Raw genomic sequence first — 108,718 nt, forward strand, 5'->3', positions numbered from 1 at the left:
CCAGCCGGCACCCGGCCTTCCCTGCGCCCTCTTGGCTTTGAGGGTGGAGTGACGAAGCAAAGCTCGGGCGAAATGCGTCGCGAGGCTGCGAAGGCGTGTCTACAATTCAAGATGCGAGCTGGAAGAGTGGCGCTACTGCCTCATGCTCCGTCATTGCGAGTGCAGCGAAGCAATCCAGTCTGCCGCCGCGGGAAGATTCTGGATTGCTTCGCTCAGTTCGCAAAGACGCTTTGAGAGAGTGCGCGCCACACGCCACCCTTGCGTCTCCGGTGCGTAGCGCAGAGGCCTTTGCAGCGCGTAGGGCACGCGCGGGGAGATGATGAAGGCGGCGACTCACCCTGGCTGCGCCTCGTCGTCGCGCCGAAGTTGCGGCGCAGGCACGTACTTGAAGCCTGAAGTTGCGGATTGTCCTCCTGCCGGGGGTATCGCAGTAAGCTCCAATCGTGTCCTGCCGGCCACGATTGTGCCGTCCGTGCAACACCTGTCACGGATTTAACCATCATCTCTGTCCGTTCGCATCGACGCCGCTTTTTGGCCACACCCGGACATGAATAAAATCACTCAAATGTTTTAGCGGCAGCGGTGGTCCTGGAAGGCGACGGGAAATCCCCAAGGTCGATTCAAAAGGTCGATTAAAATCTTGGCTCTGATTTTTCGGGTCTGAAAGGGTTGGCCGGGGAAACTGGTTGGCGATGGACGCGAAGAGCAACATCAAGCAGAGGCTGCCGAGCCGTCACGTGACGGAAGGCCCTGCGCGCGCGCCCCATCGGTCCTACCTCTACGCCATGGGTCTGACCACCGACCAGATCCACCAGCCCTTCGTCGGCGTCGCCTCATGCTGGAATGAGGCCGCGCCCTGCAACATCTCCCTGATGCGCCAGGCGCAGGCGGTGAAGAAGGGTGTCGCATCCGCCGGCGGCACGCCGCGGGAATTCTGCACCATCACCGTGACCGACGGCATCGCCATGGGCCATGACGGCATGCGCTCCTCGCTGCCGTCGCGCGAATGCATCGCCGATTCCGTCGAACTGACGATCCGCGGCCACGCCTATGACGCCCTCGTTGGCCTGGCCGGCTGCGACAAGTCGCTGCCGGGCATGATGATGGCGATGGTCCGCCTCAACGTGCCCTCGATCTTCATCTATGGCGGCTCGATCCTGCCCGGCAATTTCCGGGGCCAGCAAGTCACCGTGCAGGACATGTTCGAAGCCGTCGGCAAGCACTCGGTCGGTGCGATGTCGGACGAGGACCTCGACGAGATCGAGCGCGTGGCGTGCCCTTCGGCGGGTGCCTGCGGCGCCCAGTTCACAGCCAACACGATGGCGACGGTCTCCGAGGCGATCGGCCTGGCGCTGCCGTACTCGGCCGGTGCTCCGGCACCCTATGAAATTCGCGACGCCTTCTGCATGACCGCGGGCGAGCAGATCATGGAGCTGATCGCCCAAAACATCCGGCCGCGCGACATCGTCACCCTCAAGGCGCTGGAGAATGCTGCCGCCGTGGTCGCCGCGTCGGGTGGCTCAACCAATGCTGCACTGCACCTGCCGGCAATCGCGCACGAGTGCGGCATCAAGTTCGACCTGTTCGACGTCGCCGAAATCTTCAAAAAGACACCGTACGTCGCGGATTTGAAGCCGGGCGGCCGTTATGTCGCCAAAGACATGTTTGAAGTAGGTGGCATACCGCTTCTGATGAAGACGCTGCTCGACAACGGATTTCTCCACGGTGACTGCATGACCGTCACCGGTCGAACGATCGCCGAAAACCTCAAAAGCGTGAAGTGGAATCCGCACCAGGACGTGGTGCACCCGGCAGACAAGCCCATCACCGTCACCGGCGGTGTGGTTGGTCTGAAGGGCAATCTGGCGCCAGAAGGTGCGATCGTGAAAGTCGCGGGAATGTCCAACCTCAGGTTCACCGGTCCGGCCAGGTGCTTCGACCGTGAGGAGGATGCTTTCGAGGCCGTCCAGAAGCGCACCTACCGCGAAGGCGAAGTCATCGTGATCCGCTACGAGGGGCCCAAGGGCGGTCCCGGCATGCGGGAAATGCTCCAGACCACCGCGGCGCTGACCGGCCAGGGCATGGGCGGCAAGATCGCGCTTATCACCGACGGCCGCTTCTCCGGCGCCACCCGCGGCTTCTGCATCGGCCATGTCGGGCCGGAAGCCGCCATCGGCGGCCCGATTGGACTGCTCGAGGACGGCGATATCATCGAGATCGACGCGGTCGCCGGTACCCTTAACGTAAAATTGAGCGACCAGGAGCTTGCCCAGCGCAAGACCAAATGGACCGCTCGCGCGACTAACCACACGACGGGCGCGCTCTGGAAATATGCTCAGCAGGTTGGACCAGCGGTCGGTGGGGCAGTGACCCATCCGGGCGGCGCGCACGAGAAACAGTGCTATGCGGACATCTAGGCGTACCATCGTTGCGTTTGTGTTGGGGGCTACCGCGCTGGCCGCGCCGGCGCTCGCCTTTGACGGCGCACCCGTCAGCCAGAAGGATGCGACCATCCCGGTGGTCACGACCTTGCCGGGCGCAGCAGGCAAGGTGCGCAATGTACCGCCAGTCGTGCCCCAGGAAACCTCGCTCAGCGCCCTGCAATATGCCGCGGAGGGTGGTCATCCCATCGCGCAGTGGAAGCTCGGCCGCATGTACGCCAATGGCGACGGCGTCGCCCAGGACGATGTGCGTGCGTTCGAGTATTTCACCCGGATCGCCAACGCGCATGCGGAAGACAGCCCGTCGGCGCCGCAGGCGCAGATCGTCGCCAACGCCTTTGTAGCGCTCGGTCGCTATTATCTCAGCGGCATCCCGAATTCGAAGGTCAAGCCGGACCAGGAGCGGGCGCGGGAGATGTTCTCCTATGCCGCGTCCTATTTCGGCAATGCGGATGCGCAATACGATCTCGCCCGCCTGTACCTGAAGACACCGGACGCTTCGCGCGAGGATTTCCGCTACGGCGCACGCTGGCTTGGGCTTGCCGCGCAGAAGGGCCAGCACGAGGCCCAGGCGCTGCTCGGCCAGATGCTGTTCAACGGTGACCGCCTGCCGCGGCAGGCCGCGCGCGGCCTGATGTGGCTGACGCTGGCGCGCGACAGCGCAGGCAGCGACGAGATCTGGATCAAGGAAAACTACAACCGCGCCTTCGCAAAGGCCTCCGACGATGATCGCGCCATGTGCCTGCAGATGCTGGAGCAGTGGGTGCAGGGCCGCCGGGAGTAAGTGGTTGAGGCGGCCTCACGCCGCCTCAAGATCGAGATCCGCCCACACCGGCACGTGGTCCGACGGCTTCTCCCAGCTGCGCACATAGCTGTCGATGCCGACATTGGCGAGCCGGTCGCTGGCCTGTGGCGACAGCAGCAGATGGTCGATCCGCAGGCCATGGTTCTTCTGCCAGGCGCCGGCCTGGTAATCCCAGAACGTGTAGAGCCCGGGCTCGTCGGTGACGGCCCGAAGCGCATCGGTCAGGCCGAGGCCGAGCAGGGACTGAAAACTCTCCCGCGTCTCGGGCTTGAACAGGGCGTCCTCGGTCCAGGCGGCGGGATTATGGACGTCCCGGGCATGCGGAATGACGTTGAAGTCGCCTGCGAGGATCAGCGGCTCTTCGGTCTTGAGGCGCTCCTTCGAATACTCAAGAAGCCGCGACATCCATTTGAGCTTATAGGGATATTTCTCGGTCCCGACCGGATTGCCGTTGGGCAGATAGAGGCAGGCGATGCGCAGCACGCCGGACTTGAGCGTCACCACGCCTTCGAGGAAGCGGGCATGGGCGTCCTCGTCGTCGCCGGCCAGCCCCGATTTGGTCTCGTCGAACCTGAGCTTCGAGAGCAGGGCGACACCGTTGAACGTCTTCTGCCCGTGGGTGACCACGTTGTAGCCGAGCGCCTCGATCTCCAGCCGCGGAAAGGCCTCGTCGACGCATTTGATCTCCTGGAGGCAGACGATGTCCGGCTGGCACTCCTTCAGCCAGGTCAGCAGCAGGTCGATCCGCTGCCGGACCGAGTTCACGTTCCAGGTGGCTATTCTGATGGGCATCTTGGTGGCTCCGGGCAGGGGCCATGGTTAGAACAAAATGCAAACGCGGCAGTCAAGGACGCTGCGAAATCTCCCACAAAATTAACCCGGCTTAAGTCGGGCCCGGGCCATTGATCGTGAAAAGGTTTTTCGAATGGGACGGCCGGACAAATCCATGATGCGAACCGAGCCCCGCGACGGCTTGATCGGCGCGTTCCTGTACTGGCTCGGCGGCTACGAGATCGAGGACGGCCTGACCGCCGGTCTCAGCGAGCGCGAGCTGAGCCGCATCCGCGCCAAGCAGATCGACGCGGTGATACGGCTGATCCCGGTGACGATGGCCGTCACCATGCTCAACGTCGCGGTTGTGCTGGTCCTGTTCTGGGGCAGGGGCTGGAACGACTTTCTCGCGATCTGGGGCATGACCCTCGCGACCGCCGCCTCGCTCGCGGTGCGCGCGTGGCGGCGCTCCCACCAAAGCCCGCCACAGGAAGCCTCGCCCCGCGCCGCGCGGCAGATGTTGCGGCAGGCGTTTTTCCTCGCCGCAATCTGGGGCACGCTGCCGGTCGCGCTGTTCAGCCGCATCGGGCCGACCAGCCAGCTCGTCCTGGCCTGCCTGATGGTCGGCATGATGTCCGGCGGTGCCTTCACACTGTCGACCTTCCCGCGCGCGGGCCTCGTCTATCTCGCGACGACGACGATCGCCTGCGTCGCGGCGCTGCTGTTGTGCGGCACCGGGCCGTATCTCGTGACCGCGGTGTTTCTGCTGCTGTTCGCGTTCTTCATGGCGCGCAACATCGTCTCGCAAGGCAATCTGTTCCTCGGCAATCTCAAGGCCCAGCTCGAACTCGAGCGGCAGACCGAGATCATTTCGCTGTTGCTGAAGGATTTTCAGGAGAATGCCAGCGACTGGCTGTGGCAGACCGACGCCGAAGGGCATCTGGTCGACGTGCCCGAGCGCTTCGCCGCGGTCGCACAGCTGCCACTGCCGCTGCTGAAGGGCGCGCATTTCGCCGACGTGCTCGACATGCTGTGTCCCGAAGACAAGAGCGCGGCCTACAACGTCGTCGGCCTGATGGAGCACGCCGAACCGCTGCACGAGATGAACCTCAAGGTGGTCGCAGGCGGCGAGGCGCGGCTGTGGTCGCTCACTGCGAAGCCGGCCTACGACCGCGACGGTCAATTCCTCGGCTATCGCGGCTTTGGCCGTGACGTGACCGAGCGCTGGCGCGCGGAAAAGGCCGAGGCCGAGAGCCGCGCCAAATCGGATTTCCTCGCCGTCATGAGCCACGAGATCCGCACGCCGATGAACGGCGTGCTCGGGCTTGCCAGCATGCTGCTGGAGACAAAGCTCGATCCGGAGCAGCACGAGGTTGTCACGTCGATCCGCGAATCCGGCGACAACCTCCAGCGCATCCTCAATGACATCCTCGACCTCTCCAAGCTCGAGGCCGGGCGCTTCGCGTTCGAGGTGATCGACTTCGCGCCGCAGGCGCTGGTCGAGGCAGTGGCGACCGTCGTGCGCGCGAGCGCCAAGAGCAAGGGGCTCGCGGTCAGGGTCGAGCTCGATCCCAACCTGCCGCCGACGCTGCGCGGCGATGTCGCGCGTATCCGCCAGGTTCTGCTCAATCTCGCCGCCAACGCGGTAAAGTTCACCGACGAAGGCGAAGTCACGATCACGGCCGTCTGTCAGGCCCGCCGCGATCTGCTCGCCACCGTCGAATGGAGCGTGACCGACAGCGGCATCGGCATCGCCCCCGAGAAGCTCGGCCAGCTCTTCTCCGACTTCGCCCAGGCTGACGCCTCGATCAGCCGCCGCTTCGGCGGCACCGGGCTGGGCCTAGCGATCTCCCGGCGCATCATCGAGCAGATGGGCGGCACCATCGGCGTCACTTCGACGCCGGGCGAAGGCTCGACCTTCCGCTTCACGCTGGTGCTGCCGTGGAGCCAGATGCAAACGTCCGATCACGACGCAGGCCGCGAGGAAGCCGACGATCTCAAGGCGCGCATCGCGGGCCTCGACCGACCGCTGAAGGTGCTGGTCGCCGAGGACGACGCCGTCAACCGCATGGTCGTGAGCAAGATGCTCGGTGCCTTCGATGTCGAGTTGCGCGTCGTGACCGACGGTGTCGAGGCCGTCGCGGCCGTGTCCGAAGGCGATTACGATATCGTGCTGATGGACGTGCGCATGCCCGAGATGGACGGCCTTGCCGCGACCCGCGCGATTCGCGCCGAGGGCGGACGCTTCGCGGCCTTGCCGATCATCGCGCTGACCGCCAATGCCTTCCCCGAGGACGTCAAGATCTGCCGCGAGGCGGGGATGTCCGACTTCCTCGCCAAACCGCTGCGCAAGCCGGCGCTGGTCACGTCGCTGCTGCGTGCGCTGGACGGCCAATGGGTGTCGGAGGACGCACCGCTTCAGCCCGAGCAGATGCCGGTCGAAGCGGACTGGACGGACGAGGAAAGGCAGATCACCGGCGCTTAGCCGGCGACGTCAGATCGAGAAGCTGGTCCCGCAGCCGCAGGACGCCGTGGCGTTGGGATTGTTGACCCGGAACGAGGCGCCGATCAGATCGTCGACGAAATCGACCTGCGACCCCGCCAGGAACGGCTGCGAGGCGGAATCGACCAGCACCACCGCATTGTCCTGCTCGATCACGAGATCGTCTTCGGTGCGGGCACGGTCAATGTCGAACTTGTATTGGAAGCCGGAACAGCCGCCGCCCTCGACCGAGATCCGCAGCATCGCGCCAGACCCTTCGCCCTTGAGGATCTCCCCAATCCGGCGTGCGGCCTTGTCACTGATGGTCACGTCAGTCGTCATCGTTCGTCTCCGATAGGCCCGCGGTTACACCAAAGTCACCTGAGGGGCGCTTGCCCAATTCAGTTGGTATCCCGCGTCCGGCATAGTTAAGTGCCACCATACGCAGAATCAAATGGATAGGGACTAAATTCGCCGTGTCCGTCGGAATGGCTGCCCCCCACGCGCCCTATGCCTGCGACCCCGAACGCAGTCGCGGCCGGCTGGTTGCGGAACCGCCGAGCCGGACCCGCAGCCCGTTCCGGCGGGATTGCGACCGGGTGATCCATTCCACCGCGTTCCGCCGGCTGAAGTACAAGACCCAGGTGTTCGTGTTCCACGAGGGCGATCACTACCGCACCCGGCTGACCCATTCGCTGGAGGTGGCGCAGATCGCCCGGGCGCTGGCGCGGCAGCTCGGGCTGGACGAGGACCTCACGGAAACCCTGGCGCTCGCCCACGATCTTGGCCATCCGCCGTTCGGGCACGCCGGCGAGCGGGCGCTGGACGCCTGCCTGAAGGATTTTGGCGGCTTCGACCACAACGCCCAGACGCTCCGCGTCGTTGCAGCGCTGGAACACCGCTATCCCGAATTCGACGGGCTCAACCTGACCTGGGAATCGCTGGAGGGCATCGTCAAGCACAACGGCCCGCTGACCGATCGCAGCGGTGAGCCGGTTGGGCGTTATCGCGAGCACGGCATTCCCGTCGGCATCGCCGACTACATCAAGACCTACGATCTCGAATTGTGGAGTTTCGCCTCGCTGGAGGCACAGGTCGCCGCGATCGCCGACGACATCGCCTATGATGCCCACGACATCGACGACGGCCTGCGCGCCGGCCTGTTTCACCTCGACGACCTCAAGGTGATGCCGCTGACCGCGGAGATCATCGCCGAAACTTCTGCGCACTACCCCGATCTCGAAGACGTCAGGCGCGGCGCCGAACTGGTGCGCGAGCTGATCTCACACTTGATCGGTGCCGTGTTCGCCGAGGCGCAGACAAACCTTGCCGCCGTGAAACCGCAATCCGCTCAGGACGTGCGCCAGCAGAGCCGGGCATTGATCGCGTTCCCCGCCGCGGTCGCCGAGGAGGAGGCCGCCATCAAGCGCTTTCTCTATCAACACATGTACCGCCACAAGCGGGTCATGCGGGTGATGAGCGAGGCGGAACAGATCCTGTTCGACCTGTTCGCAAAATACCTCACATCGCCCGGCGAGCTGCCGCCGGAATGGCTGGTCGGGGCGGACGTGGACAATGACGGCGACCGGGCCCGCCGGATCGGCAATTTCATTGCCGGAATGACCGACCGTTTCGCCCTGACCGAGCACCAGCGGCTCTTTGACTCGACCCCGGATTTGCGTTAGGCGGCGCCCATGCCCGACACATCCTCAGCACTGCACCTGTTCGCCGACGTGCTCGCGCGCGTGCACGTCGTCTGCCGCGCGCTCGCGGCGGAATCCAACTGGCCCGAGGGCATCGATGTCTCGCGCGTGGTGGTCGAGCCGCCGCGCGATGCCTCCCATGGCGACATGGCGACCAACGCGGCCATGGTGCTTGCGAAAGAGGCAAAGGCAAAGCCGCGCGACCTCGCCGAGCAGATCGCCGAACGGCTGCGCGCGGACCCGCTGATCACGAAGGTCGACGTCGCCGGTCCCGGCTTCATCAACCTGACGCTGAAGCCGGCCGCATGGGCCGAGGCACTGCGGACCGTGCTGCGCGAGGGCGCCGATTACGGCCGCGCCCGCGGCGGCTCCAAGGTCAACGTCGAATATGTCTCCGCCAACCCGACCGGACCGATGCATGTCGGCCATTGCCGCGGCGCCGTGTTCGGCGACGCGCTGGCAAGCCTGCTCGAGTTTGGTGGCCGTGACGTCACCCGCGAATATTATATCAACGACGCCGGTGCCCAGGTCGACGTGCTCGCACGCTCCGCGTTCCTCAGATATCGCGAAGCGCTGGGCGAAGACATCGGCGCGATTCCGGAAGGCCTTTACCCCGGCGACTATCTGAAGCCCGTCGGGCAGGCGCTGGCCAAAGAGCACGGCGACAAGCTCCTCGCCATGAGCGAGGGCGCGTGGCTGCCGGCGGTACGCGCCAAGGCGATCGCGATGATGATGGACGAGATCAAGGACGATCTTGCCGCGCTCAACATCCGCCACGACGTGTTCTTCTCCGAGCGCTCGCTGCTGGACGCCGGCAACAACAAGGTCGCCGAGACCATCGATTTCCTGCGTGCCAAGGGCGACATCTACCAGGGCCGTCTGCCGCCGCCAAAGGGGGCCCCGGCCGAGGATTGGGAAGACCGCGAGCAGTTGCTGTTCAAGGCGACCGCCTATGGCGACGACGTCGATCGCCCGCTGATCAAGTCGGATAATTCCTACACCTACTTCGCCGCCGACATCGCCTACCACAAGAACAAGTTCGACCGTGGTTTTGCGGAGATGATCGACGTCTGGGGCGCCGACCATGGCGGCTATATCAAGCGCATGCAGGCGGCGGTGAAGGCGACGACCTCCGGCAAGGGGGCGCTCGACGTCAAGATCGTCCAGCTCGTGAAGTTGCTGCGTAACGGCGAGCCGGTGAAAATGTCCAAGCGGAGCGGGGACTTCGTCACCTTGCGTGAGGTGGTGGATGAAGTCGGCCAGGACGCCGTCCGCTTCATGATGCTCTACCGCAAGAACGACGCGGTGCTCGACTTCGACCTCGCCAAGGTCATGGAACAGTCGCGCGACAACCCGGTGTTCTACGTGCAGTATGGCCACGCCCGCGGCCATTCGATCTTCCGCAACGCCCGGGCCGAGGTGTTCCCGGAACTCCCGGAGGAAACGGAAAAGCGCATCGCTTGGCTCGGTGAGTCGGCGGTGGAACGGCTGTCGGACCCGGCTGAGCTCGAGCTTCTTAAGCGGCTCGCAATTTTTCCGCGCATGCTCGAAGCGGCAGCAAGCGCCCACGAGCCGCACCGAATTGCCTTCTATCTCTATGACTTAGCGAGCGAATTTCACGCACTTTGGACGAAGGGGCGCGATTTGCCCTATTTACGCTTCATTATCAATAATGATGCAGATCTAACGAAGGCGCGGCTGGCCATGGTCCAGGGCGTCGTCTCTGTCCTGGCATCGGGCCTCGCCATCCTCGGCGTCCATGCTCCGGACGAGATGCGGTAGTTTGGGGCGAACTACTTAAGGGGAATTTGTGGGGGTAACCGGCAGAAGCCGGATCGCTTAGACTTGGTTGAAAGCCTTGTGGGTCGAAAGCCGTGCCTTGGTCGAGGGGCGCGCGGCTTTCCCGAAGGGACGCATCATCACGATGGCCGAACGATATCAGGACAGACCGTTTCCTTCCGATGACTATGGTCGCGGTGGCGATCAGCATGGGGGCGGCGATCCCTTGGCCGAACTTGCCCGCTTGATCGGGCAGACCGATCCGTTCGCAGCGCAAGGGCGGCCGGGCGTGCACCCGCCTGCAGCACCTGCGCCTGCCCAGAGCTATCAGGACGACGGCTATCGCCAGGACGACTATCGCCACGACGATGACCAGCAGGACTATGCTGAGCAGGCCCCACCGCCGCCGCCCGGGCCACCCTCATGGATGCGGCGCGCCAATGTGCAGCCGCAGACGGCGCCAGCTGAGCCTGCCTATCCCGCGTCCGTAAACCCGGTTCATCCCCTGCATCGGTATTCAGCCCAGCCGACTGCGCCCGAGCCCGAACCTGACTTTCGTCAGCCGCAGGCCTATCCGGATCAGGCCTATCAAGCTCCTGCTTATCAAGCTCCTGCCTATCAGGATCAGGCCTACCAGCAGCACGATCAGGCTTACCAAGAGCAAGCCTATCAGCAGCCCGATCCGGCGCGCTACGACGACGCGCTCTACGGACGGCTGGAGGCGGGCGAGCAGGACTACCAGCGCGATCCCGCCTATCCCGACGATCCTTACGCGTTCCAGAGCGACTATCCCGAGGCCGATCTCGACGAGCCGAAGAAGCAGCGCGGCGGCATGATGACCGTGGCGGCGATCCTGGCTCTTGCCGTGGTCGGGACCGGCGCTGCGTTCGCCTACAAGACCTATGTGGGCTCGCCCCGCAGCGGCGAGCCGCCGATCATCAAGGCCGACAACACGCCGACCAAAATCGTTCCGGCGCCGTCGGACTCCTCGGCCAAGGTGCCGGACCGCATGGTCACTGGTGATGGTACCGAGAAGATCGTGCCGCGCGAGGAGGCGCCTGTCGACGTCAACGCCAAGGCGGGAGGTCCCCGCGTGGTGTTCCCGCCGCTGAACCAGAACGCGAACCCGCCGCCGGTCGCAAGCGTGTCGCCGTCCAGCATTCCGTTGTCGAGTGCGGGACCGAATCCGAGCAACGGCACGCTGCCGAACAATTCGCCGCGCGCGATCAGGACCGTGGCCGTGAAGGGCGATCAGACCGACGCCACGGCGTCGCAAGCCGCCGCCGTCGCGAAGCCGGCAGCTCCACCGAAGCCCGTTGCGGCACCCGCTGCGCCGCGCACGCCGCCGACCTCGGCCAATGCCAGTGCCAATCAGCCGCTCTCGCTGGCGCCGCAATCGGCGCCGGCTGCGGAGCCGCCGCAGCGGATGGCTGCGACCAATCCGACGCAAATTGCGCCCGCGAGCAGCGGTGGCGGCGGCTACGTCGTGCAGGTCTCCTCGCAGCAGACCGAGGATAGCGCTCACGCCTCCTACCGGGTGCTTCAGGGCAAGTACGGCAGCGTGCTCGGCTCTCGCGCACCGGTGGTCAAGCGGGTCGACCTGACCGACAAGGGTAAGGGAATCGTCTACCGCGCCTTCGCTGGGCCCTACGGCTCGCTCGAAGAGGCCAACCAGGCCTGCAACAGTCTGAAATCCGCGGGCCTGTCTGCCTGCTTCGTCCAGAGGAATTAACGGCCGTTTCCTTGACCCTCTCGCGGGTCGGGGTTAATCGGCCGTATGAGCACGCGGGCCTTCATTACCGGCGTTTCCGGAACGGAACTAACCGCCGCCGAGCGGGAGTTTATCCGCAGCGAACGCCCATGGGGTTTCATCCTCTTCAAGCGCAACGTCGAGACGCCGGCTCAAGTTGCTGCACTCGTTGCGGAATTGCGGGCGGTCGCGGGCTCTCCTGATGCCCCTGTCCTGATCGACCAGGAGGGCGGCCGGGTGCAGCGGCTGGGCCCGCCGCATTGGCCGCTCTATCCGCCGGGCGCTATTTTCGCGGATCTCTACGATACTGATTCGGCGCTCGGGCTGACCGCGGCGCGCCTCAGCGCCCGGCTGATCGCGGCCGATCTCGCAGATCTCGGCATTACCGTGGATTGCTTGCCGCTGGCCGACGTGCCGGTGGCTGGCGCCAACGCCGTCATCGGGAACAGGGCTTACGGCACCGAACCGGGAAAGGTCGCCGCGATCGCCCGCGCGGTCACCGACGGCCTGGAACAGGGGGGCGTGTTGCCGGTCCTCAAGCACATCCCCGGCCATGGCCGAGCTACGGCCGATACGCATTTCAATCTGCCGAATGTCGACACGCCGCGAGACGAGCTGGATCGCACCGACTTCGCGGCGTTCAAGCCTTTGGCGGATTTGCCGATGGCCATGACTGCACATGTTGTGTTTAGCGCGGTCGACCCCGCCCATCCGGCGACGACATCTGCGACAATGATCGCTGAGGTGATTCGCGGCACAATCGGGTTCCAGGGTTTGTTAATGAGTGATGACGTGTCGATGAATGCGCTGTCGGGCAATATCGCCGAGCGGACCCGCGCGATTTTTGCGGCCGGTTGCGACATGGCCCTGCATTGCAACGGCAACATCGAGGAAATGCGTGAGGTCGCCGGCCAGACACCCGAACTGGCGGGCAGGGCGCTGGAGCGGGCGAATGCCGCGCTCGCGGCGCGCAAGGGACCGCAGCCGTTCGATCGCGCGGCCGCACGCGCCGAACTGGACGCATTGATCGCACGGGCAAACACGGCATCGGCATGACCGCAGAAATCCTATCGTTTGAAACCGGGCGGCCCGCAGAGCTCGCCGAGGGTGAGCCGGCGTTGGTGGTGGACGTCGAGGGTTATGAAGGTCCGCTCGACCTGCTGCTCGCGCTGGCGCGGCAGCAGAAGGTCGATCTCGCCAAGATTTCGATCTTGGCGCTGGCCGACCAGTATCTCCACTTCATCGAAGCCGCGCGAAAGATCCGCCTCGAGCTTGCCGCCGACTATCTCGTGATGGCGGCCTGGCTCGCCTTCCTGAAATCGCGCCTGCTGCTGCCGGAGCCGCCGAGCGCGGAAGGCCCGAGCGCCGAGCAGATGGCGACGGCGCTCGCCAACCGCCTGCGTCGGCTGGAGGCTATTCGTGAAGCCGCCAACCGGCTGATGAATAGGCAGCAATTGCTGCGCGACATCTTCCCGCGCGGAGAGCCCGAGCAGATCGCCGAGATCAAGCATCCGAAATACACCGCAACGCTCTATGACCTGCTCACCGCCTATGCCGCGCAGCGCCAGTCGCGCGTGCTGGCGAGCGTGCATCTGGCCAAGCGCACGGTGTGGTCGCTCGCCGAGGCGCGCGCCACGCTGGAGCGGCTGGTCGGCAGCATCAGCGAGCAGGACGATTGGGGCGTTCTCGACGATTTTCTGCTGCAGCACGTCGCCGATCCGACGCAGCGCGCGACGGTGCTCGCCTCGAGTTTCGCGGCTGCGCTCGAGCTGGTGCGCGAAGGTCAGCTCGAGCTGAATCAGAAAGAGGCGTTTGCGCCCATCTATTTCCGGAAGGGGCGCCCCAAGCCGGTCATGGACGCAGCTCCTGCGCCCGATGCGCCGGTCGCTTAAGTGCAACAAGGAGAATCTGCCATGGCAAGCCTGGCTGAAGTGCGGGTAGAAGAGGCCGAGCCGATGGAGAACGAGTCCCAGGCACGTCCCGAAGAATTGCGGCTGCTGGAAGCGCTGCTGTTCGCTTCGAATGAACCGCTGGATACCGCGACGCTGGCCAAGCGCATGCCCGAGGGCGTGGACGTGAAGGTCGCGCTCGAGCAGTTGCAGGCCGACTATTCCCTGCGCGGCGTGAATCTCGTGCGGGTTGCCAACAAATGGACCTTCCGCACCGCGGGTGATCTCGCCTGGCTGATGACCCGCGAGAGCACCGAGACCCGCCGACTGTCGCGCGCCGCGATCGAAGTGCTGGCGATCATCGCCTATCACCAGCCGGTGACGCGCGCCGAGATCGAGGAGATCCGTGGCGTCGTCACTTCGAAGGGCACGCTGGACGTGCTGCTGGAAACCGGCTGGATCAAGCCGCGGGGGCGTCGCAAGACGCCGGGCCGTCCCTTGACCTTCGGAACCACCGAGGACTTCCTGTCGCAGTTCACGCTGGAACAGCTCGGCGATCTGCCGGGTCTGGAGGAGCTGAAGGGCACGGGCCTGCTGGATTCGCGCCTGCCGACCGGATTCAGCGTGCCGACGCCGTCGGATGACCCGACTTTGCGTGAGGACGAGGATCCGCTGGAGCCGGGCGAGGACCTTGATCTCGCGCTGGCGCCTGCTGTCGAGCCCGAGACGCCGCCGGAAGGCGGCCATGAGAGTGGCGAGGGCGGCAGCGAGGACTGACGTCCGGGCCTTTTGGTGGCCCCCTGCGACCAGTTAACACTAGCAAAATTACGTAGCGCCAACAGCGAATTGGCGCTGCCTTGGTCCTTGTTTTTGACACCTGCCAAGCCTAGGTTTCGGTGAAGATCGGCCGGTCCCGGCCATGCGCGTTTGGAGGGTTGCAGGATGGGTTCACTCAGCATTTGGCACTGGGTCCTGGTGATCGCAGTGGTCCTGCTGCTGTTCGGTCGCGGCAAGATTTCGGATCTGATGGGCGACGTGGCGCAGGGCATCAAGGCGTTCAAGAAGGGCATGCAGGACGACGACAAGGTCGCCGACAAGCCCGAGCCGGCCAAGTCCATCGAGCACAACAATGCCGCGCCGACCGCGGCACGGTCCGACGTCGGCAGCAAGGCCGTCTAAGCCAGAGAGCACGCGAGACGCGGGTAGCGGCCCCGATCCTGCGCGCGAGGGATTGGGCCGGCTGCGGCTGGCGTGAACGGAAGACCTCATGTTCGACATCGGGTGGAGTGAACTGGTCCTGATCGGGGTCGTGGCCCTGATCGCCATCGGCCCGAAAGAGCTGCCGGGCGTGCTGCGCATGGTCGGGCAGTGGATGGGCAAGGCGCGCAAGATGGCCGCCGAATTCCAGGGCCAGTTCCAGGAAGCGATGCGCGAGGCCGAAATGGCCGACCTCAAGAAGAGCTTCGATGAGGTCAAGGAAGCGGCTTCCGGCTTCGCCGGCAACAATCTGATGACCTCGCTCCAGAAGGACGTCAGCGACGCGCTCCGCGTCGATGCGCTGGACAAGCCGGCCGAGACCTCCGCCGCTGTCGAACCGCCGGCGACTTCAAGCGAAGCGCTTGCGACTTCAAGCGACGCGCTGATGACGCCCACCACGCCGGAAGCACCGACGCCCGAGACCTTCGTGGAAGCTGAGGCACATGCGGCCGTGAACGAGCCGCTCGCCATCACCCGTGAGGTCGAGCAGGCGCAGGTCGCTCAAGGTTCGGTCACGCAAGATTCGGTCGTCCAGGACACTGCGCCGGCCGAGGCGATCAAGGACGCCAAAGCGTCATGAGCGCCGCCGATATCGAGGCCAGCAAAGCTCCCCTGATGGACCATTTGATCGAGCTGCGTTCGCGGCTGATCAAGGCGCTCCTTGGCTTCGGCATTGCCTTCATCTTCTGCTTCTTCTTCGCCAAGCAGATCTACAACGTGCTGGTCTGGCCGTTCGTGTGGGTCGCGGGTCCCGAGAACTCGAAATTCATCTACACCGCGTTGCTGGAATATTTCATCACCCAGCTCAAGCTCGCGCTGTTCGGCGCCGGCTTCATCTCGTTCCCGATCGTCGCGACGCAGATCTACAAGTTCGTCGCTCCGGGTCTCTACAAACATGAGAAGCAGGCGTTCCTGCCGTATCTGGTCGCGACCCCGTTCTTCTTCGTGCTGGGCGCAGCACTGGTTTATTTCGTCGTGCTGCCGATGCTGGTCCGCTTCTCGCTCGGCATGCAGCAGGCCGGCAGTGACGAGACCGCGCAGATCCAGCTGCTGCCCAAGGTCGGCGAATATCTGTCGCTGATGATGTCGCTGATCTTCGCCTTCGGCATCGCCTTCCAGCTTCCGGTGATCCTGACGCTGCTCGGGCGCATCGGCATCGTCACGTCAAAAATGCTGCGCGAGAAGCGCCGCTATTTCATCGTCGTCGCCTTCGTCATCGCTGCCGTTCTGACCCCGCCCGACGTGCTCAGCCAGTGCTCGCTCGCGATCCCCTTGCTCGCGCTTTACGAGGGCTCGATCATCGCGGTGGGAATTGTGGAGAAGAAGGCGGCGGCGTCAAAGGTTACCACAGGCACGGACGTGTCGACGCCGGCCAATCCGGCGGAGTAGGGCGCTTCGACCTCCGCTGTCATTCCCCGCCTTGTGCGCAATTGCGCATTGGAGCGGGGAATCCAGTACGCCGCGGCCTCTCGGGGGAATCACTGACGTCTCTGGAATACTGGATCATCCGCCTTCGCGGATGATGACAGCCGTGCTAGGAGACGCGCTGATGTAAACTGACAACGTTCGCCGTTGTATGTTTACGCGCTGCCCCAGGACCTCGGCCATGCACGACATCAAATCGATCCGCGACAACCCGCAAGCCTTCGACGCCGGCCTCGCACGACGCGGCCTGAAGCCCTTGTCGGCTTCGCTGCTTGCGATCGACGAGACCCGGCGTGCGGCGATCCTGGCTTCCGAGCAGGCGCAGGCGCGGCGCAATGCGGCCTCCAAGGAAATCGGCGATGCCAAGAAGGCGAAGGACGAGGCGCGCGCGGCGAAGCTGATGGCGGAAGTTACCGAGCTCAAGACCACGATGCCGGAGCTCGAGGCGACCGCGAAGGCTGCCGACGAGGAGCTGACGAAAGAGCTGTCCGCGATTCCGAACATCCCGTTAGACGAAGTGCCCGATGGCGTCGACGAGCACGGCAACGTTCAGCACCATGTGTTCGGCAACAAGCGCAATTACGGCTTCGCGCCGAAGCTGCACGACGATCTCGGGACCGCTCTCGGCTACATGGATTTCGAGGCAGCGGCAAAACTCTCGGGTGCGCGCTTCGTCGTGCTCAAGAAAGGGTTGGCGAGACTGGAGCGCGCGCTCGGCCAGTTCATGCTCGACCTGCATACCAACGAGCACGGCTACACCGAGATAAACCCGCCGCTGCTGGTGCGCAACGAGGTGATGTTCGGCACCGGGCAGTTGCCGAAATTCGAGGACGATCAGTTCTGGGCGATCAGGGGTGAGCTCCTGGCCGCGCCGGACCCGGAGCGGCTGATGACCGAGCGCCTCGGCCTCATCCCGACCGCCGAGGTTGCCCTCACCAACCTCGTCCGCGAATCCATTCTCGACGAAAAGCAGCTGCCGATGCGCCTGACCGCGCTGACGCCGTGCTTTCGCGCCGAGGCGGGCGCCGCTGGGCGCGACACCCGCGGCATGATCCGGCAGCACCAATTCACCAAGGTCGAACTCGTCTCGATCACGACGCCGGAGACGAGCAAGGACGAGCACGAGCGCATGCTCGCCTGTGCTGAGGAAGTGCTGCGGCGGCTCGAGCTGCATTACCGCGTGATGACGCTGTGCACCGGGGATATGGGTTTCTCGTCGCAAAAAACCTATGACATCGAGGTCTGGATGCCGGGCCAGGGCGACGGCGGGGCATTCCGCGAGATCTCGAGCTGCTCGGTGTGCGGCGATTTCCAGGCCCGCCGGATGGACGCGCGCTCGCGCGGCCCCGATGGCAAGCCGCGGTTCGTGCACACGCTCAACGGCTCCGGCACCGCGCTCGGTCGCGCGCTGATCGCCGTGATGGAGACCTATCAGCAGGAGGACGGCTCGATTGCGGTCCCCAGCGTGCTCCAGCCCTATATGGGCGGGCTGAAGGTGGTCGCACGCGACTAGGCGTGCCGCCCATCTGAAATGGAGAAACGTTTGGTTGCGAAGATCGGGCGGCCGGTTATCCTGCTGGCCACCCGACAACGCGAACCCATCGTTCATGGCCTTGCACCGCGACATCTTCTGGGTCGGCAGACAATGGGCGGTGACGGGTGCCGGCATCCAGGCTGTCGATCAGCGGCTGCGTGGCGTGCTCGACATCGCGGTCACGCGGCTCTGGGACGATCATCTCGTCCAGAGCCGGCGAGCCAAACCCGGTGTGAATGCCGCGGATTTCGACCAGGCACTGACGCTGGCACGCGAACGCTTCCCGCAGGCGCCGGTGGCGGACCCGTTCGTCGCACAGCTGGAGGCGCTCGGCGTCATCGAGGGGCCGATCGTGACCCCGGTCGTGCCGGCGATGAAATTGCATGCGGAGGGCCGGCTGGCGCGCTTTCTGCCGCAATGGCGCGTTCGCCGATAGCCGGCCACGCCGGCAACCGGGTGCCGGCCCCAGTCGGCCGGTTTGCCTGATCGGCCCCGGCCGGATAAGACGGCTCAGACCCGCTTCAGGAATCGACTTTTCCCATGCGCATTCTCTGCACCAATGACGACGGCATCCACGCCCCCGGCCTCAAGGTTCTGGAGGAGATCGCGCGCGCATTGTCCGATGACGTCTGGGTTGTCGCGCCTGAGCTCGACCAGTCCGGCGTGTCGCATTCGTTGTCGCTGAACGATCCGCTGCGCCTGCGCGAGGTCGGCCCGCGGCATTTCGCGGTGCGCGGCACGCCGACCGACTGCGTCATCATGGGCGCGCGCCACATCCTCGGCGCCAAGCTGCCCGATGTCGTGCTGTCCGGCGTCAACAAGGGCCGCAACGTCGCCGAGGACGTGGTCTATTCCGGCACCATCGCCGGCGCGCTGGAGGGTACTATCCTGGGGCTGCCATCGTTCGCCCTGTCACAGGAATTCAGCGTCGAGACCCGCGACCGGCCGCTGTGGGACACTGCGCGTAAATTCGGGCCCGACATCCTGCGCAAGGTGATCGCCGCCGGCATCCCGAAGGACACCGTCATCAACGTCAACTTCCCGGCCCTCGCGCCGGAGGATGTGCTCGGCATTCGCGTGACGCGGCAGGGCAAGCGCAATCTCGGCTTTCTCAAGATCGACGAGCGCAGGGACGGTCGTGGCAATCCCTATTTCTGGATCGGATTCGAGCGCACCGCGATGATGGATACGCCGGCCGACGGCACCGATCTCGCGGCGCTGCGCGAACGCTACGTCTCCGTCACGCCGCTCAGGCTCGACCGGACCAACGAGGCGTTTTCCGACGCGCTGAGTGCGACGCTGAAGTAAGTCCGACCTGGAACGGGGCCTAGTCTAGCCGCCGCGAAGCGCGGCTTCGATGGTCTTGCCGAGGGCGTCGAGCTGAAATGGCTTCTGAAGCGCCGGCCGATCGCGGTACTGCTCGGGCAGGCCGGAGGAGCCGTATCCGGTGGCGAAGATGAACGGGCAGCCCTTCGCCTTGATGACATCGGCGACCGGCGAGATGACCTTGCCGTTGACGTTGACGTCGAGAATGGCGATGTCGAACTCGGTTGCCTGGGCGAGCCGCATGGCTTCGGTGATGTCGCCAGCCTCGGCTGCGATCTTGTAGCCAAGCTCTTCGAGCATGTCCGCGACCATCATCCTGATCATCACCTCGTCTTCGACGAGGAATACAGAGCGGCCGGTAAGCCCCGTCGAGGTCATGGTCGAGTCCTTGCCCATTGCCAAAAACGTTCGCAGATAACATGAATCGACGCAATGCGCGTTTCGACGAACGGATGCATCAAAATGGCCGTCGAGGCTCGCCCGTTGCAAGCCAATTTATGGTCAACTACGCCATCCGAAGCCTATCATGGGTTCCCTGAGCCGGAACAGGAATCCCCCGCCCCAGGGTTGGCGTCCCGGACCCCAAAAGACAGCACAAGCAGGCTATGACCTCCCATCAGCACCCGCCGGAAAAGATGATGTTTCAGCTCACGCTGAGGCGTCGGGGCATCAGCGACCAGGCGGTCCTGCGGACCATGGAGGAGGTGCCGCGCGACCAATTCGTCGACGACGCCGATCGCGACGGCGCCTATCGCGACAGCGCGCTGCCGATCGCCTGCGGGCAGACCATCAGCCAGCCCTTCGTCGTCGCCTACATGACCGAGCAGCTCCAGCTTCAGAAGAAGCACCGCGTGCTCGAGATCGGCGCCGGCTCGGGCTACCAAGCGGCGGTGTTGTCGCGGCTCGCCGGTCAGGTGCTGACGGTCGAGCGTTACCGCAAGCTTGCGGATGCCGCACGTCTCAGGCTTGAAAAGCTCAACTATCACAACGTCGAGGTGATGCTGGGCGACGGACTCAATCTGCCCGCCAATATCGGCCCGTTCGACCGCATCATCGTCACGGCCGCGATGGAGCAGCTCCCGGACAACCTGGTCGAGCGGCTGGAGGTGGGCGGCATCCTGATCGCGCCCGTCGGCCCGCATCAGGGGGTGCAAACGCTGATCCGCCTGAGCCGGACCGAAGCCGGGATCGCGCGCAAGGAACTCGTCGAGGTCCGGTTCGTGCCGGCGCTGCCCGGTGTGGCGCGGGAGCTGTAGAATTCCGGATTGGCTGTGCTGCCAACATCTTATTGGGAGGGTTAAGCCGTTATTTACTCGGCGCGTGTTTACTTAAAACACCAGTTCTGTTGCGTACGAGTGAGTAACCATGTCCGTTGCCGCCGAGTTGCTTTACTCGCGCCGTGTGCCGCAGGTCGCGGTGCTGGCGCTGATCTCCTTCAGCTTCGCAGGGTGCAGCGCCGACATGTCGTCGCGCATGTCCCAGTCGAACTTCTCCAATCCCTTTGCGCAGGAATCGACCGGTTCGGTGCAGCAGGCACCGCCGCCGCAGCGTGAGCTGCCGCAATATTCGCGGCCGCAGACGCAGTCCGGCTATTATCAGTCGCAGCCTTTGCCGCCGGCGGTGTCCGCGCCGCAATCCTACCCCGTTGCAGCAGGCGGCGTGTCCGGAGGCGGCCGCGGTGTTGGCTCCTACGCACCCCCGGCGCAGCCGCATCTGGAGACCACGGCCACCGTGCCGCCGCGCTCGGTTGCAGCCGCCCAGCCGGTCGGTGGAACCAAGATCATCGTCGGCACCAGCGATACGCTCGACCTGCTTGCCAAACGCTACCGCGTCACGCCGCAGGCGATTCTCGCCGCCAACGGCTACAAGGGGCCGCGCGCGCTCTCGCCCGGTCAGCAATTGATCATTCCGCACCAGGCTACGGCCGCTGCGCCCGCGCCGCTCATGGCTCCCGTTGCCGCTGCCCCCGCGCTGGCGCCTGCTACGAGGCCGGTTGTGGCTGTTGCCGCGCCGTCGAGCACGCACTTCGTGAACCACGGCGACACGCTCGCCAGCATTGCCCGCAAGAACCATATCTCGGCGGCCGAATTGGCCCGCGCCAACGGCCTCGATCCCTCTGCAAAACTCAAGCTCGGCGCCAAGCTGGCCGTGCCCGGCGCCAAGACCGCCGCTGTCGCGGCACCGCTCGCCGCGGCCCCGGTCGGAGCCGTTCCCGTCGCGGGGACGCTGCAGCCCGTTGCGGCCGCACCTGCGCCCGCCACCAAGATGGCGGCCGTCGCCGCGCCGGTGCAGAGCGCGCGCCTCGCCCAGGCCACGGCAAATGTCGAAGAGAAAACCGCGGAAGCTCCGGCGAAAGCTGCGGAGACCACCAGTGCGCTGCCGACTTTCCGCTGGCCGGTGCGCGGCAAGGTGGTCACGAGCTACGGCGCCAAGACCAACGGCAAGTCCAACGACGGCATCAATCTCGCGGTGCCCGAGGGTACGCCGGTCAAGGCGGCTGAAGACGGTGTCGTTGCCTATTCCGGCAATGAGCTGAAAGGTTATGGCAATCTCGTCCTGGTTCGGCACTCCAACGGCTACGTCACCGCATATGCCCATGCGAGTGAGCTGATGGTGAAGCGCGGCGATACCATCAAGCGCGGCCAGGTCATTGCCAAGTCGGGTCAATCCGGGGAGGTGGCGTCGCCGCAGCTCCACTTCGAGATCCGTAAGGGATCGAGCCCGGTTGACCCGCTTCAATTCCTGAACGGCGCGTGAGCTCGGAGTAGGGCACGCCATCGCCACAAATGCTGTGTCGTCACCCGGCTCGACCGGGCGATCCAGTACGCCGCAGCGTCTCGATCGATCAAAACCGTCTCTGGAATGCTGAATTCCCCGCCTGCGCGGGGAATGACAGGTGAGGGAGTGGCGGCAGCTCGCTACGTCGCCGCCAACTTTACGCCGAGCCGTCCCGCAAGCTCCTGCACGAACTGCCAGGCGACGCGGCCCGAGCGCGAGCCGCGCGTCGTCGACCATTCAAGGGCCTCGCGCTCCAGCGCGTCGTCGTCGACCTTGACGCCGAAATGGCTGCAATAGCCCCGCACCATGGCGAGATATTCGTCCTGGCTGCAGCGGTGGAAGCCGAGCCAGAGACCAAAGCGATCCGACAGCGAGACCTTCTCCTCGACGGCTTCGCCGGGATTGATCGCGGTCGAGCGCTCGTTCTCGATCATCTCGCGCGCCAGCAGATGGCGGCGGTTGGAGGTGGCGTAGAGGATGACGTTCTCCGGCCGACCCTCGATGCCACCTTCGAGCACCGCCTTGAGCGATTTGTATGACGCATCATTCCCGTCGAAGGAGAGGTCGTCGCAGAACACGATGAAACGGAAGGACGAGGCGCGAAGCTGCTCCATGAGAGCGGGCAGGCTCTCGATGTCCTCGCGATGAATCTCGATCAGCTTCAGTCTGTCGGCTGGTTTGCGCTCCGCGTTGATGCTGGCATGCGCGGCTTTCACCAGCGACGACTTGCCCATGCCGCGCGCGCCCCAGAGCAGCGCGTTGTTGGCGGGCAATCCGTTGGCGAAGCGCTCGGTGTTCTCCATCAGGATGTCGCGCATCCGGTCGACGCCTTTGAGCAGGAACAGTTCGACGCGGCTGACGCGCGGCACCGCCGCAAGGCGGCCGTCCGGGTGCCAGACGAAAGCATCCGCCTGCTTGAACGATTCGCGTTCGGCGGCGGGCTTGCCTTGAGCGGAGAGGTGCGCCGCAATCGTCTCGAGCGCGCGAACGATGCGCTCCTGGGAGACGTTTTGGTTCGCCTTGGAAGTCGCCTTGGAAATGGTCTTGGGAGCTGCCCTGAGGGCTGCCTTGGGACGTTTTGCCGCGACGCGGGCTGGCTTCGTGGCAGGGGTACGGGGGCCTTTGCCGGCCGGGCTTTTGCTTGGTTTTTGGGGCATGTCCGAAGTTCCTGAGAATGCAGCCTTATCGGGCCTGAGCGCGCGCCGCAAGGTGGCTAAAAGGGCGGTCTGGCAGCGTTGCAATTGGGGCAATGGCCGCTATAGTCCGCGCGAATTTGACCGAACCGGTCGCCATTTGGGCCTGACCGGTTTTCCCCCGTTCTCACGAGGATCGTCCGAATGCTGATTACCCCTGCGTATGCCCAGGCTGCGGGCGCCGGCGACACCAGCGGCATGTTGATGTCGCTGCTGCCGTTCGCCCTGATCTTCGTGATCATGTACTTCCTGATTCTGCGTCCGCAGCAGAAGAAGGTCCGTGACCACGCCGACCTCGTGAAGAACATTCGCCGCGGCGACACCGTCGTGACCTCGGGCGGTCTCGTCGGCAAGGTCACCAAGGTCGTCGACGACGACCAGATCGAGTTCGAGATCGCCGATGGCGTGCGCGTGCGGCAGATGCGCTCGATGGTCTCCGGCGTGCGCGCCAAGGGCGAGCCGGCCAAGGAATCCAAGGAAAGCGCCAAGGATAGCGCCAAGGACGACGCGGCGGCGAAGTGAGCGCTTCCGCGAGTCTCTGAAATCCCCTGATCTGACAGGTCCAGTCGATGTTGTATTTCACGCGGTGGAAGGCGCTCGGGATTATCCTGACGGCGCTGATCGTGTGCCTCTGCGCGGTCCCGAACTTCTTCTCCGAAGCGCAGGTCAAGACCTGGCCCGCCTGGGCGCAGCGGAAGCTCGTGCTCGGCCTCGATCTCCAGGGCGGCTCCTCTTTGCTGCTCGAGGTCGATTCCAACTATGTGAAGAAGGAAAAGCTCGATCAGATCCGCGACGACGTCCGTCGCGTGCTGCGCGAGGCCAAGATCGGCTTTACCGGCGGCGTCACCGTGCGCAACGACGCGGTCGAGGTTCGCATCACTAAGGAATCCGATCAGCAGCCGGCGCTGGCCAAGCTGCGCGATTTGGCCCAGCCGCTCGGCGGCCTGATGGGATCCAGCGGTCAGCGCGACCTCGAAGTGACTGACGCCGGGGGCGGATTGATCCGCTTGAGCATCCCGCAGGGCGCGATGCTCGACCGTTTGCGCAAGACCATCGAGCAGTCGATCCAGATCGTCGAGAAGCGCGTCAACGAGCTCGGCACCGTCGAGCCAATCATCCAGCGTCAGGGGAACGACCGCATCCTGGTGCAGGTCCCCGGCCTTCAGGATCCGACCCGCCTGAAGGAGCTGCTGGGCAAGACTGCGAAGCTGGAATTCCGCATGGTCGATCCCTCGGTGCCGCCGGACCAGGCGCAGCAGGGCACGTTGCCGCCGGACACCGAGTATCTGCCGAACGCCTCGCCGCCGCCGCCCGGCGAGGTGGTCAAGAAGCAGGTGTTGGTTGCGGGCGGCGACCTAACGGACGCCCAGGCGACCTTCGACCAGCGTAGCAATGAGCCGGTCGTCAGCTTCAAGTTCAATAGCTCGGGCGCGCGCAAGTTTGCGCAGGCCACGCAGGAGAATGTCGGGCTGCGCTTCGCGATCATTCTCGACAACAAGGTGATCTCCGCGCCGGTCATTCGCGAGCCGATCACCGGCGGCCAGGGCCAGATCTCCGGCAGTTTCACCGTGCAGTCGGCCAACGATCTCGCGATCCTGCTGCGCGCCGGCGCGCTGCCGGCGCCACTGACTGTCGTGGAGGAGCGCACCGTTGGCCCGGGCCTCGGCCAGGACTCGATCGAGAAGGGCGAACTTGCCGCCTATGTCGGTTCGATCATGGTCGTCGTGTTCATGCTGTTGACGTATCGGCTGTTCGGCGTCTTCGCCAACATCGCCGTCTGTATCAACGTCGCCATGATCTTCGGCCTGCTGTCGCTGCTCAGCGCCACGCTGACCCTGCCGGGCATCGCCGGCATCGTGCTAACGGTCGGTATCGCGGTCGACTCCAACGTGCTGATCTATGAGCGCATCCGCGAGGAATTGCGCGGCGGGAGAAGCCCGATATCGGCGATCGACGCAGGCTTCAAGCGGGCGCTTGCCACCATTCTCGACTCCAACATCACCACCTTCATCGCCGCTGCAGTGCTGTTCATGATCGGCACCGGTCCGGTGCGCGGCTTCGCAGTGACGCTCGGCATCGGCATCATCACCACCGTCTTCACCGCCTTCACAATGACCCGCCTGATCGTCGCATGGTGGGTGCAGTGGAAGCGGCCGAAGACCGTGCCGATTTGACCATTCGAGGCCGGCTGTGACCACTACTCAAATCGTTCTCATCTCCCTCGGCGTCGTCATTGCCGTGCTGACCGTGGTCAGCGTGCTCGGGCTGCTGCCGTCGCTGCGCATCGTGCCGGACGACACGCATTTCGACTTCACCCAGTTCCGCCGCATCTCGTTTCCGATCTCGGCGACGCTCTCGATCCTCGCCATCGTGCTGTTCTTCACGCACGGCCTGAATTTCGGCATCGACTTCAAGGGCGGCACCCTGATGGAGGTGCGTGCCAAGTCGGGCACGGCGGACATTGCGCAGATGCGGTCCACCCTGGGTAGTCTGGGCCTCGGCGAAGTCCAGCTGCAGCAATTCGGCGGCCCCGCCGACGTGCTGCTTCGCGTTGCCGAGCAGCCGGGCGGCGACAAGGCGCAGCAGGCAGCCGTCGACAAGGTCCGCGCTGCCCTCGGCGACTCCGTGGACTATCGTCGCGTCGAGGTGGTGGGGCCGCGTGTCTCCGGCGAACTGCTGAGCTACGGCATGCTCGGCCTGATGCTGGCGATCGTCTCGATCCTGGTCTATCTCTGGTTCCGCTTCGAGTGGCAGTTCGCGCTCGGCGCCATGATCGCCAACGTGCACGACATCGTGCTGACGATCGGTTTCATGTCGATCAGCCAGGTCGATTTCGACCTGACCAGCATCGCGGCGCTTCTGACCATTTTGGGCTATTCGCTCAACGACACCGTCGTCATCTACGACCGCATCCGTGAAATGCTGCGGCGCTACAAGAAGATGCCGATGCCGCAGCTTCTCAACGAATCGATCAACTCGACGCTGTCGCGCTCGATCATCACCCATTTCACCGTGACGCTGGCGCTGCTGGCGCTGCTGCTGTTCGGCGGTCATGCCATCCACAGCTTCACGGCGGTCATGATGTTCGGCGTGGTGCTGGTCGGCACCTATACCTCGATCTTCATTGCAGCCCCGATCCTGATCTATCTCGGCGTCGGCGAGCATCGCGAAGATGCGGTCGATAAGGCTACGCCGGCGAAGAAAAGCAAGGCATGATCCGAACCGCATGCCCTCGCAGGAGTTTGCGAGGGCAGTAAGCTCATTCGGACGAAGCTCATGGCCGGCGATCCCAACGCACCGCATTTCCCCCGCTCGGCGCCGATCGAAGCCTATGGCAAGGGCGGCTTTGCCTTTGCCGGCATGTCGCATCGGGGATCTCTGCTTTGCCTGCCCGACGCGATCTGGGCCTGGGACATAACCGACCCCGCGAAGATCGATCGCTATTCGCTGGATCGAGTCTTCAAGTCCGCCAACAGCATCGACACGCTCCTGATCGGCACCGGAACCGGGGTCTGGCTGCCGCCGGCGGAACTGCGCCAGGCGCTCAAAGCGGCGCGGGTGGTTCTGGACACGATGCAGACTGGTCCCGCCGTGCGTACCTACAACATCATGATTGGCGAACGGCGGCGTGTCGCGGCCGCGCTGATCGCCGTGCCATGAGTGGCTCCGCGCCACCACCGGATTCTGCCGCGTTCTGCGCTGACCTCGTGCGCAGCCACGACTTTCCGCGCTATGCCGCGACACTGTTCGCGCCCGCTGCCGAGCGCCGCGCGCTGCTGGCGCTCTATGCCTTCAATGTCGAGATCGTCCGCGTCCGCGACCAGGTGAGCCAGCCCTTGCCCGGTGAAATCCGCCTGCAATGGTGGACCGACATGCTGTCGGGCCAGGTTCATGGCAGCGCCGAGGGCAATCCGGTGGCGGCGGAGCTGCTCCGCGCAATCCGTGATTTCGACCTGCCGGTCGAACCGCTGTCGCTGCTCGTCGACGAGCATCAATTCGATCTCTACAACGACCCAATGCCGACCATGACGGCTCTCGAAGGTTATCTCGCCGCGACCTGCTCGGCGTTGTTCGCTCTCGCGGCGCGGATCATGGCGTCACCATTGGACCCAGCCGAGCACCTCGCGCGGCATGCCGGATTGGCCCAAGGCATCGCGCAAGTCATCACGAACCTGCCGCGTGATGCGGCGCACCGGCAATTATTCCTGCCGCAGCAGCTGCTGACCAGCCACAACTGCAATATGGAGGACGTGTTTGCCGGCAAGGAGACGCCGAATTTGCGCGCTGTGCTGGACCAGCTCGCCGGCGGGGCCAGGCAGCATTTGACGACGGCCTTGTCGCTGTTGCCCGAGGTGCCGGTGTCGGCTCGGCCAGCGTTTCTGCCGCTGAGCCAGGTACGGGCCGACCTCAAGCGCCTGTCGCAACCCGGGCGCAATCCATTTACGCCGCAACCGTCATCGCGGCTGCGTACGCTGTGGACGCTGTGGCAGGCCTCGCGTTCCCGGGAGTTTACCAAATAGCGGTTGGCTTATCGCATCAAACTGCCAAATGCCCTATGCTGTCCCATGGCCGAGTTGTCCCAAAGCATCGCCAGCGATCTCAACGTCCTTCCGGTCTCGCCGAGCGACATCCGTGCCGCCGCCGCGACCATCCGCGGCGCCGTCGTCGAGACGCCCTGTAGCTACAGTCGCACGCTGAGCAATATCTGTGGCTGCGACATCTGGCTGAAATTCGAGAACCTCCAGTTCACGTCCTCGTTCAAGGAGCGCGGCGCGCTCAACCGCCTCACCGCGCTGACGCCGGAGGAGCGCGCGCGCGGCGTCGTCGCGATGTCGGCGGGTAACCACGCGCAGGGCGTCGCCTATCACGCCAAGCGGCTCGGCATTCCCGCCACCATCGTCATGCCGGTCGGCACGCCCATGGTGAAGGTCGAAAACACCAGGCATCACGGTGCCGAGGTGGTGGTGACGGGCGCCACGCTGGAGGAGGCGGCCGCGTATGCGCGCAGCCACGGCGAAGCCCATGGCATGATCTTCGTCCATCCCTATGACGATCCGCTTGTCATCGCGGGGCAGGGCACGGTCGGGCTCGAAATACTCAAGGCCGTGCCGGAGCTCGATACGCTGGTCGTTCCGATCGGCGGCGGTGGCCTGATCAGCGGGATCGCCATTGCCGCGAAATCGATCAAGCCGTCGCTGCGGATCCTCGGCGTCGAGGCCTGGCTCTACCCCTCGATGTACAATGCCATCCATGACGGCAATCTGCCGGCGCGTGGCGACACACTCGCCGAAGGCATCGCGGTGAAGTCGCCCGGCAAGCTCACGACCGAAATCGTCCGCCGCCTTGTCGACGACATTGCGCTCGTCAACGAAGCCGAGCTCGAGCGCGCGGTGGCGACCCTGATCTCGATCGAGAAGACAGTAGTGGAAGGCGCCGGCGCCGCCGGCCTCGCCGCGCTGATGTCCGACCCGTCCCGTTTCGCCGGCCAGAAGGTCGGGCTGGTGCTGAGCGGCGGCAATATCGACACACGGCTGATTGCATCAGTCCTGACCCGCGAGTTGGCGCGCGAGGGGCGGCTCACCCAGCTGTCGCTCGACATCCCCGACAGGCCCGGCCAACTGGCTGCGGTCGCGGCACTGCTGGCCGAGGCCGGCGCCAACATCATCGAGGTCTCGCACCAGCGCACCTTCTCGGATCTTCCGGCCAAGGCAACGCTGCTGCAATTGGTGATCGAGACCCGCGACAGCGCCCATCTCGATGAGGTCATGGCGAAGCTTGGCGCATCCGGATTGAGTGCGCGCTGCACCTGAGCTGTGCGCGCCCGCCGCTATCGCGGCGTCAAACCAGCCAAATGGGCGATCAGCCGATCGATCTCGGCTTCCGTGTTGTAGTAATGCGGAGAGGCGCGCACCAACGGCGGCAGCGAGCGAATTTCGGCATCGATGCGCGTGCTCGACGGATCTGAGGCACCGATCGTGATGCCGGCGGTGGCCGCGTTGCTGACGACCGCTTCCGCATCGTATCCTTCCACCGTGAAGCTGACGATGGCCCCCGGAGCGCGTCCGAGGTCGCGAATCCTGATGCCGCGAATGGACGCAAGGCCGCCCCGGAGGCGTTCGGCCAGCATGCGGCAACGCTGCTCGATGGGGCCGATCCCGATATCGAGGGCATAATCGACCGCCGCACCCAGCCCAAGCCGGGCTGCGTAGTTGTTCTCCCAGGTCTCGAAACGGCGCGCATCGTCACGCAGCCGATAAGCGTCCCGGGAGACCCAGGGTGCGGCGAAGTGGTCGATCATTGGCGGTTCGAGCCGCTGCAGCGTCGCGCGGCGCACGTAGAGAAAGCCGGTGCCGCGCGGACCGCGAAGGAATTTACGCCCGGTTGCGGACAGCATGTCACAGCCGATAGCCTCGACGTCCACCGCCATCTGTCCGACCGCTTGGCAGGCATCGAGCAGATAAGGAATGCCGTGCGCCCGCGCGATCTTCCCGACGGCTGCAGCCGGATTGACCAACCCGCCATTGGTCGGAACCCAGGTGATCGCAATCAGCTTCACGCGCTCGTCGATCATGCGTCCGAGCGCGTCGAGTTCGAGTTCGCCGCTGGCATCACTCGGCACGATTTCGATCGCAACGCCTGTTCGCTTGGCGACCTGAAGGAAGGCGACATAGTTGGCCGCGTATTCCGCCTCCGCGGTCAGGATCCGATCGCCGTCGCGAAACTGAAGCGCGTAGAATGCCATTTGCCAGGCAACCGTCGCGTTCTCCATGAGCGCGATCTCATCAGGCGCGGCATTCAGCAGGCGCGCCACGGAGCCGTAGACTGAATCAAGCCGGCGCGCCTCGCGGTCGGCGGCCGCATAGCCTCCGATTTCGCTCTCCAGATCGATATGCTGCTTCATGGCTTCGACGACGGGAACGGGCATGAGAGCAGCTCCCGCATTGTGCAGGTACGCCAGCCGGGAGGTAGCTGGCGTGTCGGCACGTATTCGCTCGATGTTGATCAAGTGCGCCGCCTTTGCTCTCGCGATCGTCCCGATAGATTAGACCGGCGAGGAATGCGGACAAGAGGCCGGCTGCAACATCTGATCTCACCTCAGATGCAGAGGCCAAGCAGCTTGATGTGGCAGCCGCTGGATTTCGGTTTGCTCGCCGGCGCGGCCTCGCGCTTCACGGCAACCAAAGGCTCCCCGTCTTTCTTGCCTTTGCCTTTGCCCTTCGACTCATAGTCGCCGGCGATCACCATCGCCCAATAGGTGCGCTTGCCGCTGGCGTTTTTCGCGCTCGCGATCCCGACGCGGGAAGCGTTGTGCAGCAGCAGATTCTTGCGGTGCCCCGACGAGTCGATCCACTGTCCGAGGGTCTTCTCGAAATTGTCGTAGCCGTAGGCGATGTTCTCGGCAGCGCGGCCTGCGCCGGCCGGTGCGACGCGGCGGTTGAACGGGCCGAGGGCGTCGTGACTGAGGTCGTCCTTCGTCGCCATCGCGCGCGCCTGGTCCATGGCGATGCGGTCGAGGGTCGAATCGCGGACGACGCGGACCTCTCCATGCTTGAGGCGGAAGCTGGAGATCAGCTCGGCCGGAGCCTCGGCCATTGCGGACGTGGTGGCGAGCAGCAGAAGGCCGGCGGTCAGGCCGCCAACCGCACAATGCATCATCGTCCCCCGAGTGCCCATGACCCCGCCAAGTCCCCCCACCAAGCCCGAATTATCGGATCGCTTCTCTATCGCCAATGTGGACGCTTCAAGGCGTGATCCACCTTAGCCCGCGGACAGGTCGGCCTCGAAATTGAAGCGATCGCGCAAGTTTTTGCGCTGCTCCAGGATGTCCTTGAGGAAAGCACGGTCCTGGTCGTTCTTCATCATCGGCTCGATCAGGTCGAGCTGGTTCATGGCGACCAGTTGCAGGATCTCCGTGCGCGGCTTGCCGTCCGGATTGCGTGGCAGTGCGTGCACGACCTGGATGTGTTCCGGCGGCTTCGGCCCCTTGGCGGCGCTGAGCTCGTTCCGCAATTGGCCTTCGAGCGCGGCCTGATCGGCTTCGACGAAGGCATAGAGCCCGACACCGGAACGGCGATCGGCAAAGGCGACGATGGCGGTGTCGCGCACGGCGGGGTTCCTGCGGATCAATTCCGCCAGCACCGGCGCGTCGTTGACGAGCCGCCGGCCGCCGCCTTCACGATCGGTGAAGTTGAACAGGCCGCGGGTGATTGCCCGATAGACCTTCTTGCCGGTGGCGAGCCAGAGGCTGGCGGCGAACGACTTCTTCGCCAGGATTTTTCGCTCGCGCGGCGTCAGCGCCTCGGGCGCGTAGGAACGCTTGTGCTTGAGCAGATGCCGGAGGTCTTCATAGGCCAGGATGCGGTAAAGCCGGCCGCGCCGGTCGAAGCACGCCGCGAGCTGGAAATCGGTCACATAGGCGCGACCGTCGCGGCCGACCAGCCAGTTCTGTTCCTTGGCAAGATCGTTGTGGCAGATGCCGGCGCGGCGCAGCCGTCGCAGCGCGGCCTTGGCCGAGCGAAAATAGGCGAGGTCGCCATGCGGTTTCGCCAGATGCAGCGCGACGCCATCGACGAAGCTGCGTACCAGCGCGCGGCGTCCGGCCCACAGCAGCTCGGGGCCGACATCGAGTCCCTTGGCGAGTGCCAGCGCATGCTTCTCGCGAGCGAACAGATGGCGCGCCAAAAGGAATGACCACCACGGCACCTCGTCGAGGCGGCGCAGCACCGCGTCGACCCCGCCGGCATCGTCGCGGAATCGGCCGCGCTCGACGGTCGAGAACACGTCGCGCTTGAGCAGCACGCCCTCGGTCCAGCGCGCCGAGAGTGTTGCGGCGTCGTCTTTGGGAAGGTTCATCGAAAACTCACGCCGCAGCGGCAATGCGCAGGTGATCGGCGATCCAGCGATCGAGATCGGCGAGCGCGAGCGCGCTCATCGCCTGCTTTTTGGCCACCGTCTTCTCGTTGCCGCGCAGCCGGCTTCCGTCGGGCTTCTTCGTCGGTGCGCTGGCGAGCGGCGGGAACAGGCCGAAATTGATGTTCATTGGCTGGAACGAGCGCGTGCCGGGCTCGATGGTCTCGATATGGCCGCCGGTGATGTGGCCGAGCAGGGATCCGAGCGCCGTCGTGACCGGCGGACTCGCAAGCGTCTCGCCGCGCACGTCCGCTGCCGCGTAGAGGCCGGCAATCAGGCCGACGCTGGCGGATTCCACATAGCCCTCGCAGCCCGTCATCTGGCCGGCAAAGCGCAGTCGTGGTTGTGCGCGCAGGCGCAACTGGCCGTCGAGCAGCTTTGGCGAATTGAGAAAGGTGTTGCGATGCAGGCCGCCGAGGCGGGCAAATTCGGCCTTCTCCAGCCCCGGAATGGCGCGGAAGATGCGTTGCTGTTCGCCATATTTCAGCTTCGTCTGGAAGCCGACGATGTTGTAGAGCGTGCCGAGCTTGTTGTCCTGGCGCAGCTGCACGATCGCGTAGGCCTTGGTGGTGGGATCGTGCGGATTGGTGAGGCCGACCGGCTTCATCGGCCCGTGGCGCAAGGTCTCGGGGCCGCGTTCCGCCATGACCTCGATCGGCAGGCAGCCGTCGAAATAGGGCGTGTTGGTCTCCCATTCCTTGAATTCGGTCTTCTCGCCGGCGACCAGCGCTGCGACGAAGCCGTCATACTGCTCCTTCGTCATCGGGCAGTTGATGTAGTCGGCGCCGGTGCCGCCGGGGCCGACCTTGTCGTAGCGCGACTGGAACCAGGCCACCGACATGTCGATGGATTCGCGATGCACGATCGGCGCGATCGCGTCGAAGAAGGCGAGGGCGTTCTCGTCGGTCAACTCGCGGATCGCGTCGGCCAGCGGCGCCGAAGTGAGGGGGCCGGTCGCAACGATGACGTTGCTCCACTCGGCCGGCGGCAGGCCTGCGACCTCGCCGCGGGCGATCTCGATCAGCGGATGGTCGTTCAGCGCTTTGGTGACGGCCGCGGAGAAGCCGTCGCGGTCCACCGCCAGCGCGCCGCCGGCGGGCACCTGGTTGGCGTCGGCTGCGCGCATGATCAGCGAGTCGAGGCGGCGCATCTCGGCATGCAGCAGCCCGACCGCGTTGTTGGCGGCATCGTCCGAGCGGAACGAATTGGAGCAGACGAGTTCGGCAAGCCCGTCGGTGCGGTGTGCCTCGGTCGTGCGGGTCGGCCGCATCTCGTGCAGCACCACGGGCACGCCGGATTTGGCCACCTGCCAGGCGGCTTCGGAGCCGGCAAGGCCTGCGCCGATCACGTGCACGGTATTGGATTGGGGTCCTGTCATGGGGCGGACAGGTAGCGCTTTTCGGCGATCAGTGGAATCGCCGAGATCGAGTTTTCTGCCTTCAGATACGACAACGCCCGCACGAGGCGGGCGCTATCGGTTCGTCCGGCTAAGGGCTGAACGATATCAGCCCTGATACTGACCGGCGGCAACGCGCGGGATGTCCGAGCGATCGAGGCCGATATCGGCCAATTCGCGATCGCTGAGCTGGGACAGCTCGGCAACATTGCGCTGATAGTCCCGGAAAGCCTGGATCATGCGGATGAGCGAGAGCAGCATTGGTAGTCTCCTGTAGTTCGATTCAGCTCTTGCCCGAGCCTCATCGTTGGAATGAATATAGGTGAGAGTGGTGCAGTGCGAAAGTTCCGATGTTGCGATGCAGCTAAGCGCTAGCTGCATGGCATTGGTAACGGACGATTAACCCAGCAGCACTCCCGCCCAAAGGGTGGGCGAAACAGGGAAAAGAGCGCTGAAAATGCCCGTTAATTCACGGGTTTGTCTTAGCTCGGCCGGTTCCATTCAGCGGTGAAATAGGCTGCTTTCCGGTCATCGCAAGATGATTGACTAGCTTCTATACCCAAATCTCGCATGCGCGAATCGCATGGTGGGTGGCGCATAAAAAGTGAATATATATTCATCTTCCGGCCTGCGGGACCTCTTCCACTGTGGCCAGCGATTCACCTGACGCCGGCGGATTCGATGTGACGAACGGCGGCCAAGAGACGAATCCATTCCGCATGGTCCGCTCCAACCGCCGCCTGCGCGGTGCACACACGCCCGACGTGCGGCGCTGATTACAAACGTGTAATGAAAATCAGAAATTTTGCATGTGGCTCTGCGTGGCGCGCAACATCACGCAATTCTCGCGGGGAATTCATTGCGTCAAGTTGCCGCGCCCGGAGGAAGGTGATGTCGCAGAATCCGGCAATGTCGCTGGCTCTGGCCCAAGAACAAGAGAAGGAAGGTAACGTCATGACGAAGTTACTCGGGGTTATCGCAATTGCCGCTGTCGCGTTCGCCGTCGCGCCGGCCCAAGCCGCCAAGCACGCCGCCGGCGGCTGCAGTTCGGCCAATCTGGAGAAGACCGAGACCGCGATCGAGAACATGGCCGATGGTGACGGCAAGTTCGTCGCGCAAAAGGAGATCGCAGCCGCGCAGGACTCGCTGCTCAACGGCAAAATGGGGGCGTGCGGCGCGCATCTGAACAAGGCGATGCACGCCACCATGGGCAAATAGGGGTAAAAACGCACAGAGAGGGCCGGTCGCGGGCGATCGGCCCTACGCGTTTTTGACGAGGGGCTGCTAAGGGGCGCGCGCGAGCTGGGTGGCGAAATGAGCGATGGTCTTCGAGTAGACCTCGCTTTTGTTCCACTGCTGCAGCACCGCGAAGTTCGGGCTGCCCGGCTGCCAATCCTTGCCCTTCTGCCAGCCATATCCGGCAAGATAGTTCGCGGTGGAGGCGAGCACGTCGGGGGCGTTGTGCAGGAGATCGCGCTTGCCATTGCCGTCGAAATCGACGGCGTATTTCATCCATGACGACGGCATGAATTGGGTCTGTCCGAGCTCGCCGGCCCAGGCGCCCTTCATGTCGGCCGGTGCGAGGTCGCCGCGCTGGACGATGCGGAGCGCATCCAACAGCTCGGCGCGAAACTGCTCGGAGCGCCGGCAGTCATAGGCCAGCGTCGCCAGCGAGCGGATGGTCGCGAACTTGCCAGTATTGACGCCGAAATCGGTCTCGAGACCCCAGATCGCGACCAGCACCTCGCCGGGCACGCCGTAGGTCTGCTCGATCCGCGACAGCACCGAGCCGTATTGCTTCATCATGTTGGAGCCGCGCGTCAGGCGCGGCGGCACCATGCGGCCGGAAAACTCCTCGAAGGTCTGGCTGAAGACCTTCTGGGAGCGGTCGCGGTTGAGCACGCCCTGATCGAGCGTCACACCGGCGAGCCCGGCGGAAATAGCCTGTTGCGAGACGCCTTTGGCCGCGGCGTCCGTTTTGAAGTCTGCAAGCCACGCGTCGAAATTGCCCGAACCGCAGGCAACCGAGGCGAGCGCTGGCTGAGCGGATAGGATGGACGCGGTGATGGCTAGGGCTGCGAGGGCGAGACGAGAAATCGTCGGGGTCATTCGAGCAAATAAATTCCGTGAAGTGATCTGACCGGCGGGCGCAATCTCGATGGAAACCGCGGCCAAAGCAAGGCGTATGACAGTGCGCGATCCTGCCCGCTCCGGGGCAGGATCGCACGTCACGAAATCGTCAGACGTCGGTCCGATTGCGCCAGGGGAAGAGGTTGGCGGGGAAGTCGGCGGCCGGCTTGCGTGGACGATGCGGCGGAGGCGGCACCGGACGCGCGCCCGGATCGGCCGCGATCACCTTGCGGTAGAGATGCCAGGTAGCATGGCCGAGCACGGGGACGACCACGGCAAGGCCGAGGAAGGCCGGAATCGTGCCCAGCGCCAGCAGGACGGCCACGATCAGGCCCCAGACCGCCATCGGCACCGGGTTCTTCGCGACGACGCGCAGCGACGTCACCATGGCCTCGAACGCGCCGGCATGGCGGTCGAGCATCAGCGGGAACGACACGGCGCTGATGCAGAGCGCGGCAAGGGCGAACAGGAAGCCGGTGCCGCAGCCGACCACGATCAGCCACCAGCCTTGCCGGCTCGTGAGCACGCGCGTCAGAAAATCCGAGATCCCGGACGCGCCCTCATAGCCGAAAGCGGCGACGTAGATCGCCTGCGCGGTCGCAACCCAGGTCACGAACAGAGCCAGCAGCAGCGCGCCGAGACCGAGCATGGCGCCGAAGGAGGGCGAACGCAGCACCTCCATGGCATCCCAGGCGCTGGCCTCCTCATAGCGCTCGCGCCGGCTGGAGAGCTCGTAGAGACCGAGCGCCGCGAACGGGCCGATCAGCGCGAAGCCCGCGGCCAACGGAAACAACAACGGCAGCACTGAATAGCCCATCACCACGCGGGCGAGCACGAGGCCCAGCACAGGATAGATCACGCAGAGGATGATGGCGTGGCTCGGCACCGCCTTGAAATCGTCCCAGCCGCGCTTGAGCGCATCGTGCAGATCGGAGAGTTGGATCGTTCGGATCACCGGTCCAGCCGCTTCTGCGGTCTGGGCCATGGTGGGGACATTGCCCTGGTAGAGTGTGGCCATGGTCGCTAGCTCCCTTGCCATGCGGCCGCATCTGGCGCCAGCAAACGGCGCAAGCGGCCGCTATTCTGAGTTTCGCGATCCCCAACCAGACGCGAATTCCGGATGGCATCGCGAACTGAACGTCAAGCGTACGCCCATTTGCGAGTCCTGTCCCTCACGCTTGGGTGAGATTCGATGCCGCAGCGCAACCTCGATGATGTCATTCGGTCGTCATTTCGCCGTAGATAAGCTGATGCTGCTTGCTGGTCCGCGGAACTTTGCGGGTGCAACGACGCAACTTGGTCTATAAGTGCCACTCAAGGCCCTCCAGCGGGTCCTTTTCGGGGAGCAGACATGAGCATTTTCGGGAAAATTATGGGCGCGATCTTCGGTAGCCAGCCAGCTTCCGCCGCGCCCGCAGGCAGCGCACCGTCGGGCAGCGCGCCCGCAGGGGCCGCGCCGAGCGGATCGGCGCCCGCGGCGACGGTGGACGTTGCCTCGATCGTCGATGCGGCGGCCGCCGCGCACAAGGGCGAAAAGCTGGAATGGCGCACCTCGATTGTCGATCTGATGAAGGCGCTCGACATCGATTCCAGCCTCGCTGCGCGCAAGGACCTGGCCAAGGAGCTCGGCTACAGCGGCGACACCAACGATTCCGCGACCATGAACGTCTGGCTGCACAAGCAGGTAATGTCCAAGCTCGCGGCGAATGGCGGCAAGCTGCCGCCGGAGATCAAGCACTGACCGATCGCCCGGTCGCAATCCAAGGGCCCGCGGTCGCGCGGGCCCTTTTGCATTCAGGCGACGAGATCCGCATCTTCCGGATGTCTGTCGAGATAGTCGACGACGAAGCCGCAACCGGCGATCACCTTCCTGCCGTCGCGGCGGATCAATTCCAGCGCGCCCTTGACCAGCTCGGAGCCGATGCCCCGGCCGCGCAGCGCGCGCGGCGTCTCGGTGTGGGTGATGATCACCGCCGACGGCGTCAGCCGGTAATTGGCGAAAGCGATTTCGCTGCCGACATCGAGTTCGAAGCGGCTTCTGTCCTTGTTGTCCCGTACCGATGGCGCCATGGAAAATCCTTCCGACCTGCTGCTTGCCTTTGATCTAGGCGCCTGAACCGGCCCTTGCCAAGGTGCGACCAAGAGTGGTTGCCGCAGGGGAGATATCCGGAAAATGCGTGTCCCGCTCAGCCTCATCGCGCTGCTCGCCGCGCTGATCTCGCCGGCGCCGGCTTCGGCGGCAGGCGGTCCGGCCTGGGAGGCTTGCGTCGCACTGGCCAGCACGCCGGACGAGCGGATCAAGGCTTGCTCGACCGTGATCGAAACGAAGAGCGAGAGCGGACCCCGGCTCGCCGGCGCTTATTGCAATCGCGGTCATGGCCTCACCGAGAAGCGCGAGCTCGACGCGGCGCTGTCCGATCTCGACGAGGCGGTCAGGCTCGACCCCGGCTATGCCTGCGCCTACAATAATCGGGGCCGTGTCTACAGTTTCAAGCGCGACTATGATCGCGCCATCGCCAATTACGACCTGGCGATCAAGCTCGATCCGTCGCTGGCGCTGGCCTACAGCAATCGTGGCGAGTCGCGTTTCAACAAGGGCGATCTCGACCGTGCCTTCGCCGACTTTGACGCAGCGATCAAGCGCGATCCCAAATACGCCATGGCCTATGCCAATCGCGCACTGGTGTATTACCGCAGGCGCGACATGGCGCACGCCATCGCCGACTACACCACGCGGATCAAGCTTGCGCCCGATCTGCTCGCCTATATCGACCGCGGCAACGTCTATCGCGACAGCGAGCAGCTCGATCGCGCCGCCGCCGATTATGGCGAGGCGATCCGTGTTGCGCCGACCGACGCGCGCGGCTGGCGCAATCGTGGCATGATCCGGCTCTATCAGGGCGACAGCAAGGGCAGCCTTTCCGATTATGACAAGGCGCTGCAATACGATCCCTCCGACGTGTTCTCGTGGAACAACCGCGGACAGGCCAAGCTGCGGCTCGGCGACAAACAGGGCGCGATTGCCGATTTCAGGAAGGCGCTGGAATTGAAGCCGGGCCTGCCGACGGCGCAGGAGTCGTTGCGGAAGCTCGGGGCGTTGTAGCTCTCGGTCGCTTCTCGCGACGACAGGGCTGGATTTCCACAGGTCGTGATAAGACCGGATGCTTCAATCGGTCGCCTTGGCGAGCCTGGAATCCTCTGGCTGCGCCTGCGGGCGCAGGCATCCCTGGCAGATGACGAGGGAACGGTTGACCCTGGCGTCCTGTTCCGCCTCGATGCCGTCCTGCGCCTGCCACCATTCCTTCGAATAGGGCTGAAGCCCGGCTTGCGACCTGTTGCGCTCGGATCGGGCGATCCGTCTCGGCTCTGAGGCCGCGCGCGAATGATTGGGATTTTCGCCGGCGCCGTCCCAGCCATAGCGCGCAGGCTTGAAGGCGGGATCGGAGGCGAGGTGCGCTTGTGGACCCACGGCACATCCGGCAAGCGCCAGCGATAACAGGAGGAGGGCGGGCGCTTTGACCATGATGCGGCACTCTGTACGCGAGAACTGAGCGAGGTTGCGCCGATCATGTTTAAAATTTCCTGAACGATCGCGGCTGCGCTGGCGACCAATGCCAATGCGATATCTGATCCTCCTGCTCGTCCTGTTCGCAAACGCTGCGCGCGCCGAGAACGCAAAGCCGTTCAATCCTGTCGACTATCCGCCGGGCGTGCAGAAGGCCGTGCGCTACGCCTACGAGGAATGCGAGAGCCAGGGCGGCGACGCGGTGACTTTTGCGGTCGATACGGTGCGCAGGATCGACCTGACCGGTGACGGCCGCGACGACTACATCGTCGATTTCCGCGACACCAGATGCGGCGATCGCGAGACGACCTATTGCGGAACCGGCGGCTGCGTCATGAACATCCTGGTCACGTTGCCGGACGGCAGTGTGCAACCCGTCTTCGATGGCCATGTCCGCAGCTACGGGATCAAGTCGAAGCCAACGAAGCGGGGTGCGGGGCGCACCATCCGTTTCGATCTGCATGGCAGCTATTGCGGCGGCTTTGGTGCGCAGGCCTGCGTCAAGGAGAAGGCCATCACGGCTACGCCGTTCGCGTTCAAGCAGCCGTAGGGCAGGCGTGCGGCCGACGGCCTTGCAGGGGTCCTGGCGATGGCGATAAATGGGCTGCAATGAGCGGGCGGCTCGCGTGCCGTCCGCCGCCGAAGAGGAAGCCCGATGCAGCCCCTGCGCATGTCCCGCCGCGTCATGAATCTCGCTCACATGCTGACCCAGAATGCGCGGCGGCATGGGGCGCGTCCCGGTTTCGTCTGGGGTGACAGATCCTGGACCTGGCGCGAGATCGATGCGCAGGTCTCGGCACTCGCGGCAGCCCTCGCGGCGCGCGGCATCGAGAAGGGCGACCGCATCCTCGTTCATTCCAAGAACGGCGACGAGATGTTCTTCTCGATGTTCGCGGCGTTCCGGCTCGGTGCCGTCTGGGTACCCACCAATTTCCGACTGATGCCGGACGAAGTGACTTATCTTGCGCAGGCCTCCGGCGCGAAGGCGTTTCTGTGCCACGTCGATTTCCCCGAGCACGCCGCGGGGGTAAAGGGTGGCGCGCTGGAATTCACCTGGAGCATCGACGGTCAGGCGCCATTTGCCGAAACGTCGGTTGCGGATGCCGTCGCGTCGCGGGCCGGCACGGTGGTCGAGAACGTCGCGGTCGAGCACGACGATCCCTGCTGGTTCTTCTTCACGTCGGGGACCACCGGCCGCTCCAAGGCTGCGGTGCTCACCCACGGCCAGATGGGTTTTGTCGTCACCAACCATCTCGCCGATCTCACGCCGGGCGTCACCGAAGCGGATGCCTCGCTGGTAGTGGCGCCGCTGTCGCATGGCGCCGGCGTGCATCAGCTGGTGCAGACCGCGCGCGGCGTGTGCACGGTGCTGCTGCCGACGGAGAAATTCGACATCGACGAGGCGTTCCGCCTGATCGAGGCGCATCGGGTCAGCAATCTCTTCGTGGTGCCGACCATTCTGAAGATGATGGTCGAGCATCCCGCCGCCGACAAATACGATCATTCCTCGCTGCGCCAGGTGATCTATGCGGGTGCGCCGATGTATCGCGAGGACCAGAAGGCTGCGCTGAGGAAGCTCGGCAAGGTCATCGTGCAGTATTTCGGCCTCGGCGAGGTGACCGGCAACATCACGGTGCTGCCGGCGGCGCTGCATGATCCCGAGGACGGGCCGCACGCGAAGATCGGCACCTGTGGCTTCGAGCGTACCGGCATGCAGGTCTCGATCCAGGACGACGAGGGCCGTGAACTCGGCGCCAACCAGAGCGGCGAGATCTGCGTGATCGGCCCCGCGGTGCTTGCCGGCTACTACGACAATCCCGATGCCAACGCGAAGGCGTTCCGCAACGGCTGGTTCCGCACTGGCGATCTCGGTCACATGGACGAGGAGGGGTTCGTCTACATCACCGGGCGAGCCTCCGACATGTACATCTCCGGCGGCTCCAACATCTATCCTCGCGAGATCGAGGAGAAAATCCTGACCCATCCTTGCGTCGGCGAGGTCGCGGTGCTCGGCGTGCCCGATGCGACCTGGGGCGAGGTCGGCGTTGCCGTCTGCGTCGCGCGCGAGGGCGCGAAGCCGGTGAGCGAAGCGGAGATGGCGGCATTCCTCTTGCCAAAAGTGCCGCGCTACAAGATGCCGAAGCGGTTCTTCTTCTGGGAGGCCTTGCCGAAATCCGGCTACGGCAAGATTCCGAAACGGATGGTTCGGGACGAGCTCGAGGCGCGCGGCCTGCTCGATCTCGACAAGACACGGGCGAGCTGAGCGAAGGTCATGCGCAGCATCAAGCAGCCCGGCGTGCCGGTCGCCGAACGCATCCAATGGGTGGAGGCGAGGGGACGCGCTTTCTCCTTCACGCTTCAAGCAGGTCTGCCGCTGCTGGAGGCGGCGCGCCGCGGTTTTGCCGCGGAGGGATTTGCCGGCGGCGTGCTCAGCTTCGGGCGCGGCGCGCTCGGGCCGTTCGGCTATGTCATGCCGGCGCTGTCGAAGACCAGCGAGAACGCCGCGTTCTATAGCGACACATTCCGGCCAAGCGGCGTGACGCGCACCAGGCTCGGCAGCATGACGTTGGGCATGCGCGATGGCGCCCCGTTCTTTCATTGCCATGGGCTGTGGACGGAGGCCGATAGCCGCGCCAGTGGCGGCCACATGCTGCCGGACGAGACTGACGTCGCCGAGCCGTTCGAGGTAGAGGCCTTCGGTATCGATGGTGCGATGTTCAGCGCCGAGCCCGATCCCGAGACCAACTTCAAGCTGTTCGAGCCGGTGGCGGCTGCGAGCACCGGGGCACGCACGACCAGCCGCGCTTTCGCGCTGCGGCTGCGCCCCAATCAGGATTTCGCCTTCTGTCTCGAAGACTTCTGCCGCGCGCACGGGATCGCGCGCGCCAGGATCCATGGCGGTGTTGGTTCGACCATCGGCGCCCGATTTACCCATGGCGGCGTGACCGAGCCCTTCGCAACCGAGCTTGCGGTGACAGCCGGCACGATTGCGGCCGGCTCCTCCGGCGCGCTCGAAGCCGCACTCGACGTCGCCCTGATCGACTACACCGGCGGTATGGCGGAGGGCCGGCTGATCCGTGGCGACAATCCCGTGCTGATGACCATGGAGCTGGTGCTCGAGGTGTTGGACTAGTCCCGGGGAGCGATCATCAGTGGGTGCGTAGCTTGGCAATGGCCAAGTACGTGGAGTCACTGATCCCCGAACCGGATCCCTGAAACAGGTTGAGCAGAGGGGATTGACCCTGGCCGGTGCTCTGGCTGTTTCTGATGTCATACATGGCGGAGAAACGGCTCAGCAGCTTTGTAACCTTCGCGGGATCGGACAGATCCTTGATCTTCATGAATCTGTCCACGAACTTGGCCTGCTGGTCGATCGGCATCGCCGCCATCGAGTCAGGCAGGTTGAAGGTGGTCCTGAACACCTCCGAAAGCGCCTTGTCGGCAAGGATGTCGTACGCGGACGTGATGTCCCCCGCCTTCCGTTGGAAATAGATCGCCAGGCGCACGCCGGGATTCGCATCCCCTTGCTGCTGCTCCAGGCTTTGTTCGACATAATTCGCCTGTGTTTCCCGAAACTGATCCCGCTTCTGCGGACCCATCATCGGAAGGCGCGCGACGTTGCCCTTGCTGTCGAAATTGAACGACGCGACGATTTCGGCAAAGCGAGGATCGTTCTCGGTGTTCGCGAAGCTCTTTGGATCGTTCAGGTCGGAGCTGAAGATCTTCTTGAGAAATTCCGTGCTGACCTTCCTGGGGTCCAAGCCCTTTGCCAGAAGGATGAAATCAACCATCGGCCTGTTTGCGAGAAGATCGGAAACACTGTCGATCCCGGTGATGGCTTGCTGATACTCCGACGCATCCTTCGTGGCCTGTGCCCGAACTGCCGCCTGCTGCTGGGGAGTTGCGGTGCTTGCGCTCTTCACCGCTGCAACGACATAGTCCTTCGCGATCTGGAGGACTTCAGCCGAGTCCTGAGCCACCAAGGGGGTCGTCAGATTGCCCTTTGCGTCGAAGTTGAAGGCGCGTGCCAGCTCCAGATATCGATTGTCCTTGAGGGTATAGACGTAGCTCTTGGGGTCGTTGAGATCGCTTTCGAGCACGGCCGTGACAGTCGCCGGCGAGACGTTTCCGGGATCGAGGCCAACGGCTCCCAGCGCAAAATCATAAACGCCCGGTGTCGATACGAACGCCTGGACTGAATTGATCTTGAGGATGGCAGTTCTGAATTGCCTGATTGCAAAAGCTTCGTTCAACGGGCTTGCCGCCGAATAGACGTCGGACTTGCTGTCGTCGAACTTCTGTTTCGTGATCGTGATATTTGCAGCAGTCTGCGCCGACACACCTGACGGCAGCGATCCGTCGGAGGAAAACTCGAACGCACCGGCCAAGTCGACGAACCCGCCGATCGTCCCTATCTGGTCGCTGAGGCTGGAAATGCTGCTCGCATATGACTCCAAATGATATTTTTCGACCAGGATCTGGACGTTCAACTGGGTCACGTTCGCGCCCGGTTGCGATAATTGGGCGGTGTAGTCGGCGATCCTTGAATTGGCCGCGGTGACATCCGATCGGGCCTGAGCAAGGTCGGCGTTGAGGCCATTCAACTGAGAGGCGAAGGTGGTGTTGACGTAGCTGTTGGGATCGGACGGATCGCTGCGCAAGACCTGGCTTATCGTGTCACGCGACCACTTGCCTTGATCGATCCCGTACGCCGAATAGACGTAGTTGCGAAGGCGGTCGTTGTTCAGGAGCTGGTCTGCACTGCTGATGTTGCCGATTTCGGCGCTGTAGTAATTGGAGTCGCTGGCAAGTGCATCGACCTGGCTCTTCCTGGTCGCCGTGTACAGGCCGATCATCTCATCGGTCTGGTTCTCCGATTGCGCAACCGGCGCGGCGCTGCCATTGAAGGAAAATGCCGCGGCGAACTCGCGGTAACGCTTGTCGACCAGCTTGTTGACGAAGCTGTTTGCGTCGGAGAGGTCGCTCTCCAGCACCTTTTTCATGAAGGCCTTGGCGTAGGCCATGTCTTCCAGGCCATACGCCTTCGTTGCATAGTGATAAAGGCGATAGTCTTTCATGAAGTCGTCGACGGACTTCACCTTGCCGATGTGGGCTTTGTAGTAGGCGGCCTCTCGCGCCACGTCCTGTTGCTGTTCGACCCGCGTCAGGGACTGCTTGAGATTGCGCGTGATGTAGCTGTAACTGAAATAGGTCGATACCATCGCGCACTCCTCGCGGCTCTTACGGTCCCGGACGTCCGTCAGTCATTGCGGGGTCGGGAGGTGGGGACTGGCCTCGTGCCGCTCAACTGTCTCAGAGCTGGGTTCTCCAAGGCGATTTCGGACAGCAATCTCGGATGCCAGTTTGCCCTCGCGACGCATGTCGGGGTTTGTTGCTGCATGTTTCTCAGATGCAGCTTTCGCGAAGGTTGCGTTCCTGATATGTTCCGACCGAGAGCCCGATTCATCTGGCATTGCCACCCACATCAGACACGCGGTTTCGCATTCTCGCGGCACATCGCGCCCGAGCTTTGCCAGTACGGTCGCCCTCAAAAATGCCGAGGGCGCAGGGAAGGCCGGGTGCCGGCTGGCACCCACGGTCCACTGTGCGAAGGTTGCGCTACAAGAGGCTGCACAGCGGCATACAGGTGAAGCCCAACACACGGCCTTCCCTGCGCAGTGGTTTTACGGCTTATGTCGCGCTCTCCCCGGGGAGCGATGCACTATTGCCCCCGTCGCCTTGCGGATGGCTGACGCGGACGCCCGGTCGGGCCGCCACATCACCGCAACGCTTGGCGCACAGACCCCGGGCGCCAGGACCACACGATTTTGCCGTACGCAGGCTGCACCGGTCGTGTGCGCGATACTTTCGCTCACGGTTGCCCGCCTTGCGAAGCCTTCGCGCCGGTGTGGCCCACGTCCACCACGTCCCATCCCGCGTTCGTGACGATCGCGATCCGCCCCTCGGCCGGGTTGGGATGGCCTTCTATATGATAATCCGAAATACGGATAAAGAGAAATATTTTTACGCGCCGTGATTGACCCTCTGCTTGGGTGTTTTGCCCGCCAGGCGGCAAGGGGTTGTGGGGCGCGGGCGCCCGCCCCAAGCCGGCCACGAACGGGTCTCCCCTCGGCCGCAAAATGCGTTACCATGATCCCAGCGCGCATCAAGTCGCGCATGATCAACGAGACGTATGAGGAAACGAGATGAGGGTGACGATTGGACGGCGCATGGTCCTGGCCGCGGTGCTGACCGCCGCGGGCGGCGCGGCTTTGACGGCGGCGTTCGCCTCGGCTTCGACATCGGCCTGGGCCCACGGGCCGACCCGGCAGAAGGTGCGCGAATCCATCGAAATCAACGCCGTCCCGGCGAAGGTGTGGGCCGCAATGGGCAATTTCCAGGACATGAGCTGGCTGCCGCCGGTCACCAAGACCGAGGGCGAGAAGGGCAACGAGATCGGCGCCACGCGGAAGTTGACGCTGACCGGAGGCGCGACCGTCGACGAGGAACTCTACAAGTTCGATGCCGCCGCGATGAGCTATTCCTACCGGATCACCAATGTGGACGTGAAGGTGCTGCCGGTCACCAATTATTCCTCAACGCTGACGGTGACGCCGAGCGCCGACGGCAAGGGTACGACGCTGGAATGGGCCGGCGCGTTCTATCGTGGCTTTCCCAACAACGATCCGCCGCCGGAGCTGAGCGACGAGGCGGCCAAGACTGCGGTGAGCGGGCTCTACAAGGCCGGCCTCGAGTCGTTGAAGAAGAAGATCGAGAGCGGAAGCTGACTGTGCGGACGCTGGTCCTGGCGGCGCTGGCCGCCAGCCTTTACCGTGCCGCTCTCGGCAGCGCGTGCGCCGACGAGGCGTTCGTCACCAACCAGCTCAGCGACGATCTGATGGTGGTGGACCTCGCCACGGCGCGCAGCGTCGCGACGATCCCGATCGGCGGCAAGCCGGCCGGCATCGCCGTCAGCGCCGACGGCCGCTTTGCCTATGTCACGAGCCCGGATGCGAAGGCCGTGACGGTGGTGGACGCGGCAACGCGCCAGGTTGCGGCGCGGATCGAGGTCGGCGGCGGGCCGCTTGGCATTGCCGTCGCGCCTGATGGCAAGACCGTCTATGTCGCGGACTGGTATGCGGCGGCGGTGCGGGTGATCGATGCGGCCTCGCGCAGCGTCACGGCCAGCATCGCGGTCGGCGCCTCGCCATCGGGGCTCGCGGTGACGCCGGATGGCAAGCTGCTGCTCTCGGCCGACCGCGACGACGACAGCGTCTCGGTGGTCGACACCGCGACGCGCCAGCGCAGGGCGACCATCAAGGTCGGAACGCGTCCGTTCGGCGTCACCATCGATGCCGAGGGCAAGCGCGCCTACACCGCCAATGTCGGCTCCGACGACGTTTCGGTGATCGATATCGCCGCGGGTAACGAGATCGGCCGCGTACCGGTCGGGATGCGGCCCTATGCGGTGGCACTGACGCAGGGCCGCGGCTTCGTCACCGATCAGTATGGCGGCACTGTCAGCGTGTTCGATCTGGCGACCTTGAAGCCGATCAAGCGCATCAATGTCGGCGATTATCCCGAAGGCATCGCCGCGACCGCTGACGGCAAGCGCATCGTCGTCGCCTGCTGGGAGAGCAACACGCTCGACATCATCGACGCGATCGAGCTGAAGGTGATCGGCGAGGTCAAGACCGGCGATGGCCCGCGCGCGTTCGGGGCGTTCTTGCGCAGGACGGAGTAGGGGCGTGTAGCCCGCATGAGCGGAGCGACATGCGGGACAGGGCTCTCCTCATCCACCGGCGTTCCCGGATATCGCTTCGCTCATCCGGGCTACCGCACCGGGGCACAGCGTCGATACGATCTCATCCATCTGATCAAACATGTGATCCGGCGCCAGCGCCCGCAGCGCCGCCGGCGCCGCATAACCCCAACTGACCGCGCCGCAGGCGATCCCCACGGTTCGCGCCGCCTCGATGTCGCGGACCTCATCGCCGATCGCGATGACCTTGCCCGGCGCCACGCCGGCGCGCCGCATGACCCGTCGGAATTTCGCGGGCTTGCCGAACAGCGAGGCCGCGCAATCGAAATGGGCGAACAGCGCTGCGCAATCACCGAGCTTCTCGCGCGCATTGGCTTCACTGTCCGACGTCACCAGCGCGAGCTGCACGCCGTTCTCCGCCAGCGTCCGCAGCATCGCCTCGACGCCCGCAAACAGCGAAATCTCCGCCGCCGCCTCTCCCTTCAGCCGCCGCGCATGCCGCGCGATCGCCGGCAGCTTCCACAGGGGCACCTCGAGCCGGCTAAGAATCTCGCGCGACGAAGCATGCCGCAGCCCCTCGACATCCTCATCGGCGACGCGGCAGAAGCCGAAGCGATCGGCGACGTCGTTGATGGTGCGCAGGAACCACGGAAAGCTGTCGGCCAGCGTGCCGTCGAGATCGAAGATGGCGAGGGGGTAGGACATTGGGGAGCAAGTGCCGGCGGACCGGGCCGATGAGATTCGGGATCAGACGGATTTAATCACGCTCGACAGGGCAGTCGCGGACCGCAAGCGTTTACTGGCCCATTCCGCAAAGGCCGTGCGCGCGGCAGAGTCGGCGAAGACTCTTGCTGGGATGAAAAAACCTTGCTTTGTATTGTACCATATTACGACCATGACCTGGGTATCCCCAACTTCCGCAATCGTATCCCAAGACATCCTGCTTTCAACGTTGGGAGTTCTCACGAGGATGGAGAGGTCATCAAAAGTAACACGCCAGGTCATCTGCGCCATGCCGTCTAGCTCATGCAGTTTGTCGAATATCCGACGTGTGGACCACGTCGTTAAGAAAGCCATGTAGATCTGCCCCAATAGAAAGCAGATTAACAACGCAAATATAGTTGGCGAGGTTAGCCAACCTTGATCCAGGCCGATCCAGCTAACCGCAATAATCACCCCGGAGACGATGAGCGTGATGATCCAAAAGCCACGCCGATCGACGTGCGCCTTCAGCCTTTTGGTCAGAAGAGTTCTGAAGAATCGATCTTCGTCTATGGAACTGTTGAATTCAAAATGAAAATTGGATTGATCAGTTGCGTTGCTCAAGTCTGCCCCCTGGAAGAGGTCAGTAATCTATAGCCCGACAGTCAACTTAACCAGAGGTTGTCTCTCATCAGTCAGAGTTCTGCGGCCTGCGAAGAGCGACCAAGACTGCGAGGCTGCGCTACTCGGCCGCCTCGCTCGCCGCGCGTCTCCGCTTCGGCTTCCGCGCCTTCGCCAGCACCGGCGCCAGAAACTTCCCCGTGTAGCTCCGCGGCGCTTTCGCGATGTCTTCCGGGGGGCCCCAGGCGACGATCTCGCCGCCGCCGTCGCCGCCTTCGGGGCCGAGGTCGATGACCCAGTCGGCGGTCTTGATGACTTCGAGATTGTGCTCGATGACGACGACCGTGTTGCCCTGTGCGACCAGCTCGTGCAGCACCTCCAGGAGCTTCTTGACGTCGTGGAAATGCAGGCCGGTGGTCGGCTCGTCCAGGATGTAGAGCGTGCGGCCGGTTGCGCGCTTTGACAGCTCCTTGGCCAGTTTGACGCGCTGGGCTTCGCCGCCCGAGAGAGTGGTGGCCTGCTGGCCGACATGGATGTAGTCGAGTCCGACGCGATGCAGCGTCTGGAACGTCTCGCGCACGCGCGGGACCGCCTTGAAGAACTCGGCGGCTTCCTCGACGGTCATGTCGAGCACGTCGGCGATGCTCTTGCCCTTGAACAGCACCTCGAGCGTCTCGCGGTTGTAGCGCTTGCCCTTGCAGACGTCGCAGGTGACGTAGACGTCGGGCAGAAAGTGCATCTCGATCTTGATGACGCCGTCGCCCTGGCAGGCCTCGCAGCGGCCGCCCTTGACGTTGAAGGAGAAGCGGCCGGGTTCGTAGCCGCGCGCCTTCGACTCGGGCAGGCCGGCGAACCACTCGCGGATCGGCGTGAAGGCGCCGGTATAGGTCGCGGGGTTGGAGCGCGGCGTGCGGCCGATCGGCGACTGGTCGATGTCGATGATCTTGTCGATGTGCTCGAGGCCCTCGATGCGGTCGTGCGGCGCGGCGCCTTCGCTGGCATTGTTCAGCTTGCGGGCGATCGCCTTGTACAGCGTGTCGATCAGCAGCGTCGACTTGCCGCCGCCGGAGACGCCGGTGACGCAGGTGAACAGGCCGAGCGGAATTTCCGCGGTGACGTTCTTGAGGTTATTGCCGCGCGCGTTCACCACCTTGATGGTGCGGCGATGGTTCGGCGGACGCCGCTCCGGCACCTCGACCTCGAGCTCGCCGGTGAGATATTTGCCGGTGAGCGAATTCGGGTTGCGCATGATTTCGGCGGGCGTGCCTTCGGCGATGATGTTGCCGCCATGCATGCCGGCGCCGGGGCCGATGTCGAGGACGTGGTCGGCGAGCAGGATCGCGTCCTCGTCGTGCTCGACCACGATCACGGTGTTGCCGAGGTCGCGAAGTCTCTTGAGGGTGTCGAGCAGGCGCGCGTTGTCGCGCTGGTGCAGGCCGATCGAAGGCTCGTCGAGCACGTAGAGCACGCCTGTCAGCCCCGAGCCGATCTGCGAAGCCAGGCGGATGCGCTGGCTCTCGCCGCCGGACAGCGTGCCGGAGGAGCGGGAGAGCGTGAGATAGTTGAGGCCGACGTCGAGCAGGAAGGTGAGGCGCTCGCGGATCTCCTTGAGGATGCGGCCGGCAATCTCGTTCTGCTGGGTGTTCAGCGCCTCCGGCACGGTCTCGAACCACGCGCCGGCGCCCTTCACCGACATCTCTGAGATGTCGCCGATATGCTTGCCGCCGATCTTGACGCAGAGCGCCTCGGGCTTGAGCCGAAAGCCGTGGCACGCCTCGCAGGGCACGTCGTGGAAATATTTCGCCAGCTCCTCGCGCGCCCACTCGCTCTCGGTCTCGCGATAGCGGCGGTTGATGTTGGTGATGACGCCCTCGAACGGCTTCTTGGTGTCGTAGGAGCGGACGCCGTCCTCGTAGGAGAACTTGATCTCGTCCTCGCCGGAGCCATGGAGGATCGCGTTCTGCGTCTTCTTGGGCAGATCCTTCCATTTGGTGGTCAGCGTGAACTTGTAGTGCTTGCCGAGCGCAGTCAGCGTCTGAATGTAATAGGGCGACGAGGACTTGGCCCAGGGCGCGATCGCGCCCTTGCCGATGGCGAGTTCCTTGTCGGGAATGACGAGGTCTTCGTCGACATGCTGCTCGACGCCGAGTCCGCCGCAGGCGGGGCAGGCGCCATAGGGATTGTTGAACGAGAACAGGCGGGGCTCGATCTCGGGGATGGTGAAGCCGGAGACCGGGCAGGCGAACTTTTCCGAGAACAGCATGCGCTCGGGTCCGCTCTTGTCGTGGATCTTGGCGGTCTTCTTTTTCTCTTTCTCTTCCGCGGGTGCTGCCGCCGGCGCGTCGGCGAACTCGATGACGGCAAGACCTTCGGCCAGCTTCAGCGCGGTCTCAAAACTTTCGGCGAGGCGCTGGCCGATGTCGGGGCGCACCACGATGCGATCGACGACGACGTCGATGTCGTGCGGGAATTTCTTGTCGAGAACAGGGGCTTCCGCGAGCTCGTGGAAGGCGCCGTCGATCTTGACGCGCTGAAAGCCCTTCTTGAGCCATTCGGCGAGCTCTTTGCGGTACTCGCCCTTGCGGCCGCGCACGACCGGCGCGAGCAGATAGAGGCGCGAGCCCTCGGGCAGCGCCAGCACGCGATCGACCATCTGCGAGACCGTCTGGCTCTCGATCGGCAGGCCGGTGGCGGGCGAATAGGGCACGCCGACGCGCGCCCACAGCAGGCGCATGTAGTCGTAGATTTCGGTGACGGTGCCGACGGTGGAGCGCGGGTTCTTCGACGTCGTCTTCTGCTCGATCGAGATTGCCGGCGACAGGCCGTCGATCTGGTCGACGTCGGGCTTCTGCATCATCTCCAGGAACTGGCGGGCATAGGCCGACAGCGATTCGACGTAGCGGCGCTGGCCCTCGGCGTAGATGGTGTCGAACGCGAGCGAGGATTTGCCGGAGCCTGACAGCCCCGTGAACACCACCAGCTTGTCGCGGGGAATCTCGACGTCGACGTTCTTGAGGTTGTGCTCGCGCGCGCCACGGATCGTAATTGCGCGCAGGTTTGATCCCACGTTCTGTTGTTGGCGCTTCGCCTTGATCACTTCATCCATCCTGGTGGTCCTCAGGGAATCCAAAAGCGCGCGATCGCGCCAACTGAACAGGCGCGCTTCGCCCGGAACCGGGATCGGCGCCGATGGGTATGTGAGTGAACGTAGGAAGAACGGGGACGGATTTCCAGTGGGACTTGCGAATCGTCAACCGATTGTTGGCGCGCTGGCGGCATCTGGCAGGAGCAGGGCTCGGGAAACTGCAGGAACGGCCGGTCAAACAAAAAGGCCGGCGCAAGGCCGGCCTTTCGTAACGCGGATGGCGTTGGAGCTAAGTACTGAACTCAGTACTTGGCGACCACCGGGCCCCCGAAGTGATAGTTCACGCCGACCTGCACGGTGTGAAACTCGAGCGTGCCGGTGGGCAGGGCGCCCGAGAAGTAGGTCTCGCCGCCGAGGCTGCGAAAGAGGTACTCGCCCTTGACCGACCACTGCGGAGCGAAGAACGCTTCGACGCCCGCACCGACGGTCCAGCCGGAGTGCCACTTGCTGTCGGAAACGGTCACGCCGAGCGCGCTGATGCTGAGCTTGTTGTCGATCCAGGCGTAACCACCGGTGCCGTAGAACAGGACGTTGTTGACGGCGTAGCCGATGCGGCCGCGCACGGTGCCCATCGCATCGGTCTTCGAGCTGAGGGTGGTGCTGACGAGGCCGAAGCCGGGGACGGCAACGGGGCCGGTGACCGACGCGCTGACGTCAGCCCAGGCGCCATCGGCCTCGATGCCGAACACGACATTCCCGGTCTGCCAGTTGTAGCCGGCGGTACCGCCGACGAAGCCGCCCTTCATCTTCGGGTCGGTCGAGGAATTTTCCCAGGCGCCGCCACCGACGATACCGAGGTAGAAGCCGGTCCAGTTGTAGACCGAAGCCATGGCCACCGGAGCCTTGGTGTAGGGGCGCGCCGCCAGATCAGCGGCCGAGGCCGGGGCAGCGAGAGCGAACAAACAGGCCGAAGCCAACCAAATCTTTTTCATTTTCAACTAATCCCAGTCCCAGTTTCTGATTGTGCCTTCCACGATAGGGAAGGGCATCGGACTCACTTGCCCAACTGAGGCCGTACTTACACCATTGAAGCCGCAAGTTGTGTCACTGGAAAGCCACAGCGGCCTGAAAATGGTGCAATTACCGACCTTTGGTTCCCCATGGGAACAGCAACGAAAAAGGCCGGCGCGAGTCCGGCCTTGCATTGATGGATGTCAGTTCGATCAGTATTTCGCGATCACCGGACCGCCCTAGCGATAGTTCAAGCGGACGAGGCCCATGTCGCATCCTGGCGAATCCGGTCGCTGCCGAATGCCGCCCCCTCGGGCGTTGTGAAGCCGATCGTGCGGTCGCCGAGGAAGATGTGGCGGCAAAATCCGTCCTCCGAAATGCAACAAGAACGTGGGCAGGGCGAGTATCCATAACTTATTGAATGTTAAGTTCTTTCCATCGGTTTCGGGAGCCTACAAAGGTTCCAGTCGCTGCGCGCATTCCCGCACTACATTGGCCGATCGACGCCACACATCGATGCGGTCGTTTCGCTAAGAACAAATCTGGAACGAACGGGAGGTCGATGCTATATGTGGGGATAACCGGAGGGGTGACGGACTGATCGTCGTCCGCAAGCGTTCGGCGAGCGTATAGGGTCGCCTCAACAGGCACGGCGGAACGCGGGGAGCGGACCGGCCTTCTTGAATTCAGTGGCATTCGGAGCGGAGAGCGGAGATGGCGGGAAGCGTCAACAAGGTCATTCTGGTTGGAAATCTCGGCAAGGATCCTGAAATCCGCCGCACCCAGGACGGGCGGCCGATTGCCAATCTGAGCGTCGCGACCTCGGAGACGTGGCGCGACAAGGCCACCGGCGAGCGCAAGGAAAAGACCGAGTGGCACCGCGTCGTGATCTTCAATGAAGGGCTCTGCAAGGTCGCCGAACAGTATCTGAAGAAGGGCGCCAAGATTTACGTCGAGGGTGCGCTCCAGACCCGCAAATGGACCGACCAGAGCGGCGTCGAGAAGTACTCGACCGAAGTGGTGCTGCAGGGCTTCAACTCGACCCTGACGATGCTGGACGGTCGTAGCGGCGGTGGGGGAGGCGGCAGCTTCGGCGACGAGCCGGGCGGCGATTTCGGCTCCTCCGGTCCGGTCAGCAGCGCACCGCGCCGTCCCGTTGCTGCCGGCGGCGGTGGCCGCAACAGCGACATGGACGACGATATCCCGTTCTGAGCGTTCCGTTCTGAGAGCGGGGCGTCTCAATGCGACGCGCCGGCCCGATGGGCGGCGCTTCTCATCTCGTGTCAGAAAATCCCACTAATCGGCAGGACGGGCTCGGGATTCCCGGGCCCGCTTCATGTTTCGGGTGAGCTCGGATTGCGGCTTGGCAAGCGGCTGACGGAGCAAGCTCGCCGCGCGATTTTCCGCGCCTGAGCGGCGATTTTGCAAGGCCGATGCAGGGGCTGTCCAAGACACCGCTCGCAAGGGCTTAAGTTGTTGGAAAAATAGGCGGAAAAAGCGCTTCCCAGATCGCCGCGAGGGTGGTTATCAGAGGCTCGATGCGCTATATGATTCCCAGATAAAACCTCACCGGATTTCCCCTTGGCTGACGACGACGACAAGCCCGGCGATCAGCCGGCGCAACCCTCGGATATTCGCCCCGTCTCCATCTTCGAGGAGATGAAGAAGTCCTATCTCGACTACGCCATGAGCGTGATCGTGGCGCGGGCGCTGCCTGACGCCCGCGACGGTCTGAAGCCGGTGCATCGCCGCATCCTGTACTCGATGAACGAGCAGGGGCACACGCCGGACAAGAAGTACGTCAAGTCCGCCCGCGTGGTCGGTGACGTCATCGGTAAATATCATCCGCATGGCGACCAGTCGATCTACGACGCCATGGTCCGGATGGCGCAGGACTTCTCCATGCGCGTGCCGCTGATCGACGGCCAAGGCAATTTCGGCTCGGTCGACGGCGATCCCCCGGCTGCCTATCGTTATACCGAAGCCCGATTGACGAAGGTGGCGCTGGCTCTGCTGGCCGACATCGACAAGGACACCGTCGACTTCCAGCCGAACTACGACAACAACGAGACCGAACCGTCGGTCCTGCCGGCCAAGTTCCCGAACCTGCTCGTCAACGGCGCCGGCGGCATTGCGGTCGGCATGGCGACCAACATCCCGCCGCACAATCTCGGCGAGGTCATCGACGCCTGCGTCGCGCTGATCGACAACCCTGCGCTCACCATCGACGAGCTCATCAACATCGTGCCGGGACCGGATTTCCCGACCGGCGGCGTCATCCTCGGACGGCAAGGCATCCGCGCCGCCTATCACCTCGGCCGCGGCTCGGTCATGATGCGCGGCAAGGTCGCGATCGAGACCATCCGCAAGGAGCGCGAGGCGATCATCATCAGCGAGATTCCCTACCAGGTGAACAAGGCGACGATGGTCGAGCGCATCGCCGAACTGGTCAAGGAAAAGAAAATCGAGGGCATCGGCGACCTGCGCGATGAATCGGATCGCGACGGCTACCGCGTCGTCATCGAATTGAAGCGCGACGCGGTGCCGGATGTGGTGCTGAACCAGCTCTACAGGTTCACGCCGCTGCAGACGAGCTTCGGCGTCAACATGGTAGCGCTCGACAGCGGCCGTCCGCGGATCATGCATCTGAAGGACCTGCTGGCGATCTTCGTCGACTTCCGCGAGCGCGTCGTCACGCGGCGTACCAAGTTCCTGCTCGCCAAGGCCCGCGATCGCGCCCATATCCTGGTCGGTCTGGCGATCGCGGTCGCCAATATCGACGAGATGATCCGCGTCATCCGGACCTCGCCCGACCCGACGACCGCGCGCGACACCCTGATGTCACGCGACTGGCCGGCCCGGGACGTCGAGGACATGCTGACGCTGATCGACGATCCGCGCCACCGCATCAGCGAGAACGGCACGATACGGCTGTCGATGGAGCAGGCGAGGGCCATTCTCGATTTGCGCCTGCAACGCCTCACCGCACTCGGCCGTGACGAAATCCGCGAGGAGCTCGACAAGCTCGCCGGCGAGATCGCCGACTATCTCGACATCCTGCGCTCGCGCGACCGCGTGCTTGAAATCATCAAGTCCGAGCTCGCCGAAGTGAAGGCCGAGTTCGCAACCCCGCGCCGCACCGTCATCATCGAGCAGGAAGGCGAGGTCGAGGACGAGGACCTGATCCAGCGCGAGGACATGGTCGTCACCGTCTCGCACGCCGGTTACGTCAAGCGCGTGCCGCTGTCGGCCTACCGGGCGCAGCGCCGCGGCGGCAAGGGCCGCGCCGGCATGCAGACCCGCGACGAGGATTTTGTCAGCCGGCTGTTCGTGGCGTCCACGCATACGCCGATGCTGTTCTTCTCCTCGCGCGGACAGGTCTACAAGATCAAGGTCTGGCGCCTGCCAATGGCCGCGCCGAATGCGCGCGGCAAGGCGCTGATCAACATCCTGCCGCTGGAGCAGGGCGAGCGCATCACCACCATCATGCCGCTGCCGGAGGACGAGTCCACCTGGGGCAATCTCGACGTGATGTTTGCCACGACAGGCGGCAACGTCCGGCGCAACAAGCTGTCCGACTTCGTCGACGTCCGCCGCTCCGGCATCATCGCGATGAAGCTCGACGACAACGAAGCTATCGTTGACGTGCAGATCTGCACCGAGCACGACGACGTGCTTTTGACCGGCGCCGGCGGCCAGTGCATCCGCTTCCCCGTCACCGACGTGCGCGTGTTCACCGGCCGCACCTCGATGGGCGTGCGCGGCATTGCGCTTGCCGAGGGCGACAAGGTGATCTCGCTGGCGATCCTGCGCCACGTCGAGACGACGTCCGACGAGCGCTCGGCGTATCTGAAGATGCGTCGCGCGGTCGCCGGCGAAGCTGCGGCCGAGGAGCCGGCGGCGGACGCCGAGGCCGAGGAGACCTCCGGCAGCTTCCAGCTCGCCCAGGAGCGCTACATCGAGATGTCGGCGCAGGAGCAGGTCGTGCTGACCGTCTCCGTCAACGGCTACGGCAAGCGGACCTCGTCCTACGAGTACCGCACCACGGGCCGGGGCGGCAAAGGCATCGTCGCCATGAGCGTCAACAACCGCAACGGCAATCTGGTCGCGTCGTTCCCCGTGGAAGACGCCGATCAAATCATGCTGGTCACCGACAAGGGCCAGCTGATCCGCTGCCCGGTCGAAGGCATCCGCGTCGCCGGCCGCTCGACCCAGGGTGTGATCGTGTTCGACACCGCCGAGGACGAACACGTCGTCTCGGTCGAGCACATCACGGAAGAGGCCGAGAGCGGGAACGGGGCGAACGGAGACGCAAACGGGGAGTGATGCGCCCTGCCGCGCGCCCTCCATGCGTGTGACCTTGTGACGCGATTGATTAAACCTGTTTCATGCAGGAACTGCATCAGGACGCGCTTGTTGGCTCCGCGTTGATGAAATGACGGAGTTTACCATGCGAAAATCCCGAACTCTGCTTGCTGCCGCTCTCGCTGGTGCGACCGCTCTGGCCACTGTGCAATCTGCCTCGGCTGCGCCGCTTCAAGCAGATCAAGCGCTCGGCGTGAACGGAGCGAATGTCGAGACCGTCCAGTATCGCCCCGGTTGGCGTCATGGCCATCGCGGATATCACCATGGCTACGGACATCGGGGCTACGGAACCGGTGCAGCTGTGATCGGCGGACTGGCGGCCGGAGCGATTATCGGCGGCGCGATCGCCAACAGCCAGGCACGCCAGGATGCTGTGAGCTCTTGTGCCCAACGCTACAAGTCCTACGATCCGGCCTCGGGAACGTATCTGGCCTACGACGGGCAGCGTTACGCCTGTCCATAACGGACAAGCGAGGGAGCCGCGCGATCGACGTGGCTCCCGAGCCCTCGCTCCAGCTCCGTGCCGGCTGACAGCGCATCGATATTGAAGTGGTCATATCCCACCCGCGAGCCTCCGGCGGAGGGAACGCATTGTCGGAACGTTGATACCTCAGTTTAATTCACTGTCATCGTGGGCCAGCATCGCCGCCGCGAGCACAAAGCCCGATAATTTGAGATCCAGCTGCGGCTCGACGTCAATGCTTGCTTGAGCCGCGCCGGAGCCTGCTAAATCTCCAGCTCCGTGCCGAACTCCACGACCTGCTTGGTCGGCACGCCGAAGAACGCGGCTGAGCGTTCGGCGTTGCGCTGAAGGAAGGCGAACACGGTTTCGCGCCAGACCCACATGCCCGGCACGTCCTCGCGCGGGATGATGGTCTCGCGGCCGACATAGTAGGTGACGTCGGAGAGGTCGATGCCGGGCAGCTTGCCGTGACGGCAGGCGAAGGTCAGCCCTTCGTAGATCGTCGGGTTCTGCATGAAGCCGTAATGCAGAACGACGCGGGTAATGCCGGGAATGATCTCGATCACCTCGATGCGGTCTTCGTCGGCGATGTGAGGAAGCTCCTCGATCAGCACGGTGACCAGGACGATGCGCTCGTGCAGCACGTGGTTGTGCTTGACGAACTGGGTCAGCGCCAGCGGCACGCCGCGCGGCGCCGACGCCAGGAACACCGCCGTGCCGGGGAGCCTGGCGCTGCACTTGTTGACCGCGGTCTCGATCAGATCCTCCTCGGGCTGGCGCAGCTTCGCGCGTGCCGCTTCGACGAGCTTCACGCCACTGCGCCAGGTCAGCATCAGGAAGGCGACGAAGGCCGCGAGCATCAACGGAAACCAGCCGCCCTCGAACAGCTTGATCGAATTGGCCGAGAAGAAGATCACGTCGATGACGAAGAAGAAGCCGTTCACGGCCACCACGAGCCATGGCGAATAGCCCCACTGGATCGCTACCAGGGCGGCGAGCAGCGTGGTGATCGCCATCAACAGCGACACCGCGATGCCATAGGCGCCTGCCAGCGCCTCCGAGCTGCCGAAGCTCAGGACGGCGCCCAGCGTTGCGGCGGCGAGCAGCCAGTTCACCAATGGCACGTAGATCTGGCCGATCGCGGCGCTCGTGGTGTGACGGATCTGCATGCGCGGCAGAAAGCCGAGCTGGATCGACTGCTGCGTCAGCGAGAACACGCCGGAGATGATGGCCTGCGAGGCGATCACGGTCGCGACCGCCGAGAACGCGACCAGCGGGTAGTGCAGGGCGTCAGGGCAGAGCTGGAAGAACGGATTTTCGATCATGGTGGGGTCGGTGATCAGCAACGCGGCCTGGCCGAAATAGTTCAGCACCAGCGCGGGCAGGCAGATCGCGAACCAGGCCAGGCGGATCGGCAGGCGGCCGAAATGCCCCATGTCGGCATACATGGCTTCGCCGCCGGTCACCGCGAGGAAGGCGGCCCCCAGGATCGCGAAGGAAACACGAAAATCCTGGTGGATCAGGAAGTCGAACGCATAGAGCGGGCTGAGCGCCGCCAGCACAGCCGGCGCCTTGACGATGCCGTGGATGCCGAGCGCTGCCAGCACGAAGAACCAGGCCAGCATCACCGGTCCGAAGATGCGGCCGATGAAGCCGGTGCCCTGCTTCTGCATCATGAACAGTCCGATCAGGATGACGACGGTCACGGGCACCACCGCCGGCGCGAGCGAGGGCGCGTCGACCTTCAGACCTTCGATGGCTGAGAGCACCGAGATCGCCGGCGTGATCGCGCCGTCGCCGTACAGTAGCGCGGCGCCGACGAGGCCGACGACCAGCAGATGCGCGCGCCAGGTGCCGGGTTGGGCGTTGCGGGCATGCAGCAAGGCCAGCAGGGCGACGATGCCCCCTTCGCCGCGGTTGTCCGCACGCAGGATCAGCAGCGCATATTTCAACGAAATGATCAGCAGCAACGCCCAGAGGATCAACGAGGCAACGCCCAGAACGGCATCGTTCGTCAATGTGCCGCCGTGGGCGGCGGCCTTGGCGGCTTCCTTCAGGGCATAGAGAGGGCTGGTGCCGATATCGCCATAGACCACCCCGAGGGCGCCCATGGTCATGGCAAGCGGCAGTGGATCGGGTTGATGGCCGGAGGCGACTGCGGGCGTACTGGACAATGGCGACCCCCCGATGGGATCGCGTCCGACGGGTCATTCCGACGGACGCGGGCATCAGGCAGTCTGCGACGGGACGTCGCAAATATCCATGGGTTATCTTGGAGGGTTATCGTTGGGACTTATCGCGAGGATTCCTGACGCGAAACTGACAGACCCCGCTACGGAGTGCGGTTGGCGGTCACGAGGCGAGCCTCGCGGATGTTGGCTTTGGTGCCGGCCTGGCGAAGGCAGGACACCTCGAAGTTCGGCCAAGCCTGCTGCGAGCAGTCCTTGCCGATGGTGCGGATATCGAGCCGGTCGCTTTTGGCGAGGGGCTGCGGCACGCTCGCCTCGACGGTCGGGGCGAAGCCGGGCAGGAGGGTGAGAGCGGCAGCAACACACGCAGAGATGGCGATCGCCGAAAGAGCTTTGATCATAACAGTCCCCTGTGATGCGGCCGCTACGCCCAGTTGTGCGGCCCGTCGTTCGTTGGCCGGATTAGTAACCATGGCCAGTTTCCGGACGTCTTCGCGAACGTGGGAAATGGTTTCGTTCTCGCCCCGTTTTGTTTCGTGGCCCCCTCAGGACGAAACAATTCGGCGCATTCCGACACGGTTTTGCGGAAAAACCGCCAGGGAACCCGACCGGCTTGCCGGGCCGGGCCGGGCGCGGTAGGACGTGGCCATGCCCCGCATTGCCTTCTATCCAGGTTCCTTCGACCCCATCACCAACGGCCATCTGGACGTGGTCCGGCACACCGTGTCGCTGTGCGACAGGCTCGTTGTCGCGATCGGGGTCCATCCCGGCAAGAAGCCGCTGTTCTCGACCGAGGAGCGGCTCAAGATGCTCCACGACGTCTGCGGGCCGGTGGCGGCCCAGGCCGGCTGCGTGCTCGAAGCGGTGACGTTTGACGACCTGTCGGTGACATCGGCGCGCAAGCACGGTGCGACAATCATGATTCGGGGCCTGCGCGACGGCACCGATCTCGACTACGAGATGCAGCTCGCCGGCATGAACGAGGCCATGGCGCCCGAGGTGCATACGGTCTTCCTGCCGGCTTCTCCCATGGTCCGCCCGATCACCGCCACTTTGGTGCGCCAGATCGCAGCCATGGGCGGGGACGTCTCGGCCTTCGTCCCGCCGCTGGTTGCGGCCCAGCTCAAGGCAAAATTCGCCTGATAACGGCGCGTTTCCTTTCTCATCTCTGATCCGGAGTTATCATGATCCGAATTCTCGCAGTTCTTGTCGGGTTTCTTGCCGCGGTTCTGTTCGCGGTGCCGGCGTTCGCGCAAACCTTGCCGGCCGGCCTCGACAAGGCCAACGCCATCGTCATCGACTCCACCAAGGGCCGCATCGTCATCAAGCTGAGGCCGGACCTTGCGCCCCAGCACGCCGAGCGCATCAAGCAGCTCGCGCGCGAGGGCTATTACAACAACGTGCCGTTCCACCGCGTCATGGACGGCTTCATGGCGCAGACCGGCGATGGTCAGAACTTCAACGGCACCGGCGGCTCGAAATATCCGAACTTGAAGCAGGAATTCTCCAAGGTGCATTTTGCGCGCGGCATTGTCGGCATGGCCCGGCGCGGCGACAGCGTCGACACCGCCAATTCGCAGTTCTTCATCATGTTCGCCGACGGCGGCAGCCTCGACAACCAGTACACCGTGATCGGCGAGGTCGTGCAGGGCATGGACGTCGTCGACAAGCTGAAGAAGGCGCCTCCCGGATCAAGCGGCGGCACCGTCACCGACCCCGACAAGATGGTGAAGGTGCAGGTCGCTTCCGACATCAAATAGGAGAGGCGATGGCGCGCTGCGGTGGCAAGCTCCTGTTCGTTGCCGCGGTGCTGCTGCTCGGCGTCCCCGGCGCGGTCGCCGAGGACGCACAGGTCAACACCATCCAGGACATCTTCCGGCATCTGCGCACCTGCTGGAAGCCGCCGCCCGCCGCCAAGGCCCGCCCGATCGACATCACCGTCGTCGTGAGCTTTAACCGGGCTGGAAACATTCTGGGCCATCCGAGGATTACCTATGAATCCGCGGAGGCCTCCGACGATGACCGGCTGCAATACCGGGTCGCGGTGATGGAGGCATTGCAACGCTGCACGCCGATGCCATTTACCGATGCGATGGCTGGCGCCGCTGCGGGGCGTCCATTCGCGATCCAGTTTCGCAACCGCAAATCTTCACCTGACAGGACTTCACCCCCAACCCAAGAGAGACGAGCATGAGCGCCACCGAAAACACACTGATCCTCGAGACCACGCAGGGCCCCGTCACCATCGAGATGCGGCCTGATCTGGCGCCGGGCCACGTCGCGCGCATCAAGGAACTCGTGCGTGAAGGCTTCTACGACGGCATCGTGTTCCATCGCGTGATCGAAGGTTTCATGGCGCAGACCGGCTGCCCGCAGGGCACCGGCACCGGGGGCTCAGGCAAGAAGCTGAAGGCCGAGTTCAACAAGGAGCCGCATGTGCGCGGCACCACCTCGATGGCGCGCGCTGCCAGCCCCGATTCCGGCGACAGCCAGTTCTTTATCGTATTCGACGACGCCCGCTTCCTCGACAACCAGTACACGGTGTGGGGCAAGGTCACGGAGGGCATGGAGAACGTCGACAAGATCAAGCGCGGCGAGCCCGTGCAGAACCCCGACAAGATCGTCAAGGCGCGGATGGCGGCTGACGCGGAGTAGGCGTTTCTCCTCATGGTGAGGAGGCGCGTAGCGCCGTCTCGAACCATGGAGGCCAAGCTGCAGCAGCGGGGCCTTCATCCTTCGAGACGCGCGTCCCGCGCTCCTCAGGATGAGGAGTGACTGGCTGACGGAGGTCGTGCTTGACAACAAAGCAATTTGTGATCGCGCCTCAGGACATAAGACCGCTCGCCCCGGAAAAGGGTGCGTGCTTGGCCTCCGATCGGATTACGGTCGGCGGTCAGCGCGTCGGTTTCATGTATCGGGAGGCGCCCGACAATACCTCTGACAGCGGCTGGCGCTTCTTTTCAGGCGAGGAGAGCCAGGACTTCGCCGATGATCCGAATAATTTCGAGATCTACGATGTGAACACAATCGCCAATTACGATCCAGATATCATCCCGCTTCTGGAGTCGCCTGCTTTCTCTGCCTTCGAACGCGAGCCTAAATCGTCTGCATTCGTTCGCACGGACTTTCCCGGCTGATGCGGGAAAGCCGCCAGAATCGCCTAATGGCTAAAGGCTATCCAACCTAGGTTCTATGCGCACCGACCTCTTCGATTTCGACCTGCCCGCCGAGCGCATCGCATTGCGCCCGGCGAGCCCGCGCGACTCCGCGAAGATGCTGGTTGTCGATCGCGGCACGTTGCGCGACCAAATCATCGCCGACCTGCCGCAATGGCTGAAGCCGGGCGACCAGCTCGTCGTCAACGACACCAAGGTGATCGCGGCGCAATTGAAAGGCCGCCGCATCGGCCGCGAGACCGAGCCGAAGATCGAGGCAACGCTGATCAAGCGCCTCGACGGTTCGCGCTGGCAGGCACTGGTGAAGCCTGCCAAAAAACTCACAGCCGGCGACCGCATCCGCTTCGGCAATGAGGGCAAGGTCTGCCTGCTCGGCCATCTCGACGCCGAGGTCGAGGCCAAGGGCGCGGAAGGCGAGGTGACGCTGTCATTTTCGTTCCATGGCCCGACGCTGGATCAGGCCATCGCCGATCTCGGCAGCCCGCCGCTGCCGCCCTACATCGCCTCGAAACGCACGCCTGACGATCAGGATCTCGCCGACTACCAGACCATGTTCGCGGCGAACGAAGGCGCCGTTGCCGCGCCGACAGCCGGCCTGCATTTCACGCCCGCGCTGGAGCAGGCGCTGCACGCGCGCGGCGTCGGCATCAATCGCGTCACGCTGCATGTCGGGGCCGGGACCTTTCTGCCGGTGAAGGTGGACGACACCGAAGGCCACAAGATGCATGCCGAGTGGGGCACGCTCTCGGCCGAGACGGCGGAACGGCTCAACACCGCGCGCAAGAACGGCGGCCGTATCATCGCGGTCGGCACCACGTCGTTGCGTCTGCTCGAAAGCGCAGCCAGCGAAGGCGGCACCATTGAGCCGTTCGCTGCCGAGACGTCGATCTTCATCACCCCCGGCTACCGCTTCCGCGCCGTCGATGTTCTGCTGACCAATTTCCATTTGCCGAAATCGACACTGTTCATGCTGGTGTCGGCATTCTCCGGGCTGGAGACGATGCAGCAGGCCTATGCGCATGCGATCGCGACCGGCTATCGGTTCTATTCGTATGGCGATGCGTGCTTGTTGTTTCGGGCGCGGGAGTGACGGCGGCGGCGTTCTCGTGCTATACTATTCACGTCGTTTGCAGGGATCGAGTGGCCGATGAACATCCGTTCCGCGAAAGTCGATGAGCTTGCCCAGCGCCTCGCCCGCCTGACGGGGGAAGATATCGAGACGGCGCTCGAACGCGCCATCGAGGAGCGCTTGTCTCGTGTGGCGTCGCCGGCGGTCGATCGAAGAGCCGCCTTGACGTCGTTCTTCGAGCGAACCGCTCGCTTGCCCGTTCTCGATTCTCGGTCTGCCGACGAAATCCTCGGCTATGACCGTTTCGGGCTGCCGTCCTGATGGTGCTGGATACGTCTGCGATCGTCGCGACCGTAACCAACGAGCCAGATGGGCAAGGCTATCGAAAAGCCATGCTGGATGCTGCCAGCCTGTCGATGTCGGCAGTAGCCGTCCTGGAAACCAAGATCGTTCTCTCTGCCCGCTTCGGGTCATCGGCCGTGAAATTTTTCGACGAATTGCTGGAGACTGCCGGGATTGTCGTCGTGCCGTTCGACGTAGATATGGCGAAAGGCGCGTTCGAGGCATTTCAACGCTTCGGCAAGGGCGGGGGACATCCGGCGCAACTCAACATCGTCGATTGTGCGGTCTACGCTTTGGCGAAAGCGCGTTCGCAACCGCTGCTCTTCAAGGGAGCCGACTTTGCTATGACAGACATTCTCCCCGCGCTGCCCTGACGGTTCACCATTGTAGGTGCGCGAGCGAAGTGGTGGGCACGGCGCTCGCGCGCCTCTGCCCACCCTACGCACCTTTTCCGTTACGCCATCACCCGCTGCGGCAGCAGCTCCGCGATCTGCACCGCGTTGAGCGCCGCGCCCTTCAACAGCTGGTCCGCCGCCACGAACATCGAGATCGAATGCCCGGAGGGGTCGCTGAGGTCCTTGCGGATGCGACCGACCAGGACGTCGTCCTGGCCCGAGGCGTCGATCGGCATCGGGAAGTAGTTCCTGGCGCGGTCGTCGACGATCTTGACGCCGGGCGCTCGCGCCATGATGGCGCGGACCTGGTCCTCGCTGATCGGCTTCTCGCATTCGAAGGTGATGGCTTCGCAATGAGCCCGCAGCACCGGCACGCGCACGCAGGTGACGCCGATCGCGATCTTGTCGTCCTCGAAGATCTTGCGGGTTTCGTTGATGACCTTGGTCTCTTCGTCGTTGTAGCCGGTGTCAGGGTCGATCGCCGTGTTGTGGTTGAAGAGGTTGAAGGCGTAGGGATGCGGCATCACCTTCGGCGTATAAACCTGCCCGTTGAGGTTGGCGCGGGTGGACTCGACCAGCTCGTCCATCGCGGCAGCGCCGGCGCCGGAGGCCGCCTGGTAGGTTGAGATGATCACGCGCTTGATGCGGTTGCTCTGATGAATCGGCCACAGCGGCACCAGCGCCGTGATGGCGGCGCAGTTCGGGTTGGCGATGATGCCCTTGTGGTCGCGGATGCGGTTCGCGTTGATCTCGGGGATCACCAGCGGCACGTTCGGGTCCATGCGGAAGGCGGAGGAGTTGTCGACGACGACTGCACCCGCCTTGACCGCGATCGGCGCGAACTTCTTCGAAATGCTGCCGCCGGCGGAGAACAGGGCGATGTCGACGCCTTCGAAGGCGCGTTCGGTCAGCTCCTCGATGACGACCTCTTGCCCGCGGAACGACACCGTCTTGCCGGCCGAGCGGGCGCTGGCCAGCGCCTTGAGCTTGCCGACGCGAAAGCCACGCTTGTCCATGGTGGCGATGAATTCGGCGCCCACCGCACCGGTAACGCCGACAATCGCGACGACGGGATCGTTACTCACTGTGTCCTCCATTGATTTGAGAATTCAGACAACAAAAAAGCCCCGGACCAACGAGGGCGGGGCTTCGGTAGAGTGGATTGCGTTCTAGTCGACGACTACACGCGCACGCCTCCCCGGGCCCCGAAGGCCGTGGTGGTTTTAGTCGTGCGTTTGGTGGTCGTGAACATGGCGGGAGCTTATGCGGGAGAGTTTTGCGCCCGTCAATGGCTTTTCGGCGGGAGGGGGCCGCCGCTATTTGGTCCGGGCGCCCGGCGGTTCGAGGATGACCTCCTTGAGGTTGTCGCCACTGATGACGACGATCGCGAAATTCAGCCGGCCGCGTTCGCGCACCAGCCCGCCGCTGATCGCCTTGCCGGAGGCCGCGCGTTCGGCGACGTGCACGGCATCCGCAAGTCGGTGCTTGATGGCGCCGAGCGCTGCGAGGTTGCTGCGGTCGTCGAGGTCGAGCTCGGCGAGAGGGAGGGCGGCTTCCCCGCCGACGAGCTCGCCGGTCGCGGCATTGATGGTGTGGCGCCAGATCCGGTCGTTGTGCAGGGTCTTCACCCGGTAGACCGGCACGCCGGAGGCACCGTCGAAACTCACATCCGCCGTGGTGGCACCCGCGTGACGGGCTTCCGCAATCGCCATGGCCTGGTTGATCGAGATCGACGAGCTGCGGAAGCGCTCGATCTCGCGACTGACCGTCTGGCGGTCGGCCTCGGCGTCACCATCTGTGTCGCTATGAAGGGCGGTTGACGTGCCCGTGCTCACGATCGCCCGCGCCGGCGATGCGAGGAGGATTGCGGATAGGGCGATCGCGAGCAATCCCGGGATCCGTCGTTTGGCTGTCGTCATGCTCGAGACCCTCGGCCAGCGAGTGTGCCGGATGATCGTAAAGAATTTGCGGCCGACCTTGGGCATCGGTCGGCCGCTGAGCGTCGTGACGGGCTCTACCGCCGCGGCGATCGAGGCGGTGCGGACCTCTTTGGGGCTGGTGAAAAAGCGATCCGCATCGCCCTATAATTAAACCATACCGTATCGTTTTGTTTTGGTCAACGGCGTGGGCGTGCGATCCCTCTGGAAAGATCGCAATCTCACGGAATTGTCAGCGGGATGGGCGCCGCCGCCGCGTGGTCTTGGCGGCGTCATGGAGGCGGTCCGGGGGGCCAAGCGCACCGGCCAGGAACAGCTTGATGGCAACCCGCATGCGCTTTTCGGCGTCTTTCAGCTCGAGCGTCGTTCCGAACGTCGCCATGCGGTGGGTGTGCCCCACGACGACGTCGAGAAACACCTCGGCCGCGATCGTGGTGTCTTCCATGTCGAGCGCGCCTTGCGCCACCAGATGGTCGAAGAAGCGTGCGGTGGTGGCGACGGCCTTGAGCCAGCCTTCCTCCTTGCCGAGCTTGGCGATGTCGGGGAAGTTGATGGCCTGCGACGTCATCATGCGGCTGAAGGCGACGGCATCGGGACCGCAGGTGAATGTCAGCATCTCGCGCCCGATCTCGACCAGCCGCTGCTCGACCGAGATATCCGAGGCGCTGCCGAGCTGCGTCTCGGCGGCCGCGGATAGCGGTGCAAGCCATCGCGCGATCTCGCGCCGCAGCACGGCGGCGAACAATCCGCGCTTGTCGCCATAACGGGCATAGACGGTGGGCTTGCTCACGCGCGCAGCTTCCGCGACCGCATCGAGCGAGGTCGCATCAAAGCCGCGATCCAGGAACAGGCGGGTGGCGACCTCGATCAGCCGCTGATCGCGCTCGATCGCGGCGCTCTTCGTCGGCCGGCCGCCGCGCGATTTCGGCACCTCGCGCCGCTGAGCTGCCGGTCTTGTCTTGGTCGCAGTCAATCCCATGCCCAATGATTCCTGCGCGGTCGTGACATCCGTCATTGCTCTATAACGCGCGGTAACAGGTGCGTCATGGCTAATCTGGCCGAATAGGCCCCATCGTCAACCGTCTCGGCACGGCCCCGTTCCTCAGCGAGCGCTTACGGAAGCGTGGAAGTCCAGGCCTGGCCTGAAGCCGCCTTCTCATATCCGTACTGATACAGCGCCCGCATATAGGCGGTGTCGAACCCTTCCGAGGGGGCGGCCGGATAGTCGCGCGCGATGTAGGAGAGGTGGAAGCCGAGGTGGTTGCGCCTGGCAAAATCATAGGTCGAGAAGATGATCGAACGGGTCTGCGACTGGGTGATCGACGACAGGCTGCGTGAGGCGACGTCGATGGTGCTGTTGGAGACGAGCTCGAAATTGCGTTCGATCTTCTTGTTGACGAGGATGTAGATGTCCAGCTTCGCAGGGCCGGGCAGGCGACTGCCCTGGAAAAGCAGGGCTTCCGGCAGTGTCAGCACCGGGGCCGTCACGCCGCCGTCGACATGCATCTCCTGAAACCTGCGGCCCTCGCCTTCGGCGTCGATCATGATCGGCGGAAACACCAGCGGGATGCTGGCGGAGGCCGCCATCACGTCGCGAAACAGCTTGAGCGCCTCGGGCGTGCCGACCGCGGCGATCTTGCCCATGTCCCAGATCGCGGTCCGCTGGGTGTCGAGATCGGTCGTCACCACCAGCAGCCTTCGGCCCTTGGCGTTTTCACGCGCGACCTGCGCCATGATCTCGGGCCCGACATAGCGGGCGACGAGCTCGCGCAGCCGCGTGTTGCCGAACAGGCCGGATCCGAACAGCACGCGCATGATGCTGGGATCGCTCAACAGGCTCTCCGCGACACCGCTGGTGTAGACTTCCTTCAGCGTGTCGTCATATCGCGAGCCGAGAAACGCAAAGGGCGCAATCAGGCCGCCGGTGCTCACGCCCGAGACGACCGAGAAGGTGGGACGGGTTCTGGCCGCGGTCCAGCCGTTGAGCACGCCGACGCCGTAGGCGCCATCGGCGCCGCCGCCTGACAGCGCCAGATAGGACTTGGTCGCGGTGCGGGTGTCCTTCTCGAAGCTGAATTTCGTGATGGGTTCGTCGGCGTAGCGCCGGAGCCCGTCGATATCGAGCACGCGCGATGTGCTGGCTTCGGTGGCCGTATAGGGCGTGCGGGGCAGGGAGGTGCAGGCGCCGAGCGCCAGGCTGCAGGTCAGGGCCAGCCATCCAAACGGGCGGGCGCCTGTCCGCCTTGTCCAGCCATGCGAACGGCCGGACGTGTCAGTAAAACTTGAAGGAAAGGGCATTGTCGGTGGCTGGCGATCACGCATCTACCGCCGCCGGCAACATCGCCGCGGCATCTCGTCCAGCCCCAAGCTAAAACTACACTGTATCGTTTTGTTTAACAAGCGCCGCCGGCGCACAATTCCGTGTCCCCGATAGTGGTGTCCATTGTCCCAGTCTGATGCATAAGCCGGCCGAAGCATCGCCTGAGCGGGTTGATCGGCCTGCTCCGACACGCAATAAGCACCGTCATGAATCGTCCTGACACCGGTCTGCCCAATCATTTCGAACTGCTCGCCACCGATGGCGCCGCGCGCAGCGGGCGCCTGACCACGCCGCACGGCGTGGTGCGCACGCCCGCCTTCATGCCGGTCGGTACCGCCGGCGCGATGAAGGGCATGCACTGGCGCGAGGTGCGTGAGGCCGGCGCCGACATCGTGCTCGGCAATACCTATCATCTGATGCTGCGTCCCGGCGCCGAGCGGATCGCGGCACTTGGCGGCCTGCAGACATTCACCGGCTGGAACGGTCCGATGCTGACGGATTCCGGCGGCTTCCAGGTGATGTCGCTGGCGGATTTGCGCAAGGTCAGCGAGCAGGCCGTGACGTTCCGTTCGCATATCGACGGCGCCAAGGTCGAGCTGTCGCCGGAGCGCTCGATCGAGGTGCAGCGTTTGCTCGGCTCCGACATCGCGATGCAGATGGACGAATGCGTGCGACTGCCCGCCGAGCGCGCCGACATCGACCGCGCGATGCAATTGTCGCTGCGCTGGGCCGCGCGAAGCAAGCGCGCCTTCGAGAGCGCGCCCGACGGCTACATGCTGTTCGGCATCGTGCAGGGCGGCGACATACCCCAGCTTCGCCATGCCAGCGCCCAAGGCCTCGTCGAGATCGGTTTCCATGGTTATGCGATCGGCGGCCTCGCCGTCGGCGAGCCGCAGGCCGTGATGCTCGCGATGATCGACGAGACAGCGCCGCTGCTGCCAAGAGAGCGGCCGCGTTATCTGATGGGCGTCGGCACGCCGGACGACATCCTCGAGGCCGTCAAGCGCGGCATCGACATGTTCGATTGCGTGATGCCGACGCGCAATGGCCGGCACGGCGTTGCCTTCACACGCTTCGGCCAGGTCAATTTGCGCAACGCCCGCCACGCCGACGATCCGCGTCCGCTCGACGAAGAGAGCTCATGGCCGTCGGCGCGCAGCTACGCGCGCGCCTATTTGCACCATCTCGTCAAGGCGGGCGAGACGCTGGGCGCGATGCTGCTGTCCGAGATCAATATCGCGTACTACCAGTTCCTGATGCAGGGCATCAGGGACGCGGTCGCACAGGGCACGTTCGAGGAGTTCTATCGGCGTACGCGCGAAGACTGGACGAGGGGCGACATCGCCCCGCGCTAGGTCAATTGCAGAGGAAACGCTGCTTGACGAAGTGCTTGGTCACGAAGCCGTAGCCGCAATTATCGCAGGTCCAGAGATAGCTGATCACGTGTTCCGACAGATACGCAGAACCTTCGGCGGCGATCATGGAGTCGGCGCAGACGGGACAGGTCGGCAGCTCACTGCAACGCGGAGCGCGGTTCGGTGCGACGGTCGACAACACTTCAGCGACTGCTGACATCGTGGTGACCTCCCAGCTTTGAGACCTAAGTCTAACATAAGCAGAATCAGTTGACGAGGTCGCAACACAAATGCGTTGGTTTTCTGATAATTGCAGTTCACGCGATTTTGCGATGCAGCGTATTTAACATGTGCCGCAATCTCGCTTGCGTGTCGCCGCAGGCTGTCTCTAACTGCGCAAGAGCTGCAACAGAAGCGCAATCGTCGCCACAGGGAGTTCATCATGGACGCGTCGTCCACCACGGGTGCAGCGCACCAACCCGGCCGCGGCCGGATCTATGACTCGATCGTCGATGCTTTTGGCGACACGCCGATCGTCCGCTTGCGCCGGCTTCCTGGCATGCACGGCGTGAACGCGACCATTTTGGCAAAGCTTGAATATTTCAATCCCGCCGCAAGCGTGAAGGATCGTATCGGCGCGGCCATGATCATCGCGATGGAGAAGGCCGGCATCGTCAAGCCCGACACCGTGCTGATCGAACCAACCTCCGGCAATACCGGCATCGCGCTGGCCTTCGTCGCGGCGTCGCGCGGCTATAGGCTCAAGCTGGTCATGCCGGAGTCGATGTCGATCGAACGCCGCAAGATGCTGGCTTTTCTGGGCGCCGAGCTGGTGCTGACACCGGCCGCACAAGGCATGAAGGGCGCAATCGCGACGGCCGAAGAGCTGTTGAAGACGACGCCGAATTCGGTGATGCCGCAGCAGTTCAAGAATCTCGCCAATCCCGAGGTGCACCGCCGCACCACCGCGGAGGAGATCTGGAACGACACCGGCGGCAACGTCGATTTCTTCGTCGCCGGCGTCGGCACCGGCGGCACCATCACCGGCGTCGGCCAGGTGCTGAAGCCGCGCAAGCCCTCGCTGCGCGTGGTTGCGGTCGAGCCGGAGGAGAGCCCGGTGCTGTCGGGCGGCCAGCATACGCCGCACAAGATCCAGGGCATCGGTGCGGGCTTCGTGCCTGACATCCTCGATCGCTCGGTGATCGACGAGATCGTGAAGATCAACTCGACGACGGCGATTGAGACCTCGCGGGCGCTGGCGCGGCATGAGGGCATTCCGGGCGGCATCTCCTCGGGTGCCGCGATCGCCGCGGCCTTCGAGATCGGCAAGCGGCCGGAAGCTGCGGGAAAGACCATCCTGGCTATAGTGCCGTCCTTCTCCGAGCGGTATCTTTCGACGGCTCTGTTTGAGGGAATCTAGGACATGGCGGATCAACCACCGAGGCGGCCGCGGACGTTGGGCGACGCCAGGACGGAGGCCGAGGCGGCGTTCAAGAAGGTGACGGCGAAGGTCGCCGCAGCGCCGCCAAAGCAGAACGTGGCGCCGGGGGTCAAGGAGCAGGTCACGCTGCGGATCGACCAGGACGTGCTGGAGCATTTCCAGTCGGGCGGGCCCGGCTGGCAGGACCGCATCAACGAGGCGTTGCGAAAGGCCGCGGGGAAGTAGACGCTAAAGGTTTGGCTATTCGCAACGAAAAAGCCCGGCGCGAGCCGGGCTTTTGTATTTGCGATTGGCCTCGCGTCAGCGGCGGAACATGCCGCCCATCATGCCACCGACGACACCGCCGACGAAGGCTGCTCCGGCAGGATCGCCGCCGCCGCTGCGATGAGGAGCGGGTGCGGGCGCGCTGCCGGCTGCGGGGGCCGCGGCCCGGCGGGCTGCCTTCTGGCTGTTGTCGCTCGCGGTCGGCGGGCCGGCCACGATCTCCGAAAGCAGAGCCTTGTGCTGGAGCTTGTTCAGGTAGCCAGACGCGGGATAGCCGCGCGCCGCCTGCCAGCGCTTGAGCACCGACCGGGTCTCGTCGCCGAACACGCCTGTCTGTTTGTTGTCGAAGCCAAGCCCGCCGAGGCGACGCTGAACGTCGCGGCGCTGGTTCTTGTCGAGGCCGATCTGGTCCTCGGTAAGCTGGGTGGCCTCTTCGGTGAAGGTCGCGGGATCGACGCCAGCGGTGAGGGTACGCGTCGCGGTCGAGGGGCCGCTCTTGATGGCCGCGAGGCGTGCCAGCGCCAGCGCCTTGAACTGACCGTTCGGGTAGGCGGAGAGGTAGGCGTTGAGCTCTTCCGACTTGTTGCTCTCCTTGACCGAACGCCAGTATTCGAGCTCGACACCGTCCGAATTGCCGCCGGTCGCCATTGGCACGACGCCAGCAGCCGTCGGTGCCGCATTGGCGACCTGGGTCGTCGGAGCCTGGTTGAGATAGACCGCGCCGATCAGATTGGTGTGGCCCCAGGGCAGCTGACCCTTGTGGGTCTCCTCGTTGACCTGAGCGCGGACCGAGGTCATCGCCTGCTGGATCTCAATGCCAGGCTTGGTGATGTTGTCGATCAGCGCGCGGGTGAACGGGCTGTTGTTGCCCTCCTGGCCATCGAGCGCTGTCTGGCCCGGGCCGGTGGCGAACGCGATCAGCGTGCCTTCGCCGGATTTCATCTCGGCAAGACCGCTCTGCACGTTGACGCTGCGCGTCGCGGAGTTCGACTTGATCTTGGCGGCGAATGGATTGTCGCGGCAGGCGTCAAGGAAGACCAGCTTGACCTTGGCGTCGCCCATGGTCTGCTCGAGCGTCAGATCGATGTTGATGGCGGCACCGAGCTTGACGTCCATCTCCGATTTGATGTCGGCGTCGACAGGCAGAAGATAATTGGAGCCGCCGACCGCGATGCCGTGACCGGCATAATAGAACACTGCGACATCGGAGCCCTGCGCCTTGCGGCCGAAGTCCAGCAGCTTCTCCGTCATCTGGTCGCGCGAGAGGTTCGAACCTTCGATCACCTCGAAGCCGACATTGCGCAGCGTTGCCGCCATCGCTTTGGCGTCGATCGGCGGGTTCGGCAATTGTGCGACGTTCTTGTAGGTGCCGTTGCCGACGACGAAAGCAACACGGCGGTCGGCCTTCGCGGCACTGACCGACAGTACCATGCACATCAGCGACGCGAGGAGGGTGAGAGTGCGCATCTGGAATCCCCAACAGAATCGAAATTGCAGGCAGCAACAGATTGGCAACGAACTTACATGAAGTGCCCGCCTTAACGCCATCAAAACGGCAGTTCGTCGCGTTCAACCCGCTGCTGTGTGGCAGAATGTGCACGATGGAATACCCTTCCAACGTGATCTAAATCACACGGCCACTTCGTTTTGTCGCGCGAGGCGGCGCGAGGTTCAGCGTGCGCGGGCGGGAACCGGCGAAGCCGGCTTCAAGTTCAGGAGATTGCCGCAGAGGATCAGCGCCGCGCCGAGCACGGTCCAGGAGTCGAGCCGCTCGGAATAGAGCAGCCAGCCGACGGTGGCCGTGAGCGGAACCCGCAGAAAGTCCATCGGCACCACGATGGTCGCATCCGCGTACCGGAGCGCGCTGGCGAGGCAATAGTGCGAGAATGTGCCGCAGACCCCGATAACGAACAGCCAACCCCACAGGGAGGCCGACGGCCAGGTCCAGACATAGAGCGTCGGGAGCAGACCCACGACCATCTGCACGACGATCATCCAGAACAGGATCGACAATGCGCTCTCGGTCCGGGTCAGTGATTTCGCCAATATCATGGAGATGCTGAAGCCGATCGCGGCTCCCAGCGCGATCAGCTGGCCCGGATTGATCTCGCCGGTGGCGGGCCGCACGATCATGACCACGCCGACGATACCGAGCACGATCGCGGCGATCTTCCAGACGGTCATGCGTTCGGAAAGGAATGTTGCGGCCAGCAGTGCCGTCCAGATCGGCATGGTGAATTCGATCGCGACGACCTGGCCGATCCCGATCAGCGTCAGTGCGTAGAACCAGCCGAGCTGTGCGAAATAATGCACTCCATTGCGCGCGAGGTGCTGGGGCAGGCGCTTGGTCGCGACCGCCTTGAAGCCACCGGACTGGTAGATGATCGGCAGCAGAAGCGTGAACCCGATCACCGAGCGCACTTCCATGATCTCGAAGACGTTAAGCTCGCGCGTGGTCTCGCGCCCGGCGACCGCCATGACCAGCATCAGCGACAGCCAGCCCGCCATCCAGAGGGCAGCCATCGTCTTGGACGGTGTGGTGTTCATCGGCGCAGGTGTGGGAGGCGAGGGTTCTGAGGGAGGGCCGGTATCGGCGACATCGTCGCCGTTTGCAACGGCCAAATCTGCCGGTACAGCGATGCGGGGCGGCGTGCTAAGGCATCAGTGAACAACGAGAACAATCGGGAGATCTTCGCGCATGGACATCTTGCAGCCGGCCGAGTGGAAAAAACCGCGCGGCTTTTCCCATGGCGTCGCGGTCGAGGGGCCGGGCCGCTGGGTGGTGCTGGCCGGCCAGACCGGCGGCGACGAGACCGGCAATTACGCGCCTGACATGGCAGCGCAGGTCGGGACCGCACTGAAGCGGATCATCAAGCTCCTGGGCGAGGCCGGCGCCGGCCCCGAGCACATCGTCCGCCTGACCTGGTACCTGACCAGCCGCAGCGAATATGAGGCCGCCGGGGCCGGCATCGGCGCTGCCTGGAAGGAAACGCTGGGGCGCAATTTTCCGCCCTCGACCTTGCTCTACATCGGCGGTCTGGTGGACGACCAGGCCAAAGTCGAGATCGAGGTCACGGCGTTCGTGCCGGGCACATAAAAAATCGACCCGGCGAGATCGCCGGGTCGATTGTCAATCTACTCGTACCGGTTTAGCGCGACAGCGAGATGTTGGCGCCGCGGAACTGGCTGTCGGCGCGCATCGTGACGTTCTGCTTGTTGCCGGACGTCTTCAGCGAGATGTTGGCGTTGAAGCCGGCGGTGGAGGCGAGCAGCTCATAGTTTCCGCCGGCGCCACGACCCGAAAGGGCGCCGCTGATATTGCGGCTGGCCTCGGACCAGCTGCCCGCGATGGCGCTGCCTTCAGCCTTGACGTTGGCGCCGAGGTTGAACTTGTAGGCGTCGCTGGCGCAGGTCAGAGACAACTCCATGGTCGGTCCGATCGGAGCGTATTTGGCCCGGCAGCGGATCCGCTCGGTCGAGCCGTCATCCAGGGTGACCGTGCCTGAGCCGCTCCAGCTGCCGGCGAGCGCGGCGAACGGGCCGGACTGCGCCTTGCTCGCGGAGTTGGCAATCCCGGCCGCTAACATAACGGTGGCCGCGATCAGCAGCCGCCGGCCCAGACCGCTCGTCACGATTTTTCTATTGGCGCGATGCTTCCCACCGCCCGCTGCACGGTATGCCTGCAGATGCTCCATTCCACTTCCCCGATCCGGCGTTGCCGCTGAGTTGACCGTTGGCATATGCACCATTGATCGAAACTTTCACAAGTCCCCCGCTGCCGATGGTGCCGGAAACGTTAGCGCCGGGCGCGGTGATCTTGCCGTCGGCAACCGTCAGCAACGAGCTTGCGGTCGGCTCGCAGGAACCGCTCTTGGTGACGATGGTGACCTGCCAGTTGCCGTCATAGGGAGTCTGGGCGAAAGCGGGCGCGGCGAGGGTGAAAACTGAAGCGGCACAGAACGCCGCAATGCGAGCAAAACGCATAAAATCCGTCCTTGAATTTGTCTGATATGCTGACCCTTATTCGGGCCAAATGTGACGGAAATTTGGTGCGGTGCCAAATCGAAAATTGTTCCTGTGGGAACAATGGTTTATTTGGGTTTCCGGCTGCAATTTTCGAAGCAGAATCAACGCCCCTTCGCGTTAAGGGTAAACGTCGGGACAGCGACTCAGGAAAGGGCCTCAGGAAAGGGGCCTCAGGAAAGACTTGGCGCTGAGGTCGCGAACTGCTCGTCCTGAGTCTTGGACGGCAGCGCCTTGTGGACCTTGGCATAATCGATCACGTCGGCCAGCAATTTGAGCCCGAGCGGGGCCAGCGCGCGCTCCCACAGTTCCCGCGCCGTCTCGCCCTTCTTGACGAAGCACCACTCCTGGGCGGCGATGGCGCCGGCGTCCATGCGGTCGGCGAGGTGGTAGATCGTGCCGCCGGCGATCGGATCGCCTTCCTTGATGGTCCATTCCACGGCCGCCTTGCCGCGGTGACGCGGCAGCAGCGAGGGATGATAGCCGATGCCGCCCAGCTTTGCGGCCTCGAGCGCGTCCTTGCCGATCCGGGCGTGGCTGTGCGCGGTGACGATCAGATCAGTGTCGGGGGCGATCTCGGAGGCCACCACCAGCTTGGGATTGGCCTGGACCACGACCTCGATGCCCGCCGCCTTGGCTGTCGCGGCGAGACGATCCTCGGCGTCGGCCACCACGACCCGCACGATCGAGACACCGTGCTCCCGGAGCATGTTCAGGGTGGTCACGCCGAAATGGCGGGAGCCGACGAGGGTAATACGCATGGGTGTCCGATCCGTCTCGCAACTGCGTCATCTCCCGATAACACGTCCGGACGTCCTGTCACCACCCGCACTGCGTTTGCGCCGGTTATCAACAATGCACCCGAGCAGGCTGCGCGATGAATTCCGCGATTGCGGCGTCGGCCGGTCCGGTGCTTCCATGCGCGCATGGCATCGGCTCGGAGCGAACGCATGCGAAGCGCGTGGTTTGTCCTTCTCGCGGCCCTGGTCGCAACCCCTCCGGCGCGCGCCGGCGGACAGCCCTATCCGGTGGTTCCGCCTGAGGTTGGGGTGGCGCCCTTCATCGGCCCGACCTGGGACACTTATCGCTGCGCGGAAGGGCCGGTCATCAATTTCTATCACGGCGCCTATTACGGCCAGGAGCCGCCGGCGCTCTATCGCGGCTACGCATACCGGCCGCATTACCGCTACAGCGCCTACCGCAGGCTGCCGCGGAAATATTTCTGCGTTTTGGATTAGGTTCCTGTGTTTCGTTCTTAACAGAGAGATCCAGGATTTGGCGTTAGAAGGTGGACCCACCGGGGCTGGCGACATTTCAACCCGCATCCGTTTTCGAACCCGGATTTGGCCGCTGGCGGAATCGCCAGCGGCTTTTTCATGCACGGCCATCACGAAATCATCTGACGGTAACATGATCTCAACCAGCTTGGCGTATCGACGAATCCGTCGCGGATTTGTATTGCGTACCGCGACACCGAGATTGTCCCGCCGGCGTGGGTGCGCCGAGCGGGCTTTGTCGCCGGGACCTATTTCATGCCGAGCGCGATTGAGCAGATCGTCGATTTCTATGTCCGGCTGAAGAATCGGCGCGGCCTCGACGAGCTGATGATGCACAGGCAACGGCTTGCGGTCGATCTGAAGAGCAGGTCCGGCTACGACTTCAGCCTGCCCATCGGCCAGATCGACGAGGAGATCGCGATCATCGAAGCCGGCCTCAGCCGGCTCAAGTCGGGCGATATCGCCGCGAAGGACGACGGCCGGCCAGTTTGACGTTCAGTCGCGCCGGCCGCCGTCGATGACGGTGAACAACGGCCGTGCCTGGGTCGGCTCGACCAGCAATTCCTCCACCAGTGCGGTCGCCGCATCGACATATTTGCGCGTCGGCTTGTCGAGGGGACGCGTGGCCTCGTCGTCGAGCGCGACCTTTGCGGCCTCGACCAGCTTGCGCATTCGCGCCGCGTGGTCATCGCCCGCCGTCAGCGTCGCGCGGGCCAGCGAGCGCAGCACGAACAGCTCGCCCTCGAGGCGGAGCAGACGGTCGTTGAGCCTGGTGAGGACGGCGTTGAGGTCGGCCATGGCGCGCGTTCGTTTTCGGAAGATCCATCCTGCTCTAGCGGCGATCGGTGAACGGAGTCCAAACGACATCGGCGCAATTGGGGCGATCTCCGCTCAAGGTTCGCTCCGCGCCAGATAGTCGCGCGCAAAGGCGAGATACCAGTCGAGGCAAGCGGGATTGGCCATCGCTTCCCGGTTGATGACCTTTTCGACGGGCTGGCCGAGCAGCAGCTTCTTGATCGGCAACTCCTGCTTCTTGCCCGAGAGCGTGCGCGGGATCTCGGCGACCGCAAAAATCTCGTTGGGCAGGAAGCGGCGGGAGAGGCCGGCCTCGATCGCCTGGTTGATCCTAGTCCGCATCGCGCCGTCGAGCGCGAGGCCTTCGCGCAGCACCACGAACAGCGGCATGTAGCTGTCACGGCCGAGATATTCGAGATCGACGACGAGGGAATCCAGCACCTCCGGCAAGGCCTCGATCGCGGAGTAGAGTTCGCTGGTGCCCATGCGCAGGCCATGCCGGTTGATGGTGGCATCGCTGCGGCCATAGATGATGCAGGAGCCGTCGGGATCGACCTTGAGCCAATCGCCATGCCGCCACACCGGCCCGCGGCCGCTGCCGTCGAAATTGTCCGGATAGGTCTCGAAATAGCTCGCGCGATAGCGCGCATCGCCCTTGTCGTTCCAGAAATAGAGCGGCATCGACGGCATCGGCTCGGTGCAGACGAGCTCGCCGACCTCGCCGATGACGGCGCGGCCCTGTTCGTCGAAGGCTTCCACGGCGGCACCCAGCAGACGGCACTGCATCGCGCCCGGGGTCTGCGGCAGTTCGCGATTTCCCCCAATGAAGGCGCCGGCGAAATCGGTGCCGCCCGAGATGTTGGCCCACCAGATATCGGCCTGCGCCTTGCTGCCGTTGGTCTTCGCGAGCGCCGCGAAGCGGTCGTTGAACCAGGCTTGCGTGTCGGCGCTCAGCGGAGAGCCGGTCGAGCCGAGACATCGAAGCTGTGAGAGATCACCGGCGGCGGTGAGGTCGATCTCGGCCTTGGCGCAGTTGGCGAAGAACGCGGCGCCCGCACCGAAGAAGGTCGCTTTCGACTGCGCGACGAAGCGCCACAGTGTGGTCCAGTCCGGCTTGTCCCTGGCGCCGCCGGGGCTGCCGTCGAAGATGCAGCAGGTGGTGCCGCTGAGCAGGCCGCCGATCTGGCTGTTCCACATGATCCAGCCGGTCGAAGAGTACCAGTGATAGCGCTCGCCGAACGAGTTCTCGTGGTAGGAGCAGCCGAGATCGTTGTGCAATCCCAGCAGCGCCAGCACCACGATCACGATGCCGCCATGGCCGTGCACGATCGGCTTCGGCAGGCCGGTGGTGCCGCTCGAATAGACGATCCAGAGCGGATGATCGAACGGCAGCCACGCTGGTTCGAACGCCTCGATCGCGGCGCCCCTTGTTGCGACGATGTCGGAGAGCAGGGCGTCCGGCGCTGCCGGCGCGGCGGCCTCGCCGTGCAGGATGACGTGCTCGACCGTCGGCAGCGATCGCCGCAGCTCGGCGAGAACGTCTTTGCGATCGTGCCGGCGTCCGGCATAGGTGACGGCGTCGCAGGCGATCAGCACTTTCGGTTCGATCTGCTTGAAGCGGTCGATCACGGCGGGTGCGGCCATGTCGGGCGCGCACACGCTCCAGACCGCGCCGATGCTGGCGCTCGCCAGGAATGCGATGATGGTCTCGGGGATATTGGGCAGATAGGCGGCGACGCGGTCGCCGGGCTTGATGCCTTTTTCTTTCAGATGCAGCGCGAGGGCAGCCGCCTTGCGCCGCAGCTCCGGCCAACTCGTCTCGCAAAGCCTGCCGTCCTCGCCACAGCTGACGATTGCGGGCAGGCCGGCTGCGTCGGCCGCATCCACATGGCGAAACACTTGGCGTGCATAGTTGACCTGGGCGCCGGGAAACCAGATCGCGCCGGGCATCTTGCGCTCGGTGATCACGGCCGCCAACGGCGTTGGGGATTGCAGATCGTAATAGTCCCAGATGCTGCGCCAGAACCCGTCGAGATCGCGCACCGACCATTGCCGCATGTCCTCGTAGCTGGCGAAGGTAAGGCCGCGCTGCTCGGCGAGCCAGGTGCGGTAAAGGGCGATCTGGGGAACGAAAGTTGCGGTCATTGCGTGTCGGCTTCAGTTGCGGGGCGGGGAGTTTAACCGTTGCCGCAGAGTAGCAGAAGCCGCAGTTCGGGCAGGCAGCGTTGACGGGAGTAGCTGGTCTGGGTCCGCTGGAAGCAGTCTACCATCCGGCTCCGGCCCAGCGCCTTCCGAACACGGGCGGCTTGGTCTTCACCGCTTCCCAGCCGAAGAAATGATGCTTGCCGGACCAGGTGTGCACCACGCCGCTGCAGATGCTGCACTTGAAGCTGCCGGAATGCGCTTCGGCGTGCTCCTCCCTTGTCGCGGTGTAGTTCATGCTGCAACCCGGGCAGGTGAATTCTTCGATCGTCCAGATGGTATTGGCCATTGCACCGAAACTGGTTTGGGGGACCTCGGTGGAAGCCTAGGTGCGCGCCTTTGCAACGGCGTAAACCGGTCGGCCGAAATCCGGTTAACCGTCGTTAATGCTCCGCATGTCCCGGTCGATGCGCATCTGTACGCGCCTGATGGCGAGCAACGGCAGCCTGCCTTGCACGCGCCCGCAGCGGGCCCTGTCGAAGACGGCATAGGCGTAGCGCCAATAGCCCGGTGCGGCGTTTGGCTTCAGCGAAAAGTGGACGCCGCGGTGAATGCCTGCGTGTGCGACGGGCTCTCTGGGGCGGCGTGCCATCGTCTCGGAATGCAGAATGGCCCGATGCGTTCCTAATCATCGGCTTGGGCCGGCCCCGTCGCCTTGACGCCGGGTGCGCGGCTGGCAATAACGCTGGGCCGCGCAAGTGCCGGAACCCGCGTCAATGCCGCAAGGAAAGCCGTGCCCGTGAAAAGTCTGCGTCAGCTCCTGACGGGCGAGGACATCATCCAGCTCGTGATCCGCGTCGGCCTGCTCGGCCTGCTGATCATCTGGACCTTCCTGATCATCCGCCCCTTCGTGCCGATCCTTGCCTGGAGCGGCGTGCTCGCGGTCGCGTTCTACCCGGCCTTCAGCTGGGTCGCCAAGATCCTCGGTGGCCGGCCCAAGACCGCAGCGGCGATCCTGACCCTGATCACGCTTGGCATCGTCATCGGTCCTGCCACCTGGCTCGGCATCAGCGCGGTGGACGGCGTGCGCGAGCTGGCGCACCAGCTCGGTACCGGCGACCTCGCGCTTCAGTCGGCGCCGGAGCAGCTCAAGTCGTGGCCGGTCGTTGGCCCCTGGCTATTCGATCTGTGGGAGCAGGCCTACAACAACATCCGCGCGGTGCTGCGCGAGGTGGCGCCGTATCTTCAGCCGCTGGCGGGACCGTTGCTTGGGCTCGCGGGTGACGCCGGCGTCGGCACGCTCCAGTTCCTGGTCTCGGTGTTCGTGGCCGGCTTCCTGTTTCCGCACGGGCCGAGGCTGGTTGCGGCCGGCCGCGGTTTCCTGTTTCGCATCGTGCCCGAACAGAGCGAGCATTTCCTGGGGCTCGCGGGCGCGACCATCCGTGCCGTGGCGCAAGGCGTGATCGGCGTCGCGATCGTGCAGGCACTGCTCGCCGGCATCGGCTTCAAGCTTGCGGCGGTGCCGAGCGCAGGCCTGCTCGCCTTCATCGTGCTGCTGCTCTCGATCGTGCAGATCGGCGCCTTTCTGGTGCTGCTGCCGGTGATCATCTGGATCTGGACTGCCAAGGACGTCACCACCGCGCTGCTGCTCACCGTGTTTCTCGTCGTCGTCGGCTTCCTCGACACCATGTTGAAGCCGCTGGTGATGGGGCGTGGCCTGACCACGCCGACCATCGTCATCTTCGTCGGCGTGATCGGCGGCACGCTCGCCCACGGCATCGTCGGCCTGTTCATCGGCCCCATCATCCTGTCGGTGGCCTGGGAGATGATGATGGCCTGGATCAGGACGGAGGACCGGGCAGAGGCGGGGTCAAGGACGGGGACAGCGGCGGGCGAGGGCTGATCCAGCGCATCGAACGGCGGATCGGCCTGCCTGCCGGATTCGATCAGACCTGGCGGCCTTAGCCCCGTGTGATCAAGGTCCACGGAACTTGTCTATCCGACTAGACAAGTTACCATGGGCTCGATTCTTTTTTCGATTACGGCGGACATGGCGAAGTCTTCCAAACTGGTCGCCGCCAAGCGCGGCAAGGTATTGTTGGTCAGGCGTCGGTCGGACGGCCTGTGGATGTTCCCGGGCGGCCGCAAGCGCGCGCGCGAGTCCGACAAGGACTGCCTGCGGCGGGAGATCAAGGAAGAGCTGCCCAAGCTGAAGCTCGGCCGGATCAGCCTCTGGAAGGAAGTGACGACCAGGAACAAGCGCTCCGGCCGCAAGATGAGCGACGCGATCTTCATCGCCAAGGGCGCCAAGGGCAGGCTCGCGATCGGCGACAAGAACGAGATCGACCGCGCCGTCTGGCAGAAGCCGCGCGGCATCCGCCTGACGCCGACCTCGCGCTATATCCGCGACCGCCTGTTTCCGCGGAAGCGCGGGTGAGCTAGGCCTCCTCGTCGTCCTCCGACGAGTGCTGTATCCGTCCGGTTTGGGCCCGCGAAAAATTGGCGCGCGCTTGCGGTGCGGACACCCTGGCCATTTCGACTTCGCGCTGCTCCTTGCGAACCTTGCGCGCGCGCTTCATGGCTTGCTTGACCTGAGGGTTCGGCGAATCCTCCGCGAAAAACAGCACCACCTCGCAGCTCGGACATTGCCTGGAATAGCCGTCCTGCAACCGTCCCGCGCGGTCGCGGAACACGGTCTTGCAGCGCGTGCACTGAATCTGGACGAAACTCATGCGCGGTCGATCGACAATGACTGATGGAAATGGATCATCAGGTGATCCCAAATGTCTGAAGAAAGCCTGAACGCGTCCGGGACTCCAAGCCGCTTGAAACAGCCGCCTATTGCTTGGCCGCTATCGTGTCCAGGCAATGGTTGAGGTAGACGGTGCGATCCCTGGGCAGCACCTTCTCGAGATCCGCCTTCAGCGCGCATTCGCGCTGCCGCATCTGCTCGGCCCGCCGCTTCTCGGCTGCCTCGCGATATTCGGGCGCAACCTTGTTGGGATCGACGAGGGCCTGCGAGCGGGCGGGAGCCGTCACGGCGAGCGCAAGGGCGGTGATGACAATGAACTGTTTCAAATGAGCCTCCGTAAAAGGCTCATCCTAGCGCTCGGGCGGCGAGAGCTCAAACGGCAATTCGCCGAGACACCCGGCAGCGAAGTCGACTTCAACTACCTGAAGTTGGGACTCGTGAAATCCCTCACTTCGGGACGTGGTCGATCTTGTGGCCGAGATGCCCGGTGTCGTGATCGCGACGCAACTGGCTGAGCGATGTCTCGTTCAGCTGATGCAGGACCTCGCTGAGTTCAGTCGTATCCGGATAACCGGCGGCAAAACCCTTGCCGTAGATCTTGCGCAACGTACCGACCAGCGTGTTGCCGTGCTTCTTGCTGATCGCGCCATCCTTGTCGCGGTGGCGATGATCCAGGCCCGTGTCCTTCATGGCTTTCTCCCTGAGTGGCGTCTGCGCGCCTGGAGAGAGCGTGCTCCCAAACGAGTTGATTGGCAACGGCACGGCGCGCGGCAGTTGAGCCTCGTCAAGGTGTGGAAAGATCGAAGGATGTGTGAAGCAGTTCACAAGCGATGGTCGGGATCGCTGCTACGAAGGCCTCATTGCTTCACCAATTGATATTTTGAAAACGCCCCAGCGCTCCACCAGGCGCTGGGGTTTTCACGTCGATCACCGCAACGGCCAGAGCGCACGGCGCGCGATCGGTCGGGTGCTTTCCGAATGATGCCGAAGATTGATGCCGAAGGCGGGCGACTACGCGGCTTGCTCCTCGAACGAGGTGTAGACCTGGCCACCTGGACCAATCACCTGAACGCCCCAGCACCCGTCGGCGATGAGTTCCTTGGCCTTCTTGAGGGCGGCGGTGAGTGACAGCCGCTTGAGGCTGACGATTCCCGCCGTGTCGAAACCGCTGATTTCAAACATGCCGCTCCTCCCTGTTTTGTCGAATCCTACACTTTTTGAGCGGGTTGTCTCGCGGCTTTTGGGACAGGGATACAAAACCGCGAAAACAACCCCATGCACAGTAGCTAAGTCCTGCTGGCGCAACGCTTTCTTTTTGGCACACGGCGGTCTTGCATCCGGCGGAGACGCCGGTTGACTCGTCGGGCAAAACAGGGGTAGTTTGCCAACTTCGGAAAATCCGCTTCGGACCGCGGCCACCTCCCGGGATCGGGAGGAGCTCTCGCACCGGCCTGCGTGTCATGTCTGTCGCACGCCCCCGTAGTCGGCCGGGGTGGCGGGGCGTGCGGCAGGCCGCGGCCGCTAACGTGGAATTAAGCTGAAAAGCTCACAATTTTAGACAGTTGTAGATGGGTGCTGCGTAAGGGAGCCGTCGCGAGGACGTTCCGGCGACGGCTTCCTGTTGCTCGCTCATTTGGGGTCAATGCCATGACCACGACTTTCGAAACGCAAGGCCTTGTCGAACAGCTCGACCCTGCAGCACTTGCTGCGGCCATCGCCGCCGACGAACCCGCAAGCTTGGACGCTCCAGAACCGATCAAACGCTCCAGCCGCACGTCGGTCATGGCGCTGTCGGTGTGTGCGCTGGCCATCAACGGGGCGGCGGCGATCTACACATGGCCGTCCGGCCTGCCATCGCTGAACCTGAGCAGCCTGGCTGATCTGCTACCGCGGCAAGAGGCTTCAGTGCCAAAGCCGGATCCGGTTGTCGCTGCCTTGAAGGATATTCAGTCGACTCAGCAGCAACACACGGCTTCGCTGCAGGAGAGCAACCAGGCACTGCAACAAAACGCGGCTGTGCTGCAGGCGGATTCCATGGTGCTGCTTTCGCTGCGCCAGAGCATCACGGACGAACGGGTCGATGTGAAGAAGGTATCCTCCCAGCTGTCCACGCTGATTGCGAAGATCGACTCGCTGCAAAATGCCATGATGTCGGACGTCACGTCCTCCGTGCGAAGAGCGCATGCGCGCTACGGACTGTCCGCAGCGATCCGCAAGCGGCTCGCCAGGCAGTCGAAATCTGTAGGTCCCGTTTCAGTTGGAGGAGCGCCGCTGAGCGTGCCTGCTACAGTTTCGGCCCCGGAGAGCTGAAGCTAGGGTCAGGCAAGTCATCTGGGACCAAGTCATCTGGGACCAAGTGATCTGGGACTATGTCCGCGCTGACTTGGCGGGCTCACGCGAGCGGGGCTTTTGCCTGACTTGGAATTGCGGAATGCTGGTGACAGTGCAGTCCGGCACCGTCACCGGTGGATCCTAAGAAGCGATGACCAGGGGCCCGCCGGTTACCTGAGGGCCTTTCAATAGTAACGGCGCCGTGGACGGCGCTCGTAATGATCATCGCCGTAATAGCCTTGCCGGCCCTGTTGAAACTGCGGCGGAACCGTTCCGTTCGGGTAGCACTGGCCGTCGCGGGTATCGATATCGGCACCGTGTCCGCAAGGAACGGGATAGTGGCCATAACCTCTGCCGCCACCATGGTATTGCCGTGCGGCCTGTTCTTGCGGCGGCAAGTAGCCGTTGGGGTAGCACATGCCGTCGCGGGCGCCGACGTCCCAGCCGTTGCCGCACGGCGGTGGATGTACAGGGACACGGTATTGAACCTGATGAACCTCACCGAGCTGTAGAGCCAGCAAGGTTGCGATGACTGCACCGATCATCGGATCTTCTCCCAATCGCAATATGCCTACGACTGAGCGGCTGAATGATCGCTGAACGGGTTCACGCCGACGATCTTAACCTCACTTTAGGAAATCGTTGTCCGGCGGCGTCCCGTTGGATATAAAGGGAACCTTCCGCCAGCGTCAGTCGCGTCCGTGAGTCATGATTACGTACAAGCAGTACCATATCCAGCAAGTTGAGCACGGCCCCAAGCGCTGGGTTGCTCGCATCACGCGGACAGACGGCCAGAACATCCGCACCATTCTGCCGGCGACTGAGCGCCCCTACCTCGACACGAAGCCGACAGCGTCCCCCGAGGAAGCTGAGGCGCTTGCCAAGGAAGGCATCGACTTCGGCGGCGTGGTGTAGTCCGCCGTCGCCATCTCCCGACTTTCATTCGCGAACTCGCTGGTGACTTCATTCGCAGCGGTGGTGCGGGGCGTGCAGCTTTGTCCGTTACCGGCGATCTGCTCGACATGCTCGTTGATTGCTACGATCAGCGGCGGCTGGCATTCACGCGTACCCAGTTATGGGTACAGGCCCAAGCGCGAGATCAATAGACCGTTCATCGAACTGGTTGAACTAGGGAGGATAGGGCAACGGAAGGTGCTTTAGTTCGTCGGCCTCGCTCGCCAGCCGTTTTCCTGATGGGGAATGGTGGCAGTGATATCGACGTCTCTCACAGCGGATTGGCGCCACGCCGCCACCCCGAAGCACAGGGTCAGAGTCATGGCGGTCGCCAACAGCAGCACGGACAAAAACTGGCTCACGCGCACCCCCACAAGCAGAACATACTGAGGCAGCGAGCACGCACAGGCGATTCGGAAAATGCAGGCGCGCTGACCTGCAGGCAGTTTTCCCCAGGTTGTAAAACGGTGGATTAGCACCTTCGACCTTGCACCCGCCGCGGCTTCGGAGCCGCTATTGCAGGCCGGCTTTTTACCCGAAAACTATTGTGGCTCGGTTGGCTTGTCGCGCTCGTGGCTCTCGGCTTCGGCGGCCGCGCACGCATCCATGCCGTGGCATTTGCTTAGATAGTACCGGGCGCCTGCGAAGATCGAGCAAACAATCACCACGGAAACCAGCAGGACGATCATCCACCGACGATTCAACATTCCCATGACCTTCTGCACCCTCCATCCAACGCCGCCCGTTCGCTGACCGGCTCAACGAGGCGAGGCGAAAGCTGGATTGGCTTAAATCAGACCTTGCGCTTCGGATTCAGTCGAGCCTCACGCTCCAGCCGCTCGGACTTCAGGCGTTTCAGGTTTTCCTGAAACTCCGGCGTGGCTTGACTGTCGGCTATCGTCTGTCTCGATCCTATCGGATTGAGGGTCCTTCGCTCGGCTTCGTCCGCGATTTGTTGCTCGGCCGACCGTTTGGGTTTGATCATTTGCTTTTTGCCTTGAGGCCGGGATTGACCAAGCTGGCGCCGGTCAAATCATTTTCGATTTGGCCGATCGCGTCGAACGTTCTGGAATTCCTCCGGTCCCTTGACGAGCCGCCGCTTGCGGCTGGCCTGGTCATCCGGGCTCGCTTTGTTGTCTTTGAGCTTGTCGATCGCGTTACCCGCCATTTCCCGAGCCCGCTCGGACGAGGCCTTGGCGGCAGACGTAACCGCGAGCGCGGGGGCGGGTTTGCCCAATCCAATATCGACCAGCCGACGGATGGATTCAGAGCGAGCCGGAGTGTCTTCCTGCCGCGACGCCCATGCGTCGATCTGAACGACAGTCGATTCCGGCCAGCGCGTGCCGATCTGGACGCCCTGACCAGTAGCGGGGCGGCCGCGATGCTTTTTGGCACGAATCTTTTTTGCTGGTTTCATTTTATTTGGTACCAAAAAATCATGCCAAGGGGAAGCGCGAACTTCCGATAAGTGTGCTGGTTTGGTGCGCTGGCACCGCGATCCCCGCGCAACATCACGATCACAGGTTTTGAAGTCAGGCGGCGCCCCGGAGAGGAAGCGCCAGTTGCACAGCAAAAGGTCGGGAAGCATTTGCCTGGACGAAGGCCTGCAAGGCCGGCGTGATCTCGCTACTCGTGACACGCTCGGCAAGCTCATCTGCGATCTCGCTGGTGGCATCGCGAGACCGGCCCTCGATCGCGTTGAAGGCGACGATACGGACGGGATAGGCGTACTGCCCGGAGAGCAGGTCGCGGATGATGGTCTCGACGTCGGTGTCCTGCTCGTCGGTCTCACGCCAGGAGCAGCCGGCGCGCGCGCCGAAGTCTTCCAGCACCAGGTAAATCTCCCGGTCGAGCCGATCCAGCGGCACAATCGACGGCGCATGACGCATAACGCAACTCCTACCCAAAAAAGAGCAATTGCGCTGCCATGGGGATCGTTCCGTTCCCGCGTGAGGGGCAAGGCTTATGCGGAAAAAAGCCGTCCGCTGAGGCGGCCTTATTCCTTGTCCTCAGTCCAGGTGCGGTCGCCGCACCGGCACTCATAGACCCGGACCGTCAGCCCGCGCATGGCGTCCATCATCGTGTGCTTGAGCTTGGGTTGAGCGCCGCAGCTACAGCGACGTTCCTCTCGGGTCTTGGCGCCTGAAAATTTATCGCTGCTGAAATAGTTCATCAACTCACCCTGCCAAAGGTCAGTCGTTAAGTCCCAAAGTGGACATTTGTTCCCACAGCGGATTTGCCAAGCGTGGCTCGGCTGGTCATCAGAGATGGGGCGGGCGAAGCAGAAGTGCGCCACCTATAGGAACGACGCCCATCGGCCAACCTTGGTTCTACATGCGTTTTAGACGCATAAGGCTATCGGTTCGGTAGCCGGGAGCGGCCTCAGCCCTGGGTCTGCCACCTTGGCCTGGGGCCGTTTCCTTGGTGTAGGCGGCGCGTTGCGATCCGCCAGGGTCATTCCGCGGCTCGCAGCCCTTGCTCTGTTGGCTCATAGCGCTGGCCATACTGTTTGAGCCAGCCGCCTTCGACCATCTTCCGCGCCATAGCCATCGTGCATATCGGCTGACCGCCGCCTGGGTGATACAGGCCGTCTGCGCGCTGGATCAGGTAGCCGTAGACGCGGGCCTGTCGCAGCGGCTTGATCATACCAGGAAAGAGAACGACGGAGTGGTCGGTCATTGCCCAATCCCGAACATTTCGGGTTACCGATCGTTCCAGATCCGCTTGGACACGCCAATCGCCGGCTAAGTCGAGGGACGTATGCCTTGGCCTAACCTCATTTCTTAAGGCTCGACTCGAGGAGTTGGGTCGCAAAGTCGTCGCCGATGCAGGCACCCTGAAGGAGGCCATCGGAGTCGCGTGGGTGGCTGAGTTGGATCTGGCCATTCTCGACCTGAGGCTTGGCGATGAAACGACTGAACTCGTGGCGGAGATCACTCGTGGTCGCGGCTTGCCATTTTTCTTCCTGACCGGCCATACATCCGATGGATTGCCAAGTGGCTTCCGCAATGCTCCCCGATTGGAGAAGCCGGTTCTCTGCTCCGCGCTCCCGAAGATGACGATAGCTGCGCGAGGTCTTGAGCGGCTAGGCTGCGACCTTCACGCTGCGGCCTTGCCCTTCGCCAAGCTTGCAAGGTCCTTCCAGGCCAAGGCGGTCCGCAACCACTTCAACCGCTCGGCGGGACAGGTCGCGGCGATCGCCTTCTGCATCGCGGCGATGGCTTCTGCTTGATGGTCTAGGTCTCCAATCATCGGAGCAATCATTCGCCAGAATTATTAAGACCTGCGAAAATCCACAGCCCGGAAAACTACCGGCTTACGCCGCCGTCGAGCCTGCATCCAAGCCTGGCCCTGTGGACTCGCCAGTCCGGCGCCATCCGCTCGCCCCGTCGTGCGGGGGGGGCGCTATCATAGGTTAAAGCGCGACTCAGCAAATGCAGCCGAGGATCAACTGGCAACAGGCTGGGGACGCCGGGCGATGGCACAGTCACGCTATCCGTTGATCCGGAGGTGGACACCGGAGGAGCATCAACAACTGCTGGCGATGGCGGCGGCCGGGTGTCGACCCAGCGAGATCGCGCAGGCGCTGGGCAGGACAGAACCGGCGGTGCGAGGCCGCGCGAATTTGCACAACATTCCATTGCGACTGGTGGCGCAAAAGCGGAAGGGCCCATGATCAAGGGCGTGGCCATAGCTGCTCTCGTACTGGCGGCGGCGAGTCTCGCAGACCAGCGGTTGTCCTAGGGGCGCTATACCGATGCGGCGCTGAGGCTCCTGCGCGAAATGAGCATTCATTCCGGCGACAATTACGAAGAGACAGGGAGCGATCACTGATGCAGGACCTTTGCCGCCCAGTCGGGCCTCATGTCCGCGGCGCGCGTGCCGCGAGCGGTGCAGGGGCATCAAGCGCCGCGCATGCTACACCGGCAACCGATCTGCAGACACAGCGCCGACACACAGTTTATCGGAGCGCGTCGTCTCGGCGTAAGTATCTAAGTGATTTGGTGAGCGCGCTGGGGCTCGAACCCAGGACCCCGTGATTAAAAGTCACGTGCTCTACCGGCTGAGCTACGCGCTCCCATGGCCGCTGATGGCTTTGAAGAAATCGCCATCGTCTTCGGTCATTTGGAAAAGCATGTCTTGCCGCCACGTCGACGCAAGCGTTGCGGGAAAACGGCTGTTTCCGGATCATGCTTTCGGCCCGCGCTGTGTAGGGGGATGGGGCGCGGAGGTCAATAGCTCGGGTGGTTGCCGAAGTTGAAGGCAACAGCGCGAATTCGCTCGCCGTTTCCAATGCTTGAGCCGGGGTTCTCAACCGGAATGACGGGCCACCATCCACGCCGAAGAACCCGCGACGTCTGCCCATGGGCCGGATGCCGCGTTTGGAGCCCGTCAGTTCGCTTCCCGCCGGACCTCGCTCGGCACCGGCACTTGCTGCGGCGTGCCGGCGGGGGTCGGCAGCGCGACCGGGCGCAGGCCGATCAGCTCGGCGGTGCGGATCGCGCTGTCGCGCCAGAACTGGAACGAGTTGATGCGGCTGAGCTCGAGAATGGCGATGGCGACCGCAGCCAGGAACGGCAGGCTCTGCAGCACCAGCACGCCGGCGAAGATGTAGATCTCGGTGATCTGGCGATAGCTGTTGGAGGCCACCAGCACGCCGGCGCCGATCAGGAGCAGGGCGCCGATCACGGCCTCCCAGAACGCCTGGAACTCGATCGACATCCGGGACAGGCCGCCCTTGGACGTGCGCGCGAACGCGATGTGCTCGGTGATCAGTCCCTGCGCCACCGCGCGCGACACCGTCCACTGCACGCTCATCGCTGCGATCATCGCACCCAGCATCTGGCCGGGCTTGATCGCGACGCGCGCGCGGTACATCGACAAGAAGTGCGCGAGCGAGACGATGAAGGCGCCGATGATCGGCAGCGTCAGGATCTTGTCGGGGATGGCGATGTCGGCGAAGGCGACGATCGGCACCCAGACGAGGTTGAGCAGCGCCACGACCACGCCGAGGCTTTCGGCACCCAGCCAGTTCAACCAGCCGAGGCCATATTCGCGCTTCTGGTCGGGCGTCAGCCGGCTCCGTCCGGGCATGAAGTTCCGCCAGTGCTTCTTGACGATCTGGAGACCGCCGTAGGCCCAGCGGTGACGCTGCTTCTTGAAGGCCTCGTAGGTGTCGGGGAGCAGGCCCTGGCCGTAGCGGTGGTTGGTGTAGTGGGTGGTCCAGCCGAGCTGCTGGATCGAAAGGCCGAGATCCGAGTCCTCGCAGATCGTGTCGGACGACCAGCCGCCGGCCATGTCCATCGCGGCGCGGCGGATCAGGCACATCGTGCCATGCACGATGATGGCGTTGGTCTCGTTGCGCTGGACCATGCCGATGTCGAAGAAGCCGGCATATTCGCCGTTCATGATGTAGTGCATGATCGACAGGTCGCCGTCGCGATGTTCCTGCGGCGCCTGCACCAGGCCGACGCTGGGATCGGCGAACGCCGGCACGAGATCCTTCAGCCAGTCGGGATCGACGACGTAGTCGGCATCGAGGATGCCGATGATCTCGGCGTCGACGGCGGTGCGATCCATCGCGATGCGTAGCGCACCGGCCTTGAAGCCCTGCACCTTCTCGGCGTTGATGAACTTGAAGCGTTCACCGAGCGCGCGGCAATGATCCTGGATCGGCTGCCAGAACGCAGGGTCCGGCGTGTTGTTGATGATGACGACGCATTCGTAGTTCGGATAGTTCAGCCGCGAAAGCGCATCGAGCGTCTGCTTGAGCATCTCGACCGGCTCGAAATAAGCGGGGATGTGGATCGAGACTTTTGGGAAGTAATTCTCCGGAACGCTCTCGACCGGCTTGCCCTTTGTGAGCAGCCGCTGCGGCGGCCGGCCGAACGCGACGGCCGCGATCTCGTCGATGCGCGCCATCGCGATCAGCACGAGGGGAACAAGCAGGATCATGCCGAGCGTGAGCGCGAAGGCGGAGCCGAAGATGAAATAGTGCCCGTTCCAGAACGCGAACACGGTGGCAGCCCAGGCGCCGACGCCATTGGCGGTGGCCGACAGCAGGAACGCCTGCTTCGCCGTGGGCTGCTGCAGCCGCAGGATCGGCAGCGACAGCAGGATCCCGACCAGGAGGGCTACACCCATCAGCTTCCAATAGTCGGGATTCTCCACCGGCCCGGTCCAGGCGAATTTCGGCTCGCGGCTGGCGTTGAGGATGCCCCAGTACGGACCGACGCCGCCTTCGAAGTATTTCCAGGGCTGATCGATGGCTTCGACAATGTTGTATTCCATGCCGATGGCGTCGGCGCGGCTGACGAAGTTGCGCAAGGTCAGTGCCTGCTGGAACGGACCGGGGTCGGCGTTGCGCAAATTGTAACCCGCACTCGGCCAGCCGAACTCGGCGATCACGATGCGCTTGCCGGGGAACAGGTTACGTAAAAGATTGTAGCGGTCGACGGCCTGATCGACCGCCTGGTCCGAGCGGAAATTTTCCCAGTAAGGCAGCACGTGGGCGGCGATGAAGTCGACGTTGGAGCCGAGGTCGGGATTGTCGCGCCAGATGTTCCAGATCTCGCCGGTCGTGACGGGCACGCGGACCGCGCCCTTGACCTTCTTGATCATCTCGATGAGGTCTTCGACCTTCTGCTCGCCGCGGTAGATCACCTCGTTGCCGACCACGACGCCGTTGACGTTGCTGTTCTTGCGGGCGAGCTCGATGGCGGCCTTGATCTCGCGCTCGTTGCGATCCTTGTCCTTGTCGATCCAGGCGCCGACGGTAACCTTGAGGCCGAACTCGGCCGCGATCGGCGGCACCAGTTCCACGCCGCCGGTGGACGAATAGAGCCGGATCGCGCGCGTCATCGTTGACAGCGTCTTCAGGTCGGCGCGGATTTTCTCCACCGATGGGATGTTGTCGATGTCGGGGTGAGCCGAGCCCTCGAACGGGGCGTAGGAGACGCTGGGCAGCAAGCCCTTGAAGTCGGGCGCGGGTTCCTTGTCGCGCAAGACTCCCCAGAGGCCGGCGTGGAGCGCGGACACAAGCAACAGAACGGCGGCGACAACCCGCATCGCGGCTAAACCAAAAGGGGCTGAGGGGGCAGGGAAGCGGATCCGACCCCGAGATCCGACCAAGTCCGCGGCAAATGGAGCATACCTCTGCCGCGCGGTTTCACAACTGTCATCGCCTCATGACCATATGAGGGCATGCACATTTCGGAATTCGCAGCAGTGCCAATTGCCTCTATCGCCGATCGTTCCTGAACGCAGCCTGAAACAATCGCGGCTATTTCGGGGGCGCCGGTGACGGGCTTGCCGCCGGCGAGGGGCTTGCGGCCGGCTGCGGCTGCGCATTGCCCGCTGCCGGCGCGGCCGGCTGCGAGGCCGCGGCCGCCGCCTGCTGCGGCTGCGACGCCGGGTTGATCCAGCAAGCGTGCACACGGCTGTCCAGGGTCTCGGCGACCTTGGGATCGATCTGGCCGCCGAAGCGGGTCAGGCAGCGGAACGCAGCCTGGATGTGGCCGCCGGGGCAGCCGAAGCGGTCGTAGAGGTCGAGATGGCGGAATGCGGTATCGAGGTCATCCCGCCACATCAGCCGCACCACGCGCCGGCCGAGCCAGACGCATTCGGGGTTGCCGGCCGGGCCGCTGATGACCTGGGCTGCTTCGGCGAATTCGTCGGTGCGGCGCTGGTTCTGGGCGGCATCCTTGGCCGCGTCGGCGGGTTGGGCGGCTGCCTTGCTCTGGTCCGGGGCGGGCGTGCCGCTCTGGGCGGAGGCGGCGCCGATGCCCATCAGGATGACAAGGGAAGAAACGGCCAAGGTGGCGGCGAACTGCCGCAGGACCGCATTTCGTAACTCGAACACCCGTTGCCGCATGAATTCCCCAATATATCACTGACCGTCCGCGTCAGGACCTTCGCGGACGCGCCTGCGTGATGGCGTCCAAATGGGTCTCCAATGCGGCGGAAAAGTCCTCCCGAGTCCATGGCCTGAATCTGGAATTTTGTCCAGCAAAGTCACGATCCTAGGCCTCGGTCGAACGGCCGCAGGTAAATTCCTCAGGGGAGGGATGGATCCATAACGGAGTCACCCCCTTGGCAGACGGCGTGCTAGCAGGTAATCGACGGCCCTTCGCGGAGGACGGAACCGATTTCTCTTCGTACGCCACTGGCGCTTCTGCTCGTTTCACTGGGTGCGATCGCTGCCGTGTGGTGGTGGCTTGCCACGCCGATCTCGCTCGCGCGCGCCCCGATCGATCCCGCCGACAAGGTCCAGTGCGTCTCCTACGCGCCGTTCCGCGGCGAGCAGTCGCCGCTGAACGCGTGGACTCATATCGAGGCCGACCAGATCGAGCAGGACCTGCGCCAGCTCAAGGAGATCACCGACTGCGTCCGCACCTATTCGATGGAGAACGGGCTGGACCAGGTGCCGGCGATCGCGGCCCGGATCGGCGGGCTGAAGGTGCTGCAGGGCATCTGGCTCTCCAGCAACCGCACCAAGAATTTCGAGCAGGCCGCGCTCGCCATTCGTCTTTCCAAGGATTTCCCCGGAATCATCACCAGCATCATCGTCGGCAACGAGGTGCTGCTGCGCGGCGAGATGACGACCGCGGACCTCGTCTCCATCATCCGCTCGGTGAAGGCCCAGGTCAGCGTGCCCGTCACCTATGCCGATGTCTGGGAGTTCTGGCTCAGGAATCGCGAGATCTATGACGCCGTCGACTTCGTCACGATCCACATCCTGCCCTATTGGGAGGACTTCCCGGTCAAGGCGAAGTTTGCCGCTTCCCATGTCGAACAGATCCGCGAGCGCATGGCGGTCGCATTTCCCGGCAAGGAGATCCTGATCGGCGAAACCGGCTGGCCGAGCGAAGGGCGCATGCGCGAGGGCGCGCTGCCGTCGCGCACCAACCAGGCGCGCGTGGTCTCGGAGATCCTGAGCCTCGCGAAAGCGCAGAAATTCCGCGTCAATCTGATCGAGTCCTACGACCAGCCGTGGAAGCGCAAGCTGGAAGGCACCGTCGGCGGCTATTGGGGCCTCTATGATTCGGTGCGCCGGACCCTGAAATATCCGCCGGGCCAGCCGATCAGCAATTTCCCGTACTGGAAATGGTACATGGGCGCCGGCATGGGCCTCTGCGTGCTGGTGTTCGCGGTGGCCGGCCTGACGTTGCGGCGCAGGCCCTGGACGCCGCGCTTCTCGGCCTGGCTCGGTGTGGCGATCTCGGCGACCTCGGCAGGCATCCTGCTCGGGATCGGCGCCGACAAGATGTACTACGAGAGCTACGGCATCGGCGGCTGGCTGCTCTGGGGCACGCTGCTCGCGGCCGGCATCCTGTCGCCGATCTTCTGCGCGCAGGCGATGGTGATCGGCCGCAGCCTTCCGACCTTCCTCGATCTGCTCGGTCCGCGCGAGGGCCGGAAATGGTCGAAGCTCACCGCCGTGCTCGGCCTGACGCAGGCGGTGACGGCAGTGATCGCGGCGCAGACCGCGCTCGCCTTCGTGTTCGACCCGCGCTACCACGACTTCCCCTACGCCTCGCTGACGATGGCGGTGGTGCCGTTCGCGCTGTTGATGCTGAACCGGCCGCAGATCGGCCAACGCCCGATCGCGGAGTCGGTCTTCGCGGGCGTGCTGACGCTGTCGGCGGCCTATGTGCTGTTCAACGAAGGCCGCGACAATTGGCAGTCGCTATGGACCTGCGCGATCTATCTCTTGTTCGCGCTCACGCTGTGGCGGGCGCGGGCCGAGCAAATCCAAGAATGAGCAGGCCGATCGCCAGGCCCGACAGCACGACATTGTAGAGCACGATGCCGAGGCCGGCGGCGATGATGCCGACGGTCAGCAGCACGATCGACGGCCGCATCAGGTTCAGCGTCGCCACCACCAGCGCGACGATGCCGAACACCGAATTCTTGAACAGCACGGTCGAGACCGAGCGCGCCTTGCAGACCAGGGTCTGAAGCCCGGCGTCGCAGGCGAGACCGACCTGCGAGTTTTCGATTCCGAGATAGCGCAGATAAAGCGCGTAGCCGACGCTGGCGAAGCCGACGACGATCAGGAACTGCACCTGGTAGGGCGTGAGGCGGAAGGGCTTTTTTGTCATGGCGGCAATATGGTCGGGATGGCGCGAGCGGGCAACAGGGAAGGTGAATTTATGTCGATCGCGGCCAGTTAAAGGCGGCCGCGCGTGGCCCGAAATATCCAGGAACAGGCTGGGGCTGCGCAGGTTTTGAAACGGTGTGACCGCGCAACGCATGCTGCATACAAGGAGCGAGCATGGAAAAGCCAACTCAGGAGCAACTGGACGAACTCAAGAGGCTGAGCAAGCAAGCTCGGGTCGAGGATTGGTCGGAACTGGTTCAGTCGAAGGATGAAGCTGACAACCGCATTCGCGACCTGAAGGAAAAAGCGCGCATCGAGTAGGTGATTGCGTGCGCCGATGAGCTCTCAAGGGCGAGTTTGTATCGTCCGGTTCTGGTCCCTCAGCCGACGTTCGTATTTTTCGGCCAAGGCCAGCAATCGCTTCTTGATATAGGGGTCGGCCTGTTCGGCCAATTCGCGGATAAGCGCGAGGTGCTCGCGCAAAAACGTCTCGTCCGCCATCTCCGCTCCGAATCATCTTCGTCGCGGATACTGCCGTCTTATGCCGGGCGCCTTCGTATCGTTTGATACGTTAGCCGCGAGATGGTCTTCCCCGCCGCAGAGCGGATGCCGCGTCTACCGCCTGAAGAAGGACGACAGCGTCGATCCCGCCGACGCCGTCTCCGGCTTCGGCTGTGCGGCCGGCTGCGCCGCAGGAGCAGGCGCGGGCTCCTCGCGCTTCGACGAGCGTTTTGAGGAATAGCTGCGGCGATGCTTGTCCGGCTTGGCGGCGGGCGCGGGCGGCGGGGCGGTCTCGGCTTGCGGCACCGAATCCTGGTTCTTGTCTGAGTTCTTCTCCTGAACTCGATCCTGAGTCTTCTCTTGCTTTTCCTGGCCGCCGCGCATTGACAGCCGCTGACCGTCGAACACGGTGGTCTCGCAGTGGCGGTCGTTCTCGGCGAGGCCGGCGCAGAGTTTTGCCGCAGCCGCTGCGTTGATCAGCGGGCCGGCACCGAGGCGGAGCTGCATGCCGAGGCCGGTGTTGCCTTCCTTGATCATGATGATCGGCCGCAGCGCTGCGACCTCGGGATTGGATTTGGTGAGCCCGCGCCACAATGCGCGCAGGCCGTCGAGCGAGTTGGCGCCACCGAGATCGATCGCAAAGCGCGTCTGCTGGACCGCGATCGCGGGAGCCTCGCTTTCGGCGGCCTCCGGCGGCTTGGCAAGTGCGGCGGCGACTTCGATCGGGGCCGGCACTGGATCGGGCTTCTTCTCGGCAGCCTTCTCAGTGGACTCGGGCTGAATCAGTTTCGGGGCGGCCGGATCCGGCGGCGCCATGATCGATTTGGATGGGACCAGCGGAAGCATCGGCAGTGGCGCCGTCGTCGCCGGGGATTGCGCGACGAGCGAGGCCGCGGCTGCGCTCTGCGGCGGCGGGCTCGACGGCTCCTTTGCGGCCTCGGTGCGCGGCTTGTCGTTGGCCGGAGCTGGTGTCGAGGCGACCGGCCCGATGCCGGGCGCCGGCGGCCCGATCAAAGCTGGCGCGTCCTGCGGCTTCGCAACGGACGCCTGCGGCGGCGTTGTCGTCTGCTTGGCGATGGCGCCGGTGACGGAATCGAGCCCTTGCTCCAGCACGGTGACGCGCGAATAGAGCCGGTCGCGATCGGTGTTCAGCGTCTCGATGGCGGAGGCGAGGCGTCGGGCCTCGTTCTGGCTCTCCTTGGTCAGGATCTGGAGCCGGTCGGCCTGGCGCGCGAGATCGGCGGAGGCAACCTGGTCGCGCCGCCAGCCGAGCTGGGCCTGGTTGGCGAACACGGCAAGCACGACGGCGCCGACGGCCGCCACGCCCCATGAGCCCAGCCGCCACATCATGCCGCGATCGAACGAACTCTCCTCGGCCACAAGTCCGGAGAACAGCCCGCCGGTCTCCTTGGCGCCGAAGGCATCCGCCAGTGGGTCGGAATCCTTTGCCATGAACGTTAAGTGCCCAACCCCTGTCCGGCTTCCCCGAATCAATCAGGGAACATTAACAGGAAAAGCGTGTCGCACTTGAACTCCGGGCGTTTGCGGGGGTAGCAAGGCGATAGCTCATCAGGGCGGCCGTCGCCCGCTGGCGCCGATCGATTCGGCCGATTAACAGGATTTCGATGACCGCCCGTTCCAGCCTCACGATCGTGCTCGCCGCCGGCGAAGGCACGCGTATGCGCTCACACCTGCCGAAAGTGCTGCATTCGGTTGCGCATCAGAGCCTGCTCGCCCACGTGCTCGCCGCGGCGCCCAAGGGAACCGGCACCTCGCTCGCAGTCGTGATCGGACCCGACCATCAGGCGGTGGCGGACGAAGCAAAGCGCATCCGCCCCGACGCGCTCACCTTCGTGCAACAGGACCGGCTCGGCACCGCGCATGCGGTGCTGGCGGCGCGCGATGCCATTGCGCGGGGCGTGGACGACCTGCTGATTGCGTTCGGCGACACGCCGCTGATCTCGGCCGAGACCTTCGCGCGGCTGCGCGCGCCGCTGGCCAAAGGCGCCGCGATTGCAGCGCTCGGCTTCCGCGCGGCCGATCCCACCGGCTATGGCCGCTTCATCGTCGAGCGCGATCGCCTAGTCGCGATCCGCGAGCAGGCCGATGCCAGTGCCGAGGAGCGCAAGATCGACCTGTGCAATGCCGGGGTCATGGCGATCGACGGGCGCCGCGCGCTCGCGATCCTCGACCAGATCGGCAATGCGAATTCCAAGGGCGAATATTATCTGACCGACGCGGTCGGCATTGTCAGCGAACAGGGATGGGATGCCGTGGTGATCGAAACCAGCGAGGACGAAGTGCGCGGCATCAACACCAAGGCGCAGCTCGCCGAGGCCGAAAGCGTGATGCAGGCGCGGTTGCGGAAAGCGGCGATGGAGGCCGGCGTCACGCTGATCGCGCCCGAAACCGTCTATCTCGCCGCGGATACCGTGTTCGGCAAGGACGTGACGATCGAGCCCTTCGTGGTGATCGGCCCCGGCGTTTCGATCGGCGACGGCACGGTGGTCCATTCCTTCTCGCATATCGTCGAGACCAAGCTCGGCAAGAAGGTCTCCATCGGCCCCTATGCGCGGCTGCGGCCCGGCACTTCGCTCGGCGACGGCGCGCGCATCGGCAATTTCGTGGAGACCAAGGCCGCGACGCTGGAGGCTGGCGTTAAGGTCAACCATCTCTCCTACATCGGCGATGCCACGATCGGCGCCAATTCCAACATCGGCGCCGGCACCATCACCTGCAACTACGACGGCTTCAAGAAGCACAAGACGATCATCGGGCAGGGCGCCTTCGTCGGCACCAACTCCTCGCTGGTCGCACCGGTGACCATCGGCAACGGCGCCTATATCGGCTCGGGCTCGGTGATCACCCGCGATGTGCCTGATGACGCCATGGCGCTGGAGCGCAGCCCGCAGACCATCCGCGAAGGTGGTGCGGCGCGCTATCGCGAGATGAAGACGGGTGGCAAGAAGCCTGAAAAGAAGCCGGAGAAATGAGGCCCGCTATTCGTCGTCGGCGAATTCCGAGAAGATCGCGCGCGTCAGGCGCCAGCCGCGCGCCTTGGCGCGCTTGGCCGGCTCGCCGGCGACGTGCTTGATGAAGACGGGCTTGCTTTCCTTGCCGCGCTGGGGCGGCGGCCAATGCGCAAGGTGCGTGCCGGTGGTCTCGCTGGCGCGCACCGACATCGATGACAGACTTTTGCGGTCGGATGAGCCTTTCATGGCCTTCTCTCCTCGGTCTGCAAGGGTTGGCCAAATTTGTTGACAACAAGTTAACACGCGCGGTTTAAGGCCCAGCCAGTTCGAGGCAGGCGAGGCTCGTCGCCGTCGGTGCTGTCTCAATCAGCAATAATTATTGAGTATCTGGTTCCTTAGGAACTTCGCTAAAAACCGAGCGCGTCGTTTAGGCGATTTTTCGACGATTTGGGGGATATTGATCCGCATGTGCGGGATTGTCGGCATTCTCGGGCGCGAACCGGTTGCAGAGCAATTGGTGGATTCGCTCAAACGTCTTGAATATCGCGGCTATGACTCGGCGGGCGTCGCCACGCTCGAGGGCAAGCATCTCGAGCGCCGACGCGCCGAGGGCAAGCTGAAGAATCTGGAGAAGCGGCTGGAAGTCGAGCCGCTCAAGGGCACGACCGGAATCGGTCACACCCGCTGGGCCACCCACGGCAAGCCGACCGTGAACAATGCGCACCCGCACGCGACCGAGCGTGTCGCCGTGGTTCACAACGGCATCATCGAGAATTTCCGCGAGCTGCGCGAGGAGCTCGAGAAGAAAGGCACGGTGTTCCACACCCAGACCGACACCGAGATCGTGCTGCATCTCGTCGACGATCTGCTCACGCGCGGCAACAAGCCGGTGGAAGCGGTGAAATTGACGCTGGCGCGTCTGCGTGGCGCGTTCGCGCTCGGCTTCATCTTCGCCGGCGAGGACGATTTGATGATCGGCGCCCGCAACGGTCCGCCACTCGCGATCGGCTATGGTGACGGCGAGATGTATCTCGGCTCCGACGCCATCGCGCTCGGGCCGTTCACCGACACGATCAGCTATCTCGAGGACGGCGACTGGGTCGTGCTGACCCATACGAGCGCTTCTATCTTCGACAAGGACGGCCACGCCGTCCAGCGCGAGAAGACCAAGCACGCCGCCTCGACCTCGCTGGTCGACAAGGCCAACTATCGCCACTTCATGGCCAAGGAGATCCACGAGCAGCCGGAAGTGGTCGGCCACACGCTGGCACGCTATGTCGACATGGCGACCGAGCGGGTCTCGCTGCCGGTCAAGCTGCCGTTCGACTTCAAGAATATCCAGCGCATCAACATCACGGCCTGCGGCACCGCGAGCTACGCCGGGTTCGTCGCAAAATACTGGTTCGAGCGTTTCGCGCGCGTGCCGGTCGAGGTCGACGTCGCCTCCGAATTCCGTTACCGCGAGGCGCCTTTGCGCAAGGGTGATCTCGCCATCTTCATCTCGCAGTCTGGCGAGACCGCCGACACCCTGGCCGCGCTGCGTTACGCCAAGGACCAGGGCGTGCACACGGTCGCCGTCGTCAACGTGCCGACCTCGACGATCGCGCGCGAAAGCGAGACCGTGCTGCCAACACTGGCCGGCCCCGAGATCGGCGTCGCCTCGACCAAGGCCTTCACCTGCCAGCTCATGGTACTGGCAAATCTTGCGATCGCGGCCGGCAAGGCGCGAGGCGAACTGTCCGACGAGGACGAGACCAAGCTCGTCCACGGGCTCGTCGAGATCCCGCGTTTGATGTCGGATGCACTCACCACCGAGCTCCAGATCGAGAAGCTCGCGCGCGAGATCGCGAAATCGCGCGACGTGCTCTATCTCGGCCGCGGCACCAGCTTCCCGCTCGCCCTCGAAGGTGCGCTGAAGCTGAAGGAGATCTCCTACATCCACGCCGAGGGTTATGCCGCCGGCGAGCTCAAGCACGGCCCGATCGCGCTGATCGACGAGACCATGCCCGTCGTCGTCATCGCGCCCTACGACCGGGTGTTCGAAAAGACCGTCTCCAACATGCAGGAGGTCGCTGCCCGCGGCGGCAAGATCATCCTGATGACCGACGCCAAAGGCGCGCAGGAGGCAACCGTCGAGTCCCTCGTCACCATCGTCATGCCCGACATGGCGGCGGCGTTCACGCCGATGGTCTATGCCGTCCCGGTTCAGCTGCTCGCCTATCATACGGCGGTGATCATGGGGACCGACGTCGACCAGCCGCGCAATCTCGCGAAATCCGTGACCGTGGAATAGGCAGAAGGGTCGGGCCGGAACGCTTCGTGGTCTTCCAAAACCTGCTAGAAGACCCTAGCTTGAACGAAGCGACCGACCTGGAACCCGAATGAACCCCCGTGACGACGCGCCAGCGCCTCTTGATCCCGTACCGGAGCCGCATACCGGCCTGATAGGCCGCTTTCGCAATTACTTCCTCACTGGTCTCGTCGTGACGGGACCGGTTGCGATCACCTTTTATCTGGTGTGGTGGTTCGTCACCTGGGTTGATGGCGTGGTGCGGCCATTCGTACCGCTGGCCTATCGGCCTGAAACCTACATGCCGTACGTCATCCCCGGCTGGGGACTGATTGTCGCATTCTTCACGCTGACTCTGGTCGGCTTTCTCGCGGCCAATTTGATCGGCCGGACGCTGGTCGATGTCGGCGAGACCTTCCTCGGCCGCATTCCGGCAGTGCGCGCCATCTACCGCGGCCTCAAGCAGGTGTTCGAGACGCTGTTCTCGGGCAAGGGTTCGAGCTTCCGCAAGGTCGGCCTGGTCGAGTTTCCCTCGCCGGGCATGTGGTCGATCGTACTGATCTCGCAAGCGCCGAACGAGGATGTCTCTCGCAGCCTGCCGGGCCAGGAGGAGCACGTCTCGGTGTTCCTGCCGTGCTCACCGAACCCGACCACCGGCTTCTTCTTCTACGTGCCCAAGAGCAAGATTGTCGAAGTCGACATGAGCACCGAGGATGCCGCGACCCTGATCATGTCGGCCGGCGTTGTGCAGCCGGGCTCGGCACCCGACCCGAAGAAAGCGGCGGCGCTGGCGGGCATGGCGAATGCCGCGCGTATTGCCAACGCCTCGGCGGCGCTGCAGCCCCAGCCTGCGAAGGTGGAGTAGGGCCATTCCTCTGCGGGATGGCCGTCGGTCACGCGGGCGTCCCGTCCTCTGCTAGTCTCCGGTGAATCGAGCGCGTTGCTCGGATTTCGATCTGGAGTGCACGATGTCCAAAACCATTGTGATCCTCGCGCCCGGTGCCATGGGCAGTGCCGTGGCCCGCCGTCTCGGCGAGCACGGTGCGCGCGTGCTGACGTCGTTGAAAGGGCGGAGCGAGGCGACGCGCAAACGCGCGGTGGATGCCGGCATGATCGGCGCCGAGGACGACGCGATCGCGGACGCCGACATCATCCTCTCGATCGTGCCGCCGGGCGAAGCCGTGGCGCTCGCCGAGCGGCTGGCCGGGCTGATCGTCCGGCGCGAGAAGAAGCCGGTCGTGGTCGATTGCAATGCCGTCAACGTCGACACCGTGATGAGGATCGAGGAGATCATCGGCTCGGCACAGGCGCCGTTCGTCGATGCCGGCATCATCGGGTTCCCGCCCCAGCCCGGCGGCAAGAGCCCGGCCTTCTACATGTCCGGCGAGCACGCCAAGGATGTCGCCGTGCTGAAGGATTTCGGGCTCGACCTGCGGATCGTCGAAGGGCCGGTCGGTGCCGCGTCCGCGCTCAAAATGTCCTACGCCGGTATCGTCAAGGGCCTCGCCGGCATCGGCTCGGCGATGGTGGTCGCGGCAACGAAAGCGGGGGCTGCGGATGCGCTGCGCGACGAACTCGCACTCAGCCAGCCCGCGGTTCTGGCCCGGCTCGAAGTCGCGCTGCCGGACATGATCCCGAAGGCCTATCGCTGGGTTGCGGAGATGCGCGAGATTTCCGGCTTCCTCGGCCCCGATCATCCGGCCAGCCAGGTTTACGAAGGCTTTGCGCGCTGGTTCGAGCATCTCGCCGAGGACGCGAAGGGCGAGGCGGCGGATACCGACCTGATGAAGGCATTCGCCGCGCGTATCGCGCAGAAGAAATCCTGATCGTTTGGTCTCGCGTTACGGTCATCGATCATGTGCCGTGCACCGAATCCAGAAACCCCTGGATGTCTCGATCGCGTCTCAGGCGCACGACCGGGACGTCAGCGCCATACTGCACGCGCTCGGCCTCGATGACCGGCGCGCGCTCGGTGTCGTAGCGCCACGCCTCCCGCATCAATTTCCAGTCGAACTGTTCGGGGCACCCCTCCGGGAGGTCAGGCCGGGTCTTGTCGCGATCGAAGGCGGAGCGCAGGAGAATGCGCCACTGGCAGAGCCAGCGCGGGCGGTCGATGACGACCAGCGTATCGGCGCGCGCGAGCGTGAGATCGAAGGCAAGTCCCGAGAAGCTGCCGTCGACGACCCATGCGTCGCCCGCGATCGCATCAGCGACGCGCGCCCGGAAGCTCGGTTTGTCGGATGGCTTCCATCCCGGCCGCCAATAGAGCACGTCGAGATGCACCACCGGCAGCCCGAGCTTTCGCCCGAGATTCCGGGACAGGCTCGTCTTTCCGCTGCCCTGACAGCCCACGACGATGATCCGGCGCATCGTCGTAGGGTTCCATAAAGTCGGGCCCAGGGAAAGAGGAGGCCTGCCGAACGCCCGTTATTACCTGGCATGTAATTGAGCCCATCCGCAGCCTGGCTACTGTCCGGTCATCCACCCGACGGGACGCATTCAATCAAGCCTCCTGTTGCGTGCGTGTCAGTGCATGAGGAGAGAGCTATGCAAGTCGTGTTTACGAAGAAGGAGCCGCCGCAATGGCTGCTCAACATGTGGCAGGAGATCGACGACAAGACCTTCGGACCAGGCTTCGACTGTTTTACGGAGGATGCCGTTTGCAACCTCGGCGTCGCCGATTGGAGAGGGCGCGAGGCGATCCGCGCCAGTCTGAAGGCCTTCATCGACACCGGATTCACCGCGCTGCATCACATCACCGAATATTGGGATGCAGGCTCGCTGAAGGTGTTTCGGGGTGTCGTCGACATGACACCCGATGATCCCTCGATGAAGACGGTGCATCCCACGATGACGCACTTCTTCTACATGGACGAGAAGGACGACACCAAGGTACGGCACTGGGTCGGCGCCGTGGGACCGGTCGCCTTCGGTTGATCGCCACGAACCTGCTACTGTCGGCGGTGGTGCCTCGGATGAGCCGACGCACCGCTGCCGATGCGCGTTGACGATGCCGCAGATCGACAGGAAGGACCGACTGACAATGAAAGCGACGGCCAGTGCCCTCAAGACGCGCACCAGTTCCGCGGGCGCGCTGCTGCGTCAATGGCGGGACATTCGCGGCAAGACGCAGCTCGACCTGTCCTTCGACGCCGGCGTCTCGCAGAAGCACATCAGCTTCGTCGAGAGCGGCCGCAGCGTTCCGAGCCGCCAGATGCTGCTCGATCTTGCGCAAGCCCTCGACGTGCCCTTACGCGAACGCAACGAGCTGCTGCTGGCCGCCGGCTATGCGCCGTCTTATTCCGATCCCGAGATCGAGGCGCCCGCCATGACGAGCATCAACCGTGCCCTGCAACGCATGCTGCGTCAGCATGAGCCGTTTCCCGCCATCGTCATGGACCGCTACTGGAACGTGCTGATGACCAATGAGGCCGCGCCGCTTCTGTTCAATTGCTTCGTCGACATGTCGGCGCGGCCGGCGCCACGAAACCTGCTGCATCTGATGTTCGATCCGGACGGCATGCGCCCCTTTATCGCGAACTGGCCGCAGACCGCACGCGGGCTGCTCGCACGGGTGTATCGCGAGGCAGTCGGACACGTGGTGGACATCAGGACGAAGGCGCTGCTGGAGGAACTATCGCAATACCCCGGGGTGAAGCCGGAATGGCGCGCGCCATCGGCCTCCGATGCGATGCCGATGATCCCGCTGTCCTTCGTCAAGAACGGCGTGACGCTGGACTACTTCTCCTTGATCACGACGGTCGGAACGCCGCAGACGGTGACGGCGGAGGAGCTGCGGCTCGAGTGCATGTTCCCCGCCAACGAGGCGACCGAAGCGGAGCACGGCAGGTTCTTGGGCGCGCACGCGGGTTGAGGAGACGTCGCGAGGTTCATCTGTTATTGTTTCTGCGGAAGCGGTCACTCCGATTGGGAGTTCGAATGAGAGTACTTGTGATCGGCGCGGGAGCGCTTGGAGGCTATTACGGAGCGCGCCTGGTCCGAGCCGGCAGCGACGTGACCTTTCTGGTGCGGGCCGGGCGTGCGGAGCAATTGCGACAGAATGGATTGCAGGTCGTGAGCCCGCACGGCAATTTCGCCGTGCAGCCGAAGGTCATCCTGGCCAACGATCTCAAGGAAACGTTCGACGTCGTGCTCGTCGGGGTGAAATCCTACTCGCTTGACGATGCGATGGCCCAGTTTGCCCCGGCCGTTGGCGCGAACACGATGATTTTGCCGATCCTCAACGGCTTGAAACATGTCGACGCCCTGACTGCGCGGTTCGGCGCGAGCTGCGTCCTCGGCGGGCTCGCGAACGTGAGTGCCGGGCTCGATGCGGATGGCCGTGTCGTTCAGTTCATGGCCAACCAGACGATTGTCTTCGGCGAGCTCGAGGGTTCGTTGAGCGAGCGTGTGCTCGCCCTGGAGACGCTGCTGCATGTGCCCGGTATCGATGTGCGCGCCAGCGAAGCGATCATGCAGGACATGTGGGAGAAATTCGTCCAGCTCTCGACGCTTGCCGGCATCACCTGCCTGATGCGTGCAAGCATCGGAGACATTCTGGCGGTGCCGAACGGCGAGCAATCCATCTTCCGGCTGTTTGCCGAATGCTGCGCCGTCGCGACGGCCTCGGGTTTTGAGCCGCGAGCGCCTTTCATCGAGTTTGACCGCAAGCTGTTCACGACCCCGGACTCCCCGCTCAAGGCCTCGATGCTGCGTGATATCGAGCGCGGCTCGATGACCGAGGCGGAGCATATCCTCGGCGATATGGCCAACCGGGCCCGTGCACTCGGCATGGACACGCCGCTGCTGGATCTCTCCCGGGCGCATGTGGCGGCCTATGAGATTGGGCGGCAACGAGCGGCCAGCTAACCCGCTCCGATCAGCGGGATCGCTTCATCCCGCTCATACAGATACAGCAGGCATCGCAGTGCCTCGCCGCGTTCGCCCTTGAGCTTTGGATCGTCCTTCAGGATGCGCAGTGCCTCGTCGCGGGCCTGCGTGATGAGCTGGCCGTGCACCTCCGAGCGGGCGATGCGGTAGCCGGGCAGGCCGCTCTGGCGCACGCCGAGCACGTCGCCTTCGCCACGCAGCTTCAGATCTTCCTCGGCGATGCGAAAGCCGTCGGTGGTCTCGCGGATCACCTTCAACCGGGCCTTCGACATCTCGCCGAGCGGCTCGGAGTAGAGCAGCAGACAGGTCGAGGCCTCCGAGCCGCGCCCGATGCGGCCGCGCAATTGATGAAGCTGGGCGAGGCCAAAGCGTTCGGCGTTCTCGATCACCATGATGGTCGCCGCCGGCACGTCGACACCGACCTCGACCACGGTGGTCGCGACCAGCAGGCCGATCTCATGGGCGGCGAACTGGCCCATGACGCGGTCCTTCTCGGTGCCCTTCATCTGGCCGTGGACGAGGCCGACGCGGTCGCCGAAACGTTGTTGCAGGCTTTCGAAGCGCTTGGTCGCATTGGTCAGGTGCTCGGTGCCCTCGGCCTCGGATTCCTCGACCAGCGGGCAGATCCAGTAGACCAGCTTGCCGGATTCGAGCGCGCGGCCGATGCTGGCCGTGACCTCTTCGAGGCGGCTCATCGATATGGTGCGGGTTTCGATCGGCTGGCGGCCGGCCGGCTTCTCCCTGAGCTCGCTGATGTCCATGTCGCCGAAATAGGTCAGCACCAGCGTGCGCGGAATCGGCGTGGCGCTCAGCACCAGCACGTCGACGGCCTCGCCCTTTGACGTCAGCGCCAGCCGCTCGCGCACGCCAAATCGATGCTGCTCGTCGACGACGGCGAGGGCGAGATCGCTGAAGATCACGTCGTCCTGGATCAGCGCATGGGTGCCGACGAGCAGGTCGATCTCGCCGGCTTCGAGTTGGGCCAGCAGGTCCCGCCGCTCCTTGCCCTTTTCGCGGCCGGTGAGGATCGCGACCCGGATTCCCGCGCGCTCGGCGAGCGGCGCGATGGTCTTGATGTGCTGACGGGCCAGAATTTCGGTCGGAGCCATCAGGGCTGCCTGCTTGCCAACCTCAGTGACGGCAGCGGCGGCCAGCAGGGCGACCACGGTCTTGCCGGAGCCGACGTCGCCCTGGAGCAGGCGCAACATGCGCACGGGTTGTTGCAGATCGTCGGCGATGGCGGCTGCCGCATCGCGTTGGGAGATTGTCAGCGCATAGGGCAGGGCGTCGATGATCTTGTTACGGAGGTGCCCGTCGCCGGCGTTGCGCACACCGGCCGGGCGGCGCAATTGCGCGCGAATCAGGGCAAGCGCAAGTTGCCCGGCCAGGAGCTCGTCGAAGGCGAGCCGCGACCAGAACGGCTGGTCGGGCAGAATGTCGGTGAGCTCGACCGGCTGGTGCACGCGATTGAGCGCCTCGGCGATCGGCGGGAAGCCGCAGCGGCGCAGCACCTCGGGGCTGATCCATTCCGGCAGCGCCGGCAGCTTCTGCAGCGCCTGCGCGACCGCGCGACGCAGCGAGCCGAGTGCGAGGCCTTCGGTCAAGGGATAGACGGGATCGATGCCGGAGAGTTTTGAAATCGCCTCCTCGTCCAGCACCCGGTCGGGATGCACGATCTGCGGAATGCCGTCGTACATCTGGAGCGTGCCGGAGACGAAACGCTTCTCGCCGATCGGCAGCAGCTTCTCGACATAGCCGGGCTTGGCGCGGAAGAACGTCAGCACGACGTCGCCGGTATCGTCGCTGGCATAAACCAGATACGGCGCGCGCGCATTGCGCGGCGGGGGCGGGCGGTGTCGGTCGACGGTAACCTCCAGCGTCACCATGGTTCCTTGCGCGGCGTCGCGGATCTTCGGCCGGGCGCGGCGGTCGATGACCTGGCTCGGCAAATGCAGCAACAGGTCGACCAGCCGCGGCGTCTCGTTGCGGCTGAGCAGATATTGCAGCAGCTTGTCCTGCTTCGGACCGACGCCGGGCAGGCTGGTCACGGGGGCAAAC

The 108,718-nt window shown here is 64.1% G+C and carries 116 protein-coding genes and 1 tRNA gene (1 of these 117 cut by a window edge); 64 read left to right on the plus strand and 53 right to left on the minus strand.

What is annotated here, in order from left to right; all coding sequences use genetic code 11:
• Positions 1–692: 692 nt before the first annotated feature.
• Positions 693–2,417 carry a dihydroxy-acid dehydratase gene (ilvD, locus tag AC0L20_RS22255; protein WP_473292103.1) on the plus strand — a complete coding sequence of 575 codons (1,725 nt, stop codon included), beginning with the start codon at positions 693–695 and terminating at the stop codon, positions 2,415–2,417.
• Positions 2,404–3,225, plus strand: a complete 822-nt coding sequence (locus AC0L20_RS22260) for a tetratricopeptide repeat protein (protein WP_456764191.1) — start codon at positions 2,404–2,406, stop codon at positions 3,223–3,225. The genes ilvD and AC0L20_RS22260 overlap by 14 nt, the downstream gene beginning before the upstream one ends.
• A 15-nt stretch (positions 3,226–3,240) precedes the next feature.
• Here the strand turns inward: AC0L20_RS22260 and xth are convergent, their stop codons facing one another.
• Positions 3,241–4,038, minus strand: coding sequence for an exodeoxyribonuclease III (gene xth / locus AC0L20_RS22265; RefSeq protein ID WP_247289705.1), 798 nt, complete (start codon positions 4,036–4,038; stop codon positions 3,241–3,243).
• A gap of 133 nt (positions 4,039–4,171) precedes the next feature.
• On the opposite strand from xth, the gene AC0L20_RS22270 reads away from it, so the two are divergent.
• Entirely contained in the window at positions 4,172–6,502 is a 2,331-nt protein-coding gene (locus AC0L20_RS22270) for an ATP-binding protein (RefSeq protein WP_473292106.1), read from the plus strand.
• Positions 6,503–6,511: 9 nt separating this feature from the next.
• On the opposite strand, the gene erpA is transcribed toward AC0L20_RS22270, so the two are convergent.
• Positions 6,512–6,841: an iron-sulfur cluster insertion protein ErpA gene (gene erpA / locus AC0L20_RS22275; RefSeq protein ID WP_473292110.1), complete on the minus strand. Its 330-nt coding sequence runs from the start codon at positions 6,839–6,841 to the stop codon at positions 6,512–6,514.
• Positions 6,842–6,975: 134 nt separating this feature from the next.
• Here erpA and AC0L20_RS22280 point away from each other — a divergent pair, with 134 nt between their 5' ends.
• The 12 genes from AC0L20_RS22280 to surE all read left to right on the plus strand — a co-directional run bounded on the left by AC0L20_RS22280 (position 6,976) and on the right by surE (position 19,144).
• Positions 6,976–8,184 carry a deoxyguanosinetriphosphate triphosphohydrolase gene (locus AC0L20_RS22280; protein WP_473292114.1) on the plus strand — a complete coding sequence of 403 codons (1,209 nt, stop codon included), beginning with the start codon at positions 6,976–6,978 and terminating at the stop codon, positions 8,182–8,184.
• Positions 8,185–8,193: 9 nt separating this feature from the next.
• A complete protein-coding gene (argS, locus tag AC0L20_RS22285) occupies positions 8,194–9,984 on the plus strand; it encodes an arginine--tRNA ligase (RefSeq protein ID WP_473292116.1) in 1,791 nt (596 codons plus the stop codon).
• Between the two features lie 142 nt (positions 9,985–10,126).
• Positions 10,127–11,713: an SPOR domain-containing protein gene (locus AC0L20_RS22290; RefSeq protein WP_473292473.1), complete on the plus strand. Its 1,587-nt coding sequence runs from the start codon at positions 10,127–10,129 to the stop codon at positions 11,711–11,713.
• A gap of 45 nt (positions 11,714–11,758) precedes the next feature.
• Complete coding sequence (nagZ, locus tag AC0L20_RS22295) at positions 11,759–12,787, plus strand: beta-N-acetylhexosaminidase (RefSeq protein WP_473292118.1); 1,029 nt, start codon at positions 11,759–11,761, stop codon at positions 12,785–12,787.
• Positions 12,784–13,623, plus strand: coding sequence for a segregation and condensation protein A (locus AC0L20_RS22300; protein ID WP_007590654.1), 840 nt, complete (start codon positions 12,784–12,786; stop codon positions 13,621–13,623). Before nagZ ends, AC0L20_RS22300 begins: the two co-directional genes overlap by 4 nt.
• 21 nt (positions 13,624–13,644) lie before the next feature.
• Positions 13,645–14,397, plus strand: a complete 753-nt coding sequence (scpB, locus tag AC0L20_RS22305; RefSeq protein ID WP_473292120.1) for an SMC-Scp complex subunit ScpB — start codon at positions 13,645–13,647, stop codon at positions 14,395–14,397.
• A gap of 165 nt (positions 14,398–14,562) precedes the next feature.
• Positions 14,563–14,799 carry a twin-arginine translocase TatA/TatE family subunit gene (locus AC0L20_RS22310; RefSeq protein ID WP_007610722.1) on the plus strand — a complete coding sequence of 79 codons (237 nt, stop codon included), beginning with the start codon at positions 14,563–14,565 and terminating at the stop codon, positions 14,797–14,799.
• 88 nt (positions 14,800–14,887) lie between these two features.
• The gene (tatB, locus tag AC0L20_RS22315) at positions 14,888–15,457 is read left to right on the plus strand and encodes a Sec-independent protein translocase protein TatB (protein WP_473292122.1); all 570 of its coding nucleotides are present in this window, start codon (positions 14,888–14,890) and stop codon (positions 15,455–15,457) included.
• Positions 15,454–16,266: a twin-arginine translocase subunit TatC gene (tatC, locus tag AC0L20_RS22320; RefSeq protein ID WP_473292125.1), complete on the plus strand. Its 813-nt coding sequence runs from the start codon at positions 15,454–15,456 to the stop codon at positions 16,264–16,266. Before tatB ends, tatC begins: the two co-directional genes overlap by 4 nt.
• Before the next feature lie 217 nt (positions 16,267–16,483).
• Entirely contained in the window at positions 16,484–17,815 is a 1,332-nt protein-coding gene (gene serS, locus AC0L20_RS22325) for a serine--tRNA ligase (protein ID WP_473292128.1), read from the plus strand.
• A 94-nt stretch (positions 17,816–17,909) separates the two neighbouring features.
• Positions 17,910–18,272 carry a hypothetical protein gene (locus AC0L20_RS22330; protein WP_473292130.1) on the plus strand — a complete coding sequence of 121 codons (363 nt, stop codon included), beginning with the start codon at positions 17,910–17,912 and terminating at the stop codon, positions 18,270–18,272.
• A gap of 104 nt (positions 18,273–18,376) precedes the next feature.
• Entirely contained in the window at positions 18,377–19,144 is a 768-nt protein-coding gene (gene surE / locus AC0L20_RS22335) for a 5'/3'-nucleotidase SurE (RefSeq protein ID WP_473292132.1), read from the plus strand.
• Between the two features lie 24 nt (positions 19,145–19,168).
• On the opposite strand, the gene AC0L20_RS22340 is transcribed toward surE, so the two are convergent.
• Entirely contained in the window at positions 19,169–19,540 is a 372-nt protein-coding gene (locus tag AC0L20_RS22340) for a response regulator (protein ID WP_027567081.1), read from the minus strand.
• A gap of 227 nt (positions 19,541–19,767) precedes the next feature.
• On the opposite strand from AC0L20_RS22340, the gene AC0L20_RS22345 reads away from it, so the two are divergent.
• Both AC0L20_RS22345 and AC0L20_RS22350 read left to right on the plus strand, forming a co-directional pair.
• Positions 19,768–20,418 carry a protein-L-isoaspartate(D-aspartate) O-methyltransferase gene (locus tag AC0L20_RS22345; protein ID WP_473292135.1) on the plus strand — a complete coding sequence of 217 codons (651 nt, stop codon included), beginning with the start codon at positions 19,768–19,770 and terminating at the stop codon, positions 20,416–20,418.
• A 109-nt stretch (positions 20,419–20,527) separates the two neighbouring features.
• The gene (locus AC0L20_RS22350; RefSeq protein ID WP_473292137.1) at positions 20,528–21,919 is read left to right on the plus strand and encodes a peptidoglycan DD-metalloendopeptidase family protein; all 1,392 of its coding nucleotides are present in this window, start codon (positions 20,528–20,530) and stop codon (positions 21,917–21,919) included.
• Between the two features lie 161 nt (positions 21,920–22,080).
• Here AC0L20_RS22350 and AC0L20_RS22355 read toward each other — a convergent pair whose 3' ends face one another.
• Positions 22,081–23,097 (minus strand): ATP-binding protein, encoded by a 1,017-nt coding sequence (locus tag AC0L20_RS22355; protein WP_473292139.1) that lies wholly within the window; start codon positions 23,095–23,097, stop codon positions 22,081–22,083.
• A gap of 180 nt (positions 23,098–23,277) precedes the next feature.
• Between AC0L20_RS22355 and yajC the strand changes: the two genes are divergently transcribed.
• From yajC to AC0L20_RS22385, 6 genes are read left to right on the plus strand one after another with little or no spacing between them, the layout of a single operon-like run.
• Entirely contained in the window at positions 23,278–23,655 is a 378-nt protein-coding gene (gene yajC, locus AC0L20_RS22360; protein WP_027518118.1) for a preprotein translocase subunit YajC, read from the plus strand.
• Between the two features lie 47 nt (positions 23,656–23,702).
• On the plus strand, positions 23,703–25,307 hold the full coding sequence (gene secD, locus AC0L20_RS22365) for a protein translocase subunit SecD (protein ID WP_456764205.1): 1,605 nt from the start codon (positions 23,703–23,705) through the stop codon (positions 25,305–25,307).
• A 16-nt stretch (positions 25,308–25,323) separates the two neighbouring features.
• A complete protein-coding gene (gene secF / locus AC0L20_RS22370) occupies positions 25,324–26,349 on the plus strand; it encodes a protein translocase subunit SecF (protein WP_027518116.1) in 1,026 nt (341 codons plus the stop codon).
• Between the two features lie 60 nt (positions 26,350–26,409).
• A complete protein-coding gene (locus AC0L20_RS22375) occupies positions 26,410–26,793 on the plus strand; it encodes an Mth938-like domain-containing protein (protein WP_007590678.1) in 384 nt (127 codons plus the stop codon).
• On the plus strand, positions 26,790–27,653 hold the full coding sequence (locus tag AC0L20_RS22380) for a phytoene/squalene synthase family protein (protein WP_473292143.1): 864 nt from the start codon (positions 26,790–26,792) through the stop codon (positions 27,651–27,653). The genes AC0L20_RS22375 and AC0L20_RS22380 overlap by 4 nt, the downstream gene beginning before the upstream one ends.
• Positions 27,654–27,698: 45 nt before the next feature.
• Complete coding sequence (locus AC0L20_RS22385) at positions 27,699–28,943, plus strand: threonine ammonia-lyase (RefSeq protein WP_473292145.1); 1,245 nt, start codon at positions 27,699–27,701, stop codon at positions 28,941–28,943.
• Between the two features lie 17 nt (positions 28,944–28,960).
• On the opposite strand, the gene AC0L20_RS22390 is transcribed toward AC0L20_RS22385, so the two are convergent.
• The 5 genes from AC0L20_RS22390 to AC0L20_RS22410 form a co-directional block, all read right to left on the minus strand.
• A complete protein-coding gene (locus tag AC0L20_RS22390) occupies positions 28,961–30,139 on the minus strand; it encodes an aminotransferase class V-fold PLP-dependent enzyme (protein WP_473292147.1) in 1,179 nt (392 codons plus the stop codon).
• 89 nt (positions 30,140–30,228) lie between these two features.
• A complete protein-coding gene (locus AC0L20_RS22395; protein WP_473292149.1) occupies positions 30,229–30,807 on the minus strand; it encodes a CAP domain-containing protein in 579 nt (192 codons plus the stop codon).
• 84 nt (positions 30,808–30,891) lie between these two features.
• Positions 30,892–31,986 (minus strand): serine/threonine protein kinase, encoded by a 1,095-nt coding sequence (locus AC0L20_RS22400; protein WP_473292151.1) that lies wholly within the window; start codon positions 31,984–31,986, stop codon positions 30,892–30,894.
• 7 nt (positions 31,987–31,993) lie between these two features.
• A complete protein-coding gene (trmFO, locus tag AC0L20_RS22405; RefSeq protein WP_473292153.1) occupies positions 31,994–33,421 on the minus strand; it encodes a methylenetetrahydrofolate--tRNA-(uracil(54)-C(5))-methyltransferase (FADH(2)-oxidizing) TrmFO in 1,428 nt (475 codons plus the stop codon).
• A 126-nt stretch (positions 33,422–33,547) separates the two neighbouring features.
• The gene (locus tag AC0L20_RS22410) at positions 33,548–33,700 is read right to left on the minus strand and encodes a DUF1127 domain-containing protein (RefSeq protein ID WP_007590701.1); all 153 of its coding nucleotides are present in this window, start codon (positions 33,698–33,700) and stop codon (positions 33,548–33,550) included.
• Between the two features lie 630 nt (positions 33,701–34,330).
• On the opposite strand from AC0L20_RS22410, the gene AC0L20_RS22415 reads away from it, so the two are divergent.
• Positions 34,331–34,657: a hypothetical protein gene (locus AC0L20_RS22415; protein ID WP_354059208.1), complete on the plus strand. Its 327-nt coding sequence runs from the start codon at positions 34,331–34,333 to the stop codon at positions 34,655–34,657.
• Between the two features lie 66 nt (positions 34,658–34,723).
• Here AC0L20_RS22415 and AC0L20_RS22420 read toward each other — a convergent pair whose 3' ends face one another.
• The gene (locus AC0L20_RS22420; RefSeq protein WP_473292157.1) at positions 34,724–35,548 is read right to left on the minus strand and encodes a lytic murein transglycosylase; all 825 of its coding nucleotides are present in this window, start codon (positions 35,546–35,548) and stop codon (positions 34,724–34,726) included.
• Between the two features lie 130 nt (positions 35,549–35,678).
• Positions 35,679–36,587: a DUF2189 domain-containing protein gene (locus tag AC0L20_RS22425; RefSeq protein ID WP_473292160.1), complete on the minus strand. Its 909-nt coding sequence runs from the start codon at positions 36,585–36,587 to the stop codon at positions 35,679–35,681.
• 333 nt (positions 36,588–36,920) lie between these two features.
• Between AC0L20_RS22425 and AC0L20_RS22430 the strand changes: the two genes are divergently transcribed.
• Complete coding sequence (locus AC0L20_RS22430; protein ID WP_027518105.1) at positions 36,921–37,310, plus strand: DUF3597 domain-containing protein; 390 nt, start codon at positions 36,921–36,923, stop codon at positions 37,308–37,310.
• A gap of 53 nt (positions 37,311–37,363) precedes the next feature.
• Here AC0L20_RS22430 and AC0L20_RS22435 read toward each other — a convergent pair whose 3' ends face one another.
• Positions 37,364–37,639: a GNAT family N-acetyltransferase gene (locus AC0L20_RS22435; RefSeq protein WP_018458006.1), complete on the minus strand. Its 276-nt coding sequence runs from the start codon at positions 37,637–37,639 to the stop codon at positions 37,364–37,366.
• A 103-nt stretch (positions 37,640–37,742) separates the two neighbouring features.
• On the opposite strand from AC0L20_RS22435, the gene AC0L20_RS22440 reads away from it, so the two are divergent.
• Positions 37,743–38,672 (plus strand): tetratricopeptide repeat protein, encoded by a 930-nt coding sequence (locus tag AC0L20_RS22440; protein WP_473292167.1) that lies wholly within the window; start codon positions 37,743–37,745, stop codon positions 38,670–38,672.
• Between the two features lie 63 nt (positions 38,673–38,735).
• Here AC0L20_RS22440 and AC0L20_RS22445 read toward each other — a convergent pair whose 3' ends face one another.
• The gene (locus AC0L20_RS22445; protein ID WP_473292170.1) at positions 38,736–39,092 is read right to left on the minus strand and encodes a hypothetical protein; all 357 of its coding nucleotides are present in this window, start codon (positions 39,090–39,092) and stop codon (positions 38,736–38,738) included.
• A gap of 94 nt (positions 39,093–39,186) precedes the next feature.
• Here AC0L20_RS22445 and AC0L20_RS22450 point away from each other — a divergent pair, with 94 nt between their 5' ends.
• The 3 genes from AC0L20_RS22450 (at position 39,187) to AC0L20_RS22460 (ending at position 42,267) form a co-directional block, all read left to right on the plus strand.
• Positions 39,187–39,684, plus strand: coding sequence for a hypothetical protein (locus AC0L20_RS22450; RefSeq protein ID WP_473292174.1), 498 nt, complete (start codon positions 39,187–39,189; stop codon positions 39,682–39,684).
• Between the two features lie 105 nt (positions 39,685–39,789).
• On the plus strand, positions 39,790–41,397 hold the full coding sequence (locus AC0L20_RS22455) for an acyl-CoA synthetase (protein ID WP_473292176.1): 1,608 nt from the start codon (positions 39,790–39,792) through the stop codon (positions 41,395–41,397).
• A 9-nt stretch (positions 41,398–41,406) separates the two neighbouring features.
• Positions 41,407–42,267 (plus strand): PCC domain-containing protein, encoded by an 861-nt coding sequence (locus tag AC0L20_RS22460; protein ID WP_473292178.1) that lies wholly within the window; start codon positions 41,407–41,409, stop codon positions 42,265–42,267.
• A gap of 16 nt (positions 42,268–42,283) precedes the next feature.
• Here the strand turns inward: AC0L20_RS22460 and AC0L20_RS22465 are convergent, their stop codons facing one another.
• Positions 42,284–44,356, minus strand: a complete 2,073-nt coding sequence (locus AC0L20_RS22465) for a DUF1217 domain-containing protein (RefSeq protein WP_473292181.1) — start codon at positions 44,354–44,356, stop codon at positions 42,284–42,286.
• A 984-nt stretch (positions 44,357–45,340) separates the two neighbouring features.
• Here AC0L20_RS22465 and AC0L20_RS22470 point away from each other — a divergent pair.
• Positions 45,341–45,922 carry an SRPBCC family protein gene (locus AC0L20_RS22470; RefSeq protein ID WP_473292184.1) on the plus strand — a complete coding sequence of 194 codons (582 nt, stop codon included), beginning with the start codon at positions 45,341–45,343 and terminating at the stop codon, positions 45,920–45,922.
• A 2-nt stretch (positions 45,923–45,924) separates the two neighbouring features.
• Entirely contained in the window at positions 45,925–46,878 is a 954-nt protein-coding gene (locus tag AC0L20_RS22475; RefSeq protein WP_473292186.1) for a YVTN family beta-propeller repeat protein, read from the plus strand.
• A 48-nt stretch (positions 46,879–46,926) separates the two neighbouring features.
• On the opposite strand, the gene AC0L20_RS22480 is transcribed toward AC0L20_RS22475, so the two are convergent.
• The 4 genes from AC0L20_RS22480 to AC0L20_RS22495 all read right to left on the minus strand — a co-directional run bounded on the left by AC0L20_RS22480 (position 46,927) and on the right by AC0L20_RS22495 (position 52,296).
• A complete protein-coding gene (locus AC0L20_RS22480) occupies positions 46,927–47,601 on the minus strand; it encodes an HAD-IA family hydrolase (RefSeq protein WP_473292188.1) in 675 nt (224 codons plus the stop codon).
• Positions 47,602–47,643: 42 nt separating this feature from the next.
• Complete coding sequence (locus AC0L20_RS22485) at positions 47,644–48,222, minus strand: YcxB family protein (protein ID WP_473292190.1); 579 nt, start codon at positions 48,220–48,222, stop codon at positions 47,644–47,646.
• 118 nt (positions 48,223–48,340) lie between these two features.
• Positions 48,341–51,325 carry an excinuclease ABC subunit UvrA gene (gene uvrA, locus AC0L20_RS22490; RefSeq protein ID WP_473292193.1) on the minus strand — a complete coding sequence of 995 codons (2,985 nt, stop codon included), beginning with the start codon at positions 51,323–51,325 and terminating at the stop codon, positions 48,341–48,343.
• A 281-nt stretch (positions 51,326–51,606) separates the two neighbouring features.
• Complete coding sequence (locus AC0L20_RS22495) at positions 51,607–52,296, minus strand: outer membrane protein (protein ID WP_456764227.1); 690 nt, start codon at positions 52,294–52,296, stop codon at positions 51,607–51,609.
• Positions 52,297–53,029: 733 nt separating this feature from the next.
• Between AC0L20_RS22495 and AC0L20_RS22500 the strand changes: the two genes are divergently transcribed.
• The 3 genes from AC0L20_RS22500 (at position 53,030) to AC0L20_RS22510 (ending at position 57,143) form a co-directional block, all read left to right on the plus strand.
• A complete protein-coding gene (locus tag AC0L20_RS22500) occupies positions 53,030–53,527 on the plus strand; it encodes a single-stranded DNA-binding protein (protein WP_007590726.1) in 498 nt (165 codons plus the stop codon).
• Between the two features lie 369 nt (positions 53,528–53,896).
• Positions 53,897–56,641: a DNA gyrase subunit A gene (gene gyrA / locus AC0L20_RS22505; RefSeq protein WP_473292196.1), complete on the plus strand. Its 2,745-nt coding sequence runs from the start codon at positions 53,897–53,899 to the stop codon at positions 56,639–56,641.
• A 124-nt stretch (positions 56,642–56,765) separates the two neighbouring features.
• A complete protein-coding gene (locus AC0L20_RS22510) occupies positions 56,766–57,143 on the plus strand; it encodes a BA14K family protein (RefSeq protein ID WP_456764229.1) in 378 nt (125 codons plus the stop codon).
• A gap of 263 nt (positions 57,144–57,406) precedes the next feature.
• Here AC0L20_RS22510 and AC0L20_RS22515 read toward each other — a convergent pair whose 3' ends face one another.
• Positions 57,407–59,260, minus strand: coding sequence for a potassium transporter Kup (locus tag AC0L20_RS22515; RefSeq protein WP_473292476.1), 1,854 nt, complete (start codon positions 59,258–59,260; stop codon positions 57,407–57,409).
• A gap of 215 nt (positions 59,261–59,475) precedes the next feature.
• Complete coding sequence (locus AC0L20_RS22520; protein WP_473292198.1) at positions 59,476–59,733, minus strand: hypothetical protein; 258 nt, start codon at positions 59,731–59,733, stop codon at positions 59,476–59,478.
• Between the two features lie 247 nt (positions 59,734–59,980).
• Here AC0L20_RS22520 and coaD point away from each other — a divergent pair, with 247 nt between their 5' ends.
• The 8 genes from coaD (at position 59,981) to AC0L20_RS22560 (ending at position 64,293) form a co-directional block, all read left to right on the plus strand.
• The gene (gene coaD / locus AC0L20_RS22525) at positions 59,981–60,475 is read left to right on the plus strand and encodes a pantetheine-phosphate adenylyltransferase (RefSeq protein ID WP_473292200.1); all 495 of its coding nucleotides are present in this window, start codon (positions 59,981–59,983) and stop codon (positions 60,473–60,475) included.
• Between the two features lie 41 nt (positions 60,476–60,516).
• On the plus strand, positions 60,517–61,092 hold the full coding sequence (locus AC0L20_RS22530; RefSeq protein ID WP_247462279.1) for a peptidylprolyl isomerase: 576 nt from the start codon (positions 60,517–60,519) through the stop codon (positions 61,090–61,092).
• An 8-nt stretch (positions 61,093–61,100) separates the two neighbouring features.
• Positions 61,101–61,526 carry a hypothetical protein gene (locus tag AC0L20_RS22535; RefSeq protein ID WP_473292204.1) on the plus strand — a complete coding sequence of 142 codons (426 nt, stop codon included), beginning with the start codon at positions 61,101–61,103 and terminating at the stop codon, positions 61,524–61,526.
• A complete protein-coding gene (locus AC0L20_RS22540) occupies positions 61,523–61,987 on the plus strand; it encodes a peptidylprolyl isomerase (RefSeq protein ID WP_473292208.1) in 465 nt (154 codons plus the stop codon). Before AC0L20_RS22535 ends, AC0L20_RS22540 begins: the two co-directional genes overlap by 4 nt.
• A 140-nt stretch (positions 61,988–62,127) precedes the next feature.
• Positions 62,128–62,469 (plus strand): DUF2185 domain-containing protein, encoded by a 342-nt coding sequence (locus AC0L20_RS22545; protein ID WP_409188671.1) that lies wholly within the window; start codon positions 62,128–62,130, stop codon positions 62,467–62,469.
• Positions 62,470–62,524: 55 nt separating this feature from the next.
• Positions 62,525–63,598: a tRNA preQ1(34) S-adenosylmethionine ribosyltransferase-isomerase QueA gene (gene queA / locus AC0L20_RS22550; protein ID WP_473292210.1), complete on the plus strand. Its 1,074-nt coding sequence runs from the start codon at positions 62,525–62,527 to the stop codon at positions 63,596–63,598.
• A gap of 57 nt (positions 63,599–63,655) precedes the next feature.
• Positions 63,656–63,898: a type II toxin-antitoxin system VapB family antitoxin gene (locus tag AC0L20_RS22555; protein WP_473292212.1), complete on the plus strand. Its 243-nt coding sequence runs from the start codon at positions 63,656–63,658 to the stop codon at positions 63,896–63,898.
• Positions 63,898–64,293, plus strand: a complete 396-nt coding sequence (locus tag AC0L20_RS22560) for a type II toxin-antitoxin system VapC family toxin (RefSeq protein ID WP_473292214.1) — start codon at positions 63,898–63,900, stop codon at positions 64,291–64,293. Before AC0L20_RS22555 ends, AC0L20_RS22560 begins: the two co-directional genes overlap by 1 nt.
• A gap of 80 nt (positions 64,294–64,373) precedes the next feature.
• On the opposite strand, the gene AC0L20_RS22565 is transcribed toward AC0L20_RS22560, so the two are convergent.
• Both AC0L20_RS22565 and AC0L20_RS22570 read right to left on the minus strand, forming a co-directional pair.
• A complete protein-coding gene (locus AC0L20_RS22565; RefSeq protein WP_473292217.1) occupies positions 64,374–65,411 on the minus strand; it encodes an aspartate-semialdehyde dehydrogenase in 1,038 nt (345 codons plus the stop codon).
• A 219-nt stretch (positions 65,412–65,630) separates the two neighbouring features.
• Complete coding sequence (locus AC0L20_RS22570) at positions 65,631–66,233, minus strand: PepSY domain-containing protein (protein ID WP_473292219.1); 603 nt, start codon at positions 66,231–66,233, stop codon at positions 65,631–65,633.
• Between AC0L20_RS22570 and AC0L20_RS22575 the strand changes: the two genes are divergently transcribed.
• Entirely contained in the window at positions 66,232–66,405 is a 174-nt protein-coding gene (locus tag AC0L20_RS22575; protein WP_473292222.1) for a hypothetical protein, read from the plus strand. The genes AC0L20_RS22570 and AC0L20_RS22575 overlap by 2 nt on opposite strands.
• Positions 66,406–66,483: 78 nt before the next feature.
• Here AC0L20_RS22575 and AC0L20_RS22580 read toward each other — a convergent pair whose 3' ends face one another.
• Both AC0L20_RS22580 and AC0L20_RS22585 read right to left on the minus strand, forming a co-directional pair.
• A complete protein-coding gene (locus AC0L20_RS22580) occupies positions 66,484–67,230 on the minus strand; it encodes a TetR/AcrR family transcriptional regulator (protein WP_473292225.1) in 747 nt (248 codons plus the stop codon).
• 134 nt (positions 67,231–67,364) lie between these two features.
• Entirely contained in the window at positions 67,365–68,549 is a 1,185-nt protein-coding gene (locus AC0L20_RS22585; protein WP_473292227.1) for a patatin-like phospholipase family protein, read from the minus strand.
• Positions 68,550–68,777: 228 nt separating this feature from the next.
• On the opposite strand from AC0L20_RS22585, the gene tgt reads away from it, so the two are divergent.
• Positions 68,778–69,926, plus strand: a complete 1,149-nt coding sequence (tgt, locus tag AC0L20_RS22590; RefSeq protein WP_473292229.1) for a tRNA guanosine(34) transglycosylase Tgt — start codon at positions 68,778–68,780, stop codon at positions 69,924–69,926.
• A gap of 1 nt (position 69,927) precedes the next feature.
• Here the strand turns inward: tgt and AC0L20_RS22595 are convergent, their stop codons facing one another.
• Complete coding sequence (locus AC0L20_RS22595; RefSeq protein WP_473292233.1) at positions 69,928–70,146, minus strand: hypothetical protein; 219 nt, start codon at positions 70,144–70,146, stop codon at positions 69,928–69,930.
• Between the two features lie 222 nt (positions 70,147–70,368).
• Here AC0L20_RS22595 and cysK point away from each other — a divergent pair, with 222 nt between their 5' ends.
• Both cysK and AC0L20_RS22605 read left to right on the plus strand, forming a co-directional pair.
• On the plus strand, positions 70,369–71,346 hold the full coding sequence (cysK, locus tag AC0L20_RS22600) for a cysteine synthase A (protein ID WP_456764240.1): 978 nt from the start codon (positions 70,369–70,371) through the stop codon (positions 71,344–71,346).
• A gap of 3 nt (positions 71,347–71,349) precedes the next feature.
• Positions 71,350–71,592, plus strand: coding sequence for a BrnA antitoxin family protein (locus AC0L20_RS22605; protein ID WP_007610629.1), 243 nt, complete (start codon positions 71,350–71,352; stop codon positions 71,590–71,592).
• Positions 71,593–71,667: 75 nt separating this feature from the next.
• On the opposite strand, the gene AC0L20_RS22610 is transcribed toward AC0L20_RS22605, so the two are convergent.
• Together AC0L20_RS22610 and AC0L20_RS22615 are read right to left on the minus strand one after the other, a co-directional pair.
• Entirely contained in the window at positions 71,668–73,098 is a 1,431-nt protein-coding gene (locus AC0L20_RS22610; protein ID WP_473292236.1) for a caspase family protein, read from the minus strand.
• 204 nt (positions 73,099–73,302) lie between these two features.
• Positions 73,303–74,178: a DMT family transporter gene (locus tag AC0L20_RS22615; protein ID WP_473292238.1), complete on the minus strand. Its 876-nt coding sequence runs from the start codon at positions 74,176–74,178 to the stop codon at positions 73,303–73,305.
• Between the two features lie 151 nt (positions 74,179–74,329).
• Here AC0L20_RS22615 and AC0L20_RS22620 point away from each other — a divergent pair, with 151 nt between their 5' ends.
• On the plus strand, positions 74,330–74,728 hold the full coding sequence (locus AC0L20_RS22620; protein WP_473292241.1) for a RidA family protein: 399 nt from the start codon (positions 74,330–74,332) through the stop codon (positions 74,726–74,728).
• 52 nt (positions 74,729–74,780) lie between these two features.
• On the opposite strand, the gene AC0L20_RS22625 is transcribed toward AC0L20_RS22620, so the two are convergent.
• The 3 genes from AC0L20_RS22625 to AC0L20_RS22635 all read right to left on the minus strand — a co-directional run bounded on the left by AC0L20_RS22625 (position 74,781) and on the right by AC0L20_RS22635 (position 76,415).
• Positions 74,781–75,326 (minus strand): hypothetical protein, encoded by a 546-nt coding sequence (locus AC0L20_RS22625; RefSeq protein WP_473292245.1) that lies wholly within the window; start codon positions 75,324–75,326, stop codon positions 74,781–74,783.
• Positions 75,271–75,615: a hypothetical protein gene (locus AC0L20_RS22630; RefSeq protein ID WP_007590760.1), complete on the minus strand. Its 345-nt coding sequence runs from the start codon at positions 75,613–75,615 to the stop codon at positions 75,271–75,273. Before AC0L20_RS22630 ends, AC0L20_RS22625 begins: the two co-directional genes overlap by 56 nt.
• Positions 75,616–75,827: 212 nt before the next feature.
• The gene (locus AC0L20_RS22635; RefSeq protein ID WP_027567035.1) at positions 75,828–76,415 is read right to left on the minus strand and encodes a formyltransferase family protein; all 588 of its coding nucleotides are present in this window, start codon (positions 76,413–76,415) and stop codon (positions 75,828–75,830) included.
• 189 nt (positions 76,416–76,604) lie between these two features.
• Here AC0L20_RS22635 and AC0L20_RS22640 point away from each other — a divergent pair, with 189 nt between their 5' ends.
• Both AC0L20_RS22640 and AC0L20_RS22645 read left to right on the plus strand, forming a co-directional pair.
• Positions 76,605–76,892: a hypothetical protein gene (locus AC0L20_RS22640; RefSeq protein ID WP_456764247.1), complete on the plus strand. Its 288-nt coding sequence runs from the start codon at positions 76,605–76,607 to the stop codon at positions 76,890–76,892.
• 294 nt (positions 76,893–77,186) lie between these two features.
• Entirely contained in the window at positions 77,187–77,423 is a 237-nt protein-coding gene (locus AC0L20_RS22645; protein ID WP_473292249.1) for a hypothetical protein, read from the plus strand.
• 3 nt (positions 77,424–77,426) lie between these two features.
• Here the strand turns inward: AC0L20_RS22645 and AC0L20_RS22650 are convergent, their stop codons facing one another.
• From AC0L20_RS22650 to AC0L20_RS22660, 3 genes are all read right to left on the minus strand, one after another.
• Positions 77,427–77,729, minus strand: coding sequence for a hypothetical protein (locus AC0L20_RS22650; protein ID WP_027518070.1), 303 nt, complete (start codon positions 77,727–77,729; stop codon positions 77,427–77,429).
• A 93-nt stretch (positions 77,730–77,822) separates the two neighbouring features.
• Complete coding sequence (locus tag AC0L20_RS22655; RefSeq protein WP_473292251.1) at positions 77,823–79,871, minus strand: acetoacetate--CoA ligase; 2,049 nt, start codon at positions 79,869–79,871, stop codon at positions 77,823–77,825.
• Positions 79,872–79,989: 118 nt separating this feature from the next.
• Positions 79,990–80,217, minus strand: a complete 228-nt coding sequence (locus AC0L20_RS22660) for a hypothetical protein (protein WP_456764251.1) — start codon at positions 80,215–80,217, stop codon at positions 79,990–79,992.
• A gap of 444 nt (positions 80,218–80,661) precedes the next feature.
• On the opposite strand from AC0L20_RS22660, the gene AC0L20_RS22665 reads away from it, so the two are divergent.
• Together AC0L20_RS22665 and AC0L20_RS22670 are read left to right on the plus strand one after the other, a co-directional pair.
• The gene (locus tag AC0L20_RS22665) at positions 80,662–81,771 is read left to right on the plus strand and encodes an AI-2E family transporter (protein ID WP_473292256.1); all 1,110 of its coding nucleotides are present in this window, start codon (positions 80,662–80,664) and stop codon (positions 81,769–81,771) included.
• A gap of 147 nt (positions 81,772–81,918) precedes the next feature.
• Positions 81,919–82,305 (plus strand): NUDIX hydrolase, encoded by a 387-nt coding sequence (locus AC0L20_RS22670; RefSeq protein ID WP_179950106.1) that lies wholly within the window; start codon positions 81,919–81,921, stop codon positions 82,303–82,305.
• Between the two features lies 1 nt (position 82,306).
• Here AC0L20_RS22670 and AC0L20_RS22675 read toward each other — a convergent pair whose 3' ends face one another.
• The 3 genes from AC0L20_RS22675 to AC0L20_RS22685 form a co-directional block, all read right to left on the minus strand.
• Positions 82,307–82,600 carry a hypothetical protein gene (locus AC0L20_RS22675; protein WP_473292259.1) on the minus strand — a complete coding sequence of 98 codons (294 nt, stop codon included), beginning with the start codon at positions 82,598–82,600 and terminating at the stop codon, positions 82,307–82,309.
• Positions 82,601–82,706: 106 nt separating this feature from the next.
• On the minus strand, positions 82,707–82,946 hold the full coding sequence (locus AC0L20_RS22680) for a hypothetical protein (protein WP_473266461.1): 240 nt from the start codon (positions 82,944–82,946) through the stop codon (positions 82,707–82,709).
• A 121-nt stretch (positions 82,947–83,067) separates the two neighbouring features.
• The gene (locus tag AC0L20_RS22685; RefSeq protein WP_007590794.1) at positions 83,068–83,310 is read right to left on the minus strand and encodes a hypothetical protein; all 243 of its coding nucleotides are present in this window, start codon (positions 83,308–83,310) and stop codon (positions 83,068–83,070) included.
• A 121-nt stretch (positions 83,311–83,431) separates the two neighbouring features.
• Here AC0L20_RS22685 and AC0L20_RS22690 point away from each other — a divergent pair, with 121 nt between their 5' ends.
• On the plus strand, positions 83,432–83,602 hold the full coding sequence (locus AC0L20_RS22690; RefSeq protein ID WP_247359396.1) for a hypothetical protein: 171 nt from the start codon (positions 83,432–83,434) through the stop codon (positions 83,600–83,602).
• Positions 83,603–83,631: 29 nt separating this feature from the next.
• Here AC0L20_RS22690 and AC0L20_RS22695 read toward each other — a convergent pair whose 3' ends face one another.
• Positions 83,632–83,802, minus strand: a complete 171-nt coding sequence (locus tag AC0L20_RS22695) for a hypothetical protein (RefSeq protein ID WP_007590796.1) — start codon at positions 83,800–83,802, stop codon at positions 83,632–83,634.
• 465 nt (positions 83,803–84,267) lie between these two features.
• On the opposite strand from AC0L20_RS22695, the gene AC0L20_RS22700 reads away from it, so the two are divergent.
• Entirely contained in the window at positions 84,268–84,930 is a 663-nt protein-coding gene (locus AC0L20_RS22700; protein ID WP_456764256.1) for a hypothetical protein, read from the plus strand.
• 206 nt (positions 84,931–85,136) lie between these two features.
• Here AC0L20_RS22700 and AC0L20_RS22705 read toward each other — a convergent pair whose 3' ends face one another.
• Complete coding sequence (locus AC0L20_RS22705; protein ID WP_473292263.1) at positions 85,137–85,496, minus strand: hypothetical protein; 360 nt, start codon at positions 85,494–85,496, stop codon at positions 85,137–85,139.
• Positions 85,497–85,659: 163 nt separating this feature from the next.
• Between AC0L20_RS22705 and AC0L20_RS22710 the strand changes: the two genes are divergently transcribed.
• Positions 85,660–85,866 carry a hypothetical protein gene (locus AC0L20_RS22710; RefSeq protein WP_456764258.1) on the plus strand — a complete coding sequence of 69 codons (207 nt, stop codon included), beginning with the start codon at positions 85,660–85,662 and terminating at the stop codon, positions 85,864–85,866.
• A gap of 581 nt (positions 85,867–86,447) precedes the next feature.
• Here AC0L20_RS22710 and AC0L20_RS22715 read toward each other — a convergent pair.
• From AC0L20_RS22715 to AC0L20_RS22740, 6 genes are all read right to left on the minus strand, one after another.
• On the minus strand, positions 86,448–86,630 hold the full coding sequence (locus tag AC0L20_RS22715; RefSeq protein ID WP_473292268.1) for a hypothetical protein: 183 nt from the start codon (positions 86,628–86,630) through the stop codon (positions 86,448–86,450).
• Between the two features lie 68 nt (positions 86,631–86,698).
• Positions 86,699–86,890: a hypothetical protein gene (locus AC0L20_RS22720; RefSeq protein WP_456764259.1), complete on the minus strand. Its 192-nt coding sequence runs from the start codon at positions 86,888–86,890 to the stop codon at positions 86,699–86,701.
• 48 nt (positions 86,891–86,938) lie between these two features.
• A complete protein-coding gene (locus AC0L20_RS22725; RefSeq protein WP_456764260.1) occupies positions 86,939–87,322 on the minus strand; it encodes a hypothetical protein in 384 nt (127 codons plus the stop codon).
• Positions 87,323–87,437: 115 nt separating this feature from the next.
• On the minus strand, positions 87,438–87,794 hold the full coding sequence (locus AC0L20_RS22730) for a hypothetical protein (protein ID WP_456764261.1): 357 nt from the start codon (positions 87,792–87,794) through the stop codon (positions 87,438–87,440).
• Positions 87,795–87,901: 107 nt separating this feature from the next.
• Complete coding sequence (locus tag AC0L20_RS22735) at positions 87,902–88,078, minus strand: hypothetical protein (protein WP_156948904.1); 177 nt, start codon at positions 88,076–88,078, stop codon at positions 87,902–87,904.
• A 281-nt stretch (positions 88,079–88,359) separates the two neighbouring features.
• Positions 88,360–88,584, minus strand: coding sequence for a hypothetical protein (locus AC0L20_RS22740; protein WP_473292274.1), 225 nt, complete (start codon positions 88,582–88,584; stop codon positions 88,360–88,362).
• Positions 88,585–88,708: 124 nt separating this feature from the next.
• On the opposite strand from AC0L20_RS22740, the gene AC0L20_RS22745 reads away from it, so the two are divergent.
• The gene (locus tag AC0L20_RS22745) at positions 88,709–89,137 is read left to right on the plus strand and encodes a response regulator (RefSeq protein ID WP_456764264.1); all 429 of its coding nucleotides are present in this window, start codon (positions 88,709–88,711) and stop codon (positions 89,135–89,137) included.
• Between the two features lie 770 nt (positions 89,138–89,907).
• On the opposite strand, the gene AC0L20_RS22750 is transcribed toward AC0L20_RS22745, so the two are convergent.
• From AC0L20_RS22750 to AC0L20_RS22760, 3 genes are all read right to left on the minus strand, one after another.
• Positions 89,908–89,983: transfer RNA gene (locus AC0L20_RS22750), tRNA-Lys, on the minus strand.
• A gap of 314 nt (positions 89,984–90,297) precedes the next feature.
• Positions 90,298–92,973 (minus strand): glycosyltransferase, encoded by a 2,676-nt coding sequence (locus tag AC0L20_RS22755; RefSeq protein ID WP_473292278.1) that lies wholly within the window; start codon positions 92,971–92,973, stop codon positions 90,298–90,300.
• 214 nt (positions 92,974–93,187) lie between these two features.
• Positions 93,188–93,778, minus strand: coding sequence for a beta-1-3, beta-1-6-glucan biosynthesis protein (locus AC0L20_RS22760; RefSeq protein ID WP_247289897.1), 591 nt, complete (start codon positions 93,776–93,778; stop codon positions 93,188–93,190).
• Between the two features lie 330 nt (positions 93,779–94,108).
• Here AC0L20_RS22760 and AC0L20_RS22765 point away from each other — a divergent pair, with 330 nt between their 5' ends.
• Positions 94,109–95,668 carry a glycoside hydrolase family 17 protein gene (locus tag AC0L20_RS22765; RefSeq protein ID WP_473292288.1) on the plus strand — a complete coding sequence of 520 codons (1,560 nt, stop codon included), beginning with the start codon at positions 94,109–94,111 and terminating at the stop codon, positions 95,666–95,668.
• On the opposite strand, the gene AC0L20_RS22770 is transcribed toward AC0L20_RS22765, so the two are convergent.
• Positions 95,628–96,008: a hypothetical protein gene (locus AC0L20_RS22770; RefSeq protein WP_063996284.1), complete on the minus strand. Its 381-nt coding sequence runs from the start codon at positions 96,006–96,008 to the stop codon at positions 95,628–95,630. The two genes, AC0L20_RS22765 and AC0L20_RS22770, sit on opposite strands and share 41 nt — an antisense overlap.
• Positions 96,009–96,181: 173 nt before the next feature.
• Here AC0L20_RS22770 and AC0L20_RS22775 point away from each other — a divergent pair, with 173 nt between their 5' ends.
• On the plus strand, positions 96,182–96,328 hold the full coding sequence (locus AC0L20_RS22775) for a hypothetical protein (protein ID WP_155809610.1): 147 nt from the start codon (positions 96,182–96,184) through the stop codon (positions 96,326–96,328).
• A 24-nt stretch (positions 96,329–96,352) separates the two neighbouring features.
• Here AC0L20_RS22775 and AC0L20_RS22780 read toward each other — a convergent pair whose 3' ends face one another.
• Positions 96,353–96,508, minus strand: a complete 156-nt coding sequence (locus AC0L20_RS22780) for a hypothetical protein (RefSeq protein ID WP_473292293.1) — start codon at positions 96,506–96,508, stop codon at positions 96,353–96,355.
• A gap of 114 nt (positions 96,509–96,622) precedes the next feature.
• Complete coding sequence (locus AC0L20_RS22785; protein ID WP_473292297.1) at positions 96,623–97,960, minus strand: hypothetical protein; 1,338 nt, start codon at positions 97,958–97,960, stop codon at positions 96,623–96,625.
• A gap of 173 nt (positions 97,961–98,133) precedes the next feature.
• Between AC0L20_RS22785 and glmU the strand changes: the two genes are divergently transcribed.
• Positions 98,134–99,501: a bifunctional UDP-N-acetylglucosamine diphosphorylase/glucosamine-1-phosphate N-acetyltransferase GlmU gene (gene glmU / locus AC0L20_RS22790; RefSeq protein ID WP_473292299.1), complete on the plus strand. Its 1,368-nt coding sequence runs from the start codon at positions 98,134–98,136 to the stop codon at positions 99,499–99,501.
• A gap of 6 nt (positions 99,502–99,507) precedes the next feature.
• Here the strand turns inward: glmU and AC0L20_RS22795 are convergent, their stop codons facing one another.
• Positions 99,508–99,726 carry a hypothetical protein gene (locus AC0L20_RS22795; protein ID WP_473292301.1) on the minus strand — a complete coding sequence of 73 codons (219 nt, stop codon included), beginning with the start codon at positions 99,724–99,726 and terminating at the stop codon, positions 99,508–99,510.
• Positions 99,727–99,946: 220 nt separating this feature from the next.
• Between AC0L20_RS22795 and glmS the strand changes: the two genes are divergently transcribed.
• The 3 genes from glmS to AC0L20_RS22810 all read left to right on the plus strand — a co-directional run bounded on the left by glmS (position 99,947) and on the right by AC0L20_RS22810 (position 103,596).
• On the plus strand, positions 99,947–101,773 hold the full coding sequence (glmS, locus tag AC0L20_RS22800) for a glutamine--fructose-6-phosphate transaminase (isomerizing) (protein WP_473292303.1): 1,827 nt from the start codon (positions 99,947–99,949) through the stop codon (positions 101,771–101,773).
• Positions 101,774–101,861: 88 nt separating this feature from the next.
• A complete protein-coding gene (locus tag AC0L20_RS22805) occupies positions 101,862–102,635 on the plus strand; it encodes a DUF502 domain-containing protein (RefSeq protein WP_473292307.1) in 774 nt (257 codons plus the stop codon).
• A 103-nt stretch (positions 102,636–102,738) separates the two neighbouring features.
• Positions 102,739–103,596, plus strand: coding sequence for an NAD(P)-dependent oxidoreductase (locus tag AC0L20_RS22810; protein WP_473292310.1), 858 nt, complete (start codon positions 102,739–102,741; stop codon positions 103,594–103,596).
• A 28-nt stretch (positions 103,597–103,624) separates the two neighbouring features.
• Here the strand turns inward: AC0L20_RS22810 and AC0L20_RS22815 are convergent, their stop codons facing one another.
• Positions 103,625–104,140 carry a P-loop NTPase family protein gene (locus AC0L20_RS22815; RefSeq protein WP_473292314.1) on the minus strand — a complete coding sequence of 172 codons (516 nt, stop codon included), beginning with the start codon at positions 104,138–104,140 and terminating at the stop codon, positions 103,625–103,627.
• A gap of 177 nt (positions 104,141–104,317) precedes the next feature.
• Here AC0L20_RS22815 and AC0L20_RS22820 point away from each other — a divergent pair, with 177 nt between their 5' ends.
• The 3 genes from AC0L20_RS22820 to panE all read left to right on the plus strand — a co-directional run bounded on the left by AC0L20_RS22820 (position 104,318) and on the right by panE (position 106,639).
• Positions 104,318–104,707 (plus strand): nuclear transport factor 2 family protein, encoded by a 390-nt coding sequence (locus AC0L20_RS22820; protein ID WP_473292318.1) that lies wholly within the window; start codon positions 104,318–104,320, stop codon positions 104,705–104,707.
• A 106-nt stretch (positions 104,708–104,813) separates the two neighbouring features.
• The gene (locus AC0L20_RS22825; RefSeq protein ID WP_473292320.1) at positions 104,814–105,644 is read left to right on the plus strand and encodes a helix-turn-helix domain-containing protein; all 831 of its coding nucleotides are present in this window, start codon (positions 104,814–104,816) and stop codon (positions 105,642–105,644) included.
• 65 nt (positions 105,645–105,709) lie between these two features.
• Positions 105,710–106,639 (plus strand): 2-dehydropantoate 2-reductase, encoded by a 930-nt coding sequence (gene panE / locus AC0L20_RS22830; protein ID WP_473292479.1) that lies wholly within the window; start codon positions 105,710–105,712, stop codon positions 106,637–106,639.
• Here the strand turns inward: panE and recG are convergent.
• A protein-coding gene (gene recG, locus AC0L20_RS22835) for an ATP-dependent DNA helicase RecG (protein WP_473292322.1) crosses the window boundary here: on the minus strand, positions 106,636–108,718 show its 3' portion. Its footprint extends 26 nt past the window's final position; only the last 2,083 of its 2,109 coding nucleotides appear in the window; its start codon lies off the right edge, out of view; it ends in the stop codon at positions 106,636–106,638. The two genes, panE and recG, sit on opposite strands and share 4 nt — an antisense overlap.

This window comes from Bradyrhizobium sp. Kon58 (assembly GCF_055807455.1).

What these genes read in the sequence shown, in the direction of transcription:
- ilvD (WP_473292103.1), top strand. Translation starts at nt 693, where the DNA reads ATGGACGCGAAGAGCAACATCAAGCAGAGGCTGCCGAGCCGTCACGTG.
- AC0L20_RS22260 (WP_456764191.1), top strand. Translation starts at nt 2,404, where the DNA reads ATGCGGACATCTAGGCGTACCATCGTTGCGTTTGTGTTGGGGGCTACC.
- xth (WP_247289705.1), bottom strand. Translation starts at nt 4,038, where the DNA reads ATGCCCATCAGAATAGCCACCTGGAACGTGAACTCGGTCCGGCAGCGG.
- AC0L20_RS22270 (WP_473292106.1), top strand. Translation starts at nt 4,172, where the DNA reads ATGGGACGGCCGGACAAATCCATGATGCGAACCGAGCCCCGCGACGGC.
- erpA (WP_473292110.1), bottom strand. Translation starts at nt 6,841, where the DNA reads ATGACGACTGACGTGACCATCAGTGACAAGGCCGCACGCCGGATTGGG.
- argS (WP_473292116.1), top strand. Translation starts at nt 8,194, where the DNA reads ATGCCCGACACATCCTCAGCACTGCACCTGTTCGCCGACGTGCTCGCG.
- AC0L20_RS22290 (WP_473292473.1), top strand. Translation starts at nt 10,127, where the DNA reads ATGGCCGAACGATATCAGGACAGACCGTTTCCTTCCGATGACTATGGT.
- nagZ (WP_473292118.1), top strand. Translation starts at nt 11,759, where the DNA reads ATGAGCACGCGGGCCTTCATTACCGGCGTTTCCGGAACGGAACTAACC.
- AC0L20_RS22300 (WP_007590654.1), top strand. Translation starts at nt 12,784, where the DNA reads ATGACCGCAGAAATCCTATCGTTTGAAACCGGGCGGCCCGCAGAGCTC.
- scpB (WP_473292120.1), top strand. Translation starts at nt 13,645, where the DNA reads ATGGCAAGCCTGGCTGAAGTGCGGGTAGAAGAGGCCGAGCCGATGGAG.
- AC0L20_RS22310 (WP_007610722.1), top strand. Translation starts at nt 14,563, where the DNA reads ATGGGTTCACTCAGCATTTGGCACTGGGTCCTGGTGATCGCAGTGGTC.
- tatB (WP_473292122.1), top strand. Translation starts at nt 14,888, where the DNA reads ATGTTCGACATCGGGTGGAGTGAACTGGTCCTGATCGGGGTCGTGGCC.
- tatC (WP_473292125.1), top strand. Translation starts at nt 15,454, where the DNA reads ATGAGCGCCGCCGATATCGAGGCCAGCAAAGCTCCCCTGATGGACCAT.
- serS (WP_473292128.1), top strand. Translation starts at nt 16,484, where the DNA reads ATGCACGACATCAAATCGATCCGCGACAACCCGCAAGCCTTCGACGCC.
- AC0L20_RS22330 (WP_473292130.1), top strand. Translation starts at nt 17,910, where the DNA reads ATGGCCTTGCACCGCGACATCTTCTGGGTCGGCAGACAATGGGCGGTG.
- surE (WP_473292132.1), top strand. Translation starts at nt 18,377, where the DNA reads ATGCGCATTCTCTGCACCAATGACGACGGCATCCACGCCCCCGGCCTC.
- AC0L20_RS22340 (WP_027567081.1), bottom strand. Translation starts at nt 19,540, where the DNA reads ATGACCTCGACGGGGCTTACCGGCCGCTCTGTATTCCTCGTCGAAGAC.
- AC0L20_RS22345 (WP_473292135.1), top strand. Translation starts at nt 19,768, where the DNA reads ATGACCTCCCATCAGCACCCGCCGGAAAAGATGATGTTTCAGCTCACG.
- AC0L20_RS22350 (WP_473292137.1), top strand. Translation starts at nt 20,528, where the DNA reads ATGTCCGTTGCCGCCGAGTTGCTTTACTCGCGCCGTGTGCCGCAGGTC.
- AC0L20_RS22355 (WP_473292139.1), bottom strand. Translation starts at nt 23,097, where the DNA reads ATGCCCCAAAAACCAAGCAAAAGCCCGGCCGGCAAAGGCCCCCGTACC.
- yajC (WP_027518118.1), top strand. Translation starts at nt 23,278, where the DNA reads ATGCTGATTACCCCTGCGTATGCCCAGGCTGCGGGCGCCGGCGACACC.
- secD (WP_456764205.1), top strand. Translation starts at nt 23,703, where the DNA reads ATGTTGTATTTCACGCGGTGGAAGGCGCTCGGGATTATCCTGACGGCG.
- AC0L20_RS22375 (WP_007590678.1), top strand. Translation starts at nt 26,410, where the DNA reads ATGGCCGGCGATCCCAACGCACCGCATTTCCCCCGCTCGGCGCCGATC.
- AC0L20_RS22380 (WP_473292143.1), top strand. Translation starts at nt 26,790, where the DNA reads ATGAGTGGCTCCGCGCCACCACCGGATTCTGCCGCGTTCTGCGCTGAC.
- AC0L20_RS22385 (WP_473292145.1), top strand. Translation starts at nt 27,699, where the DNA reads ATGGCCGAGTTGTCCCAAAGCATCGCCAGCGATCTCAACGTCCTTCCG.
- AC0L20_RS22395 (WP_473292149.1), bottom strand. Translation starts at nt 30,807, where the DNA reads ATGGGCACTCGGGGGACGATGATGCATTGTGCGGTTGGCGGCCTGACC.
- AC0L20_RS22400 (WP_473292151.1), bottom strand. Translation starts at nt 31,986, where the DNA reads ATGAACCTTCCCAAAGACGACGCCGCAACACTCTCGGCGCGCTGGACC.
- trmFO (WP_473292153.1), bottom strand. Translation starts at nt 33,421, where the DNA reads ATGACAGGACCCCAATCCAATACCGTGCACGTGATCGGCGCAGGCCTT.
- AC0L20_RS22410 (WP_007590701.1), bottom strand. Translation starts at nt 33,700, where the DNA reads ATGCTGCTCTCGCTCATCCGCATGATCCAGGCTTTCCGGGACTATCAG.
- AC0L20_RS22415 (WP_354059208.1), top strand. Translation starts at nt 34,331, where the DNA reads ATGTCGCAGAATCCGGCAATGTCGCTGGCTCTGGCCCAAGAACAAGAG.
- AC0L20_RS22420 (WP_473292157.1), bottom strand. Translation starts at nt 35,548, where the DNA reads ATGACCCCGACGATTTCTCGTCTCGCCCTCGCAGCCCTAGCCATCACC.
- AC0L20_RS22425 (WP_473292160.1), bottom strand. Translation starts at nt 36,587, where the DNA reads ATGGCCACACTCTACCAGGGCAATGTCCCCACCATGGCCCAGACCGCA.
- AC0L20_RS22430 (WP_027518105.1), top strand. Translation starts at nt 36,921, where the DNA reads ATGAGCATTTTCGGGAAAATTATGGGCGCGATCTTCGGTAGCCAGCCA.
- AC0L20_RS22435 (WP_018458006.1), bottom strand. Translation starts at nt 37,639, where the DNA reads ATGGCGCCATCGGTACGGGACAACAAGGACAGAAGCCGCTTCGAACTC.
- AC0L20_RS22440 (WP_473292167.1), top strand. Translation starts at nt 37,743, where the DNA reads ATGCGTGTCCCGCTCAGCCTCATCGCGCTGCTCGCCGCGCTGATCTCG.
- AC0L20_RS22445 (WP_473292170.1), bottom strand. Translation starts at nt 39,092, where the DNA reads ATGGTCAAAGCGCCCGCCCTCCTCCTGTTATCGCTGGCGCTTGCCGGA.
- AC0L20_RS22450 (WP_473292174.1), top strand. Translation starts at nt 39,187, where the DNA reads ATGCGATATCTGATCCTCCTGCTCGTCCTGTTCGCAAACGCTGCGCGC.
- AC0L20_RS22455 (WP_473292176.1), top strand. Translation starts at nt 39,790, where the DNA reads ATGCAGCCCCTGCGCATGTCCCGCCGCGTCATGAATCTCGCTCACATG.
- AC0L20_RS22460 (WP_473292178.1), top strand. Translation starts at nt 41,407, where the DNA reads ATGCGCAGCATCAAGCAGCCCGGCGTGCCGGTCGCCGAACGCATCCAA.
- AC0L20_RS22465 (WP_473292181.1), bottom strand. Translation starts at nt 44,356, where the DNA reads ATGGTATCGACCTATTTCAGTTACAGCTACATCACGCGCAATCTCAAG.
- AC0L20_RS22470 (WP_473292184.1), top strand. Translation starts at nt 45,341, where the DNA reads ATGAGGGTGACGATTGGACGGCGCATGGTCCTGGCCGCGGTGCTGACC.
- AC0L20_RS22480 (WP_473292188.1), bottom strand. Translation starts at nt 47,601, where the DNA reads ATGTCCTACCCCCTCGCCATCTTCGATCTCGACGGCACGCTGGCCGAC.
- uvrA (WP_473292193.1), bottom strand. Translation starts at nt 51,325, where the DNA reads ATGGATGAAGTGATCAAGGCGAAGCGCCAACAACAGAACGTGGGATCA.
- AC0L20_RS22495 (WP_456764227.1), bottom strand. Translation starts at nt 52,296, where the DNA reads ATGAAAAAGATTTGGTTGGCTTCGGCCTGTTTGTTCGCTCTCGCTGCC.
- AC0L20_RS22500 (WP_007590726.1), top strand. Translation starts at nt 53,030, where the DNA reads ATGGCGGGAAGCGTCAACAAGGTCATTCTGGTTGGAAATCTCGGCAAG.
- AC0L20_RS22510 (WP_456764229.1), top strand. Translation starts at nt 56,766, where the DNA reads ATGCGAAAATCCCGAACTCTGCTTGCTGCCGCTCTCGCTGGTGCGACC.
- AC0L20_RS22515 (WP_473292476.1), bottom strand. Translation starts at nt 59,260, where the DNA reads ATGACCATGGGCGCCCTCGGGGTGGTCTATGGCGATATCGGCACCAGC.
- AC0L20_RS22520 (WP_473292198.1), bottom strand. Translation starts at nt 59,733, where the DNA reads ATGATCAAAGCTCTTTCGGCGATCGCCATCTCTGCGTGTGTTGCTGCC.
- coaD (WP_473292200.1), top strand. Translation starts at nt 59,981, where the DNA reads ATGCCCCGCATTGCCTTCTATCCAGGTTCCTTCGACCCCATCACCAAC.
- AC0L20_RS22530 (WP_247462279.1), top strand. Translation starts at nt 60,517, where the DNA reads ATGATCCGAATTCTCGCAGTTCTTGTCGGGTTTCTTGCCGCGGTTCTG.
- AC0L20_RS22535 (WP_473292204.1), top strand. Translation starts at nt 61,101, where the DNA reads ATGGCGCGCTGCGGTGGCAAGCTCCTGTTCGTTGCCGCGGTGCTGCTG.
- AC0L20_RS22540 (WP_473292208.1), top strand. Translation starts at nt 61,523, where the DNA reads ATGAGCGCCACCGAAAACACACTGATCCTCGAGACCACGCAGGGCCCC.
- queA (WP_473292210.1), top strand. Translation starts at nt 62,525, where the DNA reads ATGCGCACCGACCTCTTCGATTTCGACCTGCCCGCCGAGCGCATCGCA.
- AC0L20_RS22555 (WP_473292212.1), top strand. Translation starts at nt 63,656, where the DNA reads ATGAACATCCGTTCCGCGAAAGTCGATGAGCTTGCCCAGCGCCTCGCC.
- AC0L20_RS22560 (WP_473292214.1), top strand. Translation starts at nt 63,898, where the DNA reads ATGGTGCTGGATACGTCTGCGATCGTCGCGACCGTAACCAACGAGCCA.
- AC0L20_RS22565 (WP_473292217.1), bottom strand. Translation starts at nt 65,411, where the DNA reads ATGGAGGACACAGTGAGTAACGATCCCGTCGTCGCGATTGTCGGCGTT.
- AC0L20_RS22575 (WP_473292222.1), top strand. Translation starts at nt 66,232, where the DNA reads ATGCTCGAGACCCTCGGCCAGCGAGTGTGCCGGATGATCGTAAAGAAT.
- AC0L20_RS22570 (WP_473292219.1), bottom strand. Translation starts at nt 66,233, where the DNA reads ATGACGACAGCCAAACGACGGATCCCGGGATTGCTCGCGATCGCCCTA.
- AC0L20_RS22580 (WP_473292225.1), bottom strand. Translation starts at nt 67,230, where the DNA reads ATGGGATTGACTGCGACCAAGACAAGACCGGCAGCTCAGCGGCGCGAG.
- AC0L20_RS22585 (WP_473292227.1), bottom strand. Translation starts at nt 68,549, where the DNA reads ATGCCCTTTCCTTCAAGTTTTACTGACACGTCCGGCCGTTCGCATGGC.
- tgt (WP_473292229.1), top strand. Translation starts at nt 68,778, where the DNA reads ATGAATCGTCCTGACACCGGTCTGCCCAATCATTTCGAACTGCTCGCC.
- AC0L20_RS22595 (WP_473292233.1), bottom strand. Translation starts at nt 70,146, where the DNA reads ATGTCAGCAGTCGCTGAAGTGTTGTCGACCGTCGCACCGAACCGCGCT.
- cysK (WP_456764240.1), top strand. Translation starts at nt 70,369, where the DNA reads ATGGACGCGTCGTCCACCACGGGTGCAGCGCACCAACCCGGCCGCGGC.
- AC0L20_RS22605 (WP_007610629.1), top strand. Translation starts at nt 71,350, where the DNA reads ATGGCGGATCAACCACCGAGGCGGCCGCGGACGTTGGGCGACGCCAGG.
- AC0L20_RS22610 (WP_473292236.1), bottom strand. Translation starts at nt 73,098, where the DNA reads ATGCGCACTCTCACCCTCCTCGCGTCGCTGATGTGCATGGTACTGTCG.
- AC0L20_RS22615 (WP_473292238.1), bottom strand. Translation starts at nt 74,178, where the DNA reads ATGAACACCACACCGTCCAAGACGATGGCTGCCCTCTGGATGGCGGGC.
- AC0L20_RS22620 (WP_473292241.1), top strand. Translation starts at nt 74,330, where the DNA reads ATGGACATCTTGCAGCCGGCCGAGTGGAAAAAACCGCGCGGCTTTTCC.
- AC0L20_RS22625 (WP_473292245.1), bottom strand. Translation starts at nt 75,326, where the DNA reads ATGGAGCATCTGCAGGCATACCGTGCAGCGGGCGGTGGGAAGCATCGC.
- AC0L20_RS22630 (WP_007590760.1), bottom strand. Translation starts at nt 75,615, where the DNA reads ATGCGTTTTGCTCGCATTGCGGCGTTCTGTGCCGCTTCAGTTTTCACC.
- AC0L20_RS22635 (WP_027567035.1), bottom strand. Translation starts at nt 76,415, where the DNA reads ATGCGTATTACCCTCGTCGGCTCCCGCCATTTCGGCGTGACCACCCTG.
- AC0L20_RS22640 (WP_456764247.1), top strand. Translation starts at nt 76,605, where the DNA reads ATGCGAAGCGCGTGGTTTGTCCTTCTCGCGGCCCTGGTCGCAACCCCT.
- AC0L20_RS22645 (WP_473292249.1), top strand. Translation starts at nt 77,187, where the DNA reads ATGCCGAGCGCGATTGAGCAGATCGTCGATTTCTATGTCCGGCTGAAG.
- AC0L20_RS22650 (WP_027518070.1), bottom strand. Translation starts at nt 77,729, where the DNA reads ATGGCCGACCTCAACGCCGTCCTCACCAGGCTCAACGACCGTCTGCTC.
- AC0L20_RS22655 (WP_473292251.1), bottom strand. Translation starts at nt 79,871, where the DNA reads ATGACCGCAACTTTCGTTCCCCAGATCGCCCTTTACCGCACCTGGCTC.
- AC0L20_RS22660 (WP_456764251.1), bottom strand. Translation starts at nt 80,217, where the DNA reads ATGGCCAATACCATCTGGACGATCGAAGAATTCACCTGCCCGGGTTGC.
- AC0L20_RS22670 (WP_179950106.1), top strand. Translation starts at nt 81,919, where the DNA reads ATGGCGAAGTCTTCCAAACTGGTCGCCGCCAAGCGCGGCAAGGTATTG.
- AC0L20_RS22675 (WP_473292259.1), bottom strand. Translation starts at nt 82,600, where the DNA reads ATGAGTTTCGTCCAGATTCAGTGCACGCGCTGCAAGACCGTGTTCCGC.
- AC0L20_RS22685 (WP_007590794.1), bottom strand. Translation starts at nt 83,310, where the DNA reads ATGAAGGACACGGGCCTGGATCATCGCCACCGCGACAAGGATGGCGCG.
- AC0L20_RS22695 (WP_007590796.1), bottom strand. Translation starts at nt 83,802, where the DNA reads ATGTTTGAAATCAGCGGTTTCGACACGGCGGGAATCGTCAGCCTCAAG.
- AC0L20_RS22700 (WP_456764256.1), top strand. Translation starts at nt 84,268, where the DNA reads ATGACCACGACTTTCGAAACGCAAGGCCTTGTCGAACAGCTCGACCCT.
- AC0L20_RS22705 (WP_473292263.1), bottom strand. Translation starts at nt 85,496, where the DNA reads ATGATCGGTGCAGTCATCGCAACCTTGCTGGCTCTACAGCTCGGTGAG.
- AC0L20_RS22710 (WP_456764258.1), top strand. Translation starts at nt 85,660, where the DNA reads ATGATTACGTACAAGCAGTACCATATCCAGCAAGTTGAGCACGGCCCC.
- AC0L20_RS22720 (WP_456764259.1), bottom strand. Translation starts at nt 86,890, where the DNA reads ATGATCAAACCCAAACGGTCGGCCGAGCAACAAATCGCGGACGAAGCC.
- AC0L20_RS22725 (WP_456764260.1), bottom strand. Translation starts at nt 87,322, where the DNA reads ATGAAACCAGCAAAAAAGATTCGTGCCAAAAAGCATCGCGGCCGCCCC.
- AC0L20_RS22730 (WP_456764261.1), bottom strand. Translation starts at nt 87,794, where the DNA reads ATGCGTCATGCGCCGTCGATTGTGCCGCTGGATCGGCTCGACCGGGAG.
- AC0L20_RS22735 (WP_156948904.1), bottom strand. Translation starts at nt 88,078, where the DNA reads ATGAACTATTTCAGCAGCGATAAATTTTCAGGCGCCAAGACCCGAGAG.
- AC0L20_RS22740 (WP_473292274.1), bottom strand. Translation starts at nt 88,584, where the DNA reads ATGACCGACCACTCCGTCGTTCTCTTTCCTGGTATGATCAAGCCGCTG.
- AC0L20_RS22755 (WP_473292278.1), bottom strand. Translation starts at nt 92,973, where the DNA reads ATGCGGGTTGTCGCCGCCGTTCTGTTGCTTGTGTCCGCGCTCCACGCC.
- AC0L20_RS22760 (WP_247289897.1), bottom strand. Translation starts at nt 93,778, where the DNA reads ATGCGGCAACGGGTGTTCGAGTTACGAAATGCGGTCCTGCGGCAGTTC.
- AC0L20_RS22770 (WP_063996284.1), bottom strand. Translation starts at nt 96,008, where the DNA reads ATGACAAAAAAGCCCTTCCGCCTCACGCCCTACCAGGTGCAGTTCCTG.
- AC0L20_RS22775 (WP_155809610.1), top strand. Translation starts at nt 96,182, where the DNA reads ATGGAAAAGCCAACTCAGGAGCAACTGGACGAACTCAAGAGGCTGAGC.
- AC0L20_RS22780 (WP_473292293.1), bottom strand. Translation starts at nt 96,508, where the DNA reads ATGGCGGACGAGACGTTTTTGCGCGAGCACCTCGCGCTTATCCGCGAA.
- AC0L20_RS22785 (WP_473292297.1), bottom strand. Translation starts at nt 97,960, where the DNA reads ATGGCAAAGGATTCCGACCCACTGGCGGATGCCTTCGGCGCCAAGGAG.
- glmU (WP_473292299.1), top strand. Translation starts at nt 98,134, where the DNA reads ATGACCGCCCGTTCCAGCCTCACGATCGTGCTCGCCGCCGGCGAAGGC.
- AC0L20_RS22795 (WP_473292301.1), bottom strand. Translation starts at nt 99,726, where the DNA reads ATGAAAGGCTCATCCGACCGCAAAAGTCTGTCATCGATGTCGGTGCGC.
- glmS (WP_473292303.1), top strand. Translation starts at nt 99,947, where the DNA reads ATGTGCGGGATTGTCGGCATTCTCGGGCGCGAACCGGTTGCAGAGCAA.
- AC0L20_RS22805 (WP_473292307.1), top strand. Translation starts at nt 101,862, where the DNA reads ATGAACCCCCGTGACGACGCGCCAGCGCCTCTTGATCCCGTACCGGAG.
- AC0L20_RS22810 (WP_473292310.1), top strand. Translation starts at nt 102,739, where the DNA reads ATGTCCAAAACCATTGTGATCCTCGCGCCCGGTGCCATGGGCAGTGCC.
- AC0L20_RS22815 (WP_473292314.1), bottom strand. Translation starts at nt 104,140, where the DNA reads ATGCGCCGGATCATCGTCGTGGGCTGTCAGGGCAGCGGAAAGACGAGC.
- AC0L20_RS22820 (WP_473292318.1), top strand. Translation starts at nt 104,318, where the DNA reads ATGCAAGTCGTGTTTACGAAGAAGGAGCCGCCGCAATGGCTGCTCAAC.
- AC0L20_RS22825 (WP_473292320.1), top strand. Translation starts at nt 104,814, where the DNA reads ATGAAAGCGACGGCCAGTGCCCTCAAGACGCGCACCAGTTCCGCGGGC.
- panE (WP_473292479.1), top strand. Translation starts at nt 105,710, where the DNA reads ATGAGAGTACTTGTGATCGGCGCGGGAGCGCTTGGAGGCTATTACGGA.